Raw genomic sequence first — 110,088 nt, forward strand, 5'->3', positions numbered from 1 at the left:
TTCCCAGCGTTCGGTCGTTGCCGGGATCGTATCGATCTCTTCGCCGTCCAGGGTGTACGTGTGGCCGACGTTGACTTCGTCGAGTCCGGCCAGCACGTCAATGTGGTTGACTGCGAGCCCCGTAAAGCCATTCGCACGCGTGGCGTGGCGCAACATTGGCATGTCGAGCCAGCCGACGCGTCGTGGACGGCCAGTGACGGTCCCGAACTCGCCTCCTTCTTCGCGGATGTAGGTGGCGAGTTCGTACTCCTTGCCTTCACCTGTGCCCTCGATCTGTGCGTCTACGTCGCCCAGCTCGGTCGGCAGCGGCCCCGATCCGACCCGGGAGAGATACGCTTTGACGATGCCGATAACTTCGCCCTGACCGACGGTCGTGGGTCCGAGACCGGTACCGACTGCCGCACCACCCGCCGTCGGGTTCGAGGACGTGACGTAGGGGTAGTTCCCGTGGTCGATGTCGATCGAGGTACCCTGTGCGCCCTCGAACATCACTTCGCCCCCCTCGTCGATTGTCTCGGCAAGGAACTCGCCTGCTGCGACGGTCATGTCTTCCTCGTCGAGGCGTTCGCCGAACCGGCGGTACTGCTCGTAGAGCGCGCTGACGTCGAAGGCGTTCTGCACGTCGACGCCCTCGATCACGTCGTCCACGTCGGCAAGCGAGACGTTGTAGACGTCCTCGATCAGCGCGCGTTTCTGCGGGACGACGTACTCCAGACGCTTGCGGAGTACCTCGGGATCGAGCAGGTCGCCGATGCGGATACCGCGGCGTCCCGCCTTGTCCTCGTATGTGGGGCCGATACCGCGGCCGGTCGTGCCAACCTTGATATCTGTGTCACTTTTGACGTCCTCCTCGATGTTGTCGAGCACGCGGTGATAGGGGAGAATAGTGTGTGCACGACGCGCGACGCGGACGTCCGGATCGAGTCCCTGCTCGCGGAGGGTATCGATCTCGTCGAACAGCGTCTTCGGGTTGACGACACAGCCGTTTCCGAGGACGCCGACCTTTCCACGAACCGCTCCGCTCGGAACGAGCGAGAGCTTGTACTTGGTCCCGTCCTCGACCACGGTGTGGCCGGCATTATCGCCGCCCTGATACCGAGCGATTACGTCGGCAGCGTCGCCGTAGAGGTCGACGACGCCGCCTTTGCCTTCGTCGCCGAGCTGGGACCCGACGATGGTTACGGTCATAACACAGTCGGGTTCTATCGCTCCCGATAAACCGATTACGGTTTGCGTGGTTCGACCACGGACCACCCGCCGAGCGTGCACGCTTATGTCCTGTGTTAGCATAGCTTCACAGGAGAACGATGATGCCACAACAGCGACTGTCCCGGAGTGACGACGTTCCGGGCCAGAGCCACGCCGGGATGACGGCCCTCGGCGTCGAGACGAGAGCAAAGGGCGAGCGGTGCGATGGGGCCGAAACGAGCGGCATGAGTCGGCGCGCGGTTCTTGGCGGTGGGATCGGCACGTCCACAGCACTTCTCGCACAGCAAGAGGATGGTGAGGAAGAACCTGATGACGCGGAAAACGGCGAGGACGGAGAAACAGTACCTGTCGAACTCGTCGATTTCGCGTACGAGCCGGGGACCGATAGCCCACTCGTGATCCCGCCAGGGACCACCGTCGAGTTCGTCTGGATCACCGATACCCACAACATTGCTGTCGACTCCCAGCCTGACGGGGCCGACTGGGAGGGGCATGATCCGATCGAGGACACCGGATTCGAGTACGAGTTCACATTCGAGGTACCGGGGACCTACGAGTTTCACTGTGACCCACACCTCTCTGTCGGGATGGTCGGAACGATCCAGGTGGAGGAAGGAGCAACCACGAACGGTGAGAACGGTGCTGCCGTACCGGCTCTGCCGGGCGACGCGGTCACGCTGGCAGTCGGGACTATCGGTGCGCTGGTGATCGTCACGTTCATGGCCTACTTTTTCATCAAATACGGGGCCGAGTACGAGGAGGAACTCTGACCAGTGGAATCGAACGTGTTAACTACCACCACGAGAAAGGTTTCAGTCAGTCGATTTCTCCGATTCGGAGGGTAACCTTTAAAACCCGCTACGACAAGTTAACAAATGCCATGATAGACCGGCTTGAGAAAGAAGTGGACATGCTGGAGCGGCATCTGCAGGTACTGAAGATGGTCATCGAGAGCGAACCGATCGGAATCGTCAAGATGTCCAACGAAACAGGATACCCGCACCACAAGGTGCGCTACTCCCTGCGCGTGCTCGAAGAGGAGAACCTCATCGAGCCGTCCAGTCAGGGTGCGATCACGACCGAGCGCACCGCGGAGTTCGTCGACGAACTCGACGCAAAACTCGACGATATCGTCGACAAACTCGATACGATGAAAATCGACGACGCGGTCGAAGTCCAGAGCTAGAGCTCCGGTACGTTCAGGTGGAACTCGTCGCCGCGCGCCTCGACGAGACAGAGGTGATAGCCCTGTTTTCTGGACTGCTTGACGAAACTCATTCGTGAGTCCCGACTCAGGAAACTCCCGCTTGTCGCCTCGCTCGCCGCTTCGAGCGCTCCCGGCTCGAAGAACGAGGAGGTCACGAGGAAGGCGGCACTCAACGTCTCCGAACTCTCCTTGACACGGCTCGCATCGGACTCCAGTTCGACGAGCATTCGCTCGCCTGCGGGGTCCCGGGAGTCCGAAATATCGGCCACGATCAGGGGCTCGCCCATCCGGTTCCGGAACACGACGTCGAAGGCGGCGACCTCGGTCACCTCCTCGCCGTTCTCCGTGTACGTGAGCTCGATTTCCCCCTCGAGCTCGACACGGTCGATCTCCGGGATGGCGTCGTAGAGGTCACTCAGACCGCTCTGGTTGCCAGTATCCTGAATCTCGTAGAGCAGCGTCTCGACGATCCAGTCGACGAACTGCATCTCCAGCGTCCCGTCGAGGAAGGTGTCGTACGGTTCGCCCTGTACGGCCACAGAATCTGCCTCGAATGTCGTATGGCGTTCGAGTTGCAGGTTCGCGTTGACGTCCTCCGCGGTTGCCGCACTGTCGTGTGCCGCCTCCAGCGTCGCCTCGCCTTTCGACCCGTACCGGATGAACAGGTTTGTCCCGGAAATCGCCTGTGTGGGCTGGATCTGCTGGCTCGAATCGTAGGCCGTCTTCCCGGCGGCTTCGAGAGTCGATTGGAGTTCGTCACGCTCGGACCGGAGCCGTTCGACTTCACGCTCGAGCTGTTCGACCGTGTCTGCAAGCGACTCGTTTTCGGCCGCTAGCTCGTCGCGTTCGGTTCGGAGTTCCTCGCGGGTCGCATCGAGTTGTTCGATCTTCGCTTCCAGTTCGTCGATCCGTTCCTCACGCTCGGCGAGCCGTTCTTTCGGAACCGTTTCGGCTGTCGTCTGCTGGTCTCCGGACGGGGGCGTCCGGGTCGAATTGCCAGCCTGAGCGCCCCCCTCGTCGTGACGCTGCTCTGTGGTCGTACTCTCGCGTCGGTCCGGTGTCGACCTGGTTTGTCGATCGGAGCCAGCCGCCGATCGCTCCTGACTCGTCTGCTCGGGAGCGCTTCGAGCGGTAGATGTCGAACCGGACGCTTTCCCGGTCGCGTCCTCGGCATCGGGTTCGGGATGTTCCGTATGGACCGGATCGAGCGAGGGGATCACCGTCGTTTCGCGCCAGTCGGCCTCCGCACCGATGGGATCCTCCGGCGTATCGGCGCTGTCTCCGGATGGCGTATCTGCTCCGGAGGGTGTCTCCGAGACGGTTCGTTCCGGTGCCGCGACCGCCCCGGTGTCGGCGTCGCTGGTCGTTGGCTCGTCCGGAGCTGTGTCACTTGCTGTCGTCTCACCTGGACCCGTCTCACTGGCCGTCGCTTTGTCTGTGGTCGTCTCACCGGCGATCGGCGTGTCATCGACGCTGCCCCCGACACGCTCCTCAGTATCCCTGTTCGGTGTGTGTTCCGCGATCTCCTCCGACTCGTCCGACGGGGGCTCGGCTGTTACACTCCCGTCGACAGGTCGGTCGTCGGACTGCTCCGTGGCCGTTGGATTGTCGATTCTGTCCGCAGTGGACTCGTCGTCCGTGCCTCGGTTCTCACCGGCGGTTGCAGATGTGGTCTCATCCGCGACGTCCGAGGGCTGGCCGGAGTTTCCGAGGCTGCCGGATTCCCGAGTGGCCGCCTCGTCGGACTCAACGGGGTCCGGAGCCGCGTCAGCTGTCGGATCGATACTCTCAACTGTCTCGCTCTCGTTCGTGTACTCTGCCTCCTCTCCCGGCTGAGCGCTCGTCTGTCCGCCTGTCGAGGCGTCCGGAGCTGTCGTGGACACCTCTTCCGACGCGTCTTCTATCTCCCCCGCCGTCTCGGCAGTCTCATCCGTCGTCGGGGTGGGGTCGACAGTCGAGGGGTCCGGGGCCGATTCGGACGGTTCCGGGGACGAGTCGAGGCCCTCAGCCGATGTACCGGCGCCCTCGACAGTCTCCGGTTCGGGATCCGCTTCCGGAATCTCGATGACGTCGACCTCGGCGTCGACGACCTCGTAGATGCCGACCTCGTCGTTTGCCCGCTCGAACGCCTCGTCATCGCCCACCAGCTCCTCTCTGGTACCGACGAACGCGGCGCTCATCGAGCGACCGCCGTAGTAGACGACGAAGTAGTCGCCACTGAGGACGTTTTCGCTCAGTTCGAGGTAGCCGGTGAACGACCCCGAAGTGAGCGTGTTGTCGACCTCGCTGACCGGCGTGTCTTCGGTATAGTACTTCGCCCGCGTCTCCGTCTCGCCTTCCCACATTGTGAACAACAGTGGGAGTGCGGGCTCGGGAGCAACATGGGCGGTGCCCGATGCGTCCTCGAACGCCTCGATACTGCCATCGTGGACGCCGATAATCCGGCCGTTGAGCATGAACAACCACGTCCCAGCGGTCTCGACCGCGCCGGTAAACTCCGTTCCGGCGAGATCACGGAGCCCCTCGTACCCACCGGAGAAAGGTCGGGACTCCCACCGCTCGACGCGCTCAAGCGTGCGCGTATTCATACCGAGTACAAGCCACAAGCGAAACAAATACTTTCCGGCGTCTTCCCCGCAGGCTGGAAATAGGGTCGCCCGGCTCAGGTCGTCCGGCTCAGATCTTGCCTTCGGCGTCTTTTGCGAGCTCCTCCATGCGCTTGCCGATGCGTCCGGCACTGGAGAACTCGTCGTCGCTCATTGCGTTCGCGAGGGCGTTGCCCAGGACGAAGACGGCGTGTTTGTGCTCGCTTTTGGATTTGTGGACGTGGGATGGGTCCACTTCGAGTTCATCATAGGGCTCGAACAGCTCGTCGTCGACACCCTCGCGCTCGGCGAAGTTCTCCATGATGATGACCATCTGCTCGTGAAGCTCCAGAAGCTCGTCTTTGTGCATACGGACCTGTAGGAACGTCCATGGTTTAAGGATTACTGCCAGCACACCGGAAACGGGTACGAGCGACCTGTTGCGCCCGATCGCTACCGATCCAGTGTGTCGGGTAGTGGCGGCCAGTCGAGTTTCTCCCGGGCGGCGACGGCGGACCAGCCACCGAAGATCAAAGCCCCAACGGTTTCGGGGATTGCGAGGCCGGGGATCTGCCCAGTGAGCAGGGCCGCCCAGACGAGCCACGCCACCAGGTGAACGATGCCGAGCCAGATCGTCACGAGGCCCCAGCGCGTCCGACCAGCGAGGACGCTTCCAGTCCCGTGAGTCCACATGAAGACGATCCCGAGCAGGTAATGTGCGATCGCGACTGCACCATGGGGATCGCGTGGGATGTAGTAAACGCCGACCAGCGCGAGCGCGATCAGCGCGCCCGCGAACTGGGCTGCACCGACCCGCTGTAGCGGATGGTCAGCGTCCACCCAGAGCCGCCAGGCGAACGGCAGGCCGACGAGGCCTGTCAGGATCAGACCCCCGTTGAACAGAGCAAACTGTGGGGTATCGACGAGAAAGGACAGCGTAACGGATTCGCCAGCCGGGAGTTCCCCGAGGTTCGAGAGCGCGTCATCTGCCCAGACGAATCCCGGATCCACAAGTGTCGCCGCAAGGATCGTCACCGCCGCGATTGCCGGGGCGATCAGACCAGTCGCGGCTGCCGACGTTCGTCTATCCATCACACAGACAACTTGTTTATGGTGTATTAAAACTACGGCGCCTGCGGGTACTCGAACGCCACCTATCGACTCGGACTCCCTTTCGGGAACCAGACGAGCTCGTGATCGGCCGTGAGGGTCACGGAAACGGGTGTATCCAGATCGAGGGATTCGCTGTGGTTGTGCATACACTCGACTGTCTCGCCGCTGTCGAGTTCGACCCGGTAGAGCACCGAGGGGCCGAGATACCGCCGGTAGGTCACTCGACCGTCTGCCTCTGCTTCCGTCGTCGGATAGGCAAGCACGTCGTCGGGTCGGACGAGTACGTCGATCTCGGTCATATCGTACTGGCTCGCCAGCCCATGGACCTGGTCGCGATCGATCGACGCCACGGTGGTGTCGACCTCGTCACCCCGTACGTAGCCCGAGAGGAAACTCGCGTGGCCGAGGAAGCCGGCGACGAATCGGGATTTCGGCCGCTGGAAGACGGATTCTGGACGGCCGACCTGTTCGAGACGCCCGTCGTGCATCACCGCGACCCGGTCACTGATCGACAGAGCCTCCTCCTGATCGTGCGTGACCGAGACGGCGGTAACGCCGGTCTCTTTGAGGATCCGGCGAACCTCCTCGCGCATCTCGACACGGAGGTCAACGTCGAGGTTGGAGAACGGCTCGTCGAGCAGCAGGATTGTGGGTTCTGGTGCGAGCGAGCGGGCCAGTGCGACGCGCTGTTGCTGACCGCCTGAAAGCTCTTCGGGGCGGGAGTCGCCCTGCTCGCCGAGGCCGACGAGATCGAGCAACTCCGCGACGCGGCGCTGCTGTTCTGACTCGGGCCAGTCGTCGATGCCGAAGGCGATGTTCTCGGCAGCGGTCATGTGTGGAAAGAGTGCGAAGTCCTGAAAGACGACACCGATGTCGCGGGCATCCGGCGGAACGAAGGTATTCTCACCTGTCGCGATCGGCCGACCGTCAACGCGGATTGCGCCCGTATCTGGGCGTTCGAGTCCAGCGATCAGTCGGAGCGTCGTCGTCTTGCCACAGCCGGAGGGGCCAAGCAGAGTTAGCAGTTCCCCGTCTTCGACGGCCAGTGACAGCTCTTCGACGGCGACTTCCGTGCCGAACGTTTTCGAAATCTCGTCGATTGACAACAGTGGCTCGTCTGCCACCTGTTGCGGTGCGGTCTCCCGCTGCTGTTCGTGAGCGGCCTGCTCCGTCGTGGTAGTCGTTGATTCAGCTGACATTGTACTTTTCCTGTCGCAACAGTACGATCATCGAGAGTCCGGAGATCACGATGAGAATGAGGGCAGGCAGCGCCGCATACCGGTAGTAGACGCTCTCGTGGGCGGCCCAGATGATCGTCACGAGCGTATCGTACCCGATCGGCTGGAGCATCAGTGTCGCCGGAAGCTCCTTCATCGTCGTCAGGAAGACGAGGACGCCCCCCGCGATCACGCCCGGTGCGATGAGCGGGAGCGTAATCCGGCGGAACGTTTCGACACGACCGGCATTCAGCGTCCGGGCGGCTTCGTCGAGGCGCTCGTCGACCTGTAGTACCGACGTTCTGGTACTCCCGACGGCCTGCGGGAGGAAGCGAACCACGTACGCGAACACGAGCAACGGCACCGTCCGGTAGACCCACGGCAGGTAGTTCGAGCCGAAGAAGACGAGCGCGAGCCCGATGACGATGCCGGGCACCGCGAAGCCGACGTAGGTCATCCGCTCGAATAGTCGGGCGGATAGCGAGTCCGACCGGGCCGCCATGTAGCCGACTGGAATCGCCAGCGCACTGGCAACGAGGGCCGCCAGCGCCGCGAGCGTGACCGAGTTGACGACGTACTCGAGCTCGAACTCCAGCGAGGCGACCTCGCCACCGGTCCCCTGGAAGAACCACAGCCCGAAGATCGCAACTGGTACGACGAGCGTGACGAATCCGATACCCGCGAACGCACCCATCGCGGGCCACTTCCACGCGCCAAGTCGGAGTCGCGCGCCGTCCGCGCCCCCGGCGCTGGCGTCGTCGTCGTGGCCCACACCCGCCTCGATAGCGATTACGATCGCCGTCACGGCGATCAACTGGAGGGAGAGCAAGGCGGCATACTCGACGTTGAACGCGCCGTACTCCCAGTAGATCGCGCTCGTGAACACTCGAACCTGCATGAATGCGGGCGTCCCGAAGTCAGAGATCGCGTACAGGGCAACGAGCAGGGCCCCGGCAGCGATTGCGGGACGGATCTGTGGGAGCGTGACGCGACGGAACGCCTCGAACCGGCCGGAGTTGAGCGTCCGGGCGGCGTCGACGAGCGACGAGTCCATCGACAGCAGGGCCGCTCGCGTCGTCAGAAAGACGTACGGATAGGTGTACAGCGTGATAATGAGGGCCGCGCCGTAGAACCCGTAGACCTCAGGAAGACCGACACCCAGCAGCGAGCTCAGCTCTCCTCGCGGCCCGAATGCGGAGACGAACGCGAACGCGCCGATGTAGCTCGGGACGACTAGCGGCAAGGCGGCGACGATGGTCCAGAACCGGCGGTACGGAAGGTCAGTTCGAACGGTCAGAAAGGCCAGTGGAACACCGATCAGTATTGAGGCGATGGTCACGGTAGCCATCAGCCCGACGCTGTTGGTGAGGATCTCGACGGTATCTGCGGAGGTCATCAGGCTAGCTGCCCGTGCGGCTTCAACATCCGAAGCGCGCAACACGAGCCATAGTAGTGGCGAGACGACCAGTGCCGCAATAGCACCGCTCAGTAGAAGGAGACCGACAGATGCGGCATCGGCGTCGTCCGATGTCACCAGTTTACTGAAACGATTTGTTCCCACGGGACAACTCTATCAGCCCAATTCGCCCGCGAAGGTTTTAGGCTTTCCTAAATCGGAGTCCGTCAGTGGACCGACCGACGGGCTGGCCAACCAACCTCAGACAGTCATTCCTTCTTCGCGGAGCAGGTCACTCGCCGGTTCCAGATCTCCGAGCGCGTTCAGGTCGAACGACGGCGGGTTGATCTCGTCGACGGTCGGGAGGTCCCCGACGTAGTCGACGCCGTCGACAACGGGGTACTCGCCGTTGACGTCGACGAAGAACTCCTGGCCTTCCGCGGCGAGGATATGTCGGGTGAACTCCGCGGCGAGGTTCGGCCTGTCCGAGGCTTCGAGGATGGCGACGCCGGAGACGTTGAACAGACAGCCAGGATCGTCGCTGGTGAACGCAACGTCGAGCGTAGCGTCGGGATCCTCGTTCAGAATTCGGCCCGCGTAGTACTGGTTCCCGAGGCCAATATCCTGATCACCGTATGCGACCTCCTCGGCCTGCTGTGAGCCGCTGGAGTACAGTGTGGCGTTTTGTTGGTTCACCATGTCACTAATCCATCCCCGGGTTTCGTCCTTGCCTTCCATCTCGATCATTGCCGTGATGAACGATCGGAACGTTCCGGAGTTCGGCCGGGTCGAAATGATGTCCCGGAACTGCTCGTCCTCGGCATACGCGAAGATGTCGTCAGGCAGATCCTCGCCGTCGAACTCGTCGGTATCGTACATGATTGCCCGGACGCGGCCGGACGCGCCGGTCCACCGGCCGTCGGGGTCGCTCTTGTCGTCGTCGACTGCCCCGATGATGTCTTCGGGCAGTTCCCGCGCGAGGCCGTCCGATTTGAGTGCTGCAAGTGCCCCCGAAGACTGCGTGTAGAAGATGTCGGCAGGGCTGTTCTCGCCTTCCTCTCGAAGGCTGTTGAGCTGGTCTTCGTTACCGTCGTGGTCGATGCTCAGCGTAAAGTCGGGATACTCGTCTTCGATCATCTCGAACAGCGGATCGATCTGATCCCGGGAGCGCCCGGAGTAAATCGTCAACTCGCCTTCCAGATCTCCGAGATCGTCCCACGATACCGCGGTTGATTCGAGTGCCGCAGCCTGTGGGCCGTAGTCGTCGAAGGGATCGCCGGGGTCGTCGCCGAGACAGCCAGCCAGCCCGACCGATCCGGCAACAGCAAGGCCTGATGCCGCAAGTACGCGCCGGCGGGAGTGGTCGATTACAGTGCGCCCGGCCCGACCGGAACCATCGTGTGCCATATCCTGATTTAGGTCTGCCTAAACAATATATAGTTGGCGATTTAGGCTGGCCAAAAACACAATAACCGTCGAATGGAGGGTGTAAGATCCTGAAGGATACTCTAATCTATAGCGGTAAGAGCGGGAACAACGTAGACGATAGTGCAGTTCGGCCCGCGCGAACACCGGCTATCGTCCAGCGCGCGGATCGACTCGCTCTCAGCCGGACAACCGGTTGGCGCGTGGCTACTCCGCGGGCAGGTCGTCGATCAGTACGACTGCTTCGCCGTCGATGATCGTCTCCCCCTCCTCGTCGCTGACGATCGTGCTGAGGCGGTACTGATCGTTACCGAGCGCCTCGATGACCTCGACGGTGGCTGTGACACGGTCGTCGATCCGGACGGGGCCACGGAACTCCAGATCCTGTGAGAGGTAGATCGTCAGCCCGGGCAGGCGTGCGAGGGCGGCACTGATGAGGCCCGAAACGAGCGTCCCGTGGGCGATCCGACCGCCAAAGCGCGAGTCTTCGGCGAACGCCTCGTCGATGTGGAGTCGGTTCGTATCACCGCTGGCGAGTGCGAACCGTTCGATGTCCTCGTCGTCGATCGACTTGCTGAAACTGACGCTGTCGCCCACGGTGATCGCGTCGGCCCGCTCGACCGAGCGCTCGAACTGCCAGTCCTTGCCCTCGAACGCGAGCGAAGGAATCGAACCGGACCGTACTGTAGCGCCGTCCGTGCCCGGCCTGGCCTCGTTGTCATCGTGTGCGTCTCCGTTATCTCCCGCGACCCCGATGGCGGCCCGGTTCATCGCTGTTGCACTCTTTACTGCGCTCTCCCCCAGTTGCATCCACGCGCTCGTGAGATCCGCGAAGGGGATCGTAGCTCCCGTATCCTCGGACATACGTACCACTAGGTGAGGGCCTATAAGTGTCCTCTGGCCACGGTATCCGTCCGCACGGTGAGATATCCACGTGTCCGACAGATCCGGGGGATAGCCCGACGGCCACCATCTGAAACCATCTGACACCATACAATACCATTTGACGGCAAGAGTTAAGTCTCCAGGGTGTGTATCGAAACGTGATGACAGACGAGACGACCGGGATGGGGTGGCCGCCAGCGATGTTTGCAGAGCAGTTGCAGGAAGCGAGCGAGCAGGCCGTCGAAAGCCAGCAGGCGCTCGCGAGACAGTTCCTCTCCGCTGCGAGCGCGGGATCGAGTAGTATGTCCGGTTTCCCGGCGATGACGATGGGAACCGCGACGTTCAAGACCCGCGTGCAAAGTGGCGGGCGGATCAGCATCCCGGACGCCGAACGCGAAGCCCTCGACATCGATGAGGGCGACATCGTCCAGACGATCGTCATCCCGATCAACACGAGTGATTCCAATGAGTAACCCAGTCCAGACAGCCTTCGACTTCCAGCGTACCGTCCTCGAATCGAGCCAGCGCATGACGAAAAGCACCGTCGACGCCCAGCAGACCGCGATGACGGCGTTTGTCGACAGTATGGCGACCGTCGAGGAGATGGGTGAGCAAAACGCCAGCATGACTCAGGACGCCATCCACAGCTACTTTGACGCCGTCGAGGAGATGACGCCCGAGGACAACGAGATGGATTTCACCGAGGTTCGTGAACTCGTCGACGAGCAGTTCGACGCCTACGGCGAGGTCAGCGAGGAGACCTGGAGTGCCATCCACGAGGCACTCGACGAGGCCAACGCGGCCTTCGAGGAGGCGAGCGACGAGTACATAGAGGCCGTCGACGAGGGCTTTGACGCCTACCTCGACGTTCACGAGGAAGTCGAATCGAGCGCCGTCGAGATGGCAGAAGAGATGGAGTCGACCGCCGAAGATATCGACGTCTCCGCCCCGTAGCCCGCCGAACCCTTTTGTTTCGTGGCTGTGAAACCTGTTTACTATGACCGACACATACGACACCGACGCAGTACAGAATAGCTGGACCGAGTTTATGGAACAGATGAACGAGCAGTTCGTCGACGCGTTCGAGGAGAACATCGAGGCGCAGGCGGAGTTCGTCGAGGCCTGGAGCGACACCGTCGACTCCGCCAGCTCCGACGAGCAACTCAGCGAGGGCGTCGAGGGCTACGCCAGAGCCTATCAGGTCTGGATGGAGGCGGCCGAGGAGATGGTCGAACGCACGGGCGACGCCGCGGCGGGCGAGGACGTCTCTGTCGACGAGTTCCGGGATATCTGGCTCAACAACGCCAATCAGGCGTTCAAAGAGGTCATGTCGACGTCGGCGTTCGCGGCGATGACCGGCGAGACCGTCGGTGATGCCCTCGAAGTCCAGCAGATGGCCGACGAGAGCGCCGAGGCGACGCTCCGCCAGCTCAGGATGCCGACCCAGAGCGACGTCGAGGAAATCGGTGAGCGACTCGTCGAACTCGAACGCCGCCAGCACGCCGTCGAGCAGAAGATCGATCGGGTGCTCGAACACGTTCAGGACGGGGAGTAACCGACCGATGAGAAATCCCTACACCGCCACGCTGGATCTTCAGCGTCAGGCCTGGGAGAACGCCGCCGAGCTCGTCGAGTCAGCGGGCACGATGCCGGAGGCCAACGAAACCATCGCCGAAGTCGACGTCGGCGCGACACCAAAGGAGACCGTCTACGAGGAGAACAAGCTCGAACTGTATCACTACGAGTCCCAGACCGACGAACAGCACGACGTGCCGATTCTGATCGTCTACGCGCTGATCAACCGCCCGTACATCCTTGATCTACAGTCCGATCGGTCGGTCGTCCGAACCCTGCTCGAAAACGGATTCGACGTCTATCTGATCGACTGGAACGAACCCTCCCAGCTCGACCGATCGCTAACGCTCGAGGACTACGTCACCCGGTACATTGACAACTGCGTCGACGTGGTCCGCGAGCGATCCGGTCAGGACAGTATCAACCTGCTTGGCTACTGCATGGGCGGCACGATGTCGACGATGTACGCCTCGCTCTATCCCGAAAAAGTCCGCAACCTCGGCCTGATGGCCGCCGGGCTCTGTTTCGACGAGACCGGCGGTGTGCTCGAACTCTGGGGCGATGACGAATACTTCGATCCCGAAGATGTCACCGAAACCTTCGGCAATGTCCCCGCCGACTTTCTTGATATCGGCTTCGCGCTAATGGATCCCGTCGAGAACTACGTCACCAAGTACGTCCGCTTCTACGACAACGTCGAGGACGAGGAGTTCGTCGAGAACTTTGCACGCATGGAAGAGTGGCTCGGTGACGGTATCGATGTCGCCGGTGCGACCTTCGAGGAGTTCATCGAGGATATCTACCAGGAGAACAGGCTCTATCGTAACGAACTCGAACTCGGTGGGGAGCACGTCGATCTCGAAAACATCGATATGCCGGTGCTGAATATCGTCGCCCATTACGACCATCTCATCCCGCCGGCGGCGTCGAAACCGTTCAACGATGTCGTCTCGAGCGACGATACGACCGTCATGGAGTTCAAGACCGGACATATCGGCATGTCGGTTTCCTCGCGCTCGCACGCTGAACTCTGGCCGGACGTCTGTGAGTGGTTCGAGGAACGGTCACAGGACCGGGTTGAGACGGAGTCTCACTCGACCGAACCGAAAGAACACGACGCGGCACTCGCGGAGGATGTCGCGGGGGACGACACAGGCGCTTCGGAGCTCGATGTGGAACCCGTCTCGGACGAAGCCACGCCGGTCCAGACGATCGACGGTATTGGCCCGGCCTACGAGGAGCGGCTGAGCAACGCTGGCTATGGAACGGTTGCCGAACTTGCCGCGGCGGACGCCGACACCGTTGCCGAGGAGTGTGAGCTCCCGCCGTCCCGCGTCGAGGGCTGGATCGAGCAGGCTCGCTCGCTCGACGACTGAGCGCACTGCTCTCTTTTTCGGCTCACTTTTATTACAGTGCTCGGTGATGACAGTATTATCACGGGAAACGCCCGTAGTATACACTATGGACGACAGGACCTGTCTCATTACGGGGGCATCACGGGGTATCGGTCGGGGGATCGCGGAACACCTCGCGGCGGAAGGGGCGAACGTAGCGATCAATTACCGGAGCTCGACAGCCAAAGCCGAGGATGTCGTCGAGGAGATCCGATCCGCGGGTGGCACCGCGATGACGGCCCAGGCCGACGTCACCGGCCGTCGCGAGGTCGAGGCGATGCGCGAGGAGATCCACGACGAGTTCGGCGAGATCGACGTGCTGGTCAACAACGCCGGGATCACCCAGGACACCCGCTTCGAGGAGATGACCCGCGAGGAGTGGGATCGGGTGATCGACGTCAACCTCGGCGGCGTGTTCAACGTCACCCAGACGTTTTTCGACGACATCAAGACCGCCGAGGAGGGCCGGCTGATCAACATCTCCTCGATCGTCGGCAAGCAGGGCAACTTCGGGCAGGCGAACTACGCCACCGCGAAAAGCGGCCTCTTTGGCTTTACCCGGACCATCGCGCTCGAACTCGCCCGGTCGGGCTCGACCGCCAACGCCGTCTGTCCGGGATTTACCGAGACCGACATGCTCGCCGAAGTCGACGATCACATTCAGGAGCAGATCCTCGAAGACATCCCGCTCGATCGGTTTGCCACGATCGACGACATCGGCGCGACCGTGCGATTCCTCGCCAGTGAAGACTCCTCGTATATCACTGGCGAAGTAATCGACGTCAACGGCGGGATGGATCTCTGATGCAGTCGCTACGCGTGGCGTAACTGCAAAGAAACGAAAAACGATCGCCTCAGATACCGTCCTCGAAGTCCTCGAGCGCGTAGCTCGGCTCCGCGCCGCGGCGGTCGAGCAGCTCGTTGGTCATTAGTAGGCAGGTTCTTATATTAAATTGGCATACTTTCTACTATATAATAGAGGTTCATTCTAAGATATAAAGAATAAGTCTATGCGAAAATGGTGATTAACCATGGATAGTAGTAAACTATCTCGGATGGGCCGCCGCCGGTTCGTGGAAACGCTGACGCTTGCTGGCGTAAGTACGCAGACTGCAACAGCGATCTCACCAGAAAAGCTTAAAGAATTAACTGATGACCCTTCCGAGCGTGTCCCGATCCACAAAGGTAAAGAGATCGACCGTGACAAACTAAATAAAGACGGAACCCTCGATGGCCTACCTCAAGTCAAGGATAAGTTCGTCACAGTTTCTCGAGATGAGTGGACAGTAGTTGAGAGTGCGAAGGACGCAGCAAAACGTGTGAACGGCAAAATAAACGAGTTGGATGACTCCGGTTTGATAACCGCAGGGGTTACTATCGATACTAGTGGGCACCATCGGCAGCACACGGTCAAAGTGACCTACACAGAGAAAGAGTCAAAACTCACAAACAGAGAGAATGCGGATAGGGAGTATGTTCACAAGCCTGATATCGAGTTCGATGAACTTCGGAATAACATACCTAATAAAATAGATGGCATAGCTGGTAATCCTAGTGGTATGAGCGAAACCGTTGAAGATATTCCGGTATTGGTAGAAAAAACCCAGAAAACACCAGAAGAAGATGACATCACAACTAATTGTGGTGAAAAGTCATGGTGGCGGAAGTATTATGATGACGACTACCGGCCAGTGCCAGCAGGTGTTGACCAAAATATATCTGACCACTCAGGTGGAGGGACTTTGGGATATCCTGTCACATACGATGGAAACCGAGCTTTTGTAACAAACGCACATGTGACTCACGATACGGATGATGAAGACGAGGACGACGCAATTGGAAGACTGTCTCGACAGCCTGTAGAGGCCATCGGTGAGGTTGTAGAAGCTAATTACGAGCCCAACGGTTCAAGACACGATATTGGTATAATTGAAATTTATGATGATTTTACTCGGTCATATAGTTTAGCAAATGACGACGGTGGATATGGCGAATTAATAGATGGAACCATCTCTTGGTCGTATCTACATTATTTACAATCAAATAAAGACGATGTTTACAAGCAGGGGGTGACTACTGGGCGATGTAGTGGCAGGATAATGGAGCTGAGAACTGACGGCCACGGTGCAAAAGAAGTTATAATTAGAGCTACAGCGGAGGATGGTGACTCTGGTGGACCATACTTTATCCCGGATTGCAATAATGTAAAAATAATCGGCATACACAAAGCATCTACCGATTATAATGCGTATGGGTTACATCATAGTCGTCTTGATCATACCCTCCCCGGTGAAATATCCCTCTTCTAGTCGATCATGAATCTGACCCGTAGACATTTTATTCAAGTATCAGTTATCCCATCCGTGGTCGGCTTGACCGGATGTACTATACTCGATAGAGATATCAACCACAACCTCCGAGTTCGCAATCTCACAGAGGAAGATCAACCGGTCACAATCAAAATCACAGTTGATGATGAACAGGTCTTCAATGAACAGCTCACAGTTGAAGCCGGGTCCAGCTCTGAAATTATCTCGTTAAACCAACCCGGCGACTGCGAAATTGTCGTCGACGCACCAATCGGTCGTTATTCGGAAAACCTGACAGTACCACTGCAGGATCCGGATCAAACATCGAAAACGGACATCGATATACACGAAGACAAAATCGAGTTCATATCCTACGCCTTAGATTGATACTCCGACGCCTGGACCAAGAACAAGTTGAATTTTAAATATGAAACGTAGAACGTTCATCCAGACACTCCCCGCTTCGTCGCTGATTGGCATCTCGGGGTGTAGCCTCCTCGATAATACGATCTCGTATCAAATATGGCTGAACAACCACACGGATACTGAACAGACTGTTACTGTTCGAGTATCGGTCGACGACGAGGTGATATTTGACGAGCAACTAGCGGTTGAAGTCGATTCGGGTCCACAGATCGCATCACCGGAGCAGCCGGGCGAGTGCGAAATCGTCGTTGAAACCGCAACTGATCGCTATACGGAGAGCCTATCGCTACCACTTGACGACCGGTATGAATCAACATCAGTAACGAATATCAATCTACAGCAGGACGACGTAGAGTTTCGATCGTGGGTTCTGGACTGATAGGACGGTTGTTTCTACTTTTTTGGAATTCGAAACAGTACGTCGCCAGAAGCGCTTGAAGCTATCCGGTTCCCAGATTGTCAAGAATGATACTACTGATAGCCTGCTCGCCAGCGAGGACTCATCCTACATCACTGGCGAAGTAATCGACGTCAACGGCGGAATGGATCTCTGATGCAGTCGCTACTCGACGTGAAACGAAAGAGAAACGAAAACTAACGGTCTAGATACCGTCCTCGAAGTCGTCGAGCGCGTAGCTCGGCTCCGCGCCGCGGCGGTCGAGCAGTTCGTTGGCCATCAGCCAGTAGACGACCGACAGGGCCTTGCGACCCTTGTTGTTCGTCGGGACGACCAGATCGACGTTGCTCGTCGAGTTATTCGAGTCACACATGGCGATGACGGGAATGCCGACCGTGATCGCCTCCTTGACGGCCTGTTCGTCGCCGATCGGGTCGGTGACGACCAGGACGTCCGGCTCGATGTAGCCGTCGTACTTCGGGTTCGTGAGCGTGCCGGGGATGAAGCGTCCGGTGCGTGCACGAGCACCGACTGCCTCCGCGAACTTCTCGGCCGGGAACCGGCCGTACTGTCGCGAGGAGGTGACGAGGATCTGCTCGGCGTCGTAGTTGGCCAGGAAGTCCGCGGCGGTGCGGATCCGCTGGTCCGTCGTACCCACGTCGAGCACGTACAGACCGTCGGTCCGGACGCGGTGGATAAACCGCTCCATGTCCGCGGTCTTCTGCTGGGTACCGATGTGGACACCGGCACCGAGGTAGTCCTCGACCGGGATGAGGAGGTCGGCCTCGTCGTCGGCCATGACGTCCTCGTCTAGCTGTGGTTCGTCCTCGGCCTCCTCGGCGTCGGCGGGCGCTTCCTCGACGGGCTCTGCGTCCTGATCGGCGGCCGGTCCGGCCCCCGGATCAGGCTCTTCGTCGACCGCCTCCTCGGCGGCGTCGAGCCCTTCCTGTTCTACGTCGTTGTCTGTCATGCTGCGTCGTCCGCGATGCGGATTAGTTCGTTCAGCTTTGCGGTGCGCTCGCCACCGACCGCGCCAGTCTTGATGAAGTCGGCGTCGGTCGCGACGGCGAGGTGTGCGATCGTCGTGTCCTCGGTCTCACCGGAGCGGTGAGAGACGATGACGTCGTAGGTGTTGTTGGCGGCCAGCTCGATCGCGTCGAACGCGTCGGTCAGCGAGCCGATCTGGTTGGGCTTGATCAGGATGGAGTTTGCCGAGTCCATCTCGATGCCTTGCTCCAGGCGCGAGACGTTGGTGACAAAGAGGTCGTCACCGCAGATGAGCGTCTGGTCGCCGACTTTCTCGGTGAGATCGGCGAAGGCCTCGAAGTCGTTCTCGTCGAGCGGGTCCTCGACGTACGCGAGGTCCCACTCCTCGACGAGCTCGGCGATGTACTCGACCTGCTCGTCCGTGTCCCGGACCTGATCGCTGTAGACGTAGCCACCCTCTTCTTCGTCGTACATCTCCGCGGCGGCGACGTCGAGGCCGAACTTGATCTCGAAGCCGACCTCGTCGGCGACCGTCGAGGTGGCTTCTTCGAGGATCTCGAAGGCTTCGGCGTCGTCGATCGACGGTGCCCACGCGCCCTCGTCGCCCTTGCCCGCGGGCGTATCTCGCTCGATGAGCATGTCGTGGATCTCCTGGTGAACCGCCGCGTTGGCGAAGACGGCGTCGGCGACGCTCGGTGCGCCAACCGGTGCCGACAGGAACTCCTGAATATCGGTCGCGTCGGCAGCGTGTTCACCGCCGCCGATGACGTTCCCGAGCGGAACCGGGAAGTTGTCGCCGCGGAACGCGCCACCGAGGTGCTGGTACAGCGGTGCACCGAGCACGTCGGCAGCGGCCTTCGCGGTCGCCATGCTGATCGCGACGGCGCTGTTCGCGCCGATCTCCGAGAAGTCATCGGTGCCGTCTGCGGCGCGAAGCGTGTTGTCGACCGCACGCTGATCGCCCGCATGAACCTCGCCGACGAGGCGCGGGACGGCGTGCTCTCGCGCGTTCGCGATCGCTTCGTTCGGCGGCAGTTCGATCGCCTCGAACTCACCGGTCGATGCGCCACTCGGCGCTGCGGCACGCCCGAAGCCACCGCTCTCGGTCAGCACGTCTGCTTCCACCGTTGCGTTACCACGCGAGTCCAGGATCCGTCGAAGTCGGATGTCGGTAATCAGAGTCATGATCGGTTAACTGTAAAGGGGAGGGCGTTTGCGTCGTACTCCTCTGCGGCGATCAGGATCGGTTCGGCCTGATCGGTCTCGACGAGCACCGGCGCTCCATACGAAACCTGCAGCGCTCGTGCGCCGAGGATCCGTGCTTTCTCGTATCGGGTGTATCGCTGTGTCCCTGACATTATTGATAGGGTGCGACGATGTCGACGAGGTCTTTGTGGGAGACGAGCATCCGGCGACAGCAGTGTCGCTCGACGCCGAGTTCGTCGAGAACTTCGGCGGGATCCTCATCGCCCTCACGAGCGCGCTCTTTGAACTCCTCCCAGTGTTCACCTACGACGTTGCCGCACGTGAAACACCGGACTGGTACCATCATACTAGTTCACCTTAGCGGTACGATTTCTGGTAGCGGGCACGCGCACCGGGTCCGCCCCACTTTTTCGGTTCGGACTGGCGAACGTCGTTGACCAGCAGCGAACGATCGAACTCCATGAACGCATCACGGAGTTCGGCATCGCCCGTATGCTGGACGAGCCCACGTGCAATCGCCGTTCGCACGGCGTCGGCCTGTCCGGAGATCCCGCCGCCCTCAACGCTGACCTCGATATCGAGGCCGCCGCGGACGTCGTCAGCGATGCGGAACGGCTCCGTCATCTTCAGTCGGGAGGTCTCCGGCTCGAATAGCTCGACCGGCTGGGAGTTGATTCGTACGCGACCCTCGCCTTCACGCACGGTAGCGCGCGCGATGGCGGTTTTCTTCTTTCCACTGGTGTTGGTTACCATGTTCGGTTAGCACCCAGGTTCTCACTGATCTCTCCGAGCTGGAGGAACTTGATGTTCGATAGTCGATCGAGCGAGGTACCCTCGAGGATCTCGCCGTCCTCGTCGTACGGGTTACCGACGTAGACGCGGACGTTCTCGAACGCTTCGCGACCTCGATCCTTCTTGTACGGAAGCATGCCGCGGATCGAGCGCTTGAAGATCATGTCCGGCCGCTTGGGGTAGTACGGACCTCGATCGGAGCCGAGTTCGGCTCGCTTCTCGAAGGTGCTCATGACGTCATCTTCGCTGCCGGTGATGACCGCATCTTCGGCGTTGACCACAGCAATACGCTCGCCGTCGAGCGCTTGCTGGGCCACCTTGCTCGCAACGCGACCGAGGATACAGTCGCGGGCGTCGACGACGACGTCGGCTTCGAACTCTGCGACACTCATCGAATCACCCGGACGTTGGATCCTTCGGGGTTCTGTTCAATTGCCTGTTCTAGCTCTACTGTTTCGCCGACCTGGTCGATCTTGCGCTCGGCCGTGCCCGAGAAGTCGACCGCTGCAACGGTGACCGACTTCTGCAGGACGCCGCTGCCAAGCACCTTGCCCGGAACGACGACCGTCTCGTCTTCCTGGGCGTAGCGCTCGATGCGGCCAAGGTTTACTTCCGCGTGCGTGCGGCGGGGCTTTTCGAGCCGGGAAGCAACGTCGCTCCAGACGTTCGCGTCCTCGGTTCGAGAAACCGACTTCAGCTCGGCGATGAGACTGCTGAGTCTCGGATTCGTCTTACTCATAACTTTCCTCCTGATAGGGGTGAAAACGGTGATGCAGGGAGCAGGATTTGAACCTGCGGACTCCTACGAGACAGCGCCCTGAACGCTGCGCCGTTGGCCAAACTTGGCTATCCCTGCCCGCATTCTCGTGTACTCGGTGCCCCTTCAAACCACTTTCGATCGAGACCGCCCGCGATCGCGGGACGGCCACGGCTCCGGCCTCGTAGTGTACGGCGTCGGAGCCAGCCGAACGTCGGGCGAAGCTAGCGCTTCGGGCCCGGGCGTCGGTCAGGGTGGAGTGGTCTGTTGGAGCGTTCATAGCTTATAGCTGTACTGCTGCTTCGAGTTCGTCGGCGCGATCCGCTATGGAGTCGGCTGCCAGCGTAACGAGTTCCTCCACCGTGTAGGAGCCGTCCGTCTCGACGTGGAACACGAACGCGTTCTCGACGTCGGTGACCTCGACTTCCTTTCCGGGATACCGCTGGGAGAGATCGTTGTCGAACTCCTCTGCCAGCAGGAGTTCGCCGTCATCCTCGATGACGCCCCGGACGATCCGGGTCTCGTCCTCCTCGAACTCGCCGCGGTCGCCGACGACCTCCACGGACTGGAGATGCTGGTAGCCGACGGAGACGCCGCCCTGATGTTTGGCATGGTCCTTGCCGGTTATCATCACGGCTTCGGCGTCAAATTCGAGACGCTGGCCGTCCTTGAGATCGATAATCGGGACGCCTTCGGTGGCTACCTCGACGGATTCGTCATGACTGACGATGTCGCCGGAGTAGGCCGTGTTCGGCCCCGAAACGTCGAGGGAGAGCGTGACAGAGTCACCCCTCTCGAACTCCTCGGGTGGTGTGGTCAACGGAACCAGACCGAGCCGAAGCGCGATCTGTTCGTCGAACATCACCGACGAGTTCTCGACGAAATTGACCGTATCGATCGCCATCGTCGGCACGTCGGCGATCATCGCGCGACGGATCCCGTTGGCGAAGGCCGGCGTCACTCCTCTGACGAGGAATCGTGCGGATCGATCGGACCGTTCGATGAACTCAACCTCGTAATCCACTGGCATGGTCGTCAGAATCCGCCCTTGCCTTTCGGTGCGCGCGATCCGTCGTGTGGGATCGGGGTGACGTCTTCGATACGACCGATCTCGAGTCCGGCACGGGCCATCGCACGGATCGTTGCCTGTGCGCCCGGTCCGGGGCTCTTCTGGAGGTTCCCGCCGGGTCCGCGAACGCGGACGTGAACGCCGTCGATGCCCGCTGCGAGCACCTCTTCGGCGATCTGCTCGGCCATCTGCATGGCCGCGTACGGGGATGCCTCGTCACGGTTCTGTTTGACGACTGCGCCGCCCGAAGACTTCGCGATCGTCTCCGCGCCGGTCAGATCCGTGACCGTCATGATCGTGTTGTTGAACGATGCGTGCACGTGGGCTACGCCCCACTTTCCGTCTTCTGCCATGTTATTGTTCCTCCGCTCGTGCCGGGTGTAGTTCGTCCTCCAGCGGGCTCGTCTCGTCGAACTCGATCGAGTCTTCCTCGTCGACTTCGACCGTGTACGACGGGACGGTCACGCGGTGGTCGCCGACGACCACGTGGCCGTGACCGATGAACTGTCGTGCCTGCTGGGGCGTGTTGGCGAGACCCTGTCGGTAAACGACTGTCTGGAGACGGCGTTCGAGCACGTCGTTGATCTCCAGGGACAGCACTTCGTCGAGACCGTCCGTCTCGTCGAGGATGCCGTCGCGCTTGAGGCGTGCGAGGAACTCACTGCCTGCTTCCTCTGCGGCCTCGGTGTCACCGAGTGCCTCGCCGATGAGGCGTCGTGCCTCACGACGCATGTCACGAAGCTCGGACTGCGCGCGCCAGAGCTCTTCTTTGGTTGCGAGCCCGTAGCGACCGACGAGGTCGTGTTCGCCCGCGATACGCTCGCCCTGCCACGGGTGGTTGGGCGTCTCGTACGCTTTGGTTTTGTTACCGAGCGGCATTATTCGTCATCCCCCTCGGCTGCTGCCTCTTCTTCGGCGGCCTCTTCACGAAGCTCCTCGACGTTGACGCCGATGGTCCCCTCGGTACGTCCAGTGGACTTGGTCCGCTGGCCGCGTACCTTCTGGCCACGGTTGTGTCGAACGCCCTTGTAGGAGCTGATCATCTTCATCCGGTTGATGTCGTGACGGCGTTTCATGTTGAGGTCGTTGCCGACCTTGTGACTCGTTTCGCCCGAGAAGAAATCCCGCTGGCGATTCGTCAGCCAGTCGGGGACTTCCTCGGCGTACTCGTCGACGACATCGACGACCGCGTCGATCTCGTCGTCTTCCAGTCGACCGAACGTCGCCTGTCGGTCGACATCGGCTTTGTCCGCAATGATTCGGGCCGTCCGACGGCCGATGCCGTTCATCTCGATGAGCGAGCGTTCGACGCTCTTGGTCCCATCAAGATCGGTCTGCCCGATGCGGACGAAATACCGAAGGTCCTCGTCGTCCTCGATTTCGTCCTGTGGTTCTTCTGCACTCATGTGTGGTGTGGTAGGTTGCAGTCGATCGTCGACTGCTGGTACAATCCACCGACCAAGCGGCTGGTCGGAAGATGATTGACGTCGTGGCGGGGATTCGAACCCCGGAGGCTTTACGCCACATGGTTAGCAACCATGCGCCTTGGGCCGCTTGGCTACCACGACTCGCGTGTGTTATCATCGCCCTGGCGGACTCGGGGCCGCTGCCCCTACATTGGATTGCAGCCGTACCTTCCCCGTTGCCGTACTTAAACGCAACGATAGACGGACAGTCGAGACTGGCTGAATCGTGCGTGTTCGGACGTGACACGGTCGGTACGTGTTCACACGGCCCGCCGTCGAGTTCCTGCCGTGCCATCCTACGGGGTCGGGGCTTTCACACCGCTGTGTCCGAAACGTCCTCACGGTCCTGCCGGACTGCCGAGGTGATCGTCTCGATACGGTTGTCGAGTGCGAGGGGGCCGCTCCCGCCGATCAGCAGGACCGAGGCCATTCCGAACAGTGCGACGTGAGCGAGCACCGGATCGTCCGGCAGGGCAAAGAGCGTCAGTGCAAACATCGTGATTGCCGTGGCCGCGCTTGCCCGCGTGAAGAGGCCCAGAATCAGCGCGACACCCAGGGCCGTTTCGGTGAGCCCCGCACCGAGTACCCACAGTTCGGGGGCAACGGGGATGACGCCGGTGAGATCGTAGTGATCGACGACTTCCAGCGCGATGCCGGGCCGGAGGATCTTCTGGCTGACGCCGAGGTAAATGAATGTGACGCCGAGGCCGACCCGTGCAACGGTCGGGAAGAACCGCTCGTAGGGCTGGATCCACGTCTGTCCCTGCTGGACGAGATCGTGGACCACATCGAGTCGGCCGTACATCGTCCCCGGCGTTCCGGCGAGGCGCTGGAAGACGTGATCCGCACTCGGCTTGCCGCTCCCGACGAGCGCGAGCGTTGCAAGCCCGCCGACCATCTCCAGTTGCAAGAGCATGATCGGGTACAGCACTGCGCCGACGACGTAGACGACGAGCGTGACCAGCGCGACGACGCGCGTGGCGAAGCCAAAGAGCAACAGGAACCCGAGCGCGACCTGGAGGATCCGGAGCTCGATTTCGAGCGCAGGGGTGATGAAGTAGCCGCTAAAACCAGCACCGATCAACGGAATACCGAAGGAGATCCGCAGCAGCCACGGCACGTACTCGGTATACTCGACCATCGCGGCGCGGAACGCGCCGATATCCTGCTGTACTGGCTGGACGTAGAGATACGCGACGACGACCGCGAGAACGCCGATCGCTCCAGCGACGAGCGGCCCCACAACGAACGGATCGGACAGTGCGTCTCCGAGAAACTCGACGACAGTAACGTCTTGCTCCTGATCGACGACGTACTCCTCGTGGGCGTTCGCCGAGCCAGCGAGCGACAGCCACAGGGCAAGCGAGGCGACGATCGATGCCAGCAGTACCCACAGGCGTCGCGAAGCAAACGAGATCATACAGTCTGTACTAGTCACCAGCCATCAAGTATCCCGTCGGTCGACCAGTGCAGCGAGAGCGGAGCCCGATTCAGACGTCGAAGACAACGTAGGCGTACCACTCCCCCTCGCGCTCTTCGACGACCATCTCCGAGTACGTGACCGCTTTGACCTCCCGGGCGGTTACCGCGGACAGCGGAACACCTCGTGCGGATCCGTCGAGCGTCCACTCGCCCGACTGTTCGGTGATGGTCGCCTCGTTGTCGACCGGCAGTACCGATCGGACATCGCGCTCGTAGATGAGTTCGTCGAGGTACTCGAACAGAAGCGCCTCGCGGCTCTCGGCAGCGACGGAGAGTGAGAACCGATCACCCTCCTCGGGCACCGACTCACACATCGCGGCGGCCAGTCCATCGGCGACAGCCGCCGCGACGGCGGCGAACGTCTCGCCCGACGCCTCGACCGCGATGTCGGCCGTGTGCTCACGCAGTTCGTAGCTCACGAACGAACTGATGGCGGCGGCGACCGTGAATACCCCGGTTTCTCGCTGGGCGTGGCGGTCTGCCGGTGGAATTATATTCACGTCCCCGTTACGTAGCCACAGTGAGCGTCAACGTCGATTCGCGCGTCGTTGCCCCCGGCGACGACGAACTCATGGGTGATGCCTGGCGACTCAAAGAGCGGATCCATAGCGAAGAGGGTGTGCTCAAGCAGCGACGCGGCTTCTTCACCGATGCCTACCGCCGCTCGACGGTCCACGTCTTCCTCGCCGGTGAGGAACTTGTCGGCTTCGCGACGGTCCGACGCGACGGCTACATCCTGTTTCTCGCCGTCTCCCCCGATTTCCGCGGCGAGGGCTTTGGCGAACGTCTCGTCGCCCGCGTCGCCGACGAACACGGATCGGTGACCTGCCACGCCCGCGCGACCAACGAGGACGCCCTCAAGTTCTACGAGTCGCTCGGCTTCGAAATCAAACGCCGTATCGAGAACTACTACGAGGACGGCGGCGATGCCTACTATCTCAAACTCGGCGACGACGAGAGTATCACGAAACGGCTGAGTGAACTCGTCAGACGGCGATAAGATGGCGCTACGCTCGTGGGCGCTTGGCGGATCGCTCGTCCTCGCTTTTGTCCTCGCGTTCGCCGCGGTCGTCTATCTCGACCGGCCGAACGGTCGGTGGGGACGTCAGGCCCGGTCACGTCTCCTGCTCGGCATTCCGTGGGGGACGCTCGTCTCCGTTCTCTTTGTCCTCTCGGTCTATCTCTTCTTGCAGGATGGTCTCTCGAACTGGTCCGATCCGCTGGTTATTCCCTATCGCTCGTGGTCGTACTTCTATCCGACCGGCTGGCTGGCCTCCGGGTTTGCCCACGCCAGTCCGGGCCACATCATCGGGAACCTCACCAGCGCCATCGTTCTCGCATCCATCGCCGAGTACGCGTGGGGGCATTTCCCGGCCGACCGTGGCTCCCAGTCGTTCGCCTCCTGGCGGACGAATCCGTGGATCCGGGCGTTTGCCGTCTTCCCGGCGGTCGTCCTGCTGGTCGGCCTCGCCACGAGCCTGTTCGCGCTCGGCCCTGTCATCGGCTTTTCGGGCGTCGTCTTCGCCTTTGCTGGCTTTGCGATCGTTCACTACCCGATCGTGACGATCGTCGGGATCCTGGTCTCGCGAGTCGTCGCCACAGTCCTTCAGGGGTTGCTCGATCCGATCACCGTGGCGGCAACCTCCGCAAGTGCACCGTCCGCACCGTCGTGGGCCTCCATTGCGATCCAGGGCCACGCGCTTGGATTCCTGCTCGGGATCGTCCTCGGCCTGTTCGTCCTCTCCCGCCGAGATCGACGCCCGAACGCGGCCCGCCTGCTCGGGGCGACGCTGATCTTCGGCGTCGTACAGGGGCTACATCTGGTCTACTGGTTCCGCGGCGGCGGCGAGTACGTGCTCTTTCGGGGGCCTGGCGTCACGCTCGTCGTCATACTCGCTCTCTTCGTCACGCTCGCAGTGACGGCCTCCGAGCGGCGTTTTGTCCGCTCGACGACCCGCCGCGGTGTCGCCCTCACGCTCGTGATCCTCGCGGTCGCCGCGCTCGCCGGACCAGCAATTATCCCCAACCTCGCCGTCGTCGAGCACGCCGACCTGGGCGAGGACGCGGTGACTGTGGAGGACTACCAGATCACCTACGACGAGGAGGTCCGCAACGAGATGGTCTACGTCGGCGAGGTCGAACTGTTTGGGGAGAGTACGGCTGTGAACACCAGCGGTGTGATCGTCACCAGCGAAGACCGCGAGATCTGGATGACTCATACCTCGAAGCAGGGACTCGAGTTCAGGGGATCGACCGAGGTCAAAGTTGGCGGACCGGGCTGGAGCGAGACGGTTCCCGTCGAACGAACTGGCTGGACACCGACCGGCAACGAGAGCGTCTATCAGGTGTCGGTCGGCGAGGACGAGCGATCGGTGTTCGCCTCGGAGGAAAAGCGTGCATCCCCCCGGATCGACGGCCGGAGCGTCTCGGTCGTCCCCGAGGATGGCGAGTTCGTCCTCGCAGTCGCCGAAGGTGGTGACGAGCTCGATCGCACCCAGCTACCGGCCGAAAACGAGACAGTAGCTGCTGGGGGAGTGACCTTCGAGCGCGACCAGTCCGGAGACCGCACCGCCATCGTCGCCGAGCGTGGCGAGACGAGCATCGAGGTCGCCCGCGCCGAACGACGTGGCTTCTAGTCCCACTCGATTCGGAACACTTCCGCGTCGACGACGTGTCGGTTCTCCCGATGAAATTCGAACTGTCGGTCGAGATCGAGTTCGGCGCGGAACGCTCGTGTCACCTCGCCGCCGTTGTCGGCCGCAAAGGCCTCGACGAACTCCTGACTGTCGGCGTTGTGAATCGAGTACGAGACCGCGGCCACCTCGCTCGCGGTCCGGAGAAATGCCCGATCGGCGTGTTCGTTACCGTCCTGTGCCCCGAAGGGCGGGTTCATCAGTACGACGGTATCCTCAATACGGAGCGGGGCACGCGTCGCGTCGGCGTGCACCCAGCCGATATCAGTTCTCGTCCCGACACGACGTTCGTTCTGTCGGGCCGTAGCCAGCGCCCCCCGGTCGATGTCGACGCCGATCGCTCGCTTCGGACCGCGAAGCGCCGCGCCGAGTACGAGCATGCCTGTTCCCGTCCCCAGGTCCAGTATCGTGCGCCCGTCGATATCCCCCTGTAGATCCGCGACGTGAACCAGATGGGCCGCCAGATCCGGCGGCGTCCGGTACTGTTCTAACTCCACGGATGGATCGTCGAAACCGCCGACAACGCCGAGCTGCTGGGCGAGTCGTCGTTTCGTGCTCATCGAGTCTCTCCCCCGGGAGCGGTCAGTACGATCACTGTCGGCCGACACCATCGATCGGCGATCTGGGGTCCCGAGGACGGCTGATTCATACTACCATGGGATACACAGTAAGAATACAAAAGCGTGATGGATGCTTGAAGGTAATAACTCGGTCGGATAGCGTCAGGCTGCCCGATCTATCGACCGAAACGACCGCGGAAAATAGTTAAGTCGGTTCCTTCCATCGGTACCAGTATGGACTGTCCACGCTGCTCTGCGACGCTGAAAACGTATACGCTGGAGGGACATCAGGCGGAGGTCTGCGAGTCGTGTGGCTACGCCGGGGTCGCGGTCGAGCACGGGAGCGAGCCCGAGGAGTTCGAGTCCTGGCAGGATGCACTGGCGCGATTCCGTGACGGGTAGCGACGTTCAGGTCCGGATCTCGAAGCGCGCCCCTGTCTCGCTTTCCTGTGCGTCGTGCACTGATACCTCCCAGCCGTGGGCGTCCGCCAGCGTCTCGACGATGTAGAGGCCAAACCCCGTGCCGTCCTCCGCTGTAGTGTATCCTTGCCCGAAGACGGCGTCTTTCTTCGCATCGGGGATCCCGGGGCCGTTGTCCTCGACGTAGAACCCCTCCTCGTCGGAGCCGACGATCACCCGGAGCTTGTTCGGGGACTGAGCTTCCGAAGCAGCGCTCGTCGAGCCATGCTCGATCGCGTTCCGGAACAGGTTCTCTAACAGCTCCAGTAGCCGATCCCGGTCGGCATGGAGCTGGTCCGCACCCGAGGAGCGGGTGGTCGTCCAGGATTGTTGTTCCCGGACGGTCAGCGATGCACCGTCGGTCTCGACGTGTTGCCACGCCTCGCGGGCGAGTTCGGGGAGCGATAGCAGCTCGGTCTCGCTGACGACCTGCCCGTTTTTGGCGAGCGTCAGCAGCTCTTCGATCAACGACTCCATCCGATCCAGCGCCCAGTCGATCTCCTCGACGACCTCCTCGTCCGTCTCCAGCAGGCCGAGATACCCCTGGGCGACCGACAGCGGGTTCCGGAGGTCGTGACTGACGATCTGGGCGAACTCCTCTAGGTGCTCGTTTTGCAGGGCGAGTGCCTGCTCGCGTTCCGCCCGATCCAGCGCGACCTTGAGATTTGCCGCGAGGACGTCCGCAAGCTCGACAGTGAATTCGTCAATCGGCTCGTCGGCGACGAGTCCGAGGACGCCGTGATCGCCGAGCGGGAGCGCCACGGCGTCGATCTCGGACGCTGACAGTGGGTGGTCAGGTCGCCAACGCCGCCCATCCGTGTCGAGCAGCATCGCCCGGCTATCCTCGTAGCTGGTCTCGAACAGCGACAGATAGCTGTCGTCGAGAGCGACCGACGTCTCGCTGGCAACTGGTGTGAGCCCATCGTGATCGGCCAACAGCACCTGCACCGGCGGCAGATCCGGCACGCCATCGGAGATGTCGACTGCGATCGCACAGATATCGTCGCTCGTCCGCGCCGCGACGAGCTCGCGACTCGCGGCGTGCAGGGCGTTCATCTTTGCCTCTCGCCGTTTTTGCTCGGTAACGTCACGGGCACTGCCGACGATACCGACGATCTCCCCATCCTCGTACCGCGGCGCTTTCGTCGTCGACACCCAGCGTGGTTCGCCGTCGTCGACGTATTGCTCGATATCGTTCACGATCGGCTCGCCGGTCTGCATGATCTCTCGTTCCTCTGCGTGGAGCTCCGGTGCGCTCTCGCCCACCAGTTCGTAATCGGTCAACCCCCGTAGTTGGTCCCGGGGAAGGTCGTACTCCGCCGCAGTCGACCGACTGACGATCTCGTGCTGGTGCTGGTCGTTTTTGACGTACAGCTGATGCGGGTAGTTCTCAAGCAGCGCATCGAGTACCGCCGCTTTCGACGGCGTCGATCTCCCGACGTTTGCAGCACGTTCGAGTCGTCCGACCATCGCGTCCGGGAACGCGCCGTCGCCAGTCTCCGGAACACTGATGACGTCGCTCGCACCCATCGACTTCGCGTCGACGACGAACGTCTCGTCGAAGCCGATCACGAACGCGACGATCGGCACGTCGAACTGGGAAAGCGCCAGTTCGAGCATCGCCCTGCCATCCGTCGTCTCGCTTTCGGCCACCACGACGCAGTCCGGGTCCTGATCGGCGGTCCGGTCCGGCTCGAGCCCGCTGATGACGCTCGTCCTGATTGGTCGGTCGGCGTCGTCCAGCGCCGCCCGTAGCTGTCCGAGTTCGTCTGCTGGATCGACGAGCAGTAGCTCCAGCGGAGGCCCAGGCATTGTATTCGTGTTAAAACACGTTGTACGGACCCCTACAAAAACCTTCCCGCAGTCGCTATCGGCACGTCGTCGAAAAAATATCGCGGGGTAGCGTTACTCGTCTGCGGTCGCGGCTTCTTCTTCCTCGGCTGCGGGCGCTTCCTCGTCCGAGCGGGCGGCAACGAGGCCACCGCGTGCAACGCTGTACAGCGGCTCGTTGGCGTGACTGACACCGCTGATCGAGAACGGGATGTTCGCGTCCTGCAGGTGGTCGCGGAACAGATCTTCGAACCCATCGGGGCTGGATGTGCCGCCGGTGACGACGACCGGGACGTCCAGACCTTCCTCGACGTCTTCCTCGTCGACCTCCTTGACGATCAGGTCGATGACGTAATCGAGCAGGTTCTCGTAATAGATGCTGAGTGCGCCCTCGACGCCACCGACATCGGTCGTGAAGTCCAGCTCGAAGTCGTCTTCCTTGATCGAGGTGACCTTGTCGACCGGCGTCCCCGTCGCCTGTGCGGCCTGTTCGTCGACCCAGTCGCCACCGCGGGCGACCGAGAACTTCATGACCGGCACCGCGTAGTAGGCCAGACAGACGTTGGTCATCCCGGCACCGAAGCTGATACCGAGCCCGGTGAAGTCGTTGTCAGCGAGCTCGCTGTAGATGACCGCCATCCCCTCGTTGATGGGCTCGGCGTCGTAGCCCATGTCGTTGATGAAGGATTCGAGGGTCTTCTGGTGATACAGCGTCGACAGATCCGAGTCGATCGGATCCGCGGGCGAGGAGAAATACAGCTTCTCGCCCGGATGATTCGGCTCGCCGACGACCTGCTCGATGATGAGCTTCATCATCGGGATTGCCGATTTCTCGTCGGAAGAGAGGATGCCGTGTTGCATCGGACGGCGCGTCTCACGGTTGAAGATATTCGCGAAATTGAGCGCGTCGTCACCGACGACGTAGACCTTGTCGTCCTTGCGGATGTGGAGGACTTCGCTTCGCGAGAGCATCTGCTCGGCCATATCCGAGTAGTCGATCTCGACGAAGGAGTTGCGCTGTTGCACGAAGACGGTGTCGTTACCATCCTGCTGTGCCGACAGGATGTTCATTGTGCCGACGTCTAGGCCTTTCGCCATATACGATACAACTTTGCCCCCATACAATAAAACTATGTGAAATATTTACAGAACTTCCGGGCAAGTAAATATAACAGAAGCGATGGAATGTCGATCAGTTCCGACCGACGAGTGCCCGAAGCCGATCGAGCAGCCCCAGCTCCGCGAGGACGCCCTCGTTGCTCTCCGCTGCCTGCTCTTCTTTCCGTTGCTGACGCAACTCGTTGAGCTTCGTGGTCTGGTCGTCGACCGTCGACGAGGAGGTCGCAGTCTTCGTATCACCCCCCTTGAGCGCCTTCAGACCGCTGACCTGTGCGTCGACACCACCGCTCTCTCGGGTGGTTTCGGCCTCGACGTCGACGTTTGCCGCCTCAAACGAGTCCTCGGTGCTGAACGAGAGCCGTTTGGACTCGTGTTTCTCGACGCCACCCCACGACATCTCGACACCGTCCATGGCCGCTTCGATGTCCTGTTCGATCTCTGCATCGCTGATCGATTCTTCCTCTTGCTCCTCTTCGATCCCCTCGATCTCGGATGGGTGTGGTTTTGCCCGCTCCAGCTGGTGGGCCACCAGGGCGGCCCCGGTTGCAGCCGCAACTACTGCCAGTCCGACGCCGTACGTGCCGAGAATTGCGAGCATCGTCGATGCGCCGAACTCGGCCCACTGGCTGGGGTAGTACCACGAGAACGCAGCCGAGGCAACGACGGTGACCAGCACACCGCCTGCCGAGGCGATAACTGCCTTCTGTTTGACCGGCAACAGGACGTCGATGCCGAGCAATAAGACCGGTAAGGAGAGCAACGCGGCGACAAAGGCGACGTTCGCAAAGAGGAAGTACGAGCCCTCACGATACCCGAAGGCTGCAACACCCGTCACGAAGGTGATCGCCGCGATCACGGCGAGGGCGACGCCGATGAAGAACAGCCCGAAGCCGAGGTAAACGTCAGTCTGCGTGTCCGGTTCGCCGATGTACTGCTCGTATAGCTCGAACAGCCTGTTGTCGGGCAGGCCGTCGGAGTCGTCCTGGCTCATTGGCGACGTTTTCTTACCGCATACTCATGACTGTTCCCCTAATTATTTCATATCTGACCAGTGTGGAGAGAGGAGAGCTGCCTTTCTTCGGGTGTGACCTGGGCTCGGGTACTACCAGGTGCCGTGGAACGTGTCGAAGCTCAGCTCGTCGAGCGGTTTGTTTCCGACGGCGATCTGATACTCGCCGGGCGTGAGCATCGGTTTGTGGAACTGCGGGCCGTCGTCGGTCGTGATCCGGGGACAGCCGGTGTTGACGTACGCGTCGAAGCCGAAGTTACGCAGCCGATCGGGCGTCACCTCGTCCATCGTGATCAGGTAGGCGTCGTCGTTGTCTTCGAGGATCGCTTCGGCCTGATCCATCCGCCCCTGCCCGATCTTGGTACAGAAGATGACGCCGAACGTCTCGGCGTCCATCGCCTTGTGGACCGTGGCGTAGCGCTGTTTCATGAACTTCTCCGTGTCGGCGATCGTCACGACGTTGTTGACCGGATCCGCGATGATGACGTTCTTGTCGGGATGTTCCATCGCCAGTCCGAGCGGGTGGAACTTGCCGCCGCCGACGTAGAGGATCTGGTCGGCGTCGACGTCCGCCGAGGCGTAGTTACAGCCAAGCACCTGCCCCTCGTGGGTCAGTCGCTCGTCACCGCGGCGGGTGTGAACCTCGTAGCCACGCTCTTCGAGCCAGTCGGCCATCTCCTCGAAGCGGTTCATGTGCTGGGCAGTCGTCACGAGCCCCACGTCCGGATCGTCGTCCGGGTCGGTGAGCTCCGCCTTGGCCTCCTCCATGATCGGCATGACGTCGACGTTCGAGAAGAGGGGTACGTAGATGATCTTGTCCGACTCCTTCATCGGGCTGTGCCCGAAGTGGACGAACACGTCAGTCCGGCGCATCATGAAGGTGTCCAGATCGCAGGCACCGTAACAGGGCTGGCCCGAAAGCAGGATCATCACGTCGTCGTCGAGCAACTGGCGCAGGTCGTCGGCGACGTCCGGCCCGCGGCGTTTGAGTCCTTCGGGGAACTGTAGACCTACTTTCTTTGCGTCGCGCTCCTCGACTGCCTCGACGATCCGGTCGAGTTCGTAATCCCACTCTCGGTCGTGCTTGAGGGACATCCCGGTGTTCCGGAGGTCCCCGTCGCTGTACTCCGTCTGCTCGCTCATTGTCCGTGATAGCGGTCTGGGACGTATAACGTCGGCGTTTGCCCAACCGCCGTGATAGTCGGCCACATCCTCGCCCCTTTCAGGGGGTTCAAGCCGTTTGACCTCCTGCATGCATCCATGACAGATACACCGGAGCTACCGCTCGAACACCGAACGATCGCCGCCGACGGAGAGGGACCTCATCCCGCTGTCGTCATTCTCCACGGTCGCGGTGCAGACGAAACCGACCTCCTGCCGATCGCACAACGGCTTCCTGACGAGCTGTTCGTCCTTAGCCTTCGCGCACCGGACCCGCTACAGGGCGGCTACACCTGGTACGAACTCGACCTCTCGGGCGGCGGGCTCCACCAGAGCCAGCCCCATCCCGAGCAGTTCCGCCGGAGCCTCGATCTGGTCGACGAGTCGATCGAGACTGCCGTCGAAGCATACAACCTCGATGCCGACCGGATCGGCCTGCTGGGCTTCAGTCAGGGTGGGATCACGAGCCTCTCCTTGCTCCTCGAAACACCGGAGAAGTACGACTGGGTCGCCGCGCTCCACTGCTATCTTCCGGACTCACACTGCGAACTCGACCCGGACGGTATCGAGAACACGCCGGTGTTTATCGCGGGCGGCAATCAGGACCAGATCATCCCGCCGGGACGCACGGAGGCGGCCGCCACCCGGTTGAGTGAGATCGGCACACCAGTGACATCGAGAACCTACGAGACGGGTCACGGAATCGGACCGGACGAACACGCCGACCTGCTGGAGTGGATCGACGGACAGGTCTAGACCAGACCGTCGTCGTCTTCCTCGTCAGTATCGTTATCGCTGTCGTCTTCTTCACCGCCGTCATCTGCTTCGTCACCATCTCCGCCGTCGTCTGCCTGTTCGTCACTGCCGTCGTCCTCGACGGCCTCTTCGGCACCGTCGGCAGTCTCGACGACGCCCTCCATCAGCGAGTCGATGTTTTCCTGTTCCTGTGCGCTGACCTGTTGGGGGTAGACGCCGATCGTCACGAGCAGGTCGTCGTCGGTTTCGACGGCCTCGCTGACGTGGAGATAGACGTCGACGTCTTCGCCGTCGAACTGCGCGCTGGCGGTGAACCGCGAGGCGGTCGTCTCCTGGTCCAAGATCGTCATCGAATAGTCTTCCTGGTGTTCGATGTCGTCCATCTCGTCGTAGTTATTCTCGACCAGATCGACGAGTTCGCGCGTCGACATGTCTTCGACCGGGTTGAACTGGTAGTTCGGAATCCCGATCTGGGGCGTCGTCAACACCATGAACACCGCGCCGCGCTGTTCGCCGAGCGGCCCCATATCGATCGATTTCTCGTGTTCTGTCAGGTAGTTCACGACCCGGACAGACTCCTCGACTGGGCCGACGCCAACCGATTCCTCGATGGTGATGTTGTCGATCCCGATCTGCTGGTAGTCGGTGCTCTCACGGGTGTCGGCGTCGACACCCCCTGCCGTCGATTCGTGGTCGTCCAGTCCGGCCAGTCCGAGACAGCCAGACAGCGATGCGAGTCCGACCGCGCCAGCGCCAGCGAGGACACTTCGTCGATTCATCTGGCAAGCAATTGCTAGCCAGTTTGTAAGTGTTTTTTGGCTCGTGGCTGGCTCTCAAAGCTGCACGAACGGCTCGACGCCGCCGTCAGCACCGACTGCGTAGACGGTCCACGTCCCCTCTTTCTCTCCGCCCATCCCCGGCGAGCCGGCGGGCATTCCGGGCAGCGCGATACCGGCGATATCCGGGGCGTCGTCGAGCAACGTCGCGATCGTTTCGACCGGAACGTGTCCCTCGACGAAGTACGGCCCAATCTCGACGGTGTGGCAGCTTTGCAGGTCCCCGGGAACACCGAGATCGGCCTTTACCGCGCCGATCTCTTCCGGGACGGATGCGGAAAGTGACCCATCGAGATGGTCGTCGAGATACTGTTCGTACACGTCACAGCAGTCGCAGTTCGGGCTGTTGTACTGGTGTGCAGTGGCCGAAAGCGTCCCCGGGTGGGCCCACTCCTCCGTGCTGTCACCGCCGAGACACCCTGCCACCGAAACGGCGGCGACCGCGGACGCAGTGGCGAGTACGGACCGGCGTGAGAGCCGATCGCTCATCGAACCACCTCCGCAAGGGCGCGGAACGGCCTCGTCACGGCGAGATGGTAGTCCTCGTGGGGATCGTAGCCGCGGAACGCGAGGCTGTTGCCCATCACCGAGAGGCTGGAACCGGTCATCGCCAGTCCGGCCAGCGCGGGGTTGAGCAGCCCCAGCGAGGCAATCGGAATGAGCGTGACGTTGTACGCGAAGGCCCAGAAGAGGTTCTGCCAGACCTTCGAGATGGTTGCTTCCGAGATCCGGATCGCTTTGAGCACGTCGGCGGGGTCGTCACGCATCAGCGTCACGTCGGCGCTCTCGATGGCCACATCGGTCCCGCTTCCGATGACGATGCCGACGTGGGCCGTCGTGAGCGCGGGCGCGTCGTTGACGCCGTCACCGACCATGATCGCCCGCCGACCGTCTCCCTGAATTCGCTCGATAGTATCGGCCTTCTCGTCGGGGAGCACCTCCGCGTAGACGTTCTCGGGGTCGATCCCCAGCTGTTTGGCCACCGCGTGGGCGGTTCGTTCGTTGTCGCCGGTCAGCATCACGGGATCGAGCCCGCGCTCTTGCAGGGCCGCGATGGTCTCTTTCGCGCTCTCGCGGACGGTGTCGGCCGTGGCGACGACACCGATTAGCTCGCCGTCGAGTGCGACCAGCATCGCGGTCTTGCCGTCGCGTTCGAGCCGCTCCATCCGCTCCACGGCGGGCTCGGGGTCGATTCCGTTGTCCCGCATCAGTTTGCGGTTCCCGACCAGCGCCTCGCCGCGGGCCGTTTCGGCGCGGACGCCGTGGCCGGGGACGTTCTCGAACGCGCTCGCGTCGTCGATCTCGATACCCCGTTCCTGTGCGCCCTCGACGATGGCCTGTGCGAGCGGGTGTTCGGAATCGGATTCGACGCTGGCGGCGACCGCCAGCACGTCGTCTTCGCCGAACTCGTCCCCTCGGTCGTCGCCGATGACTGCGCCGCCGTCGGGCCGTTCCTCTCCGGATCCGTCTGCTGCCACGCCGCTCATCCCCGTTTCGCCGCGAATCGGCACGACGTCGGTCAGCACCATGTCGCCGTGGGTGAGCGTCCCTGTCTTGTCGAAGACCACGGCGTCGACGCCCCGGACCCGTTCGAGGATATCGGCCCCCTTGAACAGGACGCCGTTGGTGGCGCTGATCGTCGAGCCGACCATCGTTGCCGCGGGCGTCGCCAGCCCGAGGGCACAGGGGCAGGCGATCAGCAGGGCGCTGGCGAGCACGACCATCGAGAACTCCAGCGTCGAGACCCCGCCCGCGACCGGTCCGCCCCCGACCGGATCGAGGTACGGTAACAGGCCGCCCAGCCACGCGGAGACGCTGTAGAGCACGTCGGGTGCGAACGCCCAGACGATCGCCCAGACGATGGCGTTGACGATTACGGCGGGAACGAAGTACGCCGAGACCGTGTCGACGAGTCGCTGTACGTCGGGCTGGCGCGCCTGGGCCTCCTTGACGCGCTGGACGATCTGCTGGATCGCGGTGTCCTTGCCGACCTGTGTCGCCTCGACCAGTAGAACACCGTTCTCGTTGATCGTCGAGCCGACGACCTCGTCGCCGACGCCTTTTTCGACCGGGACCGACTCGCCGGTCACCATCGACTCGTCGACCGCGCTCTGGCCGTCGACGACGACGCCGTCCGTGGGGATCTGGTCGCCGGGGCGGACTTTCATCACGTCGCCGACCTCGATATCCTCGACCGGGACGACCTGTTCTTCACCATCCACTACCAACGTCGCCTCGTCGGCCTCCATCTCCAGCAGCGTCCGGAGCGCATCGCTCGCGCGGGCCTTCGAGCGCGCTTCGAGCCAGTTGCCGAGCGTGATGAACCAGAGGATGATCGCGACGGCCTCGAAGTAGAGCCCGCCGGGGATCAGCCCCGCCACCACGCCGGTCGAGTAGATGTAGCCGGCGGAGGTACCGACCGCGACCAGCGTGTCCATGTTTGCGCGACCGGTGTTGACGGCGGCCTCGTAGGCCCCGACGATGAACTCCTTGCCGAGCGTCGCCATCAGCGCTGTCGCAAGAACGAACTCGACCCAGCCGGGCGCGACGAGGACGCTCGGCAGGACGCCCGGGAAGAACATCTCGATCATCACGCCGATGAAGGGTATCGAGAGAAGCCCGCCACCGATGACGAGCTTTCGCTGTTTGTTCAACTCGCGCTCGACGGCGCTTTCGCGTTCCTCGGCGAGGTCGGTCCCCTCCTCGCCGCTGGGGCGATCCGGCTCGAACCCCGCGTCCTCGATCGCGTCGTAGACGTCAGCGAGCGATGCGTCGACCGGGTTGTAGACGACCTGTGCCTCGTCGGTCGCAAAGTTGACGTTCGCCTCGATCACGCCCGGAACCGACTCGATCGCCTCACGGTTCGACTCCGCACAGGTAGAACAGCTCATTCCGGCGATCCCGACCGAAGCAGACGCTTTCTCGGGCTCGTAGCCCGCCTCCTCGATCGCCGCATAGATCTCGCCGAGCGAGACAGCGTCGGGATCGTACGTGACGGTTCCGTCGTCGGTCGCGAAGTTCGCGCTGACCGACTCGACGCCCGCCAGTGCGCCGACGGCCTCCTCGACCGATCCGGAACAGGTCGCACACGACATCCCGGCGATCTCGACGTGGGCTGTATTCATTGCTGTTGCTAGCTACGGGGTCTATACTCAAGCGGGTTGTCCCTAACGAATCTCGAATGCGTGTGGTCTGTGGCCTAACGAACCAGGGGTCGATCAGGCATCGACACCGTCTTCTAGCTCCTCATACCGTTCCAGAAACAGCGACTCACAGGAGTGACAGCAGAGAACGTACCGGTGACCGTTCCGTTCGACCGTGACGCCCTCGCCCTCGACGGTCTTGCCACACTCCACGCAGTCGACGGCGAACTCGCCGCCGCGCAGGTCGGGGTTCCACGCCGACTCGACGACGCCCTCGATGCTGTACTCGACGACCGTTCGCTCGGCGAGATGCTCCCCGAGTAGCGCCCGCACCTCGTCGTCCGGGAGGTGTGTCTGGGCGACGACGCGTTCGCTCTCCGTGCGGATCACGTGCTCGACGCCGTCGATACCGGCGAGCGCCCCGGCCAGTCCGTCGGCCTCGCCCGGCCCGACCTGCACGTCGACGAGCCGTGCCGCGCTGTTCTCGAACATCGACTGGTCGACGGCGACGGTAAAGCGTTCGAGGACGCCGAACTCGCGCAGTTGCTCGACCCGGTCGGAGACGCTCGGTGCTGTCAGGTCGACTTCCTCGCCGATCTCGCGGTAGGATCGACTGGCGTCTTCGACCAGCAGGCGCAAGATCTCGGCGTCGGTTTCGTCGAGTGGCACAGAGAAGAGTAGGGCAGGGTGATACAAACGTTTTCCCTACACGAAGGCCACGACAGCGAGCATACACAGAAACGCGAGTACCAGTATCATAGCACCGGCAGTCGGCATCACCGAGTGGTACAGCATCGCGCCGCCGATGATCAGCAGCACCATCCCGAGGACGGACAGACCGATCCCCCGCCCTTCGGTGAACTGCTGGAGTTCGGCCATGCTATGCACCCCCGCCAGTCGGTCGGCTGTTCCGTGCCGGTGCATCCGAGTCCGAACGGTCAGATCGTGCTCTCATGATGGTAGCCTCCGTTCGTCCGCGCGCCGACCCGCGACGACGCATGTGGGTGTATAGTACGAGGCATAGTATCGATTGTTGCATCTTGCTTCGATGCGCTCGTCGGATGGCTCCGAATCGGTTCGAGCGGTGACCGAAACACACTGGATCGTCGAGTCCGGACAACCAGTATGACAGATTCGCCCCCAGAACTCGAACTGTACAACCTGCAGGGCTGTCCGTACTGTGCGAAAGTGCGCCGCGCGCTCGACGACCTCGATCTCGACTACCAGACCCACGACGTTCCGCGCTCGCGGAGCGACCGGGACGCCGTCCACGCGGCGAGCGGCCAGCGCGGCGTCCCGGTGCTGGTGGACCGATCGAACGGGATCGAGGGAATGCCCGAAAGTGACGACATTGTCGCCTATCTCTACGAGGAGTACGGGGACGGCGAGACGCCGCCGCCATCTGGTATCGTCGATCGTGTGCTTTCGGCGCTGTTCTGACGATCGAACCCTGACTTCAATCTTCGAAGTATAAAACTTCGAAAACTGAAGTGTAACACTCCAACAGGTGTTGCACGGTGATCACCGTCTGTATTAGGTGATTGTAGGCGCTTAGCCCCCTGCCTCAAGGAGCCGCCAACGCCGGCGAGTAGGCAGGGGTAGTTCACCCGATCGTCAGCACACGATCCGACGTCGTGACGACATCGAGCAGGTCCGACATCGTCGAGACGGGACAGACGTCGCTGCCCTCGCTGTTGCGGATCTCCAGACAGGTACCACAGGCGAGCAGTTCGCCACCTGCCTCGTCGAACGCCTCCATCCGGTCGCGAACGTCGAACTCGTCGTTGTCGGTGATCTCCTCGGCCTCGACGCCCTCGCCGAGCAGGAAGACGGAGACGTCTTTTCCGTCTTCGAGTGCCGTGATACCGAGTCGGAGCGCGTTCCACGCACGTTCGGGGTCAGCGGTTTCGAGGACGATTCCGAGGGAGTCGACGCTATCCGATGTGTTCGGCATGTATTGTCCAAAGTGCACAATATCATATAAACGTATGCGTAGCGGTCGACCGCTACGACGGTCTGCTCAGGACTGCCGGTAGATCAGGTTCCGCTGGATCTCGTTTGCGCCCTCGTAGATCACGGGGACGCGCACGTCGCGGTAGACGCGAGCGATCCGGCGATCGGTGAGCACGGAGCGCCCGCCGTGGAACTGCATCCCCTGTTCGGCACAATCCGTCGCCGTTTCGGTGGCTTTCGTCTTGGCCATGGCGGCCCAGAGACCGGGATCCTCACCCGCTTCGACCTTCTCGGCGGCGCGCCAGGTGAGCGCACGGGCGCTCTCGAACTCCATGCGCATGTCCGCGACGCCGTGCTGGACGGCCTGGAACTCGCTGATGTTCCGACCGAACCCTTCGCGGTCGTGGATGAACTCCCACGTCTCCTCGATTGCGGCGGCGGCCAGACCGATGCCATGGCCCGCGACGACGACACGGCCGTGGTTGAAGAAATCGGCAACCATCCAGAAGCCAGCGCCTTCCGCTCCCACGAGATTCTCCTCGGGGATCCGGAAGTCGTCGAAGACGATGTGGGCCTGTTTGGAGGCACGAAAGCCCATCTTCTCCGGGATATGCTCTGCGTGGAACCCCTCCCCTTCGGTCGGGATGATGAACATCGAGTGGTTGCCGTAGCGGTTGTTCTCGTCGTCGTCGGTCCGCGCATAGAGCGTCAGCCAGTCGCCTTCGACCCCGTTGCCGATCCAGTACTTCTCGCCGTTGATGACGTACTCGTCGCCGTCTTTCTCGGCGGTGGTCTGCATCCCCGCCAGATCACTGCCGGTGTCGGGTTCGGACACTGCGAGGCCGGTGATCTGCTCCCCTTCGGCGACCGGGCGGAGATACTCCTCTTTCTGTGCCTCGCTGCCGTGCTCTTCGACGATCTCCGCGCCGAAACTGGCGAGCTGGAGCGTCAGGGCGATCCCGGCGTCGGCCCTGTAGAACTCCTCGGCGATCGCCAGTACCTCGGTGAGCGAGAGATCCCGCCCGCCCAGATCCTCGCCGAGATCCTGTGCGACCAGTCCGGCGTCCTGTCCGGCTTCGAGGATGTCGTGGGGGTACTCGCCCTTGCGAAAGTACTCTTCGGCATTTGGCTTGATATGCTCGTTGGCGAACTCGCGGGCCTCCTGTTTGACGTCCCTGGCGTGCTCGGGGACGATGGTGTCGTCGAGTAGCTCCATGGTCCCACCGTAGGGCGGGTCGGGCATATAAGCAAGGGAACCGCTAGCACGGCGAGGGGAGTTCATTTCGAGGATATGCGTGGCTGACCGGGAACCCACAGAGGGAATACTTCAAGAACGACCGGATGTAAATAGTGGGTATGAGTCAGCAATCGGGTGGCGTCCGCCTCACCGTCAAAGCTGCCCAGAAACGCGACGCCGGGCGTGGCGTCGCCCGCCTTCCAGAGTCGGCCCGCAGCGAACTCGGCGTCCTCAGCGGCGACACTGTCGTCGTCGAGGGCGAACGCCGGACTGCGACGAAAGTCTGGCCAGCGAGCGGCGACGTACAGGACGGAGCCGTGCTCATCGACGCCGATACTCGGGCGAACGCCGGCGTCAGCATCGGCGATACCGTCACTGTTCGACAGGGATCGCTCAGCGACGCCATCTCGGTGAAGCTTATGCCCCCCGAGTCGCTCGCGGACGTCGACCAGCGCGTCATAGAGCGGGCGGTCAACCGCGACCTGCATGACCGCCCGGTGAGCGAGGGCGAGCAGGTCGCACTGGAGCGGGTCGCCAGCCAGCCCTTTACCGTCACCGACACCTCGCCGGACGGGCCGGTCCGGATCACCGACCAGACGGTTGTCGTCGTGACGCCGCCCCCCGTCGAATCCGACGAGGAACCGGACGTACCAGCAGATATGTCGACGGAACAACCAGCCCGCGACGACGAGAGGGACGAGGAAGCCCAGCCCCCAGAACGGGTGAGCTACGAGGACATCGGCGGGCTGGACGAGGAGCTCGAACAGGTCCGCGAGATGATCGAACTCCCGCTGAGTCGACCGGAGCTGTTCCGCCGGCTCGGTGTCGAGCCACCAAAGGGCGTCCTGCTCTACGGTCCGCCAGGCACCGGGAAGACGCTGATCGCCCGTGCCGTGGCCCACGAGGTCGACGCGGAGTTCATCACCGTCTCCGGGCCGGAGATCATGTCGAAGTACAAGGGCGAAAGCGAAGAGCACGTCCGTGAGATCTTCGAGGAGGCCGAGGAGTCGGCTCCCACGATCATCTTTTTCGACGAGATCGACTCGATTGCCGGCCAGCGAGAGGACGGCGGAGACGTCGAGAACCGGGTCGTCGCCCAGTTGCTCTCGCTGATGGATGGGCTGGACTCGCGTGGCGACGTGATCGTCATCGGTGCGACCAATCGCGTCGACGCCATCGATCCGGCGCTCCGTCGGGGCGGCCGCTTCGACCGCGAGATCGAGATCGGCGTCCCGGACAAGACGGGTCGCAAGGAGATCTTCGACGTCCACACCCGTGGAATGCCTCTCGCCGAAGACGTCTCGGTCGAGAAGCTGTCCGCACAGACACACGGGTTCGTCGGCGCGGATATCGACGCCCTGACCACCGAGGCCGCGATGTTGACGCTTCGGCGCGCCCGGACCGATCCCGATGGGCTCGATGACGCCGACCTCGAAGTCTCGCGAAGCGATCTCGAAGACGCGCTGGCCGCTGTCGATCCCTCCGCGATGCGCGAGTGGGTCGCGGAGACGCCCGACGTTTCCTTCGCCGATGTCGGTGGGCTCGACGACGCCAAATCGACACTCAGGGAGGCCGTCGAATGGCCGCTGACCTACGACCGACTGTTTAGCGTGACCAATACGGAACCACCCAGCGGCGTCCTCTTGCACGGCCCACCGGGAACCGGAAAGACGCTGCTCGCCCGGGCGCTCGCGGGCGAGAGCGATGTCAACTTCGTCCACGTTAACGGCCCCGAACTGCTGGATCGGTATGTCGGCGAGTCGGAAAAAGCCGTCCGAGAGGTGTTCGACCGCGCGCGCCAGTCCGCGCCGAGTATCGTCTTCTTCGACGAGATCGACGCTATCGCCGCCCAGCGTGAGGACAGCCACGAGGTCACCGAACGCGTCGTTTCTCAGCTCCTGACCGAGCTGGATGGAATGGTCGAGAACCCCAATCTGGTCGTGCTCGCTGCAACAAACCGAAAGGACGCGATCGATCCCGCCTTGCTCCGGCCCGGCAGGCTGGACAACCACGTCGAGGTGCCCGCGCCAAACGCTGCGGGACGGCGGGCGATCATCGAAGTCCACGGTCGCGGCAAGCCGTTCGCTGACGATGTGGATCTGGAGGAAATCGCCGACGATCTTGAGGGCTACACCGGCGCGGACATCGAGGCGATCGTTCGCGAGGCGTCGATGTTGTCGATCCGCGAGACGGCCGCGGAGCTAGGGCCCGAAGAAGCCAACGAGCGTGCCGACGAAATCGAGATCACCGCCGAGCACTTCGAGCATGCGATGGAATCGGTCGAACCGACGCTGGCATCGCTCTGACAGATAGACAGCGGACGCCCGCGCCCTTCAGGCGCGGGAGGATGTCAAACGTGTCGAGCACAGGCCCACCCGTTCACGCTGGGAAGCTATCAATCCCAGGTGTCGTTTCTGCGGCTCCCTGATAAAGCAAATAATTAAGTGATATCTGTATAACAGAGTTAATCGAAATGCAAGCAGAACGGCCCATTGAAGCGTTCCAACAGCAGTTCGTGACCTCACATTCATGAGTGGAAAACAAAAACGAGCCGACGAAGTGTTCTGCAGGTCCTGTGGTGAGCCAATAAAAAAGAGAGCGGAAATCTGTCCTAACTGCGGAGTTCGGAACAACAAGGCCGGTTCATCAGGGCAACGGAGAACGTCCCGCACACCTTCGACACCCCACAATCCCGCACAGTACGAGACAACCGTCTCGGATACCTGGTGGTATGGGGTTGCCGGCGGAACCGCTCTTTGGGCACTGGCGTTCATCTTCGCCGGAGTGGTGGGAGACAGTCTGGGGCCGTTGGCTGGATTCGTTTTGTTAGGTGCCTGGATCGGATTGCCACTTGCCGCGTACTTCGATATACAGTATGTCCGGGCGAATGCAGAGTGGAACCCGACCACTGTCCTCTGGATGATTCTCTTGGCAATCTGGCTTGTGAACATCCTTGCCGGTGTGGTGTACCTTTATCGCCGCCACGAGGTTCTTGGCGTCCCCTGAGCCCTGCGAACTGTGGAGTTCACCGGTTTCTCGTGAACCCGGGTGAGACGTGCCAGCCTCACGGACCATCTTTCGATCCCGTGTGTGTTTTTGTGGGAGCCGCTACCAGAACATCTCCGTCGCCCGATGGCCCGTATCGTACGCATCCAGCCCCTCGCCGGTGAGCCGAGTCACCCGAAAATCGTCGTACATCGTCGTGTCGGTGTAATCCACGAACGTGATCGGCAGCACGAGCTTACCATCCCGCCGGTACAGGCTTGCGATCGCCGTGTAGACGTGTTTGTGTCGGGCGTTGCGGACGTACCCTGCGACGACGGGCTCGGTCGCCGCGTGGGCGGGGACGGCCTGTAGCGCCTCCGCAGATCGACGTGTCAGCTCGGTACAGAACAAACCAGTGTTCTCGCCGTCGGCGATCGCCCCGAAGTCGGTCGGCGACTCGAAGTACTCCCGGAGCTCGACCTGACTCATCAGCACGTTGTCCTCGACGGCTCCCGCCAGATACCGCGGCACGTCGTAGTTCGAGTACTCCCGGAACGCCGTCATGAGTTCCACGACCACGCGCTCGGGATCGGTCGGTGGCGAGCCGAGAAACTCCTCGACGACCTCGGGGTCGGCGTCGGTCCACAGGTTCCGGGACGCGCCAACCGAGTGCGCTCGGGTGTCGACCTCGCGCAGTCGGTCGAAAAACGCCTCGTAGCCCGACGGCTCGACGACGTACTCGCCCGCCCGGATCGTCTCGACATCTCGGACGAGCTCTTCGAGTGGGCTGCCGGGCAGGTCGTACTCGGCGTCGACGGCGGCCGCTTCGGCGGGCGTTGTGTCGCTCAGTGACAGGGTTTCGACGCGTTCGCCGGACGCTGAGAGAGCGAGTTCGTCGCCGGACAGCGAGATGGCGTACTCACCCAGATCGGCCCGATAGTCGTCAGCGCCGAGGCGCTCGGCGATCAACGGGCGCAGGTCCTGCTCGGTGAGGTTCGTCCCGGTGATCCGGCCGTAGCCGATGACGGTGTTGTGGGCCGCCCGACCGGTGCCGACGGCGAGCAGGCCGCCGCCGATGTACTTCAGCGCCTGCCGTCGCTCCATGGTCGGATCCATCGGATGGCCGGTACTAAGCTTTGTGTTCCCGGGTGTGTCTCCTGCTCACTCCCGGGCCAGCACCGTCTCGCCGGCCCGCACCGTCTTGCCACGCTCGACTGTGAGATCCGACCGGTCGTACTCGGGGGGCAAGAGGACGTCCGCACGAGACCCGAAGGAGATGTGACCGATCCGGTCGCCCCGCTCGATGCGCGCTCCGGCCTCGGGATAGGGGTGGATCCGCCGGGCGAAGGCACCTGCGATCAGGGTCACCGTGTGATCCTCGAAGCGCAGGTGGACCCGCTCGTTGTGATCCGACTCCTTCGAGAAGGCGGGCCGGTGTGCGCCCGGGACGTGCTCGACGTCCTCGACGACCCCGCCGAGCGGCGCGCGATTGACGTGGATGTCCCAGACGTTCATGAACACGCCGACGCGAAGCCGACCGTCCTCCTCGCGGATCACCGACACCGTCCCGTCCGCCGGCGAGACGACGCCCTCGGCGTAGGGCCGCCGGTCGGGATCACGGTAGAAATACAGCACGCCAGCCGCGAGCGCGACCAGCGTGAGACCGACCGGCGGAACGAACAGGATGCCCGGAATCGCGGCGACGAGCAACGGGACGGCGTATCTGCGCGCTCCCGATGCGAATTGCATGCATCGATGTTGGTGCGGGGGCCCTAATGAGGTTGGGGGATCCGTCGACAGCCCTCAATCCCGGGGGCGGGGTCAGTCTCGGCCGATTGGTCAGTCCCAGAACGACTGTGTTCGGGCGTACTGTCGCTCCTGTTCGAGGATGTCCCGGTAGAACTCGTCTTCGTCCTCGCGCAACCGATTGATGATCCGGGCGGCGTTGTGCGGGCCGACGCCGCGGGCAGCCAGTGCGATCACCGCCTGTTTCCCGTGGGTCTGGACCAGACTGCCGGCGCGGTAGGCCCGCTCTGTCTGGCGTTCCTGTTCGTCGTCTTTCTCCTGGGCGCGAACCGCCTGGACCACCTCGTCGGCCCACGGGTTCAGCGCGGCGACTCTGGTCGACCCACACTCGGGGCATTTGGGCTGTTCACGGACGCGCCGGACTGGCTTTTCGGTCTTCCACTCCGTGCAGTGCAGACAGAGCAGGATGACTCGATCGTCCTGAATCCGCTCGCGAACGGTGTCGATGACGCTCGCGTCGGCGTTTTCGGGCGAGAGCAGCTCGGTCCCGCTGGAGCGTCCCCCGGACCCGACCGGAGTGCGCCCGCCGACGATCTCGACATCGAGCTCCTCGCGCTGGATCGCCGCCAGCACGTCGCTCGCCGCCGCGACGTCCAGGTCCTCGTGGAACACTTCCCGGACCGCCTCGTCGTAGACCGGCGTGTCCTCCAGCGCGGCGAGCAGGCGGCCGCTGGAGACGCTCGCGTCGCCCTGCCAGCGCTTGATCCGGCCGAACTGCTCGGCGACCTGCGCCAGCCGGAATTTCAGCGTATCCGAGCGTTTGAGGCTCAACTCGATGATCGTCTCGACGTGGCCCGGGTCGGTCGTTTCGAGCACCTCGACGACGTCCGGGGCCTCGATCCGGCCGGGCGTCTCCAGCTCGATCCGGTACGGATCGACGTCCAGCGCGATCGACGAGCCGGTGCGCTGGCCCAGCAGCGAGGAGAGTACCCGGCCGAGCGTCTCGTTGGTCTGGTGGCCGAAGGGCGCGTTGACGACGATCGTCCGGCCCTCGCGTTCGATCACGAGCCTGTCGTCGGTCGGCATCGGATGCTCGGTCTCGGCGTGGCGCTCTAGCTGGGTTAGAGCGTCGCGAGCAGTGTGTTCGTCTGCCGGATACCGACGCGTGAACTCGCTCGCGACGCGCCCGGCGTCCGCGCCGCCAGCGAACTGCGGTTCGGCGACCCGGCGCATCTCGCCGACCTCGCCCGCGACTGCCCCGGGGACCGGGATCTCCTGACCGATCCAGGAGGGGACCTCGCCCGCCGGGTCCTCGATCGGCGAGACTTTGACTTCGCTTTCTTCGTCGTCGATGTCGGTGATCCGCCACATCTCGCCGCGCTGGATGAACACTTCGCCCTGCGTCGCGAAGTTGACGACGAAGCGCTCGTCGAGCGTACCGATCTGGCAGCCACTGGCCACGTCGTGGACCTCGTAGGTTTCCTCGTCGGGAATCATCGAGAGGTTCGCGTAGACGTACTGCCACGTCCCGCCGGTTTTCTCGATCCTGTCTTCGCCTTCGTCGTACCAGATGACGCGGTTGCCCGCCAGCTCCTCGACGATCGACCTGAACGTCGACTCGGTGAGTCCACGGAACGGGTAAGCCCGGCTTACGAGTTCGTAGGCGTCCTCGACTGCAATCTCCTCGTGGCCCATCGCCAGCGCGACGGTCTGGTTGGCGACCGCGTCGAGGCTCCCCTCGTGGATCGGGTGGTGCTCGACATCGCCCGTTTTCGCGCGGCGGGCGATCGCCAGCGCCTCGAACGTGTCGTCCGGGCGCGTCGTGATCACCGTCCCCGAGGAGACCTGATCGCGGCGGTGACCTGCCCTCCCGACGCGCTGGAGCAGGCGCGAAACCTGCCGAGGACTGGCGTACTGCACGACGTGATCGACGTGGCCCACGTCGATGCCCAGTTCCATCGAGGAGGTACACAGCAGGGCGTCGATATCGCCCCCTTTGAACCGGTCCTCAACGTCGATCCGGGCGTCCTTCGAGAGCGAGCCGTGATGGACGCCGATCGACACGTCGGTATCGAGCGCGCGCACCTCGCCGTCCGGTCCGAGCGTTTTGAACCGCGATCCCAGTGCTTCCGCCGTCTGGCGCGTATTGACGAAGATCAGCGTCGACTCGTGGGCCTCGACGAGTTCGACGATCCGCCGGACGTGGCTTGCGACGGATTCGTTTGTCATCAACTCGCCCGCGAGGCGTTCGTCGATCGGTGTGATCTCGGGCGTCTCGACGTCGAGTTCGATCCGGCTCCCCACGTCGACGCTCCGGATCGCACGCTCGCGCCCGCCGGTGAGAAAGTCGGCGATCGCGTCGGGATCGCCCACCGTCGCCGAGAGGCCGATCCGCTGGAACTCACCCGCGACCTCGCGCAGGCGCTCCATGGCAATCGCCAGTTGTGCGCCGCGTTTCGACGCCGCGAGTTCGTGGACCTCGTCGATCACGACGTGATCGATCGATTCCAGCCCCACTCTGAGCTTCGAGCCGGTGAACATCGCCTGCAGGGTCTCGGGTGTGGTCACCAGCACGTCGGGCGGGTTCTCGGCCTGCTTGCTGCGCTGGTAGTCGGTCGTATCGCCGTGGCGGACGTCGACGCTCACGTCCAACTGCTCGCCCCACCACTCCAGTCGCTCGCGCATGTCACGGTTCAGCGCGCGAAGCGGCGTGATATACAGTGCCGCGAAGCCGGAGTACGGATCGCCAGCCTCGGTCGGCGTCTCGGCGCGCCGCTGTGCGATGGCGTCGAACACCGGCAACATCGCGGTCTCGGTTTTCCCCGTCCCGGTCGGGGCGATCACGAGCCCGTTCTCTCCGGCTGCGAGCGGCGGAATCGCGCGACGCTGTGGCTCCGTTGGTGTCGAAAAGCCCCGCTCGGAAAGCGCTGCCCGGACCTGCTCGCCGAGATGCGTGAAGGCCGCAGAATCCGGGACGACCTCGCCCCCTGTCATCGTCTCCAGTTCGGGCGCGACGGGGTTAAGCCGTTTGTTCCCGGGCGTTCCTCCCGGCGTCTTTCACCCCCTGCCGGTAAGCGCCGTATAGTCATTACTCACGAACCCTCTGGTTCGGGTATCGCCCTGTGTCTCTCGCTCTCATGTCCACCCCCTTGCTCACGACGCTGTTTCGGGTGCTGATCGCGCCGCTAACAGTACTGGCCAGGCTGGTCGCAGTAGTGTTCGGCCTGCTGATCGGGCTGGTAAAGGCCCTGCTCGCCGTTCTCGTCCTGTCAGTTCTCGTCGTCGCCGCCCTGCAGGTCGGCGGCGTCGGCGTCGATCTCGGTCCCATCGAGGACGTGCCGATTCCGGGAAGCGACGACGAGGTCGCGCCCGGTGATCCGAACACCTCTACTTACGGCTTCGACGACGGCGAGGTCAACAGTACGGCCGTCGAACGCGAGATCCACGACCGGGTAAACGAGCGCCGGACTGCTCGTGGACTCGACCCGCTGGAGTGGGACTCGACCGTCGCGTCAGTCTCCCGTGCCCACAGCAAGGACATGGCTGACAGGGAGTACTTCTCGCATACGACGCCGGAGGGCGACGGGCCTCACGACCGTTACCGCGAGGTGGGAAGCGGCTGTTATGCCTACGGCGAGAACATCGCGATGTCGTGGGCAGGCCAGCCGGTCGATGTCGACGGTGAGACCGTCACCTACACGACGAATGAGGAACTGGCGGAGGGACTCGTCACCCAGTGGATGGAGTCACCGAGCCATCGTGAGAACATGCTCCACGACCGCTGGGAATCCGGCGGTGTCGGCGTCTACGTCACCGACGACGGGCAGGTGTTCGCCACGCACAACTTCTGTCGCGGCCTCGGGCTGTGACCTACTCCCGGGCGACTGCGATGTTGCGGACGACGCCGCCACACTCCGGACAGTTGCCGGTGATCTCCTCGGTTGTTCTGCTCAGACACTCGGTACACTCGTAGTACGCCGACGAGGGCGTGTACGGATCGGATCGAACCATGTGTCATGATACCAGCATACGCCGTATTTAGCAGTTGCCACTAATGTGTTCTACAGCGCAACAATATGACTATATAGTGAACAAACGGTCAGTATTGGACCGAGGTTCGAAGTCTTTGTCCTGTCAAATCTCGTCGAACGGCCCGAGCCGCGTGCCGTCCAGCAGATATGCCTGTCCATGGACCAGCGCGTCGGGGAGGAAGGGTGCGAGAAAGTCGTCGTTCGTGTTGACCCACGTGCCGCCGACGAGGTCGTTGAACGCGGGAACGACGATCAGCTCGGACGCCCCGACCGGCGCGTCGTACCGGTCCTCGAAGACGCTCCCCTCCAGCCCTCCGCGCAACCAGACGCGCTCGGCGCGGCTGCCGCCGACCTCGTCTTCCAGCCGGACCTGTGGATGCTCGTGAGCCACACAGACGATATCCGCCGCGAGGACGTCAGGGTCGGGCCAGGTGTGACCGTGTGCGAAGCCAACTGATCCGAGTCGGATGCCGCCGCCGTCGGTGACCGTGACATCCTCGATCCACGACTCGATCTCGCCGTCGTGGTTTCCCTTGACGAGCGTGACGTCGACCGCGGGGAGCGATTCGAGTAGCACCTCGATTTCTCCCCGCTCCGCGCCACCGGGGCCGCCGATCGAGTGCATCAGGTCGCCGAGGACGATCAGGCGCGTCGCGCCGGTCTCGGCGAGCAGTCGCTCGATCCGCTCGCGGCGCGCTTCCGCCTGGCTGTCCAGTGACAGTCCCCGTTCCGTCCGGAGCGCGGATTCGATGCCCGCGTGGACGTCCGCGATGACCAGTGCGGGCTCGCCGTCGATATCGGCGATTGCAGCGGCCTCGCCGGGGATCGGCTCGACAGTCGCCATCAGATCGGCTTCAGGGTGTCGTCGGTCGGCTCGTAACACCGCCCGCCCATCAGCGCCTCCTCGATGGCGTCCTTGACGTCGGGTTCAGTCATCCCCGTATCCTCAATCACCGCGTCGATCAGGTCGTACCGGTCGACGCCGTCCCCGTCGTCGAGTTCCTGCATCGTCTCGATGACGACGTCGGTCAGCGTCACGTCGTCGGGGATGTTCACCTTGCCCTCGCCAGGGCCCGCCTCGTCATCGTCGTCCTCGGATCTGTCGTCGTCTTCGGCCCCCGGGTCGTCCTCGGTCTCGGACCCGTCGGGGTTTTCGTCTTCGGTGGCCGGCTCGACGTCCGTCTCGGTCGCCGCGACGTCCTCGGACGCCTTGCCGTCCTCCTCGGCTGGTTCGTCGAGCTCGTCCGGATCCGGCGTCTCGATGTCGGCCTCGCCCGGTTCGGGCACCTCGGTTCCGGTGGAGAACTCGGTGCCGTACTCCTCTTCGATCTCCTCGCGCTCGTCCTCGGAGAACTCGTACATCTCGCCGGTCCCGGCGGAGTCGTCGGACTCCGCGGCGGTCGAGTCGGCGTCCTGATCGGGCCCAGTATCGTCCGAGGCAGCTGCAGTTTCGTCCGATCCGGTCCCCTCAGCGTCCGTTCCGGTCTCGAAGTTCCCGACCGACTCGCTTCCCGACAGTACATCGTCGGCAGTCACGCTCTCGTCGGACTCCTCGTCCACCGTCTCGGGTTCGCCAGTCGTATCGTCCGGCTCCTCGTCCGGTGTTTCCGTCACACTCTCGTCGGTGGCATCCTCCGACGCTTCGTCACCTGTTTCCGAAACGGTGTCCTCGCTCGCTGTTACAGGATCGTCGTCGCCTGCCGTCACCTCGGTCCCCGATTCCGCCGGCTCGTCGAGGATGTCCGGTTCGCCCGCGCCCGTGTCGTCCGCGGTCGCGCTCCCGGTGGTCTCCGGAGCGGGCAACTCGCCAAGGCCCTCCGGCAGGTCGTCGACAGTTACGCTACCGTCGCCCTCGCCGGGTGCAACGGCAAGCTCGGCTACTTCCTCGCGCTCGCCCGCAACGGTTTCGGTCGCCTCGATTGCGAGGTCGCGGATCGCAGCGAGGTACTCGGGCGTCGTGCCGTAGTGTTCCAGCGCGAGGCGGATCCCGTTTGCGTGCTCGGGTGTTGCTCCCGCATCGACGAGCAGGGATTCGAGTTCCTCACCCGCTTCCGGACGCTCCAGTGCGGTTGCCATCGTCGCCACGCGCTCGATCGTCTGCTCGGCGGTGCCGACGATCCAGCGATCCCGCGTCTCGGCGTCGACCCGGTTGATGCTTTCGGGCCGGATCGACGTGAACACACGATCGGAGTCCTCGGGCTGGAACGTCCGCGCCTTGCCGGTAATTGCGAGGAACGCGGGCGGATCAACCCGTTCGAGGAATGCCAGTTCGTCGGGCTGGTACTGCCCGGCGTAGACGACGAACGCGCCGGTCGGATCGACGATCCGCGCGCGCAGCACGTTATCGTTGACCTGCTCTAGCTCGGTGAGGACGCCGACGACGAACATGCGGTTGACGCGCGCGCCGGTCGGCGTCACGACGTAGTTCGGGGCGCGTTCCTCGTCGCTTTCTTTGTAGTCAAGCGTTGCGTCCTCGAACTCGGCGGCGAATAGCCGATGGGCCACCTCGCGGCGGCTGACCTCCTCGTTTCCGCTCATCCGCGCACCTCCGTGAGCAGGGCGGTTGCACGTGATTTCGGCTCGTCGTCGACTTCGGCGAACTCCGAGGCGTCGAGGTTCGCGCCGTACTCGTCGACCGAGAGGTGCCCGCGGATGCGGAACTCGCGGCCCACGATCCCCTCGCGGATCGAGTCGGCGACGACGGTCTGATCCATCGCCTCGCGGGCCTGCTCGCGGGCGTCTTCCAGCCCGCCGCCGTAGATCTCCTCGGTGATTTCGGCGTCGAGCACCGCGGTCAGCGTACCAGTCCCGTCGTCGACGATCGCTTTCACCCGCAGGTCGTCGTAGGCGTCGACCTCGCCGTGGGTGCGACACTGGCCGTTTTGAACCACTCGATCGCACTCCGGACAGCGCTGGATCAGTCCGGAGCCCTCCCGGACCGAGAGGACGTGACCGGTCACTTCGACGTCGTAGACGCCGCCCGCGTCGACGGCCTCGCCGATCGCCAGTCGGGTCCCTGTGTCGCTCACCTCGACCGTCCGGTCGAGTGCTGTAACTGTTGAGAACTCCGAGACGTTGATCGAGGGGACGCCACGGTACTCGCGGACGTAGGCGTTCTCGACTCTGACCGAGTTCCCCTCGGTTTCGAGGTCGGGATGGGGATCCCAGTCGGTGAAGGGGAGCTGTCCCGTCTCGTCCGCGAGCACGCCGCTGAGGATGTCCGTTTCGCCATCGCGACCGTCGATCGTCCGGCGTTCGACCTCTGCCACCTGCACTTCGACGTTGACGCCGCGGTCGCCCGTCTCGATGTCGACGAGGTCGGCATCGCCGCCGATCTCGTAGGGCACATCAAGCGGGTCCTCTTCGACGGCAACGCTCGTCCCCTCGCCGAGGTTGAGCTCCGGTTTTCCGTCCCACTCGCGAACGCCCGCATTGCCGATCGTGAGCGTGTCCCCGGCCGAGAGCCCGAAGTCCTGCCATGCGGTGTAGTCGATTCGACCGGACTCGTCGGCGAGCGTCCCCTCAAAAATTGTCTGGTCGTCGCCCTGATACCGGATCGAGCGCTTGCCGACCGACAGCACGCGCGCGGTGACGGTGACGCTCCCGTCCGCGGTCGTGATCTCGTCGATGCTCTCAATCGAGTGTGTTCCCGTGGAGTCACTGGTGCCGCCGTACTTGCGCCGCAGGCTCTGTACGGCCTCGTCGATCGGCACGCTGTAGGCGACAAGGTTCTCCAGGTCCTCTGTGACCTCCTCTTTGTCAACACCGAGGTCGGAGGCGAGCTCCTCGGCACGTTCTTCTACCGTCATCGCTCCCCACTTCGCAGCGAGTGATTAAAAAGGGTTGGCGGAAAGCGGGAGTGAAATCGGGCAGGGTCCCGCGCCGCCGGTCAGCGGTACTCGTGGACAGTTTCGGCCGAGAGCGATCAGGCCTCGTCCTCTTCCTCGACGACTTCCGGGTCGCTCATCGCGCTCTGCAGGCTGTCGAGGCCGTTCACCCACGTCGAGACGAGCCCGTACTCCAGATCTTCGGCAATCGAGAAGTCGAGTTCCTCGCCGTCGATGATCATCGTGCCAGCCTGCACGAGGTAGCCAAGCGCCGCGTCGATGTCCTCTTCGGCCTCCGCGTCGGCGGCCGCCCGGACGTACTGTTCGATCTCGGCGTCGTCAGTTGCGCCGTTGGCGACGTACTCCTCGGCAGCGTAGAAGACGCAGACAAGGCTGGTCTGGACATCGTCGACGAGCAACTCCTTTTCCTCGTCGTCGAACTCGACCTCGCTCAGTACGATCTCGCGGATCTCCTCGATCTCGTCCATCGCCGTGTCGGCATCGATCTCGCCGTCGTCGTGGGCCGAGACGACTTTTGCGACGGCGATCGCGGCATCGTCCTGCAGGTTGAGCAGGAGTCGTGCCGAGTCCTCGTCTTCGGGATCGAGATCCTCGTCGGTAATTCGGTCGAGCCAGTTCTGCCAGCGTTCCTCTGAGTAGAACTCGTTCGGCGGCGCGCTCATACTCTGACGGTACGCTGGCGGCTTGAAAACCCTTTCTCTCCGATGCCTTCGGATAATGCGAGGAATATCCGTGATAAAACGGCTGTAGGGCGGCCTACAACAGGATATAGCTCTCGTCTGGACAATCAACCGGTTGCAGAATAGTTTATAAATGGTTGTGGGTATCGATTCCGTACACCGCCCGTGGTGTCTCGACGTGTGCAGTCCTTACTGCCGCGTCGTAGCCCTCCTCCAGCAGCCAGCGAACTCGCCGTGGGACGGTTTTCGGCCCCATCACCGCGCCGGGGCGATCGGGATCGTCGACAAAGTCGGTCTCCATGAGAAACGGCTCGCCCGCCTCGGCCGCGACGCGCAGGCGGTCTTTCTCGCTCATCACGCTCGGGATCGGCCCCGCGAGTGTGCCCCCGGAGTAGTGTTTGACAACCTTGCCCGCCGGAAGCCCGGCTTCTTCGGCCCACTCGGCGACCTCGGTCAGATCGTCGGTCCCCTCCGTGTGTAACTGGACTGCACAGTCTAGCTCAGCGCCCAACTCGAAGGCATGGCGCATGACCGCGTTCGAGGCGTCCCAGACGGCGTCGTCGACCTCGTAGTGGGGCCGCCCCGACTTCAGCGCGAGCGCCCGACCATCGCCAACGATCTCCGCGGCGACGTCCAGCCCGGCCTGCATGAGATCGCGGGCCTCCTCGGGCGTGAATCCTCGGTCATCGACGAGCCGGGAGATCAGCCCCGGGTGGACGCCAAGCACCGGCCACGCCCGCCCGTCGAGTAGCTCGCTCGCGTCCTCGACGATCGCGATCGTCCGCTCGAACACCTCACGGAAGTCCTCGCCAGTGTTGACCTCGACGTCGAGATGCCAGGAGGGCTTGTTGACGACCAGCAGATGCGTCCCGCCGAGTCGCGCGAAGTCATCGACGGCGTCTAACCCCCGGCCGTAGTCGGGATCGAGGTGCATGTGGTTGTCCAGCACCGGCGTGTCGAGTTCCATGGGTCGAGGTTGGACGGTGGGGCCGAAAGGACTTCGTTTCGTTTACGTATCGGTCCAGAACGCACGCTGGCGCTCTTCGATTTCTTCGAGCACCAGCGAGAACACGTCCCGCCAGTCGTTCGGATCGGACGCGTCGGTTCCCGGCGTCGGTGCGTCGGGACCGGGATGGATGTGGTCACGAGCATTGTGCTCTGATGGATGCCGATCCCATCGGTGGTCGAACGATCCTTCGATCGTTTCCTCGTGATAGTGCACCGAGAAATCCCCGTTCTCGTACCAGACGATCTCCAGTCGCGCCGTGTCCACGCTCTCCGGATAGAATCCGGGGTCATACGTTAGAACAATCCGATCCGGGGCAAACGCTGGCTGTCGGTCGATATCCTTGAACCGATCGTCGGTCCGGCATCGGTCCGCGATCACGTCCAGCCGATCGAAATCGACCGGCGCGCCGCTGTGCTCGTCGTCGGACGCTTGTTCGTCGCGGTTCGTCATACAGCGGGCCGCTCCGTCGCTCCGTCACTCGCGTCCGTCTGCAGTGCCCGTTCAAGCAGCCGTATCCGCCGTCGCGCCGTCCGCCACGCAGCCACGTCCTCCCAGACCCCCGCTACTGACTCTCCTCGCTCGGACGCCTGTCCCGTAACCGAGACGTCGTCCGGCACGTCGACGCCGAACGACTGAGCATACGCGTCTGCACGCTCGGTTTCCTCGGCGAGCATGTCGACGAGTTCGTCGTTGGCGAATTCCTCGCGGAGTCGCTGAACACGACGCCAGTCCAGATACGCCTGATTCCGCTGGTAAGTCGCGGGGGACTCGGTGACACGCGTAACGATCCCCATGCGCTCGAACCACGCCAGATACTCCCGTGCGGCGTCGACACCGTGACCAGCTCTGTCAGCGATCTCGCTCACTGGTGCGGCCTCGTCCAGTCCGAGCACTGTCTCGAAGAAGTCGTCGCGGGTCCGCCCGCCAGAAATAACTTCTTCGGGATCGGTCAACGCCTCGAAGTCCGGCAGTTCACCGCGTTCCCCCGCGTCGGCCCGTAGCTCCTCGGCTGGCTCGTCCATGCGTACAGATTCGACTGCCTGCGGAATAAGTCTTTGTCTCACGGATTATTCCGTCTGCTATCGGTTGGCCTTGCTACTGATCGTACTACAAAATTCGAAGTGTGATACTACTATTCTTGAATTATTATACTACAGATATCGAAGTAATGGCGAAACACGTTTCTACAGTCACTCTCCAAGCAATACTGCGTCGTTCGCCGCGTTCCGCAGCGCATCAGATCTGCCGTGCGTCCCAGGAGCGATCGCCACGGTACGGATGCCGTTCCGGCCCGCCGTCTCCAGCACCGGCTTGAAGTCAGTATCGCGCGAGGCGATCACCAGCACGTCGATCTCGTCGCGGACTGCCGTCTCGGCGGCGTCGATGGCGAGCTTGACGTCGACGTCCCCGCTCGTGATGACGACCTCGTAGCCCCGCGCTTCGGCGGCCTGAATCAGTCCCGGCGTGGCGTGTTCGTCGAGATAGAGGCGCGTGACGCCCAGCTGTCCGAACTCCGCGGCGGCGTCCCGGACATCGTCGAGGTCGACATCGAACTCGTCGCGGAGCACGTTCGGACCGTCCACGAACAGTCCGACCCGAACGCGGTCGGCGTTGTCGACCGCCGAGATCCGGTCCTGCAGGGCACGTAACCGATCAACCATGGGCGTTCTATCCAGTCTCGGCGGATAGGTGTGACGAAACGCCGGGCGCGACGACTGCTCGATCCCCGGCAGGGAACGGACGGAAAATCATTACTCCCTGCCCGACAATCCACCTGTATGTCGCTACGCCTGCCGCCGCTCGCGGCGGTACACCAGGATCGGGCCGCCAAACTCACCGACTTCGGCGGCTGGGAGATGCCCGTCGAGTTCGACTCGATCCGGACCGAACACGAGGCCGTCCGGAAGTCGGCCGGGATCTTCGATGTCTCGCACATGAGCGAGATCGAAGTAAGTGGGCCGGACGCCACCACGTTGATGCAACGGCTCACCTCGAACGACGTCACCGCCCTCTCGCCGGGTGACGCCCAGTACTCGATGATCACCGACGAGGCCGGGCTGATAATCGACGACACGGTGGTCTACCGGCTCCCCGAGGGCGACCGTGCGGTCGCCCCGGATGGCGACGGCGCCCGGTATCTGTTCGTCCCGAACGCCGGCCACGACGAACTCATGGTCGACCGATGGGTCGACCACCGCGACGAGTTGGGTCTCGATGCGAGCGTTACGAACCGCACCGAGGAGTACGCGATGGTCGCCCTGCAGGGGCCCGACGCGTCGGACGCGCTCGCGGCAGTCGCCTCGGGCGACGTCCGGAACCTCTCGCCGTTCGAGGCCACGTACACCTCCGTCGCGGGCGTCGACGCGCTCGTCTCGCGGACGGGCTACACCGGCGAGGACGGCTACGAGATTCTCGCGCCGTGGGACGACGCAGAGACAGTCTGGTCGGCCTTCGACTGTCAGCCCTGTGGACTCGGCGCGCGGGACACGCTCCGGATCGAAGCCGGATTCTTGCTCTCGGGCCAGGACTTCGACTACGAGGATGACCCACGCAACCCCTACGAGGCGGGCGTCGGCTTCAGCGTCAAACTCGACACCGAGTTCGTCGGGCGTGACGCGCTCGAAGGCGTTCACGAGGAGGGATCGGACCAGAAGTTCGTGGGTCTGCGCCTGATCGACCGGGGCGTCCCGCGTCACGGCTATCCGATCACGACGCCCGACGGCGAGACGATCGGCACCGTGACGAGCGGGACGATGAGCCCGACGCTCGACGAACCAATCGGACTGGGCTACGTTGACCGCGAGCACGCCGCGGTCGGGTCGACCGTGCGCGTCGAAATCCGCGGCCAGCCGAAAAAGGCAAGGATCGAACCCACGAACCTACTCGACGAATACAGATGAGCTTCGAAACTCCCGACGATCTCGGCTATCTGGAATCACACGAATGGGCCCGACGCGACGGTGACACTGTACGGGTCGGCATCACGGACTTCGCACAGGACGAACTCGGCGATGTCGTCTTCGTCGAACTTCCCGACGTCGGCGACGAACTCGACGCCCAGGCGGAGTTCGGCGTCGTCGAGAGCATCAAGGCCGTCTCCGATCTCTACGCTCCGGTCGGCGGCGAGGTCACCGCGGTCAACGAGGACCTGTTCAGCGCGCCCGAGCTCGTCAACGACGATCCGTACGGTGAGGGGTGGATGCTCGAACTTGAACTCTCCGAGGAAAGCGACTTCGACGACCTGCTGTCGGCCGAGGAGTACACCGAACAGACCGAATAGCGGCTACGCGAACCGGATCCTCTCTTCGTTCGGATCGAGACGAACCCGCCCGCCGAGCGGGAGCGGCGCGATCGGCGTCGTATGCCCCCAGTCGACGCCAAGTACAACTGGTGCGTCCGGGTTGTACCGCTCGACCTCCGCAATAACTGTTTCATAGAGGCGCTCCCGGTACGCCTCCCGTTCTTCTCGGGGCGGCTCCGTCAGATAGCTCCGCGTCGGCGGTCGCCCAACGATTACCCCTGCGAATCGCTCCAGGAGCCCCCGCTCGCCAAGACACATGAGCGTCGCGCCGACATCCTCCGGCTCCGGAATCGTCTCGGCGGTCTCCAGTCCCAGAATGCAGCCGTCGAGTGCGTCGGCGTCCGGCAGAAATCGGTTGGCCGCCAGTTGCCACTCGACGATCGACCGACAGCCGCCCCAGAGCCGCCCCTCGACCGTCTCACCCGCGCCAGCCCAGCGCCAGCCCGGATTCGGTTCGTAGGTCGGCGATTCGTCCATCTGCGAGGGATCGGTCCACCACGTCGTTGGTTCGTCGGTCCACTCCTCGCTGGGGGCAAGGTCGCCCATCGACTCTTCAAAGAACGCCCGGCGACAGTACCGCTCGGTGTAGGCCGGAAGCTCGCCCGGAATCGCCAGCTCGTTCATCAACTGCGCGCCGTTGTACGAGACGATCCCCTGATTCCAGAGATAAAGCCCGAGATTGGTGTTGTCGCTCATCCCGAAAAACCGGGTCGGGGTAGCCCGGAGCACGTCGGGGTCGAGGTGTTTCAGGACCCGTAGCTGGTCGCTCCCGCCGATCGTCGCGACGATGCCCGTGATCTCCGGGTTGCGGACGGCGGCGTGGGTGTCCGCCGCACGGGCCCGGGGATTGGCTGCGAGAAAGTCGTCCCCCTGTCTGGCGGTCGGGTAGACCACGGGTTCGAGACCGAACACCTCGCGAAGGCGTTCGAGTCCCAGCTCGAAGACGTGCGGGGCGTCGCGTGCGCTCCCGCTCGACGGCGCGAGGACGGCGACCCGGTCGCCCGGTTCCATTGGCGGCGGCGTGACGAACTCCGGCATACCCGATACGTGATGCGTGATCGATACAAAACGGTTGCCCCGGCCGATAAGGTGCATTTGATATAGCAATAAACGATGTATGTGGTGTATAGCTCCGGTTAGTCTCACCGCGCGGATACTGCTTACAGTAGCAGGCTGGGGTTCCCGAACCGGGATTCTGATATACCACTAGTCGTAACCCCCACTCGTGACAGCTCTACACGGTAGCCAGGTGGGATTCCAGTCGTGACCCGCTCCGGTGGAAGCCCGTACGCGCCCCACACCGACGCCGAGACTGCGGCGATGCTGGCCGACATCGGTGTCGAGGCGGAGGCCGACCTGTTCGATATCCCCGAGGGGGTCGGCTTCGACGGTGCGTTCGGGATCGATTCACGCAGTGAACGAGAAGTACGAACGGAGGTCGAACGGATGCTCGGCCGCAACGACGACATGGTCGAGTTGCTCGGCCGCGGCCACTACGATACGTACGTCCCCTCGCTGGTCGATCACCTCTCCCAGCGTGCCGAGTTTCTGACGTCGTACACCCAGTACCAGCCCGAGGTCTCGCAGGGGTTTCTGCAGGTCCTGTTCGAGTACCAGTCGATGCTGGCCGAACTCACCGGGCTCGGAGTCGCGAACTGCTCGATGTACGACGCGGCGACGGCGCTTGGCGAAACGGCGACGCTGGCCGATCGGATTAGATCGACGACCGGCCAGCGCGTGCTCGTGCCCGCTCATCTCCGCTCGGGCAAACGTGGGGTGCTGGACAACTACGTCGCCGGAACTGACCTGCACGTCGAAACGTATCCGATGGACGACGGCTGTGTCGACGTCGACGCGCTGGCCGAACTGGCCGAAGACGACGTCGTCCTCGTCTACGCGGAGAGCCCGACGGTTCGGGGCGTGATCGAGGAACGACTGGATTCCATCGCCGAAATCGCGGACGACCACGACGCCCTCTTTGCGCTCGGCTCCGATCCGGTCTCGCTCTCGGTGCTCGAAGAGCCCGCCAGTGTCGGTGCGGACGTCGTAATCGGCGACGCGAGCGTCCTCGGTCTCCCGGCGAGCTACGGAATGGGACTGGGGATGTTCGCCACCCGCGAGGAGTACGTCCGGCAGGTACCGGGCCGGCTCGTCGGCGCGAGCGAGGACGCCGCGGAGCGACGGGCGTACACGCTGACGCTTCAGACCCGCGAGCAGCATATCCGCCAGGAACGGGCGACGAGCAACATCTGCACGAACCAGGCGTGGGTCGCGCTCCGGGCGGCCATCCACGCGGCGTGGCTCGGCCCGAGTGGCCTCGTCGAGACGGCCCGAGATTCGATCACTCGGACCAGCCGTCTCGCCGATGCCGTCGACGAGCTATCGGGGATCGACGGACCCGTTCACGAGCGTCATCACATCCGGGAGTTCGTCGCCCGAACGGAGCGACCAGCGGCCGACCTCGTCGACGCGCTTGCCGATCGGGGCTATGCGGTTCACGGGGTCGACGACCACGAAATACAGCTGTGCGTGAACGATCTCGCCGAGGACGATCTCGACGGCTTCGTCGCCGCCGTTGCCGAGGTGATCGAGGGATGACGTTCGATCAGGCCCGGTGGCGACGCGACGACGAACCGGTCTACGAACCGCTGCTGTCCGAGAAGGACGAGACGACGGTCACGATTGACGGGGATGACACCGAATCAGCTGATGACAGCGCTGTCGACGTCCCGCTGCCCGACCATCTGACGCGGGACGAACTCTCCCTCCCCGAACTCTCGGAACCCGAACTCGCGCGTCACTACACCCGGCTGTCCCAGATGACCTACGCCATCGATACAGGGCCGTATCCGCTGGGCAGCTGTACGATGAAGTACAACCCGAAGTTCACCGAGGATGTTGCCGCGCTTGGCGACGCAGCGATCCATCCCGACCGGCCCGAACGCCGCAAGCAGGGAACGCTGGAGCTTCAGTACCGCTTGCAGGACTACCTCGCACGCATCGGCGGGATGGACGCCGTCTCGCTCCAGCCGCCAGCCGGTGCAGCGGGCGAGTTTACCGGCATTCTGGTCGCGAAGGCCTATCACGAAGCGCGAGGCGACGACCGGAGTGAGGTGATCATTCCGGAGAGCGCCCACGGCACGAACTTCGCAAGCGCGGCACTGGGCGGCTACGACGTCGTCTCCCTTCCCGGCGGCGAGGACGGTCGGGTGGATCTGGACGCGCTGGAGAGCGCGCTCTCGGAGGAGACCGCAGCGCTCATGCTGACGAACCCGAACACGCTCGGCCTCTTTGAGCGCGATATCGAGGAGATCGCCGCGATGGTTCATGACGTCGGCGGACTGCTCTATTATGACGGTGCGAACCTGAACGCCCTGCTCGGTCGCGCCCGCCCCGGCGACATGGGCTTTGACATCATGCATTATAATGTCCACAAGACGTTCGCGACGCCTCACGGGGGCGGTGGCCCCGGCGCTGGGCCGGTCGGCGTCGTCGACGAACTCGCCGAGTTCCTGCCTGCTCCCCGAGTTCGGCGCTCCGAGATGGGCTACGAGGAGTTCAGGCCCGAACAGTCGATCGGCAAGGTTCATGGCTTTTCGGGCAACTGGCTCGTCCTCGTGAAGGCGTACGCCTATATCGCTCGCCTGGGTGACGAGGGGCTCGCGGACGCCAGTGCGAAGGCCGTGCTGAACGCGAACTATCTCGGCGAGCAGGTCGAGTACGAGGTCCCATACGGTCCGTTCCACCACGAGTTCGTGGCCAGTGCGGGCGAGCAGGACGCCGCCGATGTCGCAAAGCGGATGCTCGATTACGGCGTCCACCCGCCGACGACCAAGTGGCCCGAAATCGTCGGCGAGGCGCTGATGACCGAACCGACCGAAATCGAGAGCAAGGACACACTTGACCAGCTCGCACAGGCGTTCAACGCGGTGATCGATGAGGACGACGAGACGCTTGCGAGCGCACCAGAGCGCACCGCTGCGCGGCTGATCGACCAGACGTCCGCCGCCCGAAACCTGCGGCTCTCCTGGCAGGCACTCGACGAGTAAGTTAGTAACACAGCCCCGGTTTTCCTGCTGTGTTCAGCAATCCTTAATAACGAGACGCGATTCAGTTAACATATGACCGTCGTAAGCGTCTCGATGCCCGAGGAACTGCTCGAACGGATCGACGAGTTTGCCGACGACCACAGCTACACCGGCCGCAGCGAGGTTATTCGGGAGGCCTCTCGAAGCTTGCTTGGCGAATTCGAGGACAAACAGCTCGAAGGCAAGGAGCTGATGGGTGTGGTGACCGTCGTCTTCGATTACGAGACGACCAGTGTCGAAGAGCAGATGATGCATCTTCGTCACGAACACGAGGATCTGGTCGCCTCGAACTTCCACAGCCACGTCGGCGAGAGCTACTGTATGGAGCTGTTCGTCCTCGAAGGCCAGTTAGAGGATATTTCGACCTTCGTCGGGAAGATCCGTGCGACCCAGGACACTCTCTCGGTCGATTATTCCGTCCTCCCTCTCGATGAGTTCGCTCAGGGGATCACCGAGGCGCTCTAGACGGGGCTTCTGTACTGTTCGGTGAACGCGCCGATGCCGAGCGTCTCATCAAGACCGGGAACAGCACTACCCTCCTCACTTGCTATTGTTCCTACCGGTTCCATCCAGTCCCGGATGCAGTGTCACGGATTAGCCTACCGTTTGCCGGATTGCCGTTTCTCCCGATGACAAGCTTGAAGTTTAGACTGCATCTAAACCGAGTATGGACGACGCCGAGCAGTCACGCTTTGCCCGCGCCTCGTGGGTCAACGTGCTCGGAAACGCGGCGAAAATCGTCGTCGAGGGTGCGGTCGGCCTCGTCTTCGGCTCTGTGGCCCTGCTGGCCGACGCTGCCCACTCGATCGCCGATCTGGTCGCTTCGATCGTCGTGCTGATCTGGGGACAGGCCCGGTTCAAGGATCCCGACGCAACGCATCCCCACGGACACTCCCGGATCGAACCGCTGACCGCCCTGTTCGTCGGTGTTGCGATTGCCCTGCTCGGACTCAATCTGTTGTACGAATCTATTCAGGGGCTGCTCGTCGACGAGTTCGCCCAGTTCAGCTACCTGTTACTCGGCGCGCTTGCTTTCGCGATCGCCGATATGTACGCCGTCTACTGGTACACGAAGCGGGTTAACGCTGACCTCGGATCGACCGCGCTCTCGGCACTCGCCACCGACTGCCTGAACGATATCTACACCTCGCTTGCGGTTGTCGCGGGCGTCCTCGGCGTATTGCTCGGCTATCCCCTGCTCGATCCGCTTGCTGGCGCACTGGTAAGCGTGCTGGTCGTGTATCAGGGCGTCTCGATTGGCCGGGAGAACGTTAGATATCTCGTCGGAGCGGCACCGTCGGATGACCAGCGTGCGGCAGTCCGGGAGACGATACAGTCACATCCGGCTGTGCGAGGCGTTCACGATCTGGTCGTCTTCTACGATGGGACGGTCCTGGAAGTCGAAGCCCACGCCGAGGTGGATGGGGGCCTCCCGCTCCGGGAAGCCCACGATGTGGAATCAGAACTCGTCGACATGTTGCGGGCCGAAGAGGACGTCGGCGACGCTCACGTTCATCTCGATCCGTCGGGCGTGGGCGAGTGGAAAGATGCCCAGGAGAACAACTAGGCAGCGGCCGTGTCGACGTCCTCGCCGATCCGAACGACGCCGTGCTCACACTCCGAACAGCGCCACTTCGTCTTCGTACCGAGGTGTAGCTCCGTGCTCGCCGCGAGCCAGAACGTCTGTTCCTCCTCGCAGGTCGGGCAGTAAATCTCTCGTTCCATACGCCGATGTTCCCGTTCGGTCCGTTTAATCCCACTGGTTGGCTGTGGCTCTCCTGACAGCCGGGTTGCACACGCTGGGATGGTGTGGTGACTCCGGGATGTCGGGGGATGTAGCACATATTGCTATATCGAATCTGACCTCGTCTCTGTTCGACTGATCCCAGTTTCTGAGAATCACGACCCCTGTTTTCGGGGATATCGACCCGACTCCTACCCGGAACGATGGATCAGAAGACACTACAATCCGAACTGGAAGCGACTGGCGAACTGATGGTAAACGTCGAGGAGTTCGAGGCGCCCCTGGAGCTACACCTCCACGACACCGAAATCGGGACAGAACAGGTCACGCTGGATCTGTCGGACGGAACGCTCACGTTCGCACTCGATTCGATCACCGGCTACTGGAAACACTACCACTCGCTGGCGGATTACGGACTAGAGTAATCCGGTCACACTGCCGGTTTTGCGTGACCGATTCGGGTAGCATCAACTAAGGTCGCTCGGGCCTACGTCCCTCGTATGAAGATCTACACCGGCCGCGGTGACGAGGGAATGACCGATCTGCGAAACATGTCGCGGGTTTCGAAGACCAGCGCGCGTATCGAGGCCTACGGTACCGTCGACGAGGTCAATGCCCTGATCGGCGCAGTCCGGCCGAGCGGCTACGATGATATCGACGATCAGCTCGAACGGATTCAGAACCACCTCCACATCGCGCAGGCGGATCTGGCGAACCCCGCACCCGAGGAAGGCGACCCTGTCGTTACCGAGGAGCACGTCGAGGAGCTGGAAGGCTGGATCGACGCCCACGACGAGAAACTCGACCCGCTGGAGAGCTTCATCCTGCCCGGTGGCGGCGAGAGCGGTGCGAGCCTGCATCATGCACGGGCTGTCTGTCGTCGTGCGGAACGTCGTTCGGTCGCACTGGCCGCCGAGGAGACGATCAACGACATCGTGATCGAGTATCTCAATCGGCTCTCAGACGCCCTGTTCGTGCTTGCTCGTGTGGTGAACAAACGGGACGACGTGCCCGAGGAAAATCCGACGTACTGAGCTACTCGCCTCCTGTCCGTCCTCTACTCGTCCGCCTCGTCGGGCGTGAGTCCGACCACCGATCGGCCGAGTACGTTAGCGTACCCCGAGCACGTCATCTTGAACGTCGGCACGCCGACAAAGGGGAGCGACGTGAGTGTCAGGAGAGGACGATCGACGTCGACGCCAAGCGAGCGCGATCCCTTTTCGACGGCGTTCAGAAGCTGTGCCGTCTCCTCGACTTCGAGATCGGCGGCGACGCCGGCGATCCGATAGGGAAGCTCGGCGATTGCCCCGCCGTCACGGATGACTGCCCAGCCGCCACCCTGCGCTTCGACGTGTTCGACCGCCGTCGAGAGGGAATCGTCGCTCGTCCCGACCGCCAGCACGCCCGTCGACTCCATGGTCATGCTGGTTGCGATCGCGCCCTCCTCGATCCCGTAACCTGCCAGAAAGCCAGTGAATCCGGTTCCGTCTGCGTCGGGATGCCGGTCCAGCAGCGCGACCTTGGAGACGTCCCGTTCGGGTGCGGCGTGGAGGTTACCGTCCTCGACACGCGGCTTGACAGTCGTTTCGGTCGAGAGTAGCCCCTCGCCGACGTCGATCGCGCGTACCCGACCGTCCGCGTCGGCTGCGCTCGCGGGGACCGTGAACGTGTCGGGATCGCTCTCGACGTCGATCGAGTCGTAGACGAACTCGGGGTACTCGTGACTTCGTGGCGCAACCTGGTGTACGCCTTTCTCGACGACGACCTCGCCGCCCGAGAGGACGGTAGTGACGTTCATCGCCGTCAGGTCGTCGACGATTACGATATCGGCGACGTTGCCGGGTGCGAGCGAGCCCCGGTCGTCGAGCCCGAAATGTCTGGCCGGGTTCAGCGTGGCCATCCGAAGCGCATCGGCGGGATCGACGCCCGCATCGATGGTCCGCCGGACGACGGCATCCATCGCGCCCTCGTCAAGCAGGTCGCGGGGCCACATTCCGTCGGTCGACAGCGAGAGCTCCGTGGGACCGATTCGGTCGACTGCGTCGGCGAGGGCGTCGATATCGTCCCGTATCGTCCCGTACCGGCCGATCGTGTGGATGCCGCGCTCGACCCGGTCGATCATCCCGTCGCCGCTGATCGCCTCGTGATCGTTGTCGGCGAGTCCGGCGAAGGCGGTCAGTTTCTCCTCCCGACAGCCAGCACCGTGACCGCAGATCGGCTTGCCAGCGCGGTGGGCCCGTTCGTACAGTTCGTCGAGGTCGTGATCCCGGCCGACGACGTGGATCCAGTCGGTTTCGCCGACGCCGACGACGCGGTCATCATCAAGCAGGTCGACGAGCGCTTCGGCTTCCTCCTGGCTTGCGCGTCGCTCCTCGAACGTGTCGATGAGGGGCATCGTCGGCACGGTCACCCTGACGGTGATCGGGAGGTATGCGGTCGCCGCGAGCAGCGCCTGCACGCCGCGTGCGCCGAACAGGCTTCCAAGCCCCGAGGCTTCGGTGATGACAGTTGTCGTTCCCGTCGCCAGCAGGTGATGATACGCGTTCTCCAGCGACTGGACGGTGTCCACGTGCGTGTGTGCGTCGATCAGCCCCGGCAGGACAACTCGCCCGTCAGCGGATAGCTGGGTAGTTTCGGGGCCGATAACGTCGGTGGCATCGTCGGGAAGGGCAGCGATCTCGTTGTCGACGATAGCGACATCGAGCGAGCGGAACTCGCGTGTCCCGGGCAGGAAGACGCGGCCCCCTGTGATCGCGATGTCGGCGTCGGCCTCGCCGAGCGCGACCGCCTGTGTGCGGTTCATCTCTCTGTATACACGGTTCGGCCGTCCTCTTCAATCGCTCGCACTTTGCCGCGCGCTTCGAGCACGTCGAGGTGGCCGACCGCCTCGCTCATCGCCGGGAAGTACTCGGTCACCGGCAGGTCGTCGAACAGCCCCTCCATCACCTCACGGGCGCTCGTCTTGCCGTCGATCAGTGCGAGGACGTTTTCTGTTCGGTCCTCGTGGGCGGCGAGGATCTCGTCGATCCGCGCCGTTGGTGCCTCGATACGACCGCCGTGACCGGGTAGCAACTGCTCGAACGCTCGCTCTCGAAGATGCGACAGCGAGGCGTTGAAGCTCGGTAACACTCGGGGACGCTCGTCGTCCGGTTCCATCGGTGGCCGGAGCAGCGGATTCGGCGTCACGTCGCCGAGCACGTGATCGCCAACGATCGCCCGGTCCGCTCCTGCAGCCCGGTAGGAAAACAGCAGTTCGCCCGGCGCGTGGCCGTCCACAGCCTCGACGGTCAGAGTCGTCTCCTCGATGTCGAGCGTATCGCCGTCCTCGGCAATTCGGTCCACAGTGCAGTTCGGTGCGTACGGGAGATACGCTTCGGGAAGCGTGGTTACGCTATCGACGGTCGAGCGATCGAGCCCATGACGTACAAAAAACGTCTCGAAAAAGGACTGTTCGTACTCCAGTCGGTTGTCGAACGCTTTGATGATCTCGGCGGCGTCAGGGCTGGCGATGACGTTGATTCCGCGGTCGTGGAGGCGCTTTGCCATGCCAAAATGGTCCGGGTGCGGATGTGTTACCACCACTCGTTCGAGGTCGCTGATCTGGCAGTCTTCGGCTGCCAGTTTCTCCGTGAGTGTTTCCCAGGCCTCGTCGCTGTCGGGACCGGGATCGATCAGCGTCCGACCGGCGAGATATGCGTTCACTGGACCGACCTGAAACGGCGTCGGGATCGAGAGCCGACTGAACATCGTGCGTGGCTGGGCCGCGGAGCGGTAAAACGGTTTGTGAACCGGTGACGCACTACTGGCGGTTGTCCCCGCGTTCGGCCGCCGGGAATCCGGGAAATGATCCATATAGTGATAGGTCCTCACGTCGTCATCCTTCAAATATCAGTACTACTGTAGTGCGTTTATCCGTATAGATCGAGCGACACGTCAGATTAATTAGGACACAAGAGTTATATCTGTCCCTTGCGTAAGGTCGTATATGAACAGACACTTCGAGGATGCACGATACTACCTGACTCGCGCCGGAAAGAAAGCCAAACAGGGCGTTGCTGAGGAGCTCGAACCGGTCGAGGAGAAGTTCAGGGAACTAACGGGCGGCGACGAAGAGCCGGAGGCGAGCCGCCTCGACAAGATTCGGGCCGACCTCGAAGAGATCGAGGAACGCGCCGAAGGTGAGGCAAAAGAGGCCGTCGGGAAGGCCCGCGAACGGATCCACGCCTATCGTCACGGCGCGGAAGCCGAACCTGCCGAAAGTAAGGCTTAAGTTCGGAGCGGCGGTACGAATTTCTACGAGGGTTGGTGGTCTAGTCTGGTTATGACATCGCCTTCACACGGCGAGGGCCGCAAGTTCAAATCTTGCCCAACCCATTTTTGACGACATAACAACGAGGAGCGTAGCGACGAGTCCAGGTCGTCAAAATGACTATGGGTAGATTTGAACTAGACGAGTCGCAGCTCGGGAAGCGAAAGCAATGAGCGATTTACGCCGAGCAATCTGGGAGCAGCAACTCCGTCACGTTGGGACAGTTTGAACTACGCAAGGCGCGCGGAACCAAGCGAGCAGGTCTCTGTGAGGTTCACAATCTGCTCAAGTTCATGTTTGATGATATAAACGGGCAGCTGAAACCAGAAGCGGCCTACAACCCTGAACAACAGTTTTTGAACTGTATAAAAAATTTGGTGAACCGGGAACTTCCACGGTTACTTGAACAACTTTATCAGGCCAAACCAGTAAAAATCAGACGATGAATTGGTCCAATCAGGACTGGTGGCCGAATCAGCTGGATCTGAAAACACTCGACCAGAACGCCCGCGAGGTCGGGCCGACGGGTGAGGAGTTCGATTACGCCGAGGAGTTCGAGTCGCTCGATCTCGACGCGGTGAAAGCGGATATCGAGGACGTCCTCACGACATCACAGGACTGGTGGCCGGCCGACTACGGCCACTATGGTCCGTTGATGATCCGGATGGCCTGGCACAGCGCGGGAACCTACCGGACCAGTGACGGGCGTGGCGGTGCAGCGGGTGGCCGACAGCGCTTCGCACCGATCAACAGCTGGCCGGACAACGCGAATCTCGACAAGGCCCGCCGACTGCTCTGGCCGGTCAAACAGAAGTACGGTCGAAAACTCTCGTGGGCTGATCTGATGATTCTGGCGGGGAACGTCGCCATCGAGTCGATGGGCTTCGAGACGTTCGGGTTCGCTGGCGGACGCGAGGACGCGTTCGAGCCTGACGAGTCGGTCTACTGGGGGCCCGAAGACGAGATGGAAGCGAACGAGCGCTTCGACGAGCCGGGGGGCATTCAGGAAGGACTCGGCGCGTCCGTCATGGGCCTCATCTACGTGAACCCCGAGGGGCCGGACGGGAACCCCGATCCGGAGGCCTCGGCGGAGAACATTCGCCAGACGTTCGACCGCATGGCGATGAGCGACGAGGAGACGGCGGCGCTCATCGCGGGTGGACACACGTTCGGGAAAGTCCATGGTGCCGACGACACGGACAACCTCGGCCCCGAACCCGAAGCCGCCCCGATCGAACAGCAGGGGCTGGGCTGGGAGAACGAGCATGGCTCCGGCAAGGGGGCCGACACGATCACCAGCGGGATCGAGGGGCCGTGGACCCAGTCACCAACGGAGTGGGATATGGGCTATCTCAACAACCTGCTCGAGTACGAGTGGGAGCCGGAGAAGGGTCCCGGCGGGGCGTGGCAGTGGACGCCGAAAGACGAGGAGCTAGAAGACACCGTCCCTGACGCGCACGATCCATCGGAAACGCAAACGCCGATGATGCTGACGACGGATATCGCGCTGAAGCGAGATCCTGACTACCGCGAGATCGTCGAGCGGTTCCAGGAGAACCCGATGGCGTTCGGGATGGCCTTCGCGAAAGCCTGGTACAAGCTGACCCACCGGGACATGGGTCCGCCCTCCCGGTTCCTCGGCCCCGAGGTTCCGGACGAGGAGATGATCTGGCAGGACCCGCTTCCCGACGCTGACTACGATCGTATCGATGCGGACGACGCGGCGGCACTCAAAGAGGACGTTCTCGCATCGGACCTGTCGATCCCGCAGCTAGTCAAGACTGCGTGGGCGTCGGCGTCGACATACCGCGATAGCGACAAACGCGGCGGGGCGAACGGGGCCCGGATCCGGCTTGAACCCCAGCAAAGCTGGGACGTCAACGAGCCACAAAAGCTGGCAACCGTACTGGAGACCTTGGAGGAGATTCAGACGGAGTTCAACGAGTCCCAGTCGGATGACACGCGGGTCTCGCTGGCTGACCTGATCGTGCTGGGCGGTAACGCGGCCGTCGAACAGGCCGCCGCCGAGGCTGGCTACGACGTCGCGGTTCCCTTCGAACCGGGCCGGACTGACGCCACTCAGGCACAGACAGATGTTGACTCGTTCGAGGCACTCAAACCGAGCGCCGACGGGTTCCGCAACTACCTCGGAGATGATCTCGACCAGCCCGCCGAGGAACTGCTCGTCGACAAAGCCGATCTGCTGAACCTGACGGCGTCCGAGATGACGGTACTGGTCGGTGGAATGCGCGCGCTCGGCGCGACCTACGGGGAATCGGATCACGGCGTCCTCACCGACCGGCCGGGGACGCTGACAAACGACTTCTTCGTGAACCTGCTGGATATGGACACGGAGTGGGAATCCGCGTCCGGTGATGCCTACGAGGCCTACGACCGGGAAACCGGCGAACTCGTGTGGACCGGAACCCGCGTGGACCTCATCTTCGGATCGCACTCCCGGCTCCGTGCTATCGCACAGACCTACGCGGCCGATGACGCCGAGGAAGAATTTGTCCAGGACTTCGCCGAGACGTGGGCGCACGTGATGCGGCTCGACCGCTTCGATCTCAACTAGACGGCGTAGTATCCTGTTCCGTGCTGTGACAGCTGTCCGAGCAGCAATCCGTGGGTAGGGTCTCTCTACCCACCAGTATATGGCGTATAGTTACATCTCGGGTCGTGGACAGTCGATTCAGTGCATGGCAGAGTTATCATTATCGAGCGTCGCTGTGCTCGTCCTCGGCGTGGGGCTGATCGGAGCGGGTGCGGTCGGACTGGCTGTCGACATGGGCTGGGGATCGGCCCCTGACGAGGGGGCTTCCCCTACTCCGTCACAGAACGGAACGGCAGATGAACAGACCAGTCAGGATCAGACCGAAGATATAGTAGAAGAACCGTATATCGAACCGGTTCCCGAGCGGGGTGATCCGTACTTCGAGGCGGAAGCCAGCGACGGAAGCTGGATAAGCTACGTCAACCCTCGTGACGAGTATCGCGATCCGTACCTCGGCGACGGCTCCGGGAAGCTCTGTGTGTCGCTGTACAACGCCGACGGTGAGGTAGCGGTCGGTGAGACGATCCCGAACACCACGGTTACAGTCCCGACCGGCGAATCGCTGGACTGGCACTCACACGCCGATCCATTCGTCGTCGAGTTCCCGCTGACAGAACAGTACGAACGCCCGCTGGATGCCGATCAGTTCGGCACCGATCCTGATCTGCCACAGGGAGACGGCTATCTTGACTCACACTGTATGGAGATCCACGGAATGCCCTCCGACGGCACGATCGAGTACGGTGAAGCAACGATCGACGGCGAGTACGAAGACCGGATCGAGGTAGTCGGGTACATCCAGCAGGACGCTCAGTCGTGGGAGACAGACGTCGATCCGCTGACCGATGCTCGCTCCTATGAGGTGGCCGGTGGTGGCTGGACATACGATCCGGAGCACTCGCACGGACAGATGGTCGTCGTCCTCCAGCTTGATCATGGCGAGACGGACACTGACGGAAAGGACGATGATGGGTCTGACGATACCAGTACTGACGACAACGGTGTTGACGATACTGATCAGGAAAACGGGGAGTCTACTGACCAGGATGACGACTCCGAGAACGCCGATGACGAGAACCGGACCGATCAGCCGGGCGCGGACAACTCGCTGTCAGGGTTTGGTATCGTCGCCGCTTGCGTCGCCATGCTCGCGGTGGCGGTGTACGCTCGGCGTCGGTGAGCCCTACTCCAGTTGCTCTAACGCCCATGCGGCGTGCTCACGAACCTCTTCGTTTGGATCGTCGGCTTCGAGTGTTTCGAGCCGTTCTCTGGCGGTCTCGATGTCCAGCGCCCCGGCCGCCTTGCAGGCGTTGCTACGCACGATCGGCGCTGGGTCGTCAAGTCTGGCTTCGAGTCGATCAATCGCCTCGGCGATGGCATCGGGACGTTCAATCCCGACGTGCAGGATCGCTGAAACGGCGTTGCCACGGACGTACTCGTCCTCATCGTCGAGACGCTCGGCCACGACATCGACCGCTTCAGTCGTGCGGTCCGGATGTTCCTGTGCGACGTCCGCGAGTAGACCGATTGCGTTCCCCCGGACGCCCGGATGGTCGGCGTCGACAAGCGTCGTCAGTTCCTCGATGGCCTCGACCGCAGCCGTCGGATACGCCGACGCGATCGCGCCGAGCGCCGACAGCGCGTTCGTCTGGTAGGCAACTTCTCGGTCCGATATCCCGTCCAGTAGCTGTGGGACAATCGGCTTCACTTCCTCGGGATAGCCGACAGCGAGCTGTGAAAGGATATACAGCGCGTTCGTCCGCGTCGGATCGTCGGCGTCGAGCAGGGCAGACAGTGTCGGGACGAGATCGAGCAATCCTTCGGGATCCGCTCCGGCGAGTTCGACACAGCAGCCGGTCGCTGCCTGTGTGCTCTCGTCGTCCTCGACAGTCACGTGCTCGACGATCACGTCCCGGTGGTCGAGCACCGCTTCGGGGGCGTCGGTAGCGATCGCCCGGAGACAGCGTAACAGCAGTGGATCGGCGTCGAGCGAGGGGCGACCGAGTAATCGGATGACCAGTCCGGCGAACTCCCCGTCGACGTGTTGCCCGCTCTGGGCCACCTCCAGCAGGGCAGCCACGGTGTCCTCGTGAACACCGGGTGGAAGCGCCGGGTCGGCAAGCAGCGCGCGGATCCGATCGGTGTCGACGTCGGTTGGCGAATCCAGTGCGCGCTCGCGGAGCGCGGCCGCCAGTTCTGCCGGATCGGTGTGGTCGCCGTCCATCGACCGTACCGAAGTGATTCCCGGTGAAAAAACCTCTTGCCGTTTCCCCGACGGATGGAACGCCTTTTTTGTCCGGGTCGATACTACCATCGAGTATGTGGACGACAGCCACCACCGATACGCTCGCGTTCGATAGCCACTGCGACACCGTGGCCCGGTGCTGTCGTCTGTGGGGGAGCGGCGTCAGGCGAACCGAACCGGCTCGTCAATCGTTCGGACAGGAGACACCGACGCATGCTTGAGCGACTACGCGAGGACGTTCGGACGGCGCTGGAGACGGACCCTGCCGCGAAGAGCCGTCGCGAGGTCATTACCTGCTATCCCGGCCTGCACGCCGTCTGGCTCCATCGGGTCGCCCATGCGCTCTGGTCGGGCGGTTTTCACTGGCTCGCCCGCCTCGTTTCCCATTTCTCCCGCACTGTGACCCACGTCGAGATCCACCCTGCCGCGGAGATCGGCCGGCGCTGTTTCATCGATCACGGTTCCGGCGTCGTGATCGGCGAGACGGCCGCAATCGGTGATGATGTTCATATGCATCACGGCTGTACGCTGGGCGGAAACTCGCCGTATCCCGAAAAGCGCCACCCGACGCTCGAAGATGGCGTGACCCTCGGCGCGAACGCCACGCTGATCGGCGACATCACGATCGGAGAGGACGCCACCGTGGGTGCTGGCGCGGTCGTGGTCGAGGACGTCCCGCCGGAAACGACCGTAACCGGCGTCCCGGCTGAGCCCGTTAACAGAACCGGTTCGACGCCCGCGAACGGCGTCGACGAGCTCGACGTGAACGTGGAGTCGACACACGAGGATGGAGTCGACCGAGGCGTACGCGGCAGCGATGACTTACTCGACGATGGGGACGTTGGTTCGGCTGATTCGGCGGCTGGCGGCGTCCTGCTCGACGCTGACGACCCGGACCGGGATCGCCTGCTCGACAAGATTGACGACGCGCTCGCCGACCTGGATCGTCGTGAAGACGAACTCGAAGCGCTGCGTGACGATGTCGAGCGTCTGCGTGAGGACTAGTCGAGCAGGTGCCGTGCGATGATCGTCTTCTGGATTTCGCTGGTGCCCTCGTAGATGGTTGTCACGCGGGCGTCCCGGTAGAGCCGCTCGACGTCGAACTCGGTGACGTAGCCGTAGCCCCCGTGGAGCTGGACTGCCTCGTTGGTGACGTCCATGGCGGTTTCGCTGGCGACGTACTTGGCCACGCTCGCCTGCAGGGGACCGTCGTCCCCGCGGTCGTCTGCCCGGGCAGCAGCGAGTGTGATGGCCCGGGCACTCTGGATCTCCGCGTACATCTCTGCGATCTTGTGCCGGACTGTCTGAATATCAGCGATCGGGCCGCCAAACTGCTCGCGCTCGCCGACGTAATCGCGTGCCATGTCGAATGCGGACTGGGCGAGGCCGACCGACTGTGAAGCGATCCCAATCCGCCCACCAGTGAGGATCGAGAGCGCGGCGCTCAGCCCTTCACCCTCGGGTGTCAGTCTGTTTGCCGCCGGAATCCGTACCTCGTCGAAGGTAAGCGAGGTGGTGTCGCTGGCGCGGAGGCCGAGTTTCTCCTCCGGATCGCCCACTGAGAGGCCGTCTACGTCGCCCGGGACGACGAACTGCGTGATCGAGTCCGGATCCTCGCGGTCGGTCTTCGCGAAGACGATGTAGACGCCCGCGCGCTCGCCGTTGGTGATCCATTGCTTCTCGCCGTCGAGCACGTACGCGGTCGGGTCGCTGTCCCCCTCGCCGCCCACGGGTCGGGCCTCAGTCGTCATCTCCGCAGGATTCGAGCCCGCACCCGGCTCCGAGAGCGCGAACGCACCGACTGGCCGGCCCTCGACCATCTCCGGGAGCCAGCGGTCCTTCTGCTCCTCAGAGCCGAACTCCGCGATACACGAGGTCGCCAGACAGTGAACTGACAATGCGGTTGCCACTGCCAGCGCGCCGTAGGCGACTGCCTCGTTGACTACTGCATAGGTCACACGGTCGGCGTCGTAGCCGCCGTAGGCCTCGGGCGTGGTCAGCCCGGTCAGGTCGAGGTCTGCCAGCCCGTCCCAGACGTCCTCCGGAAACTGTTCGGTCTCGTCGGCCTCCCGAGCGATCGGCCGAATCTCCTCGACTGCGAACTCCCGAACCACCTCCCGAACTGCCGCCTGTTCGTCGGACAGGTCCATAGCCATCTATTCGGCGCTCGGGCGAAAAAGCTAGGCGTCGATCAGTGCCCGGCGACCCGCCAACTGCCTCGGGGTCAAGTGGTTCGAGACGCAGAGCGTCTCGTCATCACGGAAATCGGAGATTTCCGTACGACTCCGTGGCATCCGTCTTGAATCTCTGCGAAGTGGTCTCTGCTGTCGGCACGCCCGGATCACCCCGACAAAAGTCACTGGGTTTGCCTGAGAAAACCCCGTATCACTTGTGTTTGTTCGGATCTCGGGAAAATGCCACGAATATCGAATATCATAGGTCGTAACAGGTGTATAAACGGAAGATCCATATACCGCTCTCCGTCGGATCTATTCGTGTGAACAATGCACACGATATCGCCTGTGCGGTTCTGGCCGACTGAGAGTATTCCGGACGAGTCGAGACGGATCCGTTCGGGTCCCAGAGCGGCTTCACCGGACTCAAAGTAACGATCCTCACAATGTCCGACCTCACTGACAGCAGCTCCGGATCGAATCGGCGCATCGAAACGTCGCCGCTCCGGCGCAGTCTCGAAGTCGAGTACTGGGTCGTCGACGAAGCCGGACGGTTGACCTCGCCGGACGGGCTCGTGGAGGGTGCCGAGGGCGTCGAACGGGAGTTCGTCGAACCACTCCTCGAGATCAAGACGTCACCGTGTGAGACGACGGCGGAACTCCGCTCGGAGCTATTCGAGCGCCTCGGTCGTGCCCTGACGCGTGCCGATGCGGTAGGGAAACGACTCGTTCCGCTCGCAACGCCGATCCATCACGGCGAGATCACGGACCGGCCGAGCGAGCGGACGCGGATCCAGGATCGGGTCCTGGGGGACGATTTCGAGTACGTTCGGCACTGTGCTGGCACGCATATCCATTTCGAACAACAGCCTGGCTTCGAGATCGACCAGCTCAACGCGTTGATCGCGCTGGATCCCGCAGTGGCGCTGGTCAACTCCTCCCCGTACTACCGTGGGGAGAAGCTGGTTACTGGTGCCCGCTCGAAGCTGTACCGGCGGATGGCCTACGAACGGCTGCCCCATCAGGGACAGCTCTGGCCGTATGCCGACGACCGGGAGGAGTGGGCCAGACGGCTCGAACGGCGCTACAGCGAGTTTCTCACCGAGGCGGTGCTCGCTGGCGTCGATCCCGAGACGGCAAAACAGGCGTTTTCCGTCGAGAACGCCGTCTGGACGCCAGTGCAACTACGACACCGGTTCTCGACTGTCGAGTGGCGATCGCCCGATACCGCCTTACCGACGCAGATCCTACAGCTCGCCGACGACGTCGCCGGAGTCGTCGAGCGCGTCCGGGACGGTGAGTTCCGTATCGAGGGGGAGTCCGGACGTGTATCCGATGATGCCGTGGTTGCCCCCGAGTTCCGGACACTCGGGGAGTATATCGAGGCGGCGATCCACGATGGACTCGATGCCAACTCCGTCCGGTCGTATCTCGATCGGATGGGCTTCGATGTCGAATCGTACGAGCCACTGACAGCCGCCGTTGACGCCGGTCCGGACGTGTCCCCCGAACAGGCACGGGCGATTCGGCTGGAGTACGCCGACCGCCTGATAGACGACTTCGAGCAGACGCGCCGAGTTGCCGCGGACTGATCCGAGGAGAGTATGACACAGAGGAGAACGACACGATCATGACGACGCCCAGTATCGCCCTGCTGAACGCAGCACACAAAGCCGACGATACGCGGGAGAACTTCCGACGGGAACTCGACGCGGACGTCACCGAGTTTCACTGCCCGTCAGGAGAGCTCCCCACGAACTTCTGTTACGACGGGTTCGTGGTCACCGGTTCGCGGGCCTCCGTCTACTGGGACGAGCCGTGGATCGGGGCGTTGAAAGAGTGGGTCGGCGAAGCCGTCCGTGCTGGAGTGTCTGCGCTTGGCGTCTGTTTCGGCCATCAGCTACTTGCCGACGTCATGGGCGGAAGCGTACAGAGTATGGGCGAGTACGAGATCGGCTATCGGACGGTGTATCAGGACGGTGAGAACCGACTGCTGGCGGACGTGCCGGACGATCTGACCGTCTTTACGACCCACTCGGATCACGTTACCCAGAAACCCCCGGGAGCGGAGGTATTTGCAAAGAACGAGTACGGCATCCACGGCTTCCGCAAGGATCGCGCTTTCGCGGTCCAGTTCCATCCCGAGTACGACATGGAAACGGCCAGAACAGTAACGTCCTCCAAGTCCGATCAGCTATCCTCGGAGCGCATCGAAGATGTCCTCGCGGATATCACTGCTGAGAACTACGATGCTGCCTGTGAGGCAAAGCGCCTGTTCGACAACTTCCTAGAGTTCGTCGTCGAGGTACAGCGTGAACGCGCCACAGCGGACTGACGACCGGGACGATCGGCGACCGATCACTCGTCGACGAGCTCTACATCCAACCGCTCTTCTATGGCCTCGATCAGCGATCCACCGATCCCCGATTCCACCGCTCGGTTCTGTTCGACCGCGAGGAGATCCGATTCGGCGACATCGAGTTCCTCCGCGAGCTCCTCACGCTGGAGACCCGCGTCCTGACGAGCGCTCTCGACAGTTTCACCGTATCCACGGACGAGATACGGAAGCTGGTCGTCGTCGTAGTCGGTCCCCCCTTCCTCCCAGTGGCTGGTATCGCCATCCCACATGCTCTCGCCGCCGGTCTGTGGGCCGCTCGACTCGGGTGTCGTCGAGGACGAGCCGGTGGAGCCACTGTCGCTCCCACCGCCCTGTTTGCGCCGCTGTTTCTTGTCCTTGTGCGCGTTATCGTCGTGTGGGCGACAGTCCGGACAGACATCGAGCGTCGCTCCCGCAACCTTCGCGGTGCGAAGCGACTCGCTCGTCGCGCCACACAGCTCGCATGCAGCGCCGTCCCCTGAGCCCGAGGAGCCGCCGGTCGAGTATTTGGCCATACGTCGTGTAGAACGGTCGGTCATTTGAATTTCGCGGTCCCCGGCCGGTGTCTCCGCCCACTTAATCGATTTCGAGGTCTGCCCGGTTCGCGCCAGCGAGTTCACAGAGTGCGTCGGCTTCGAGCAGGTGGAGTTCGCCGGGGATGACGAGCAGGTGCAACGGGTCGCCGAACTCGCGGTCGGCGAGGTCCGACAGTGGGGCAGCCTCGACCAGCGGTTCCGGACTGCCCGCGCGGGCGACGACCACGCCCACGAGGTCTGGGTACTCCTCGGCGAGCAGTGTCGCACCGATGTCGGCTGTCATGTACTCCTCGCGATCGGCCTTGATATCGAGATAGACGACCGTATGCAGATCCTGCTCGCGGTTCGCGTCGATGGTCTCGGTGACACTTGCGGGCAGCCCGTCCGCACCGTGGGCATAGGGGAAGGGAAGCGTCGTCGCCTTGCCAAATCGGTAGTTCTGCAGTCCGGTGAGCGAACTCGTCGCCGTCTGGGCGGTAACGCCGTGGATCACGCGCGTCTCGATGTCGCGCTCGTGAGCACGGAGTCGCAGATCGACATGTGTCGTCGAGATCATGGTGTCGCCGGCGGTGAGAAAGACGGCATCGCCCGACTCAGCGGCATCGAGGATCGGTTCCGGCTCTTGCTCTACACCCGCGCGATCACGCACGTCGATATCGATGTCGTGGTGGGCTTCGAGTTCCTCGACGCTGGTCCCGATCAGTTTGCTGGTATAAAACTCCGCGAACGCGTGGTCGGCCTCGCGCAGGGCGTGTTGGCCCTCGACCGTGATCGAACGCTCGTCGTAGAGTCCGAGTCCGACGAAAGTGAGCATAGAGCTATTCGGAGTGGGTCAGTGAAAAGGGGTGTGTGTTCGGGTCGTGCAGACACAAGCGACAAAACTGAGCCGTCCGAAGTGGTGATATGGTACTGAAAGAATCCGATCCTGCACTGGAGGACGGAGACCCTGCGCCCGAGTTCGAACTGCCAGCCGTCGACGGCGAAACCTACACGCTCGACTCGTTCGCGGACTGTGATGCACTCCTGATCGTTTTCACGTGTAACCACTGCCCGTACGCGAAGGCGAAGTTCGAGCATCTCAACGAGCTCGCGGGCTCGTACGATGACGCCGCAGTCGTCGGCATCAATCCCAACGACGCCGAGGAGTATCCCGACGACTCCTTCGAGTCGATGGTCGAGTACGTCGAGGACGGCGAGATTGCCTATGATGCCTACCTACGCGACGAGTCACAGGATGTCGCCGAGGCCTACGGCGCAGTCTGTACACCCGATCCGTTCCTCTTCGCGAAGGAGGATGGCGAGTTCCGACTGGCCTATCAGGGGCGGCTGGACGACGCCATGGATCCTGATGCGGAGGCAACCGAATTCTACGTGCAGCAGGCGATCGAATCCATCCTCAGCGGTGAGCCGGTCACGGTCGAGTGGCGTCACTCGCAGGGTTGTTCGATCAAGTGGCGCGACTAGCGCGGGCGAGCATTTGGGCTGCCCGTCGACGGTCTACCCTCGCCGTTCTTTGCGTTGAGTTTGTTGCGTTCCCAAATCAATTAAAAATCTAACAACACCTGGACAGATCCGTTTAAAATATTTTATAGCTTATTTTGTGGATTTAGAAGCTCTTATTTTTGTTTGAACCAATACATCATTCGTTTTGACAGTTGTCGCTACAGATTAATTTCCATTAACATGTATGAACAATATTTATAATGGATGATTCCTCAGCACGAACCATGCCAGCAGATCACAACAAGCTGCGCAGTAGCGAGATCACGCGCCGTGACGTCGTAAAAGGCGTCGGGGCAGCAGCCATCGGTGCCGCCGCCGCTGGATCTGCCAGTGGGACAGTTGCCGCAAACGACGCACCCGGTGAGACGTCGATGCTCCAGTACTTCCACACCGAGTGGACGGAGATGGAAGCCAACATGGACACCGTCGCCGACGCCGGATTCGACGCGATTCACGTGCCCGCCCCACAGGAGAGCGTGCTCACCGAGGAGGATCAGGACGAGGAACATCCCGAATACGGGCCGGAGTACCCGTATATGCCACCGCTTGGCTACCAACCGTACGACCGCACCTCGCTCGACAGCGAGTTCGGTACCGAAGCGGAGTTCCGCTCGATGATCGACGAGGCCCACGCACAGGGCATCGACGTGATTGTCGACATCGTGCTCAATCACAACGGCTTCGGCCCCGAACTCGACGAGTTCCCGAACGTCAACTCCGAACACTTCTATCAGGAGGGCGGGATCGAGGGATGGATGTACTCCTACGACCCCAACGACGACCGCTGTTACGACGAGAACCAGTGGGAATGTGATCCGTGGGCGATCGAACATCACGACCTCGTCGGCCTCCCGACGCTGGACTGGACCACCGACACGGTGCAGGACCTGGCGTACGACTATCTCCAGTTGATCGCCGACTGTGGCGCGGACGGCGTGCGTTGGGACGCCGCCAAACACATGCACAACTGGGTGTTCGAGGACTTCCTCAACCCGTGGGCCGACGAGCTCGGCCTCTACACCGTCGGAGAGGTACTGTTCGAGCCGATCGGCTACATCGACGAGTACGCCCAGACGGGGATGGATATCACCGACTATCCGCTGTTTTACACGATGAAGAACGATGCGTTCACTTCCGGTGGGGACTTCCGCGCTCTCGACGGTTCAGATGCGGGCTACGTCGCCCAGAACCCGTTCCAGTCGCTGACGATGATCGCCAATCACGACAGCGCGCCCCCTGAACTCGAGGAGCTCGCCCGCGCGTTCATCCTCACTTACGAGGGCTACCCACGCGTCTACAACTATCTGATCGACTTCGACGACCCCGACCTGCAGAACCTGCTGTGGATCCGCGGGAATCTGCTCGGTGGGTCGGCGATCACCCGCTACGTCGACGAAGACCTCATCATTTTCGAGCGCGAGGACAACGCGATCGTCGCACTGAACAAAGGCTGGGGTGACCGAAGCGAGTGGGTGAATGTTCCGTGGACCGACGAACCACTCGAAGAGTACACAGGCAACGCCACCGATACCGAGGCCAACAGTGACGGCTGGGCACCGATCACCGCACCCGCAGGCGGCTGGGCCGTCTACGCGCCCGAAGATGCTGGCGGCGACGGCGGCGACGGCGGCGACGGCGGCGATGGCGGCGATGATGGCGACGGCGACGGCAGCGACGATGACACGTCGGACGAACTCGAAGGCACCTACGCCCTTCGCGCGAACCACAGCGACAAGGCCATCGACGTTGAGAACATCTCGACGGCTGACGGCGCGAACGTCCACCAGTGGGAGTACCTTGGCGGTGACAACCAGCATTGGGCTGTCGAGTCAGTCGGCGGCAGCGAGTACCGCCTGACTGCCCAGCACAGCGGCAACGTACTTGCGGCAGCAGGAACCGCTGACGGCGACAACGTCCAACAAGAGGAGTGGACTGGCGACGCGAACCAGCGCTGGACGCTCGACGACGTCGGCGACGGCTACGTCGTCGAAAACGTCGCCAGCGGTCGTGCGCTCGATGTCGACGGCATCTCCACGGACGACGGAGCGAACATCCACCAGTGGGAGTACGTCGGCGGCGACAACCAGGAGTGGACGCTCGATCCCGTCTGATCGGGTCGATTTCGCCAACAGCCTTTTTGTTGCCGGATACATTCGGGTCTGTAGTATGAAGTTTCGGGGCGACGAGCGCGGCGCGGCCATCCAGATCGGGGCCGTGATCCTGTTTGCCTTCATCGTCATCGCGATGGCGTCCTACCAGGCCACCGTCGTCCCCAGTCAGAACTCCGGCGTGGAGTTCAATCACAATCAGGACGTGCAGAGTCAGATGGTCGATCTGACGGCCGGACTTGACGCCTCCGCGCGTGATGGCACGCGGGGGTCGCATGCCGTTCGGCTCGGGACGACCTATCCCTCTCGGACGTTGTTCGTGAACCCCGGATCGCCGAGCGGGCAGTTGCGGACGGTCGAGAGTGGGAATGGGCAGATATCGGTTGATATCACGACCGATGACGACGACCGGGTTGATAGATTCTGGACTGACTACGACGGTGATTTCGATACGACAAGACTCCAGTACCAACCCAATTATAATGTCTACAATAACGCGCCAAGGACGGTCTACGAACACGGCGCGCTGTTCAACGAAAACCCAAGCGGTTCACCGACTGAGATTATTTCCGGTGGACTCGTTGACGACGGCGAGATCACACTGGTCGCACTTCGAGGGGACGTACAGTCGGCGTCAAGTTCGGCGGTGTCGGTCGACCGCCGCGCGCTCAGTAGCTCCTCAAACACCGTAACAGTCGAGAGTGGGACGATCACGCTACCGATCGAGAACGAGGAGTACTGGAGGGACTGGGAAGAGCGAACCGACCCTGACGGCATCAGTATCTCAGTTCAACAGGATCCCGACAGGGTGATATTGGATATTACTGATACGGTCGAGATCCGCATGGCGGAAGTTGGCATCGGAAGCGTGTCACACGCAACACCGAATGAACGTGTCGAATATGCCGTCCTAACTGATCCCCAGCGACCGACAGTAACTGTCGAAGTCCGAGACGAATTCAACAACCCTGTATCGGGGGTCTCTTTCACTGGAATTGACGGAGGAGAAACGAACAGAGAGCGGACAGATCGGAACGGCGAGATCCGTGTCAGCGAGATCGACGACGGCGGATTCACGATCGAAGGGCTGGGAAAAATCGGTGACGTCGAATTCACCGATGAGGAACTCGAAGACGCGCCATCGACTGGAGGTGGTGGCGGAAGCGGCGGCAGCATCGCTTATTATGTTGACTGGCTCAGTTGTGACGAGCAACCGGACCAAGTGTGCAACGATGGCGCATATGAAATAGGCCAAGGAGAGGAGCGAGAGTTCTGGATGGAAGCGACCGACGACAATGGTAACGTTCGCGTGAGCGGTGCGCCAGTGGATTTCTACGTTAAGGATTCGGCAGGCGTCGTTGATGATCACGACCCAAAGTCGGGTCAAACAGGATCAGATGGTTACAGTACTACAGTAGTAGACGTCGCCAACGATGCGAGCGATGGAGAGACGTTTACGCTCGGCACATCGAGCGGCGGTGATTTCGAAGAAATCACGATATTAATCGGTGAATCTACTGGTCCGCAACCGTCGTTCGGTACAGTATCGGCGCAGGCCAGTGGACCGGGTGGCGGACCAGTCGCAAACCGACTTGATTCGGTTGCATTCGATGGGAATGTCGACGACGTCGATTCGAGTGGATCGATCCGCTTCGAGTTGATCGACGACGGCGACATCTATTACGAGAACGAAAGACCGATGAGCGATACTATCGACACATCGGCTGAACTCGAAGGCGGTGACCGACGGGACGTTCCTGTTGACGTCCGGATAACACTGTTAAGTAGCTCCGGTAACGTGTACGATCAGTTGACTGGGACGTTCAGCGACAACAACGAGGAACTGTCGACCGAAAACGGCGATCTCGAATGAGATCGGAGATGAATGACAATCTACGGGAGTCCGGATTTGGGGTAGACACCCGCGGCCAGGCCATCCAGATCGGCGCACTTCTCCTGTTCGCCGCGCTGATCGTCGCCGCGGCGGGCTATCAGGCCGGAATCGTCCCGGACCAGAACTCGGAGATCGAGTTCAACCACAACCAGCAGGTGCACGGCGAGATGGTCGAGTTGCGAAACGCCATGCTCGTCGCCAGCGACCGGCAGAGCACACAGACAAGACGCGTCACCCTCGGGACCCGATATCCGGAGCGGACGCTGTTCGTAAATCCGCCACCAGCGAGCGGTTCGCTACGGACGAGCGACCGGCAGGAGATCCGCTTTGAGAACGCCGACAGCACGGGCGCGACGACGTTTACCACTCGGTCAATCGAGTATCGGCCACGCTATTACGAGTACCGTAGCGCGCCGACGACGGTGATCGAACACGGAGCGGTGTACAACGACCACGGGACTCGCGTGCTGGCGATGACCGACACCGCGTTGATCGAAAACGGCGAGATCTCGCTCGTGCTGGTCGACGGTGAGTTGTCGCTGGCAGGCGATCGGGTCCGACAGGTATCGGTCGATGCGGCGTCGGCTCGAAGCAGGACGGTGCCGATCCAGTCGGCTGACGGCGACGAGTTTACCCTCGAACTCCCGACGCGACTGTCCGAGGAGGACTGGGCGGACACGGGCGCGCTCGACGGCCACGACTTCGAGGTGACAGACGGCGTGTTGCGTGTCACGCTCGATGGGGAGCGTTCGTACGATCTCACGATAGCCCGACTCGGGTTCGGAGGCGATATCGAGCCAGCGGAGCCCGCGTATCTCACCGAAGTCGAGGGGGAGGACGACGTGACCGTCGAATTGCGCGATGAGTACAACGCGCCGATCGAAGGCGAGACGGTGACGCTGTCGGTCGCGGACGGTGATGGGAGACTCGAATCGGGGGACGCGACCGGTACCGAGACCGATCTGGTGACCAATCGTGAGGGACAGGTCAGCGCGAGGTACGTTCCCGGCGATGGTGAGACAGGGACTGTGACGGTAGAGGCGTTCCACGAGAGTGACAGCGTCGGCTCGGTCACCATCGAGTTCGACGTCGCCGGTTCGACCGGTAGCGGGGAATCACGACCGGGGAGCGGCGCAGTCGTCTGGAATGAGGACGATCCGACCGTCGCGGACGCCGACAGCGAGTTCTCGCTTGAAGCCACGAACAGCCGCGGTGACACACTCGCCAACTTTGCCGTCAGCGATCGGGATGTCGTGCAGATCGTCGACGCCCCGGAATCGTTCACTGACGGGACCGCAGAGCCGACGTTCGAGATCGATGGCGATGCGGCGAGCGCATCAGGCAGGGACAGCTGGTACGCGTACGTCTTCGACCGATCTAGCGGCGACCGGCTGACACTCCAGCTACCGGATACCGTCGGTGTGGTCTGGGAGACACTCGAAGACTGGGCAGACGCCGACGAGCAGGATGGTGTTGTCCACGAGACGTTCGGCGACCGACAGGACGACGCGATCCAGCTGGGCTACGAGGGAACGGACGACGGGCTCGTGGGATACTGGCCACTGGATGAGGAGGACGACACTGTTGCCGAAGACGTCTCTGGGACCGATAACGACGGCGATCACGCTGACAGTCCCGTGATCGGCGCTGACGGGCTGCTCGAAACGACGAGTTACGAGTTCGATGGAGAGAGTGGGCACGTCGAAGTGCCCCATGACGAGAGCCTGGAGATGAGCGACGGCGACACAGTGACGGTCTCCACGTGGGCGAATCAGGCGAGCGATCAGAGTGGCGAGGAATGGGTCGCACTCGTTCAGAAGTCCGACACCTCGTTCAACCTGCAGTTGGCCAACGGAAACGAGCCGACGTTTACGATCCACGACGGAGGATGGAACGAGGCAAACAGCGGTATCGAACTGGAGACCGATCAGTGGTACCACCTCACGGGCATCTACGACGGGGACGAAGCGCGGATTTACGTCGACGGCGAACTGGAAGGAACCACGACGGTCGATGGCGAAATGACCGACGCAAGTGAGTTCGGTGTTGGAATCGGTGAGAATCTGGATGCATCAGGGCGGCATCTCGACGGGCGGATGGACGAAGTACGATTGTACGATCGGGCGCTCACTGAAACCGAAGTAACTTCGCTCGAAGACATTCGTACCGGCAGCTACACGAGCGGCGAAAGAACTGCTACGGAGCCGTTAGACCTCGAAACGCTCGAGCTGACAGGTGTCGACGTGACGACGAACGACGGTGATGCGTTAGTACAGGTCGAAGCAGTCTCCGATGACGGCTCGACGGCGACCAGCGATCCGATCCCGCTAGATGGGGGCATCGAGAGCTACACCGTTGAGGGACTCACAGGAGAGGCCGACAGCTTCCGGCTGCTGGTCGAGATGGGGACACCGACCGTCGAGCGCTCGCCCGTCCTGTCCAGGGTCGAGCTATCGGGTGACAGCTTAGCAGACGACCCCGAGCCGGTCAGAGTGAACTTCCAGCCACCGGACGCCGAGTTCTCCGGGGAAACGCCTGAAGGCTACCTCGCAGATGTCGGCGAGGCGTTCGGCGATCACGATGCCGATGTCGACTACGGCTGGATCGACGGCCCAGTTGAAGAGTACCGCGAGCGTGGGAGTGTCGATGATGTCCGATACGACACGCTCGCACACATGAACTGGGACTCCGCTGACGAGGAGTCCTGGGCAGTCGCCATGCCGGACGGCACCTACGACGTGACCCTCGTAATGGGTGATCCGGATCATACCGACTCTGAACATACGGTTACGGTCGAGGACACCACCTTCGTCGACGAGGAGGGCGAAGGCGGGTCGAACTTTGTCACACACCAAGGCACCGTTGAGGTGACCGACGAACAGCTTCGGATTGACTCGGCTGGCCTCGGCTATAACCAGAAGCTGGCGTTCGTTGAGGTCACGCCCGCAGCCGACCCCGGATTGATCGACGACTTCGAGTACCCGACGAGTGTCCTTGACGATCAGTACCGTGTCAACTACGACGGATCGCCGACCAACTCCCACTCGACCGCAGACGGTCAGTTGGTCCTCGGCGACAGCTCCCGGCTCTACTCGGCACCCGGGCTCGGTGGTCCGGAGCCGTATGCAGAGCGGGACCTGAACTACTATCCCGAACAAGACGATCAGATCACCGCTACGACTACTCTCGGGCAAGAAGACGTCGTCACAACGTTCAATTTCGGCGTCGACTCCGATGAGCCGATTCGGGGATACACAGTAAAGCTCGATCCGACAAGCGAGGATCCGGGGAACGACGCGACCGTCCAGCTCTACAGCGAGGACGGCGATTTCGAGAACTACCCGAACCTCGACGATCAGGAGATCGACCTCGACGCCGGAACCGAGTACGAGATCGTCGTTGATTGGGGCGAAGACACAGTGCAGTTGCGTCTGTTTGAGGTGAATGGGGAGGAACTGACGGATGAACCGCTTCGTGTCGACAGTATCGATGAGTTTGACAGCTATCGTGGTATCGCGGTTCAGAACAGGTATCTTGACGATCCCAACGATGGAGAAACTGTCTGGGAGGAGATTCGGTCAGATATCAACGGCTAAAACCCAGCTGTCGGGACGGTTATGATAGCGACGTAGAGTTGTTTCATTTCCTGTGATTACGGCACATGTCGAAACCCCTATCGACAAACCCATATAGAACCTTCACACACGTTTACCCATGACTGAAGTCGGTATCGACGCCATCGAGATCAGGACGGGCAACCTCAGACTCGACCTGCCGAACACGTTCGCGCCCCAGAAGGGCGAAGATCCCGAGAAGTACACGAAGGGGCTCGGGCTGACCGGAAGCTCGTTCCCGGATAGCTACGAGGATATCGTGACGATGGCGGCCAACGCCTCCCATCGGCTGATGGAGCGCAAAGGACTCGAACCCGAGGATATCGGACGGATCGACGTCGCGACCGAGAGCGCCTTCGACAACTCCAAGCCGGTGTCGACGTACGTCGCAGGCTGTCTCGAACAGGTCTACGAGGGCGATTTCCACCACGCGAACAAGGGCGAGCGGAAGTTCGCCTGTATCGCGGGCACCCAGAGTCTGGACGACGCGTATAACTGGATCCGGGCTGGACGAAATCGCGGCAAAGCGGCGATCGTGATCGCGACGGATACGGCGCTGTACGCGCGGGACGACCCCGGCGAGGCGACACAGGGTGCGGGGGCAGTTGCCATGCTCATCGACGAGGATCCGGATCTGGTTTCGCTGTCCGTCGAGCAGGGGTATGGCTCGGCTGACGAGACGGACTTTCTCAAGCCCAACCAGCAGTTCCCGAGCGTCGACGGCAAGCGATCGGTGCAGGTGTATCTCGCGCGGATGCGCGAGGCGCTGGAGGACTACAAGTCGGTGGCGGGGGCCATCCACCCCGACGACTTCGCGTACGGTCCCTTCCACACGCCGTTCCCGGGGATGGTGCGCAAGGCCGCCGTGCTGGCGTACCGGAACCTGATCCGCGATACGGACATCGCCGACGTGCTGGCCGAGGAGATCGGCGAGCAGCCCCGGCGCGATGACTTTGCGGATGACGACGCCTTCTTCGACGCACTGACCGAGTACACCGACGCGCTCTCGGGGACCGAACGGTATCAGGACTGGTACGGGGCCACGATCGAACCGACGCTCGGTATCGCTCGTGAGGTCGGCAACTGGTACACCGGATCGGTTCACGTCGCGCGGATCAGCGCGCTCCGTCACGCCGCAGCAAACGACATCGACCTCGCCGGGCAGCGCCTGCTGGTCGGCTCCTACGGCAGCGGGGCACAGGCCGAGATCCATACCGAGACGGTCCAGGAGAACTGGCGCGAGGAGATCGAGGCGCTGAACGTCGACGAGCAGCTCGATCGCCGGTACGAGCTTACGTTCTCCGAGTACGAGGAGATCCACGACGCGCACAACCACGAGATGGACACCGAAGTCGAGGAGCTCACGACGCCCGAGTCCGAGTTCGTCTTCGACGGCTGGGGCCGGATGGGCGAGCGCAAGTACCGGTACGTCGAGTAGCAGAGACGAGCGGGAGACAGACCCGGTTTCGCCCCATTCATTTTTTGCTCGATGCCGTCGATATCCCCCTATGGAGACGCTCAAGCGCACGCTGCGCGAGGCCCCCATCGTCGATCGAGGCGAGTACCAGTACTTCGTCCATCCGGTAACCGACTGCTTGCCGGAGGTCCAGCCGGACCTGCTACGCGAGATCGCAACTGCATTCGAGGCGGTGGTCGATCTCGATCGGGTCGACAAGATCATCACGGCCGAAGCGATGGGCGTCCATCACGCCGCGGCCCTGAGCATGCAGACGGATATTCCGTTCGTGGTCGCCAGAAAACGCGCGTACGGCTTCGAGGACGAGGTTGCGGTCCACCAGACGACCGGCTACGCCGAGGACGAACTCTACATCAACTGTATCGAGGATGGAGAGCGCCTGCTCTTTGTCGACGATGTCTATGCGACCGGCGGGACGATCCGAGCAATGTGTGATGCGATCGCCGAGACCGGCGGCGAACTCGTCGAGGCGGCGGTCGTCATCCGACGCCAGACGGGTGAGGAGCCGGTCGATCTACCGATCGAGGTCCAGCACTTGCTCGAAGTGGATATCGTAGATGGAGAAGTGGTGATCCTCGACGACGTGACGGCCGAGGCCACCGAGTAAGTCAGGGCAGGTCGCGGATCGAATCAAGCATCCCGTCGACATCGGCGTTCGAGACGGCCAGTGAGTAGCCGTCGATCGCGGCCAGCTTCGGCGCGTGCTCCCAGAGATCATCAGGGTCGAGACCGTGGAGGACGACCGCGTTTGGCGTCGGATTGACCACGCGAAGCGCGACTAGCGGCGACTCCCCGCGGGTGACGCCGGTAAAGACGAGGCTCCGGTTCGTGCTCTGGCCGTACAGTCGGAAGAACTCCTCGCTGGAGAGGCGGGTGATCGCGCTGATGCTGTCTATTACCGTGTGACCGGTTATCGACTCCTGTTCGCCCTCGACGATTTCGGTGGCGGCGATGGCATCGTAGAACCGACCGAGCGGGATCGAGGTCGAGTACTCGCGCAGATCGAGCACGATATCGCTCTCGAACCCGGCCGAGAGTACGCGGGCGTACTGGCGGATCCGGTCGCCTCCGCGACGCTCGTCGATGGCGAGCAACGCCTCGACGATGCGATTGATAACGCTGATGCCGGGACTCGCCCGGCGGCCGCTCTCGTAATCGCTGATAACGGACGAGGAGATGTCGAGCTGATCGGCGAGTTCGGTCTGGGAGGCGTCGAAATCGGTTCGCCATTTACGCAGGGTTGCGCCGGGATCGTCGCTCAGCGTAATCTCGCCCGCTATCTTCTCGGCGAGGTTTCGCCTGGGGTCCTGCTGGGTCGTCATGCAGAGTGCTGTGCGAGCGCGAACCAAAAGAATATCGAAAGAAGCATTCGACAGTTGCCGAACTCCGCCGGAGTACAGGCAACATAAACGCTAACATGGAACAGCCTCGAAGAAATATATGCCCTCGACCGTCGTTCACGTCGCGTTCGCCGGACTGATCGGGACAGCACTGCTCGCACGCCACTTCGACGCGAAGTCGATCTGTATCGTCATGACCGTCAGCGCCGCTATCGATCTGGATACGATCATCGATATCTGGATTCCGGGCGCACACCGTGCGTACTTTCACAATCTCGTCTTTCCGACCCTGATACTGCTGGGGCTGTGGTGGGACGTCCGCTGGCGCGAGGAATCGTACGTCAAAGGCAAGTGGGGCGATTGGGGCGTCCGGGTTACCTGGGTCAGCATGGTCGCACTGATTTTTGGGCATATCCTGCTCGATGCCTTCTTCAACGGTGTAAACCTCTTCTGGCCGCTGCACGACCGGTTTTACGATCTCTCGGGCGAGCTCCTGATCTCGGATCAACGCGGGCTCGTCCAGACGTTCATCGACGGCGAGACCGCAGAAGGCACCGTTGCGGAGACACATTACACGACGGGTGTGAATCCCACGCCGGGAGAGACGCCCGGGGACGTAGAGCGGCGATTTCCCATCGCGGGGACCGGCGAGCGGTTCGTGCTGACGATCACAGGGTTTGCGGTCGTCGCGATGCGCCTGTACGAGGAGCGGCGTCGGGGAGAGTAACCAGATCAGTCCTGTTCTCGTACCGTCGATCCGACTACCAGCGCCGCACCGATGATCACGAGATTCTTGATGATATACTGCCCCTCGACCGTGAGCGCGTGGGGGAACGTGACAAAGGCCACGTCCGGCAAGAGCACGAGCGGCAGGAACGTGCCCGGCATCTGGAGCGCCAGTAGCAGGATACCGACCCGGATCAACGGCTTGTAGAGGAGACAGATCCCGATCAACACCTCCCAGACGCCCAGAACCGGCACGAACAGTTCGGGCGGGACGACGTAGACCGTCGCGGCGACGAGGTCGCCCGCTGGACTGACGCCGAAGACCTTCAGCGCTCCAAACCAGATAAACACGACACCGAGCCCGAACTGCAGAATCGGAAGGCTCCAGCGGTCCATCCACGCCGCGATTTCTTGATCGATGGTCTCGAAACGATCTCGATACGGCTCTAGCTGTTCGGGGAGTGACATCGTGGACATTCTGATTACGCCTATACCGAAACTAGGCACTGGTGGGGCTTAATCGCGTCGTCTACGAAGAAACAATAATTAGGAACTTGTGCGCTCAGCGGCCGAGCAGCCAGCTCTCGCCGGTTCAGTCGGGGAGGTATCTGACGTTGAGCAGCCCCTCGTCGGCGTCGGATCGGACCTCGACCCGGACGGCGTCGAGCCGGGCCGCGCGTTCGAGTGTTGCGAGGTCATCAACCACATCAGCGGTGGCAGCCGCAGTTTCCGATGGGGGTACAGAGATAACGTGAAGTTCGCCAGTTCCGGCACGTTCGACGCGCTCGGCGTCGCCGACCGACTGCTCTGTAGCGATCTCTCTGGCCTGTTTTGTCGGCGAGAGATCGGAGTCGACGATCTCGATCTCCCGACGAGCATCGATCTCGACGACCGACCAGACGACGTCCATCGGGGGTTCCGGCTCGATGGTCGCGTCGACGACGTCCCGTTCGCTCACGTCGGGATTCGAGGCGAGCGTGTGTATCTGCCCGTTCGTCACGTCACGAAAGACCGCCGACTCGTCGTCGGCCGAGGTGACGACGAAGGTACCAGCTTTTTTGCTCACATCTACCGTAGGCGATCCGGGACACTTTGGGGTTTCGCGTCGCCCCTATCGCCAGATCCACCGCTGGACGGCGAAGATCAGGATCGCACCGATCACTGGCGGGAGGAGTCCGGTGAGCGAGGGCAGTCCGTAGAGAAACTCGATTACGGGGGCCAGCAGTGCGGGGGGATCGGAACGTGCGTCTGCGGGAGCCGATATCACGAGTGCCAGATACATCGAGGCCACAAACAGGTACCCCGCGATCCCGAGGGCGGCGTCCCCCTGGCGATCGGCGCGGCCCTTCTCGCGGTTCTTCGCTGCGTAGAGCACCGGGCCGACGAGCGGCGCGAGGAGGGCGAGTCCGACCAGCGGCAAGAGCGCCCGACCGATCATATTCAGCGCCGTCTGACCTTCCGTCTGGTCGATCCAGATGGGTAATCCGAGCAACACGAGCGCCACCATAAAGAGACCAACCAGGGCGCTGACGACCGCATACGAGCGCAAAAGCAGTGAGTCACTCGACCGAAACGTCCGACCGTAGGACTTGCGGAGGATGCTCCGGGAGCTACTCTCCGTCGCTGCGCCGTCCGTTGCCGCGTCAGTCATTGCTCGACGCTTGGGCTGGAACGGGGTTAAACCGCCCGATACACCTGATGGACCGTCCCGGGCGTTCTCAGCCCATCTTCCCAGCGATTGACACCGAATTGATTTCCCGCCGCCCAACGCTGTACGGCGGGTTTTTGATCCCGGCGCGTCCAACTGTTCGTATGGACGTAGATATCGGTAACGCGCTCGCTACGGAGGCCTCTCCGGGGATCTCCCGCGCAGCGCTGGAACGACTTGACGAGGACGTCGCGCAGGCACACGAGCGGATCCAACGTGGTCGGGCGAACAGTGATCATGGCTACGCGGCGCTGAACCTTCCAGCGACAGCGCATCCGGACACGATCCGCGCTGCCGTCGAACCGTTCGACGACGCCGACCATCTTCTGGTCGTGGGCATCGGCGGAAGCGCGCTCGGCGCGGCGACGCTCGTGGACGCGCTGGACGGCGACCTCTCGGTCCACGTCCTCGACAACGTCGATCCGGCACACATCAACGACTTGCTGCAGTCCGTCCCGCTCGCCGACGCCGCCGTCAACGTCGTCTCACGCTCGGGGACGACTGCTGAGACGCTGGCGAACTTCCTCGTCGTCCGCGACGCCATGGACCAGGCAGGCGTCGACTGGACCGACCGGACGTTCGTGACAACCGGCGATGAAGGGCCGCTGCGGGATCTTGCCGGGACACACGATCTGCCAAGTCTGCGGGTCCCAGATGATGTTCCAGGCCGCTTCTCTGTACTCTCTACAGTCGGGCTTGCGGCGGCCGTACTCGACGGACACGACATCGACGCGATTCTTGCGGGGGCAGGCGAGGTCGCTGACGGCCTCACTGGCTCGCTGTTCGAGTGTCCCGCATACGCCTACGGCGCGACCACATACGCGCTGGACGCTCGCGGCGCAGCGGTCAACGCGATGATGCCCTACGCCGAGTCCCTGGAGACCTACGCGGAGTGGTTCGCACAGCTCTGGGCCGAGAGCCTGGGTAAGGACGGTCTCGGACAGACGCCAGTCCGGACCCTCGGCGCGACGGACCAGCACTCCCAGTTACAGCTCTACCGTGCAGGCCCGCGAAACACGATGGTGACGCTGGTTAGACCGACCGAACGGACCGACCGCGAGATTCCGACGACCGATATCGAGGGGCTTGCCTATCTCGGCGATAGCTCACTGGGCGAACTGCTCGACGCTGAATTCGCCGCAACCGAAGCGAGTCTCGCCGCGGCGGGACGCCCCAATGTCCGGGTGGAGATTGATCGAGTCGACGAGCGCGGTCTCGGAGAGCTCCTCTACGGGATGGAGGCCGCCTGTGTACTGGCGGGAGAACTCTACGGCGTCGATACGTTCCAGCAGCCCGCTGTTGAGTGGGGCAAACGTGCGGCTCGCGGCCTGCTCGGCGGTGGCGAGTTCGAGGAGGCCGACGCTGTCGACGCGAAAACGACATTGCGGATCGAATAGCGCCACTGGAGTAGTGGCCCAACGCATGGACCGGGAGAGATTCGTCGATATGGGGATCGCCTGCGCGGCTCTCACTGCGGCCGTGACGCTCCAGCCCTGGCCTTCACCGGCGGTGGTTGATGATTCCCTTCCGATCCCGGTCTCACCGCCGTTGGTCGCCACCGCGTTCGCACTCCTAGCACTTGCCGGGTTTCTTGGCCGCCGGTACGGCTGGCTCGGCCGCTGGACCGGTGTGGTGGCAACGGTTGGCGGAAGTACAGGGGCGGTAATACCGTCGGTGTCCGTGATCGTCGTGCTGACCGACGCGGGGATTGCGGTATCGATCTGGCCGCCGCTGGCAGTTGGACTCGGCGTCACGACCGGTGTGATCGGGATGGTTGACTGGGCGGAACTTCGGGTCGACGATCTGCTCGACCGGTTGGACACGCTCCTCGTCGCCAGCATCGTCGCGGTGACTGCAGTCCTCGCTACCGGGATTTTCGATGTGCTGGTCGGTTCGATCACAACCGCCCTGCTGGCTGTTGATCGGGGGCTCGCAGATGCTGTGACTGGCCAGCTTGCGGCCGCAGCCGGACTCTGGCTCGTCGTGGTGGTGTATCTCTACTGGCGAGAGGGAGGGATTACCTCTATTGATCTACGCTGGCTGGACACGCGGGACCTACTGTACTGTCTCGGAGGATTCATTGGATTGTTGCTCGTCTTGCTTCTCAGTGCGGAGCTACTGGCTGGACTTGGAGTTCCCTCGTCGCCGTCTGGTGTCACCGAAGGCGCCCCCGAGCCCCGTCCTGAACTGTTCCTCGCTGTACTGCTCATCTCGGCGTTGCTGGTCGGGCCGGTCGAGGAACTGCTCTTTCGGAGCGTGATCCAGCGATCGTTGTACTCCTCGTTTACCCGGGCAAGCTCGGTCGTACTCAGTAGCATCCTGTACGCCGCGATCTATCTGCCGGCATACGCTACGGCTCCGTTCTCGGTCGCACTCGCCGGTCTCTCGCTGGCGTTCACCCTGTCGCTCGTACTGGCGGTCACCTACGCACGTACTGACAACGTCCTCGTCCCTGCGCTCATTCACGGCGCGTTTAACGCCTTCCAGTATGCGGTGCTGTACGTTGCCGTGGTACACGAGGTTGGAGTCGGGTGACTGTCCGGCCCTTCGAAGGCTTTATCGGCCGCCTCGGCGTCCGTCCCGATAACAACCATGTCCGAGAAACCCGCCTCTATGTATCGGCAGATCGACAAGCCATCGTACACCCGCCGCGAGTACATGGGAGGAATTCCCGGCTCGAAGATCGCCCAGCACCAGATGGGTGATCTGCAGGCCGACCCCGACGACTACCCCGTCCAGATCAGTCTGGTCACCGAGGAAGCCGTTCAGTTGCGCCACGGCGCGCTCGAAAGCGCCCGCCTGTCGGCGAATCGCCACCTCATCAAGGAGTTCGGCGAGGGCAACTACAAGATGACGCTGCGGAAGTTCCCTCACCAGGTCCTGCGTGAGAACAAACAGGCAACCGGTGCCGGGGCCGACCGTGTCTCCGACGGAATGCGCCAGTCGTTCGGCAAAATCGTCGGTACGGCCGCCCGGATCCCCGAAGGCGACCGCATCTTCACCGCCTGGTGTGATGTCGACCAGGCCGTCGAGGTCAAAGAGGCCTTCCGCCGCTCGTACAACAAGCTCTCGCCGCCGTGTCGCATCGTCGTCGAGCGCGGCGAAGAGGAACTCGTCTCCTGAGATCGGTCGGCGACCGAACAGCATCCTTTTGCGTTTCTGCTCCCCAGTGCCGGCTATGATCGACCTCGTCGCGGTCAACCGCGCGGAGACGTTCGAGCGGATCCGCGACCCACTGGCAAACCGGGACATTCGACTTCACCACGTTCCAGTTACTGAGCGGACACTCGCACTGACTGACGATGCCGCCCGACGTGACGAGTTCGATGTCGGCTTCGTCTATCCGGGACGATTCATGGAAGGTGGGGTTGCCGACGCACTGTTCGATATCCCATGGATCAACGGCCGCGAGGCGGTCGTCACTTCACGAAACAAGGGTGGCGTGATCGCTCGACTCGATGCCGCTGGAGTTCCAGTTCCGAAGACGGTTATGGTCTCGAACCCAGTCGGCCAGGACGAGTTGACCGACGTTTTCGAACGGTTCGAGCCGCCGGTTGTCGTCAAGCCCAACTCGGCGACACGCGGTGTCGGCGTGGCGAAAGTCCACGATCTCGATTCCTTTCTGGGCGTCGTCGATTATCTGGATCTGGTGCACGACTACCGCGCGACCGGCGACAAGTCGTTTCTCGTCCAGGAGTACGTGGCGGGCGCGACCGACTATCGGGCGATGATCGTTGACGGCGAGTACGTCGGTGCCGTCGAACGGCGGTTGCCGGATGACGCGCTTCGCTCGGGGCAGTGGAAACACAACGTCCACCGTGGTGCGGACGCGACCGGTGTCGATCTGCCGAACCACCTGCGCGAGCTGGCCGCACGGGTAGCGGCGGAGCTAGATATTCCGTTGCTTGGGGTCGATCTGCTCGTCTCCGAGGATCGGGCGGTCGTCAGTGAGACGAACGCGCGGCCGACGGTCGATGCGGCGACGAAGTACGAGGAGGGCTTCTACGACCGACTGGCAATGTTGATTGAGCAAGTGGCAAAGGAATGACGGGGCGTCGAGCCTGTGTCGGCTGAGCACGAGCCCGGACCGCTCAGTCGAGGTCTATGTCCGCTGAGTCATCGGCGCGGTCGAAGACGACTTCGAGGACGCCGTTGTTGTAGGTTGCATCCGCGGAGTGTTCGTCGACGGTACCCGGCAGAGAGACCTTGTCGTCGTATTGACGGCGCTCGTTCGCCGCGGAAATCGTCAGTACTTCGCCATCGCACTTGAGATCGATCGCTTCCTTGTCGACGCCGGGAATATCGGCGATCACACGGATTTCGTCGTCGGTTTCGTGGATGTCGACGTGGGTGTCGGTGCCGAACCCGGGGCCGGACTCGAAGCCAGCGCTGGACTCGAAGTCGACGTCACCGCTCATCATATCGTTCATCATCCGCTCGATCTCGCGAAACAGATCGTCGAAGGGATCGTCCCGGTCGTCGCGTCTCATGGCTGTAGGTAGTGACTAGCCGAGCAAAAGCCTTCTGTCCAGTCGTAGCTCTCCTATCGTTCGAAGGGCTGTTTGCAGTGTTGCCATCTCAGTCGCAATTGACTGGTTTGTGTCTGTCAAGTTCTGATCTACACGCCGTTTGATCCTCAACATCGGACCCGGTTTCTACATAATAGTTCATCTGTCGGACGGAGTTTTAGATAAATACTTTACGTGTGACAGAGAAACACTACAGGTATGAGTGGAACTGCAGACGACCCGCTTCGTGTAGGACTGAACGGCTTCGGTCGTATCGGTCGCAATGTGTTCCGAGCAGCGCTCGAGGACGATGGTATCGAAATCGTCGCCATCAACGATATTATGGATGTCGACGATATGGCGTATCTCCTCAAGTACGACAGCGTCCACGGCCGGACCGAGGACGTCTCGATCGACGGCGAGACGCTCGTGGCCGGCGATGCGTCCGCCGATGTGCTCACGGTCAAGGATCCCGCAGATCTGCCGTGGGACGAGTACGACGTCGACGTCGCCTTCGAGTGCACCGGTCTCTTCCGCACCTACGACGAGGCCCACAGCCACGTCGAGGCAGGTGCCGACAAGGCGTTGATCTCCGCGCCCGCAAAGGGCGAGAAAGACGTCCAGACGATCGTGTACGGCGTCAACGACGACGAGTACGACGGCGAGGATGTCGTCTCGAACGCCTCCTGTACCACGAACTCCGTCTCCCCGATCGCGAAGGTGCTCAACGACGAGTTCGGCATCGAATCCGGCGTCCTGACGACGACGCACGCCTACACCGGCTCCCAGAACCTGATCGACGGCCCCAAAGCCAAGACCCGACGTGGTCGCGCGGCCGCCGAGAACATCGTCCCAACCTCGACCGGTGCCGCACAGGCGACCACCGAGGTCCTGCCGGAACTCGAGGGCAAGCTCGACGGGATGGCGATGCGTGTCCCGGTCCCGAACGGCTCGATCACGGACCTGACGGTCGATCTGGCCGAGGAGGTCTCCGCCGAGGAGGTCAACGCCGCGTTCGAGGAGGCCGCTAACGGCGAACTCGAGGGCGTGCTCGGCTACACCGAAGAGGAGCTCGTCTCCAACGACATCATCGGCGAGCCGTACTCCTCCTTCGTCGACGCCAACTCCACGATGAAAGTCGAGGACGGTCTCGTGAAGGTCCTCGCATGGTACGACAACGAAGTCGGCTTCTCGAACCGCATGCTCGACGTCGCGAAGTTCATTGTCGACGAAGCCTAAAGGACCGACTACCTTTTTAGTTCACCGCAGCCCATACCCAAACTATGTTCGAAACTATCGACGACCTCGACGACCAGCAACGACTCCTGATGCGCATCGACGTGAACGCCCCCGTCGACGACGGGGAGGTGCAGGACAACCGCCGGTTCGTCCGCCACGCCGAGACGATCTCGGAACTGCTCGCGGACGACCACGCAGTCGCGCTGATGGCCCACCAGGGCCGTCCGGGGCGTGACACGTTCGTTACGCTCGAACAGCACGCCGACATCCTCGCGGAGCACGTCGGCGAGTCCGTCGAGTACGTCCCCTCGACCTATGGCGAAGAAGCCCTCGACGCCATCGACGACCTCGAATCCGGCGACGTGATCCTGCTCGAAAACGTCCGGATGACCGACGAGGAACTCGCCGATCTGACGCCCGAAGAGCACGGCGAGACCGAGTTCGTCCAGACGCTCGCGCCCGAGTTCGATGCCTACGTCAACGACGGTTACTCGGTCGCCCACCGCGCACACACCTCGATCGTCGGCTTCCCGCAGGTCATGGACAGCTACGCTGGCCGGGTAATGTCCGACGAGTACGAGTACAACACCAGCGTCGAGCGCCGCGAGTTCGACGGGAAGGTCACGATGGTGCTCGGCGGGACGAAAGCCGAAGACGTCATCGCAGCGATGGAGCACCTGGATGAAAAGGTCGACCAGTTCCTGCTCGGCGGGATCGTCGGTCACCTGTTCCAGCGCGCGAACGGCTACGACATTGGGACGGACACGCCGGAAGGTCCCGGCGGTCTCTACGATGACAACTGGGAGGCAAACGAAGAGACGATCCGCGAGGTCATCGACGAGTACGGCGATCGGATCTCCCTGCCCGTCGACGTCGCCCGGGAGGGCGAGGATGGTGAGCGGGTCACCGATCGGATGGAGAACCTGCAGGGATCGCCCGACGCCTACATGGACATCGGCGAGGCGACGATCGACGAGTATCGCCCGCACGTCGAGGAGTCCGAGGCCGTCCTCGTGAAGGGTGCACTCGGCGTCTTCGAGATGGAGGCGTTCAGCTACGGGACCCGCGGCGTCCTGCAGGCGGTCGCCGAGACCGATTGTTTCTCGGTCGTCGGCGGTGGCGATACCTCCCGTTCGGTCGAGATGTACGATATCGGGACTGAAAACTTCAACCACCTCTCGATCGCTGGGGGCGCGTACCTGAAAGCGCTAACCGGGGAGCCGCTGGCGGCGATCGAAGCGCTCGAAAAGTAGCGCTCCACTCTCGGATATTTTTCGAGCATCGGGAGAACAAGACCTAACACGCTACCAGCCGAGGAGTCGGTATGAGCGAGCTCTACGAGGCCGCAGAAACTGCAGTACAGCAGTGTCTGAATGTCGGTGCCGAGGAGTCCTGTCTGATCGTTACCGACGACAAGCGCCAGCCGATCGGCGAGGCGCTGTACGACGCCGCAACAGCGGTCACTGACGAGGCGACGATCATACGCTATCAGCCCGGCGACCAGCACGGGGAGGAGCCGCCAGCCCCGGTTGCCGCCGCAATGGCCGAGTCTGACGTCTTTCTTGCGCCGACGACCAAGAGCCTGAGCCATACCCGTGCGCGCGGAACTGCGTGTGAGTCGGGTGCACGCGGCGCGACGCTGCCGGGAATCACCGAAGACGTGTTTACGACCGGTCTCGACGCCGACTACGACTCGATCGCGGCGGTCTCCGCGGAGCTACTGGAGACCGTTCAGGACGCCGACGAGATTCGTGTCACGACGCCCGCAGGGACGGATATCACCTTCGCAGTGGGCAACCGGGACTGGCACACCGATACGGGAATCGTTCACGAGCCCGGCGAGTTCTCGAACCTGCCCGCTGGCGAGGTATTCATCAGTCCCACATCGACCGATGGGGCCTTCGTCGTCGACGGTACGATGCGGCCCCATGGCCTGCTCGCGGAGGGCCACCAGCTCTCCTTCGAGGTGGAGGACGGCTACGTCACCGAAATCAGCGACGACGAGATCCGCGCACAGATCGAGACCGCTGGCGAAGAGGTCGGACAGGACGCCTACAACCTCGCCGAACTGGGTATCGGGACGAACGTCGGTGTAACCGAACTGGTCGGATCGGTCCTGCTCGACGAAAAAGCAGCCGGAACAGTCCATATCGCGATCGGGGACGACGCCGGGATCGGTGGGGATACCGATGCGCCGCTTCACATGGATGGGATCCTGCGCGAGCCGACAGTGTTCGTGGATGGTCAGGCCATCGAGCTCCCACAGCCCGATCGGTAATGACCAATTCTGACGGTGAGACGTCCCACGAGGATACGCATACGGAGAGTAACAACGGGAGACCCCCCACGATCCGCTCACGGCCACGGCGACTGGTTTCATACCTGCGACATAACCGGACGCGGATACTGACCGATACCGCAGTGCTGGTGGCCTGGGTGCTGGTGGTATCATCTATCTTCAGCTGGCTCGACTTGCCAAACTGGCTCCTCTACGTGGTGATCTTCGCTGGCGTCGTCGTCTACGCCCGGGCCACGCCAACGTGGGAACGACCCTATCAAAGTCCGGACTAGACGAACTGCAACAGCGGGAGGGTCACCGCCACGACCCAGAGCAATGCGCCAGTCCTGACGTAGCCGAACTCGATCCCCGGCTCCCGAGCGGTCTGTGACGCCCCTGCGGCGATCAGCCCGATCCCAACGGCGAGCGCGCCACGATGGACGACCGTGTCGAGCGGGAGCGTCGTGACACCCATAACAGTGTAATCGAGGAAGATAGCGACTGTAAAGCCGAGTGCAGCTGCGGTAAACGCCTGTGCCCGATCGAGCTGGCGCGTCGTGAGATAGGCGGCGATCGGAAACCCGATCACCAGTATGGGGTAGAAGACGGCCACGATGAGTTTCGGGTTGCGTTCGGGGAGGAGACGCTCTGCGCCGACCGCACCGAACCGAATGGACAGGTAGAGCGCGACCAGCACGGCGACAGCCAGCAACGATCGCACCGTCGTCTGAACGTCGTCGTTCGACCACAGCTCCTTGCCCTGCTCGAAGCTCCGGGCCGCTCTGGTCGAGCCAAGCAACAGACCAGCAAACAGCAGGTACGTGGCACGGTCGTCGAGGTCGACGATCGTCACCCAGCCGTCGGCGTCCGAGCTGTCGTCGTTACCGAATCGATCGCGGCTGAGATTCTCGACGTACCATCGGTCGATGAACTCCTCCTCGACGGCCAGCTGTGAGTCTTCGATACTGTGGACGGTGTGTCGTAGATGGAACCAGTCCCAGTGCTCGTCGTGGGCCTGCATCGCGGTCCAGTCATCCTCGCCAGGATCGTTGTACGCCCGTATATGACGCCGATCACCGAGATAGTCGCCATCGGCGAGCTGATACGACTCCACGAGCCACATCGGCGTCCCGTCGGCCGGATCGACGTATACGTACCGGGTCGCACCGTCTGCGCCGCCCCACGCCACGGTCGACGTTGCGTTCCCGTCAATCTCGAACTCCTCTGCGGGGGCAATATCCTGCTCGTCTTCCTCGACGTCTTCCCAGTCCGCGAGCGTGGACTCGCGCAGTGCGCGCTCCGTCACGTCGGAATCACCGTAGACGACGAGGTTAATCGAGAGCGTCCGCTCGTGAGTGCTCGGCTCTCGACTCGTGTACGGCCACAGTTCCGACCCGTCTTCCAGGGTCACAGTTTCGGGCTCGCCGGGTGACGCTGATTCGGAGAACTCGGCAGTCACTATCGACGCGCCAGCGATCATAGCGATCACGACGAACAGAATGGTGACCGCCGTTGACGGGCGGACATCGATCGGCACACTCGTCCTTTCCGAGTATTGCGTATATAACGCTTGTGGGCGCGATAGAGTGCGGAACTACCTGAACAGCAACTGGAGACGAAACGTAGCCATTACGACCGATCCCGGCGTATGATTTTAGTGCGCGGGATTCCTAATGGTTCATGTATGGGATTCGGTAGCTACGACGAATCCGAACAGGAAAATCAGGATTTTGACACGGACATTGATGAGAACAACGTCGGCGCGGGCAGCGAGCACGACGGCGAGATAGAGTACGAAATCGGAGCATCGAACAACGAACTACTCGACCGTCTCGAAGAGATCAAAGACGAGTAACGTCGATGCAGGCCGGAACGCGGGCGCTTGGAATCGCCGAATCGTACAGCGGTTCGGCCGATGAGTCGTATGCCACGCTCGCGGGCGCGGTTGTTCGGGCTGATCGTGTAGTAGATGGTATCGGCTTCGATCGGACCACTGTCGGCGGGCTGGACGTGACCGACGCTGTCTGTCGTCTGGTCGACCGCGACGACGTTCGTCTTGTACTGTTATCGGGGATTGCACTCTCCTGGTACAACCTCTGTGATCTCCGGGCGGTACACGACCGGATCGATCGGCCGGTACTCTCGGTGAGCTACGGGGAAAGCGATGGGCTAGAAGCGGCGATACGGCGTGAATTCGACGGGGAACCGCTCCGGAAACGCCTGGAGATCTATTGGTCTCTGCCCTGCCGTCGATCAGTATCCGTCGACGGACGTACGGTTTTTGTTAGATCGATCGGTGATGTCGAGACAGAGGCAGTCGTCCGGCGATTTACCTTGGGCAATGCGCGGCCGGAGCCTGTACGTGTCGCCAAGTTGGCTGCACGGGCAGCACACGCCTATCGACATAGCTGACACACCCCATCAGCCGTTCGTGAACTATCCTGAACAATCCCGCACAAACAGGGGTGTCATCCCGACAATCTGGAGACAGTAGTTTCATTATCGAGACGACCGTAGCCACACGTACGATGTCGTTACTGATAGTTGCAGGAATCGTCGCCGCTGGCACTGCCGTCCTCCTCAGTGTCCTCTTAGCGGTCTGTGTCGGTCCCTCCCTTCTCTCCGCGCCCCTCCGTAATCCCGAAGCGTTCAGGCGTCGCCTGTACAACGTCGCGCCGTTTTTCGTCGTGCTTGTACTCGTACTGGGAATTAATAAGGGCCTCCACGACGTCAGTCAGGACGTCTCGTGGGTGGTCGGACAAAACGTCACCGGTGTGTTCTATGATCTCGAGGGGGAGTTCCTCATTGCGCTCCAGAACGCGTTCCCCGAGCAAGCAGCGTTTTATTTCTCGTTTATTTACGTATTCGGCTACGTGGCGTTGCTTGTCTTCCCGATGATCGCGTATCTGTTCAGCGATAGCCTCCACAACCTGAAAGTGACGCTGATCGCGTACGCGACCAACTACGGTATTGGCGTCCTGATGTACACTATGTTTATCGCCTATGGTCCGCGTAACGTGATGGAAGGACTGCTCAGCCAGCCGATGTACGAGGTGTACCCCGAAGTAATGTTTCTGACCTCCGCGGTCAACACCAACACTAACGTCTTCCCCTCGTTGCACACCTCGCTTTCAGTCACTGCGATGATCCTGGCACTGATGAGCCACCGCGAGTTCCCCCGGTGGACGCCGATCGCCCTCCTGCTGGGTACCAGCGTCGTTATTTCGACGATGTATCTCGGCATCCACTGGCTGACTGACGTGATCGTCGGCGTGGCGCTCGGCGCGCTGGCCGTCTACATCGGCGAGTACGTTGTTAACCGGGTCGACCGCTCCGGAGTAATCGCCGATCCAGACGATGACCAGCCCTCTGTCAGCGTCTCGGACTGAAACTCGTCTGGGAACCGCCGAAGCGACGATTTCCTCACTCGAAGGCCGCAATGCCGATTGCTCACTGCCCTTGCACCGTTTCTCGTGACGCTTTCGCGTCACTCGAAGGCCGCAATGCCGATTGCTCACTGCCCTTGCACCGTTTCTCGTGACGCTTTCGCGTCACTCGAAGGCCGCAATGCCAGTGAGATCTTCTCCCACGATCAACGAATGGATATCGTGCGTCCCCTCGTAGGTGTAGACGGTCTCCATGTTGGCGAGGTGGCGCATCGGTGGGTAGTCCGTGGTGATACCGTTCCCGCCGAGCATCTCTCGGGCAACGCGGGCCTGATCGCGGGCCATCCGGACGTTGTTGCGCTTCGCCATCGAGACTTGCTGTGGACGCAGATTGCCGCGCTCTTTCAGGTCGGCGAGCCGGTGGGCCAGTAGCTGGGCTGTCGTCACCTCTGTCGCCATCTCGGTGAGTTTCTCCTGTTGCAGCTGAAAGCTCGCGATCGGTTGGTCGAACTGCTCGCGATCAGTCGCGTACTCACGGGCTGTCTCGAAGCAGTCCCGGGCCGCACCGACCGCTCCCCAGGCGATGCCGTACCGGGCCTGCGTGAGACAGGAGAGCGGCCCTTTCATCCCCGTTACGTCGAGGACGTTTTCGGGCGGAACGTAGGCCTCTGTCAGCGATATCTCACCGGTCGAGGACGCCCGCATCGAGAGCTTGCCGTCGATTTCGCTCGTCGTTACTCCGTCGGCGTCAGTCTCGACGAGGAAGCCACGGACCGGCTGGCTCTCTGTCGAGACATCCCGCGCCCACACCACTGCGAGGTCGGCGATGGGCGCGTTCGTGATCCACGTTTTCGTCCCGGTGAGCCGGTAGCCCTCGCCGTCGGCCTCGGCACGGGTTTCCATGTTTGCCGGATCCGAGCCGTGCTCCGGTTCGGTGAGGCCGAAACAGCCGACGGCCTCGCCCTCACCCAGCGCGGGCAGCCAGCGCTCTTTCTGGGCCTCGGTGCCGAAGGCGTGGATCGGATACATCACCAGCGCACCCTGCACGCTCGCCATCGAGCGAATCCCCGAATCGCCCGCTTCCAGTTCCTGCATGAGCAGGCCGTACGCCCGCTCGCTCACGTTCGCCGAGCCGTACCCCTCGAGGTTCGGCGCGTAAAACCCCAGTTGGCCCATCTCCTCGATCAGGTGCGCCGGGAACTCGCCGGACTCGAACCACTCGCCGACCGACGGTTTCACGCGGTCGGCGACGAACTCGCGGGCCGTATCGCGGATCAACCGCTCCTCCTCGGCGAGGTCGGCCTCCAGATCGACATAATCGAGCATAGTGGGAGTTGCACCCGTGGGGGCAAAATACGTCCGCCGCGGGCTACAGAATTCGAAGTATTACACTACAGTTATTGAAGTATTGGATAACAGGCCCAAAAAAGCCGACCGAGACGGAACTGGTCCCGGAACCGCTTCTCAGTCTGCCCCGGCCGGATCGGCGGTGTCACTGCCGACGACGGTCTCGGGCTGACGCAGATCGTCGACGATTCCCAGCCAGTTCTCGAAAACCAGTTTCGCCTCGCAGGCCTTCGCGTAGTTCTCCTCGGTGATGCCGTCGAGTACCTGCTGGATGCGCTCGTCGGGCAGATCCTTGCCGAGCGTCACCTCGCGGGCAGTCTCGGTGTCGTACTCGGGGTGGAACTGGACGCCGAACACCCGGTCCTTGCGGAACGCGTGGATCGAGTAGTCGTTCTCGGCGAGCACTTCGGCACCCGGCGGCGGCGTCACGACCTCGTCGGAGTGGGTCGTAAACGCGGTAAAGCGCTCGTCGATGCCGTCGAACAGGGTCGACTCGCCACGGTGTTGGATTTCGCGATAGCCGATCTCGTACTCGCCCATACCCGCGACCTCGCCGCCGAGCGCGTCGGCCAGAAGCTGGTGGCCCCAACAGACGCCCAGACACGGCAGCCCTGCCTCGATAGCTTCCTGCACCCACTCGCGCGTGGGTGCGATCCAGTCTTCGTCCCAGTACACGGAGACGCGTGACCCGGTAACGACGACCCCGTCGAACGCCTCGACCTCGGGCGGAACCTCGACGTCGGTCACGTCGAACTCCACGAGGTCAGCGTCGAGCTCCCGGCGGAAGTTTCGCCGGTTGTGCTCGGGGTCGTGGGCTGCGTTGAGCACGGCGATGCGCGGTCGACTCATCTGTACTCTACCGAAGACCACACAGGGTAAAAGGGGTTGCGTCCCGCGAGAAACGTGCCGCATCCTGTGACAGCAGTTCGGCGTCAAGACGGCCTCAGACGGCTATTGGGCCGTGTTACCGGATGGCGTCCTTGACAGGTGTTTATGAGTGCCAGCGTCGACCCCGATTACGTATCCGACTCGACGTGCTCTTCCAGAAACCCGATAATCGCGTCGTTGACGCCGGTCGCGCGCTCGACGCCGACGAGATGGCCTGCTTCGGGTGCGGTCTCCAGTTCACTCCGTGGCAGCTCCCGATCTAGCAGTTCGGCGTTCGAGAACGGGACGATCTCGTCGTCCTCGCCGTGGAGCAGGAGGGTCGGGAGCGTCGTTTCGTACAGCGGGTCACGGTGTTCGTAGCCCCTGAAGGCTGCCGTCTGCGCTTTCCATGCCGCCCGTCCGGCATCGTCCTCGGCTCGCCATGCCGCGATTCGCTCTACCGCCTCCGGATGTTGCTCCCGGAAGTCGGCAGAAAGCACCGCTTCCAGCGACGATGACAGCGCCTCCTCGTCGTCCCGCGGCGCGAACGCGTCGTCGAGTCGGTCCCGATTCAGTTCCGTCTCGTCGCCGCCCGGACTCGACCCGATCAGCGTCAACGTCTCGGCGCGGCTGTGTCGTTGTGCGTAATCGAGCGCGATCATTCCGCCAAGTCCACAGCCGACGAGATGGGCGTTTCGGACGCCATGGTCGGCGAGCACCGTCTCCAGATCGTTGGTCAGCTGTGGAACGGTGTACGGTCCTTCAGGCGCATCGGACCGACCGGTCCCCCGGAGATCCCAGACGAGCGTCTCGAACGGCCCGGCGAGCGCGTCGTTCTGCCAGCCCCAGAGCCACGCGCCAAATCCCACGTCCTCGATGAACACGACTGTCTCGCCGCTCCCCCAGGTGTCGTAGTACAGCGACACGCCATCGCGAGTTGCTGTTGGCATACCACTCACTCGTCCCGGGAGCTGTTTGTAGGATACGATATCGTCCGCACTGTCCGGCCAAGATTTTAGTTCTGAGAGTCCGTAGCTTGGGGTGATGACGCCCATCGAGTCGGTTCCGGCGTGGGTGTTTGTGTACGCTGGCGTCTTCGCGCTGTTCCATCTGCTCATCGGGTACTACCTCTATCGTCGGTCCAACGAACCGGGTGTCCGTGGGACCATCTCCTCGCCACAGTCACCGGATCGCCCTCTCGATGCAGACGCCACTGGAGCCGCCCCTGAGCGACGATCCGCCGCCGGCCCGACCGTCCACTGTGGGCATTGCAACGCCGAAAACGAGCCGGGGTATCGGTACTGCCGTAACTGTGTTCAGGAGCTGCCAAGCGTTGCGGAACAATCGATATCGACAGGGAAACCCGACGAGCGCGAGAGCCTGTGATCGGTCATCCTGGATTGGTACGTTTTTAGACTCTTCGGACCGTACACTCCGCCAGATGCCTGACTGGAACGACCGCGGTGACGATGACGGAAACAAGGGCAGTGACGATGACTGGAATGGCGGCGGCGAGGATGGCTGGAATGAAACGGATGATACTCACGGAGGGTGGGGAAACTCGAGGCGTGATAGCTCGGAAGAAGATGTAGTTGACGCCGAACTGTCAGGTAAAACCGACACCTCGGCGACTGGCCCCGAGGGAATGGCGCCAGAGAAGGGACCCGACAGCCGACAGTTGGGAAAGACACTGGGTGTCTCCGTTGGACTTGGTCTCGGTGGGTTAGCACTTGGAGTCATCGCATCGATCCCATTGATGTTCGGTGTGATCGCATTGTTCGGACTTCCGTTTCAGGCAACTGCGGAGGGCCAAAATCTTCCAGGGTTCGTCACCAATACAATTGCACTGCAGGGCGTCGGCATGGTCGGTATTTCTGTCTGGTATTTGTCCCGGCATAATCTGGGACTCGAGTTTCTCCGACTACGGAAACTGACCCTCAGGCACGTTGGTTGGATCATCGCCGGTGCAATCATCCTGTTCATTGTTAACATCATCTCTGGTATAGTCATTGACGTTCTGGGACTACCAACACCCAGCCACGGTCTCATCGATACGTTCGTCGAAACGCCTGAACTGCTGCTGGCTGGAATCGTTCTCAATCTATTACTGATCGGCCCGGCCGAAGAACTGCTGTACAGGGGGATTATTCAGACAAAACTCGTCAACGTGGGAGGAACGGTGAAAGGCGTTTTTCTCGCGAGCGTACTCTTTGCAGTCGTCCATTTGCCCGCGTACGGTCTGGACGGGTGGGCAGCAATTATCTCACTGGTCTTTCTCGGGGGGGTACTGGGAGCTATCTACGAGTACACCGACAACCTGTTGATACCGATGATTGCTCATGGGGTGTACAATTCGCTGCTGTTCATTATGATATATATTGCCATCATCACCGGAAACGCAGACCAGATAGTTACAATACTGCCGATCTAATCTATGCTTCGGCCCGCGGCTCTGTTCCCAGCGCTCGACTGAGTAGCCAGGCAATCGCGATAAACGGTAACAGCGGAAACAGAAGCAAGAGCACCCCACCGGCGATAATGTAGCCAATGGCAGACATATCTGCTCGTCCTGTGACCGTTCGGGGTGGCGTCGCCGATCGGGTCATACTGGTACTTTGGAGAGCGCCACTGAAGAGCTCTGCCCGCTATTCGACGGTGTGATGACCGTCCCCTACCACGGCTCGTCTTTCAGCCCGAGTTTGAACGCGATGATGTTCGTCCCGACGTGGAGGACCGGCGTCAGGATCAGGACGGCGAGGATCACCGGCAGCGTGAACCACTCGACAAACCAGTCGGTGGCGACAAGCGCGGTC

115 protein-coding genes, 3 tRNA genes and 1 pseudogene (2 of these 119 only partly in view) are annotated in these 110,088 nt (G+C 62.4%); 53 read left to right on the plus strand and 66 right to left on the minus strand.

All coding sequences use genetic code 11. The annotated features are described in order from the left end of the window. On the minus strand, positions 1–1,188 hold the 5' portion of the coding sequence (locus AArcSt11_RS04620; protein ID WP_250595066.1) for an adenylosuccinate synthase. 207 nt of this gene lie to the left of the window's left edge; 1,188 of the gene's 1,395 nt are visible here — the first part of the coding sequence; its start codon is at positions 1,186–1,188; its stop codon lies beyond the left edge, outside the window. A 122-nt stretch (positions 1,189–1,310) separates the two neighbouring features. Here AArcSt11_RS04620 and AArcSt11_RS04625 point away from each other — a divergent pair, with 122 nt between their 5' ends. Together AArcSt11_RS04625 and AArcSt11_RS04630 are read left to right on the plus strand one after the other, a co-directional pair. Then, on the plus strand, positions 1,311–1,979 hold the full coding sequence (locus tag AArcSt11_RS04625; RefSeq protein ID WP_250595068.1) for a cupredoxin domain-containing protein: 669 nt from the start codon (positions 1,311–1,313) through the stop codon (positions 1,977–1,979). A gap of 110 nt (positions 1,980–2,089) precedes the next feature. Further along, complete coding sequence (locus AArcSt11_RS04630; protein WP_238478994.1) at positions 2,090–2,395, plus strand: hypothetical protein; 306 nt, start codon at positions 2,090–2,092, stop codon at positions 2,393–2,395. On the opposite strand, the gene AArcSt11_RS04635 is transcribed toward AArcSt11_RS04630, so the two are convergent. The 7 genes from AArcSt11_RS04635 to AArcSt11_RS04665 all read right to left on the minus strand — a co-directional run bounded on the left by AArcSt11_RS04635 (position 2,392) and on the right by AArcSt11_RS04665 (position 11,016). Then, positions 2,392–5,004 carry a DUF7527 domain-containing protein gene (locus AArcSt11_RS04635; protein WP_250595070.1) on the minus strand — a complete coding sequence of 871 codons (2,613 nt, stop codon included), beginning with the start codon at positions 5,002–5,004 and terminating at the stop codon, positions 2,392–2,394. The two genes, AArcSt11_RS04630 and AArcSt11_RS04635, sit on opposite strands and share 4 nt — an antisense overlap. An 88-nt stretch (positions 5,005–5,092) precedes the next feature. Continuing rightward, positions 5,093–5,371: a UPF0058 family protein gene (locus AArcSt11_RS04640; protein ID WP_238478996.1), complete on the minus strand. Its 279-nt coding sequence runs from the start codon at positions 5,369–5,371 to the stop codon at positions 5,093–5,095. 83 nt (positions 5,372–5,454) lie between these two features. Beyond that, positions 5,455–6,093, minus strand: a complete 639-nt coding sequence (locus tag AArcSt11_RS04645; RefSeq protein WP_250595072.1) for a DUF998 domain-containing protein — start codon at positions 6,091–6,093, stop codon at positions 5,455–5,457. A gap of 62 nt (positions 6,094–6,155) precedes the next feature. Beyond that, the gene (locus AArcSt11_RS04650; protein ID WP_250595074.1) at positions 6,156–7,313 is read right to left on the minus strand and encodes an ABC transporter ATP-binding protein; all 1,158 of its coding nucleotides are present in this window, start codon (positions 7,311–7,313) and stop codon (positions 6,156–6,158) included. Next, positions 7,303–8,865, minus strand: coding sequence for an ABC transporter permease (locus AArcSt11_RS04655; protein WP_353617693.1), 1,563 nt, complete (start codon positions 8,863–8,865; stop codon positions 7,303–7,305). Before AArcSt11_RS04655 ends, AArcSt11_RS04650 begins: the two co-directional genes overlap by 11 nt. Positions 8,866–8,988: 123 nt before the next feature. Then, on the minus strand, positions 8,989–10,134 hold the full coding sequence (locus AArcSt11_RS04660; protein ID WP_250595078.1) for an extracellular solute-binding protein: 1,146 nt from the start codon (positions 10,132–10,134) through the stop codon (positions 8,989–8,991). 225 nt (positions 10,135–10,359) lie between these two features. Further along, positions 10,360–11,016, minus strand: a complete 657-nt coding sequence (locus tag AArcSt11_RS04665; protein WP_250595080.1) for a MaoC family dehydratase — start codon at positions 11,014–11,016, stop codon at positions 10,360–10,362. A gap of 182 nt (positions 11,017–11,198) precedes the next feature. Between AArcSt11_RS04665 and AArcSt11_RS04670 the strand changes: the two genes are divergently transcribed. The 7 genes from AArcSt11_RS04670 to AArcSt11_RS04700 all read left to right on the plus strand — a co-directional run bounded on the left by AArcSt11_RS04670 (position 11,199) and on the right by AArcSt11_RS04700 (position 16,702). Further along, complete coding sequence (locus tag AArcSt11_RS04670; protein ID WP_250595082.1) at positions 11,199–11,510, plus strand: AbrB/MazE/SpoVT family DNA-binding domain-containing protein; 312 nt, start codon at positions 11,199–11,201, stop codon at positions 11,508–11,510. Then, positions 11,503–11,991, plus strand: a complete 489-nt coding sequence (locus AArcSt11_RS04675) for a hypothetical protein (protein WP_250595084.1) — start codon at positions 11,503–11,505, stop codon at positions 11,989–11,991. The genes AArcSt11_RS04670 and AArcSt11_RS04675 overlap by 8 nt, the downstream gene beginning before the upstream one ends. A 43-nt stretch (positions 11,992–12,034) precedes the next feature. Further along, positions 12,035–12,592 (plus strand): poly(R)-hydroxyalkanoic acid synthase subunit PhaE, encoded by a 558-nt coding sequence (locus AArcSt11_RS04680; RefSeq protein WP_250595086.1) that lies wholly within the window; start codon positions 12,035–12,037, stop codon positions 12,590–12,592. Between the two features lie 7 nt (positions 12,593–12,599). After that, a complete protein-coding gene (gene phaC, locus AArcSt11_RS04685; RefSeq protein ID WP_250595088.1) occupies positions 12,600–13,988 on the plus strand; it encodes a class III poly(R)-hydroxyalkanoic acid synthase subunit PhaC in 1,389 nt (462 codons plus the stop codon). Positions 13,989–14,073: 85 nt separating this feature from the next. Continuing rightward, the gene (locus AArcSt11_RS04690; protein WP_250595089.1) at positions 14,074–14,811 is read left to right on the plus strand and encodes a beta-ketoacyl-ACP reductase; all 738 of its coding nucleotides are present in this window, start codon (positions 14,074–14,076) and stop codon (positions 14,809–14,811) included. Positions 14,812–15,037: 226 nt separating this feature from the next. After that, complete coding sequence (locus AArcSt11_RS04695) at positions 15,038–16,315, plus strand: trypsin-like serine protease (protein WP_250595091.1); 1,278 nt, start codon at positions 15,038–15,040, stop codon at positions 16,313–16,315. A 54-nt stretch (positions 16,316–16,369) separates the two neighbouring features. After that, on the plus strand, positions 16,370–16,702 hold the full coding sequence (locus AArcSt11_RS04700; protein ID WP_250595093.1) for an Ig-like domain-containing protein: 333 nt from the start codon (positions 16,370–16,372) through the stop codon (positions 16,700–16,702). Between the two features lie 641 nt (positions 16,703–17,343). Here AArcSt11_RS04700 and rpsB read toward each other — a convergent pair. The 15 genes from rpsB to AArcSt11_RS04775 all read right to left on the minus strand — a co-directional run bounded on the left by rpsB (position 17,344) and on the right by AArcSt11_RS04775 (position 25,316). Continuing rightward, positions 17,344–18,108 carry a 30S ribosomal protein S2 gene (rpsB, locus tag AArcSt11_RS04705; RefSeq protein WP_250595095.1) on the minus strand — a complete coding sequence of 255 codons (765 nt, stop codon included), beginning with the start codon at positions 18,106–18,108 and terminating at the stop codon, positions 17,344–17,346. Next, the gene (gene eno, locus AArcSt11_RS04710) at positions 18,105–19,310 is read right to left on the minus strand and encodes a phosphopyruvate hydratase (protein ID WP_250595097.1); all 1,206 of its coding nucleotides are present in this window, start codon (positions 19,308–19,310) and stop codon (positions 18,105–18,107) included. Before eno ends, rpsB begins: the two co-directional genes overlap by 4 nt. Beyond that, positions 19,307–19,483: a DNA-directed RNA polymerase subunit K gene (locus AArcSt11_RS04715; protein WP_250595098.1), complete on the minus strand. Its 177-nt coding sequence runs from the start codon at positions 19,481–19,483 to the stop codon at positions 19,307–19,309. The genes eno and AArcSt11_RS04715 overlap by 4 nt, the downstream gene beginning before the upstream one ends. Beyond that, a complete protein-coding gene (locus AArcSt11_RS04720) occupies positions 19,483–19,677 on the minus strand; it encodes a DNA-directed RNA polymerase subunit N (RefSeq protein WP_238479010.1) in 195 nt (64 codons plus the stop codon). Before AArcSt11_RS04720 ends, AArcSt11_RS04715 begins: the two co-directional genes overlap by 1 nt. A gap of 11 nt (positions 19,678–19,688) precedes the next feature. Continuing rightward, the gene (locus AArcSt11_RS04725) at positions 19,689–20,084 is read right to left on the minus strand and encodes a 30S ribosomal protein S9 (RefSeq protein ID WP_250595099.1); all 396 of its coding nucleotides are present in this window, start codon (positions 20,082–20,084) and stop codon (positions 19,689–19,691) included. Beyond that, positions 20,078–20,515, minus strand: coding sequence for a 50S ribosomal protein L13 (locus AArcSt11_RS04730; RefSeq protein WP_250595100.1), 438 nt, complete (start codon positions 20,513–20,515; stop codon positions 20,078–20,080). The genes AArcSt11_RS04725 and AArcSt11_RS04730 overlap by 7 nt, the downstream gene beginning before the upstream one ends. Continuing rightward, entirely contained in the window at positions 20,512–20,862 is a 351-nt protein-coding gene (locus tag AArcSt11_RS04735; RefSeq protein ID WP_238479013.1) for a 50S ribosomal protein L18e, read from the minus strand. The genes AArcSt11_RS04730 and AArcSt11_RS04735 overlap by 4 nt, the downstream gene beginning before the upstream one ends. A gap of 32 nt (positions 20,863–20,894) precedes the next feature. Next, positions 20,895–20,979, minus strand: a tRNA-Leu gene (locus AArcSt11_RS04740). A 184-nt stretch (positions 20,980–21,163) separates the two neighbouring features. After that, on the minus strand, positions 21,164–21,910 hold the full coding sequence (locus AArcSt11_RS04745) for a DNA-directed RNA polymerase subunit D (RefSeq protein WP_250595101.1): 747 nt from the start codon (positions 21,908–21,910) through the stop codon (positions 21,164–21,166). A gap of 5 nt (positions 21,911–21,915) precedes the next feature. After that, positions 21,916–22,302: a 30S ribosomal protein S11 gene (locus AArcSt11_RS04750; protein ID WP_238479015.1), complete on the minus strand. Its 387-nt coding sequence runs from the start codon at positions 22,300–22,302 to the stop codon at positions 21,916–21,918. A gap of 1 nt (position 22,303) precedes the next feature. Continuing rightward, positions 22,304–22,828 carry a 30S ribosomal protein S4 gene (locus AArcSt11_RS04755; protein ID WP_250595102.1) on the minus strand — a complete coding sequence of 175 codons (525 nt, stop codon included), beginning with the start codon at positions 22,826–22,828 and terminating at the stop codon, positions 22,304–22,306. Further along, positions 22,828–23,355 carry a 30S ribosomal protein S13 gene (locus tag AArcSt11_RS04760; protein WP_250595103.1) on the minus strand — a complete coding sequence of 176 codons (528 nt, stop codon included), beginning with the start codon at positions 23,353–23,355 and terminating at the stop codon, positions 22,828–22,830. The genes AArcSt11_RS04755 and AArcSt11_RS04760 overlap by 1 nt, the downstream gene beginning before the upstream one ends. A gap of 79 nt (positions 23,356–23,434) precedes the next feature. Next, positions 23,435–23,517 (minus strand) — tRNA-Ser (locus tag AArcSt11_RS04765). A 211-nt stretch (positions 23,518–23,728) separates the two neighbouring features. After that, positions 23,729–24,835 carry a DoxX family protein gene (locus tag AArcSt11_RS04770; protein WP_250595104.1) on the minus strand — a complete coding sequence of 369 codons (1,107 nt, stop codon included), beginning with the start codon at positions 24,833–24,835 and terminating at the stop codon, positions 23,729–23,731. A 70-nt stretch (positions 24,836–24,905) separates the two neighbouring features. Continuing rightward, the gene (locus tag AArcSt11_RS04775; protein WP_250595745.1) at positions 24,906–25,316 is read right to left on the minus strand and encodes an archease; all 411 of its coding nucleotides are present in this window, start codon (positions 25,314–25,316) and stop codon (positions 24,906–24,908) included. 101 nt (positions 25,317–25,417) lie between these two features. Between AArcSt11_RS04775 and AArcSt11_RS04780 the strand changes: the two genes are divergently transcribed. Then, positions 25,418–25,897 (plus strand): GNAT family N-acetyltransferase, encoded by a 480-nt coding sequence (locus AArcSt11_RS04780; RefSeq protein ID WP_250595105.1) that lies wholly within the window; start codon positions 25,418–25,420, stop codon positions 25,895–25,897. Between the two features lies 1 nt (position 25,898). Next, on the plus strand, positions 25,899–27,533 hold the full coding sequence (locus AArcSt11_RS04785) for a rhomboid family intramembrane serine protease (RefSeq protein WP_250595106.1): 1,635 nt from the start codon (positions 25,899–25,901) through the stop codon (positions 27,531–27,533). On the opposite strand, the gene AArcSt11_RS04790 is transcribed toward AArcSt11_RS04785, so the two are convergent. Then, on the minus strand, positions 27,530–28,150 hold the full coding sequence (locus AArcSt11_RS04790) for an METTL5 family protein (RefSeq protein WP_250595107.1): 621 nt from the start codon (positions 28,148–28,150) through the stop codon (positions 27,530–27,532). The two genes, AArcSt11_RS04785 and AArcSt11_RS04790, sit on opposite strands and share 4 nt — an antisense overlap. Positions 28,151–28,384: 234 nt before the next feature. Between AArcSt11_RS04790 and AArcSt11_RS04795 the strand changes: the two genes are divergently transcribed. Next, positions 28,385–28,552, plus strand: a complete 168-nt coding sequence (locus AArcSt11_RS04795; RefSeq protein WP_250595109.1) for a zf-TFIIB domain-containing protein — start codon at positions 28,385–28,387, stop codon at positions 28,550–28,552. Between the two features lie 6 nt (positions 28,553–28,558). Here AArcSt11_RS04795 and AArcSt11_RS04800 read toward each other — a convergent pair whose 3' ends face one another. The 4 genes from AArcSt11_RS04800 to dph2 form a co-directional block, all read right to left on the minus strand. After that, positions 28,559–30,421: an ATP-binding protein gene (locus AArcSt11_RS04800; RefSeq protein WP_250595111.1), complete on the minus strand. Its 1,863-nt coding sequence runs from the start codon at positions 30,419–30,421 to the stop codon at positions 28,559–28,561. Between the two features lie 93 nt (positions 30,422–30,514). After that, entirely contained in the window at positions 30,515–31,537 is a 1,023-nt protein-coding gene (locus AArcSt11_RS04805; RefSeq protein ID WP_250595113.1) for a disk-shape morphogenesis protein volactin, read from the minus strand. A 94-nt stretch (positions 31,538–31,631) separates the two neighbouring features. After that, positions 31,632–32,549 (minus strand): cell division protein CdpA domain-containing protein, encoded by a 918-nt coding sequence (locus AArcSt11_RS04810; RefSeq protein WP_250595115.1) that lies wholly within the window; start codon positions 32,547–32,549, stop codon positions 31,632–31,634. Positions 32,550–32,660: 111 nt separating this feature from the next. Next, positions 32,661–33,710, minus strand: coding sequence for a diphthamide biosynthesis enzyme Dph2 (dph2, locus tag AArcSt11_RS04815; RefSeq protein ID WP_250595117.1), 1,050 nt, complete (start codon positions 33,708–33,710; stop codon positions 32,661–32,663). Positions 33,711–33,827: 117 nt separating this feature from the next. On the opposite strand from dph2, the gene AArcSt11_RS04820 reads away from it, so the two are divergent. Next, complete coding sequence (locus AArcSt11_RS04820) at positions 33,828–34,484, plus strand: alpha/beta hydrolase (RefSeq protein WP_250595119.1); 657 nt, start codon at positions 33,828–33,830, stop codon at positions 34,482–34,484. Here the strand turns inward: AArcSt11_RS04820 and AArcSt11_RS04825 are convergent. From AArcSt11_RS04825 to AArcSt11_RS04845, 5 genes are all read right to left on the minus strand, one after another. Next, positions 34,481–35,263, minus strand: coding sequence for a DUF6517 family protein (locus AArcSt11_RS04825; protein WP_250595120.1), 783 nt, complete (start codon positions 35,261–35,263; stop codon positions 34,481–34,483). The genes AArcSt11_RS04820 and AArcSt11_RS04825 overlap by 4 nt on opposite strands. A 54-nt stretch (positions 35,264–35,317) precedes the next feature. Beyond that, a complete protein-coding gene (locus tag AArcSt11_RS04830) occupies positions 35,318–35,809 on the minus strand; it encodes a DUF411 domain-containing protein (protein WP_250595121.1) in 492 nt (163 codons plus the stop codon). Next, the gene (locus AArcSt11_RS04835; protein WP_250595122.1) at positions 35,806–38,445 is read right to left on the minus strand and encodes a heavy metal translocating P-type ATPase; all 2,640 of its coding nucleotides are present in this window, start codon (positions 38,443–38,445) and stop codon (positions 35,806–35,808) included. Before AArcSt11_RS04835 ends, AArcSt11_RS04830 begins: the two co-directional genes overlap by 4 nt. 93 nt (positions 38,446–38,538) lie before the next feature. Further along, positions 38,539–39,132: an AsnC family transcriptional regulator gene (locus tag AArcSt11_RS04840; protein WP_250595123.1), complete on the minus strand. Its 594-nt coding sequence runs from the start codon at positions 39,130–39,132 to the stop codon at positions 38,539–38,541. A gap of 36 nt (positions 39,133–39,168) precedes the next feature. Next, positions 39,169–39,387 (minus strand): hypothetical protein, encoded by a 219-nt coding sequence (locus tag AArcSt11_RS04845; protein ID WP_250595124.1) that lies wholly within the window; start codon positions 39,385–39,387, stop codon positions 39,169–39,171. Between the two features lie 201 nt (positions 39,388–39,588). On the opposite strand from AArcSt11_RS04845, the gene AArcSt11_RS04850 reads away from it, so the two are divergent. Next, positions 39,589–39,903, plus strand: coding sequence for a glutathione S-transferase N-terminal domain-containing protein (locus AArcSt11_RS04850; RefSeq protein ID WP_250595125.1), 315 nt, complete (start codon positions 39,589–39,591; stop codon positions 39,901–39,903). 163 nt (positions 39,904–40,066) lie between these two features. On the opposite strand, the gene AArcSt11_RS04855 is transcribed toward AArcSt11_RS04850, so the two are convergent. Together AArcSt11_RS04855 and AArcSt11_RS04860 are read right to left on the minus strand one after the other, a co-directional pair. Further along, the gene (locus AArcSt11_RS04855) at positions 40,067–40,417 is read right to left on the minus strand and encodes a DsrE family protein (RefSeq protein WP_250595126.1); all 351 of its coding nucleotides are present in this window, start codon (positions 40,415–40,417) and stop codon (positions 40,067–40,069) included. Positions 40,418–40,483: 66 nt separating this feature from the next. Beyond that, the gene (locus AArcSt11_RS04860; RefSeq protein WP_250595127.1) at positions 40,484–41,632 is read right to left on the minus strand and encodes an acyl-CoA dehydrogenase family protein; all 1,149 of its coding nucleotides are present in this window, start codon (positions 41,630–41,632) and stop codon (positions 40,484–40,486) included. Between the two features lie 140 nt (positions 41,633–41,772). Here AArcSt11_RS04860 and AArcSt11_RS04865 point away from each other — a divergent pair, with 140 nt between their 5' ends. Both AArcSt11_RS04865 and AArcSt11_RS04870 read left to right on the plus strand, forming a co-directional pair. Beyond that, positions 41,773–43,959 (plus strand): CDC48 family AAA ATPase, encoded by a 2,187-nt coding sequence (locus AArcSt11_RS04865; RefSeq protein ID WP_250595128.1) that lies wholly within the window; start codon positions 41,773–41,775, stop codon positions 43,957–43,959. 223 nt (positions 43,960–44,182) lie between these two features. After that, a complete protein-coding gene (locus tag AArcSt11_RS04870) occupies positions 44,183–44,659 on the plus strand; it encodes a zinc ribbon domain-containing protein (RefSeq protein ID WP_250595129.1) in 477 nt (158 codons plus the stop codon). A gap of 102 nt (positions 44,660–44,761) precedes the next feature. On the opposite strand, the gene AArcSt11_RS04875 is transcribed toward AArcSt11_RS04870, so the two are convergent. From AArcSt11_RS04875 to AArcSt11_RS04885, 3 genes are all read right to left on the minus strand, one after another. Then, complete coding sequence (locus AArcSt11_RS04875) at positions 44,762–45,742, minus strand: hypothetical protein (RefSeq protein WP_250595130.1); 981 nt, start codon at positions 45,740–45,742, stop codon at positions 44,762–44,764. 57 nt (positions 45,743–45,799) lie between these two features. Next, the gene (locus tag AArcSt11_RS04880; protein WP_250595131.1) at positions 45,800–46,387 is read right to left on the minus strand and encodes a protein sorting system archaetidylserine decarboxylase; all 588 of its coding nucleotides are present in this window, start codon (positions 46,385–46,387) and stop codon (positions 45,800–45,802) included. Positions 46,388–46,477: 90 nt separating this feature from the next. Continuing rightward, positions 46,478–49,378: a DEAD/DEAH box helicase gene (locus AArcSt11_RS04885; protein WP_250595133.1), complete on the minus strand. Its 2,901-nt coding sequence runs from the start codon at positions 49,376–49,378 to the stop codon at positions 46,478–46,480. Between the two features lie 143 nt (positions 49,379–49,521). Between AArcSt11_RS04885 and AArcSt11_RS04890 the strand changes: the two genes are divergently transcribed. Next, positions 49,522–50,253, plus strand: a complete 732-nt coding sequence (locus AArcSt11_RS04890) for a CAP domain-containing protein (protein WP_250595135.1) — start codon at positions 49,522–49,524, stop codon at positions 50,251–50,253. 1 nt (position 50,254) lies between these two features. On the opposite strand, the gene AArcSt11_RS04895 is transcribed toward AArcSt11_RS04890, so the two are convergent. The 9 genes from AArcSt11_RS04895 to AArcSt11_RS04935 form a co-directional block, all read right to left on the minus strand. Continuing rightward, a complete protein-coding gene (locus tag AArcSt11_RS04895; RefSeq protein ID WP_250595137.1) occupies positions 50,255–50,395 on the minus strand; it encodes a rubrerythrin-like domain-containing protein in 141 nt (46 codons plus the stop codon). Positions 50,396–50,518: 123 nt separating this feature from the next. Further along, complete coding sequence (locus AArcSt11_RS04900; protein ID WP_250595139.1) at positions 50,519–51,259, minus strand: metallophosphoesterase; 741 nt, start codon at positions 51,257–51,259, stop codon at positions 50,519–50,521. Beyond that, positions 51,259–52,953 carry a hypothetical protein gene (locus tag AArcSt11_RS04905; RefSeq protein WP_250595141.1) on the minus strand — a complete coding sequence of 565 codons (1,695 nt, stop codon included), beginning with the start codon at positions 52,951–52,953 and terminating at the stop codon, positions 51,259–51,261. Before AArcSt11_RS04905 ends, AArcSt11_RS04900 begins: the two co-directional genes overlap by 1 nt. After that, positions 52,950–54,224 carry a Single-stranded DNA binding protein gene (locus AArcSt11_RS04910; RefSeq protein WP_250595143.1) on the minus strand — a complete coding sequence of 425 codons (1,275 nt, stop codon included), beginning with the start codon at positions 54,222–54,224 and terminating at the stop codon, positions 52,950–52,952. Before AArcSt11_RS04910 ends, AArcSt11_RS04905 begins: the two co-directional genes overlap by 4 nt. Positions 54,225–54,340: 116 nt before the next feature. Continuing rightward, positions 54,341–54,925 carry a DUF2150 family protein gene (locus AArcSt11_RS04915; RefSeq protein ID WP_250595145.1) on the minus strand — a complete coding sequence of 195 codons (585 nt, stop codon included), beginning with the start codon at positions 54,923–54,925 and terminating at the stop codon, positions 54,341–54,343. A gap of 145 nt (positions 54,926–55,070) precedes the next feature. Next, entirely contained in the window at positions 55,071–55,910 is an 840-nt protein-coding gene (locus AArcSt11_RS04920; protein WP_250595147.1) for a TatD family hydrolase, read from the minus strand. A gap of 42 nt (positions 55,911–55,952) precedes the next feature. Continuing rightward, positions 55,953–56,402, minus strand: coding sequence for a toxin-antitoxin system TumE family protein (locus AArcSt11_RS04925; RefSeq protein WP_250595148.1), 450 nt, complete (start codon positions 56,400–56,402; stop codon positions 55,953–55,955). Then, positions 56,399–56,974: a DUF7342 family protein gene (locus tag AArcSt11_RS04930; RefSeq protein WP_250595149.1), complete on the minus strand. Its 576-nt coding sequence runs from the start codon at positions 56,972–56,974 to the stop codon at positions 56,399–56,401. The genes AArcSt11_RS04925 and AArcSt11_RS04930 overlap by 4 nt, the downstream gene beginning before the upstream one ends. A gap of 168 nt (positions 56,975–57,142) precedes the next feature. Beyond that, positions 57,143–57,613 carry an NYN domain-containing protein gene (locus tag AArcSt11_RS04935; RefSeq protein WP_238479045.1) on the minus strand — a complete coding sequence of 157 codons (471 nt, stop codon included), beginning with the start codon at positions 57,611–57,613 and terminating at the stop codon, positions 57,143–57,145. 117 nt (positions 57,614–57,730) lie between these two features. On the opposite strand from AArcSt11_RS04935, the gene gcvT reads away from it, so the two are divergent. Together gcvT and gcvH are read left to right on the plus strand one after the other, a co-directional pair. Next, positions 57,731–58,852, plus strand: coding sequence for a glycine cleavage system aminomethyltransferase GcvT (gene gcvT / locus AArcSt11_RS04940; protein ID WP_250595150.1), 1,122 nt, complete (start codon positions 57,731–57,733; stop codon positions 58,850–58,852). Beyond that, entirely contained in the window at positions 58,849–59,232 is a 384-nt protein-coding gene (gene gcvH / locus AArcSt11_RS04945) for a glycine cleavage system protein GcvH (protein WP_250595151.1), read from the plus strand. The genes gcvT and gcvH overlap by 4 nt, the downstream gene beginning before the upstream one ends. A gap of 3 nt (positions 59,233–59,235) precedes the next feature. Here the strand turns inward: gcvH and AArcSt11_RS04950 are convergent, their stop codons facing one another. Beyond that, complete coding sequence (locus AArcSt11_RS04950) at positions 59,236–60,291, minus strand: S66 family peptidase (protein WP_250595152.1); 1,056 nt, start codon at positions 60,289–60,291, stop codon at positions 59,236–59,238. A 225-nt stretch (positions 60,292–60,516) separates the two neighbouring features. On the opposite strand from AArcSt11_RS04950, the gene gcvPA reads away from it, so the two are divergent. From gcvPA to AArcSt11_RS04970, 4 genes are all read left to right on the plus strand, one after another. Next, positions 60,517–61,851: an aminomethyl-transferring glycine dehydrogenase subunit GcvPA gene (gcvPA, locus tag AArcSt11_RS04955; RefSeq protein WP_353617697.1), complete on the plus strand. Its 1,335-nt coding sequence runs from the start codon at positions 60,517–60,519 to the stop codon at positions 61,849–61,851. Next, the gene (gcvPB, locus tag AArcSt11_RS04960; RefSeq protein WP_250595153.1) at positions 61,848–63,302 is read left to right on the plus strand and encodes an aminomethyl-transferring glycine dehydrogenase subunit GcvPB; all 1,455 of its coding nucleotides are present in this window, start codon (positions 61,848–61,850) and stop codon (positions 63,300–63,302) included. Before gcvPA ends, gcvPB begins: the two co-directional genes overlap by 4 nt. 72 nt (positions 63,303–63,374) lie before the next feature. Then, the gene (locus tag AArcSt11_RS04965) at positions 63,375–63,806 is read left to right on the plus strand and encodes a CopG family ribbon-helix-helix protein (protein WP_250595155.1); all 432 of its coding nucleotides are present in this window, start codon (positions 63,375–63,377) and stop codon (positions 63,804–63,806) included. A 202-nt stretch (positions 63,807–64,008) separates the two neighbouring features. Further along, a complete protein-coding gene (locus AArcSt11_RS04970; RefSeq protein WP_250595157.1) occupies positions 64,009–64,908 on the plus strand; it encodes a cation diffusion facilitator family transporter in 900 nt (299 codons plus the stop codon). Here AArcSt11_RS04970 and AArcSt11_RS04975 read toward each other — a convergent pair. Beyond that, positions 64,905–65,066, minus strand: coding sequence for a DUF7838 family putative zinc beta-ribbon protein (locus tag AArcSt11_RS04975; protein ID WP_250595159.1), 162 nt, complete (start codon positions 65,064–65,066; stop codon positions 64,905–64,907). The two genes, AArcSt11_RS04970 and AArcSt11_RS04975, sit on opposite strands and share 4 nt — an antisense overlap. Before the next feature lie 222 nt (positions 65,067–65,288). Here AArcSt11_RS04975 and AArcSt11_RS04980 point away from each other — a divergent pair, with 222 nt between their 5' ends. Then, a complete protein-coding gene (locus AArcSt11_RS04980) occupies positions 65,289–65,510 on the plus strand; it encodes a hypothetical protein (protein WP_250595160.1) in 222 nt (73 codons plus the stop codon). 75 nt (positions 65,511–65,585) lie between these two features. Next, positions 65,586–66,119, plus strand: coding sequence for a cob(I)yrinic acid a,c-diamide adenosyltransferase (locus tag AArcSt11_RS04985; RefSeq protein ID WP_250595161.1), 534 nt, complete (start codon positions 65,586–65,588; stop codon positions 66,117–66,119). Positions 66,120–66,142: 23 nt separating this feature from the next. Here the strand turns inward: AArcSt11_RS04985 and AArcSt11_RS04990 are convergent, their stop codons facing one another. After that, the gene (locus tag AArcSt11_RS04990) at positions 66,143–67,888 is read right to left on the minus strand and encodes an adenine deaminase C-terminal domain-containing protein (protein ID WP_250595162.1); all 1,746 of its coding nucleotides are present in this window, start codon (positions 67,886–67,888) and stop codon (positions 66,143–66,145) included. Beyond that, positions 67,885–68,832, minus strand: coding sequence for an MBL fold metallo-hydrolase (locus tag AArcSt11_RS04995; protein ID WP_250595163.1), 948 nt, complete (start codon positions 68,830–68,832; stop codon positions 67,885–67,887). Before AArcSt11_RS04995 ends, AArcSt11_RS04990 begins: the two co-directional genes overlap by 4 nt. 238 nt (positions 68,833–69,070) lie before the next feature. On the opposite strand from AArcSt11_RS04995, the gene AArcSt11_RS05000 reads away from it, so the two are divergent. The 4 genes from AArcSt11_RS05000 to AArcSt11_RS05015 all read left to right on the plus strand — a co-directional run bounded on the left by AArcSt11_RS05000 (position 69,071) and on the right by AArcSt11_RS05015 (position 73,128). Then, entirely contained in the window at positions 69,071–69,355 is a 285-nt protein-coding gene (locus tag AArcSt11_RS05000; protein WP_250595164.1) for a DUF7553 family protein, read from the plus strand. Positions 69,356–69,384: 29 nt separating this feature from the next. Continuing rightward, positions 69,385–69,459: transfer RNA gene (locus AArcSt11_RS05005), tRNA-Val, on the plus strand. Positions 69,460–69,836: 377 nt separating this feature from the next. Then, entirely contained in the window at positions 69,837–71,969 is a 2,133-nt protein-coding gene (gene katG / locus AArcSt11_RS05010) for a catalase/peroxidase HPI (RefSeq protein WP_250595165.1), read from the plus strand. Positions 71,970–72,093: 124 nt separating this feature from the next. Beyond that, positions 72,094–73,128, plus strand: coding sequence for a hypothetical protein (locus AArcSt11_RS05015; RefSeq protein ID WP_250595167.1), 1,035 nt, complete (start codon positions 72,094–72,096; stop codon positions 73,126–73,128). A 3-nt stretch (positions 73,129–73,131) separates the two neighbouring features. Here the strand turns inward: AArcSt11_RS05015 and AArcSt11_RS05020 are convergent, their stop codons facing one another. Beyond that, entirely contained in the window at positions 73,132–74,172 is a 1,041-nt protein-coding gene (locus AArcSt11_RS05020; protein WP_250595170.1) for a sister chromatid cohesion protein PDS5, read from the minus strand. A gap of 95 nt (positions 74,173–74,267) precedes the next feature. On the opposite strand from AArcSt11_RS05020, the gene AArcSt11_RS05025 reads away from it, so the two are divergent. Beyond that, positions 74,268–74,414 carry a hypothetical protein gene (locus AArcSt11_RS05025; protein WP_250595172.1) on the plus strand — a complete coding sequence of 49 codons (147 nt, stop codon included), beginning with the start codon at positions 74,268–74,270 and terminating at the stop codon, positions 74,412–74,414. Beyond that, positions 74,407–74,913, plus strand: a pseudogene (gene cysE / locus AArcSt11_RS05030) (serine O-acetyltransferase); the annotation flags it as partial. The gene AArcSt11_RS05025 and the pseudogene cysE, both read left to right, overlap by 8 nt. Positions 74,914–75,194: 281 nt before the next feature. Here cysE and AArcSt11_RS05035 read toward each other — a convergent pair. Next, complete coding sequence (locus AArcSt11_RS05035; protein WP_250595174.1) at positions 75,195–76,343, minus strand: acyl-CoA dehydrogenase family protein; 1,149 nt, start codon at positions 76,341–76,343, stop codon at positions 75,195–75,197. Positions 76,344–76,813: 470 nt separating this feature from the next. On the opposite strand from AArcSt11_RS05035, the gene AArcSt11_RS05040 reads away from it, so the two are divergent. After that, positions 76,814–77,959, plus strand: a complete 1,146-nt coding sequence (locus AArcSt11_RS05040) for a glutamate-cysteine ligase family protein (protein WP_250595176.1) — start codon at positions 76,814–76,816, stop codon at positions 77,957–77,959. 38 nt (positions 77,960–77,997) lie between these two features. Then, complete coding sequence (locus AArcSt11_RS05045) at positions 77,998–78,702, plus strand: type 1 glutamine amidotransferase (protein WP_250595178.1); 705 nt, start codon at positions 77,998–78,000, stop codon at positions 78,700–78,702. A gap of 23 nt (positions 78,703–78,725) precedes the next feature. Here AArcSt11_RS05045 and AArcSt11_RS05050 read toward each other — a convergent pair whose 3' ends face one another. Together AArcSt11_RS05050 and dph5 are read right to left on the minus strand one after the other, a co-directional pair. Then, positions 78,726–79,259: a helix-turn-helix domain-containing protein gene (locus AArcSt11_RS05050; RefSeq protein WP_250595180.1), complete on the minus strand. Its 534-nt coding sequence runs from the start codon at positions 79,257–79,259 to the stop codon at positions 78,726–78,728. Between the two features lie 61 nt (positions 79,260–79,320). Continuing rightward, a complete protein-coding gene (gene dph5, locus AArcSt11_RS05055) occupies positions 79,321–80,094 on the minus strand; it encodes a diphthine synthase (protein WP_250595182.1) in 774 nt (257 codons plus the stop codon). An 89-nt stretch (positions 80,095–80,183) separates the two neighbouring features. Between dph5 and AArcSt11_RS05060 the strand changes: the two genes are divergently transcribed. From AArcSt11_RS05060 to hpt, 6 genes are all read left to right on the plus strand, one after another. Continuing rightward, the gene (locus AArcSt11_RS05060; protein WP_250595184.1) at positions 80,184–80,744 is read left to right on the plus strand and encodes a thioredoxin family protein; all 561 of its coding nucleotides are present in this window, start codon (positions 80,184–80,186) and stop codon (positions 80,742–80,744) included. 263 nt (positions 80,745–81,007) lie between these two features. Then, positions 81,008–82,894: an alpha-amylase domain-containing protein gene (locus AArcSt11_RS05065; protein ID WP_250595186.1), complete on the plus strand. Its 1,887-nt coding sequence runs from the start codon at positions 81,008–81,010 to the stop codon at positions 82,892–82,894. 55 nt (positions 82,895–82,949) lie between these two features. Then, positions 82,950–84,764, plus strand: coding sequence for an Ig-like domain-containing protein (locus tag AArcSt11_RS05070; protein WP_250595188.1), 1,815 nt, complete (start codon positions 82,950–82,952; stop codon positions 84,762–84,764). A gap of 8 nt (positions 84,765–84,772) precedes the next feature. Beyond that, positions 84,773–88,381 (plus strand): LamG-like jellyroll fold domain-containing protein, encoded by a 3,609-nt coding sequence (locus AArcSt11_RS05075; RefSeq protein ID WP_250595190.1) that lies wholly within the window; start codon positions 84,773–84,775, stop codon positions 88,379–88,381. Between the two features lie 118 nt (positions 88,382–88,499). After that, the gene (hmgB, locus tag AArcSt11_RS05080) at positions 88,500–89,837 is read left to right on the plus strand and encodes a hydroxymethylglutaryl-CoA synthase (protein ID WP_250595192.1); all 1,338 of its coding nucleotides are present in this window, start codon (positions 88,500–88,502) and stop codon (positions 89,835–89,837) included. A gap of 70 nt (positions 89,838–89,907) precedes the next feature. Next, positions 89,908–90,483: a hypoxanthine/guanine phosphoribosyltransferase gene (gene hpt, locus AArcSt11_RS05085; RefSeq protein ID WP_250595194.1), complete on the plus strand. Its 576-nt coding sequence runs from the start codon at positions 89,908–89,910 to the stop codon at positions 90,481–90,483. A gap of 1 nt (position 90,484) precedes the next feature. Here the strand turns inward: hpt and AArcSt11_RS05090 are convergent, their stop codons facing one another. Then, the gene (locus tag AArcSt11_RS05090; RefSeq protein ID WP_250595196.1) at positions 90,485–91,198 is read right to left on the minus strand and encodes a helix-turn-helix domain-containing protein; all 714 of its coding nucleotides are present in this window, start codon (positions 91,196–91,198) and stop codon (positions 90,485–90,487) included. Between the two features lie 118 nt (positions 91,199–91,316). On the opposite strand from AArcSt11_RS05090, the gene AArcSt11_RS05095 reads away from it, so the two are divergent. Then, entirely contained in the window at positions 91,317–91,943 is a 627-nt protein-coding gene (locus AArcSt11_RS05095; RefSeq protein ID WP_250595198.1) for a metal-dependent hydrolase, read from the plus strand. Positions 91,944–91,948: 5 nt separating this feature from the next. On the opposite strand, the gene AArcSt11_RS05100 is transcribed toward AArcSt11_RS05095, so the two are convergent. The 3 genes from AArcSt11_RS05100 to AArcSt11_RS05110 form a co-directional block, all read right to left on the minus strand. After that, positions 91,949–92,410: a hypothetical protein gene (locus AArcSt11_RS05100; RefSeq protein ID WP_434803495.1), complete on the minus strand. Its 462-nt coding sequence runs from the start codon at positions 92,408–92,410 to the stop codon at positions 91,949–91,951. 124 nt (positions 92,411–92,534) lie between these two features. Next, positions 92,535–93,008 carry a DUF5812 family protein gene (locus AArcSt11_RS05105; protein WP_250595200.1) on the minus strand — a complete coding sequence of 158 codons (474 nt, stop codon included), beginning with the start codon at positions 93,006–93,008 and terminating at the stop codon, positions 92,535–92,537. Positions 93,009–93,053: 45 nt separating this feature from the next. Next, complete coding sequence (locus AArcSt11_RS05110) at positions 93,054–93,593, minus strand: DUF8056 family protein (RefSeq protein ID WP_250595201.1); 540 nt, start codon at positions 93,591–93,593, stop codon at positions 93,054–93,056. A 161-nt stretch (positions 93,594–93,754) separates the two neighbouring features. On the opposite strand from AArcSt11_RS05110, the gene AArcSt11_RS05115 reads away from it, so the two are divergent. From AArcSt11_RS05115 to AArcSt11_RS05130, 4 genes are read left to right on the plus strand one after another with little or no spacing between them, the layout of a single operon-like run. Continuing rightward, the gene (locus tag AArcSt11_RS05115; protein ID WP_250595202.1) at positions 93,755–95,047 is read left to right on the plus strand and encodes a phosphoglucose isomerase-related protein; all 1,293 of its coding nucleotides are present in this window, start codon (positions 93,755–93,757) and stop codon (positions 95,045–95,047) included. 25 nt (positions 95,048–95,072) lie between these two features. Continuing rightward, positions 95,073–96,185: a CPBP family intramembrane glutamic endopeptidase gene (locus AArcSt11_RS05120; protein WP_250595203.1), complete on the plus strand. Its 1,113-nt coding sequence runs from the start codon at positions 95,073–95,075 to the stop codon at positions 96,183–96,185. 57 nt (positions 96,186–96,242) lie between these two features. Continuing rightward, positions 96,243–96,773: a 50S ribosomal protein L16 gene (locus AArcSt11_RS05125; protein ID WP_250595204.1), complete on the plus strand. Its 531-nt coding sequence runs from the start codon at positions 96,243–96,245 to the stop codon at positions 96,771–96,773. 55 nt (positions 96,774–96,828) lie between these two features. Beyond that, positions 96,829–97,698, plus strand: coding sequence for an ATP-grasp domain-containing protein (locus AArcSt11_RS05130; RefSeq protein ID WP_250595206.1), 870 nt, complete (start codon positions 96,829–96,831; stop codon positions 97,696–97,698). 43 nt (positions 97,699–97,741) lie between these two features. Here the strand turns inward: AArcSt11_RS05130 and AArcSt11_RS05135 are convergent, their stop codons facing one another. After that, entirely contained in the window at positions 97,742–98,140 is a 399-nt protein-coding gene (locus AArcSt11_RS05135; protein ID WP_250595208.1) for an Hsp20/alpha crystallin family protein, read from the minus strand. A gap of 237 nt (positions 98,141–98,377) precedes the next feature. On the opposite strand from AArcSt11_RS05135, the gene gap reads away from it, so the two are divergent. The 4 genes from gap (at position 98,378) to AArcSt11_RS05155 (ending at position 101,968) form a co-directional block, all read left to right on the plus strand. Continuing rightward, on the plus strand, positions 98,378–99,397 hold the full coding sequence (gene gap, locus AArcSt11_RS05140; RefSeq protein ID WP_250595210.1) for a type I glyceraldehyde-3-phosphate dehydrogenase: 1,020 nt from the start codon (positions 98,378–98,380) through the stop codon (positions 99,395–99,397). Between the two features lie 44 nt (positions 99,398–99,441). Further along, entirely contained in the window at positions 99,442–100,650 is a 1,209-nt protein-coding gene (locus AArcSt11_RS05145) for a phosphoglycerate kinase (RefSeq protein WP_250595212.1), read from the plus strand. Positions 100,651–100,721: 71 nt separating this feature from the next. Then, a complete protein-coding gene (locus tag AArcSt11_RS05150) occupies positions 100,722–101,675 on the plus strand; it encodes an aminopeptidase (protein WP_250595214.1) in 954 nt (317 codons plus the stop codon). Then, positions 101,675–101,968 (plus strand): DUF8119 family protein, encoded by a 294-nt coding sequence (locus AArcSt11_RS05155; RefSeq protein WP_250595215.1) that lies wholly within the window; start codon positions 101,675–101,677, stop codon positions 101,966–101,968. Before AArcSt11_RS05150 ends, AArcSt11_RS05155 begins: the two co-directional genes overlap by 1 nt. Here the strand turns inward: AArcSt11_RS05155 and AArcSt11_RS05160 are convergent. After that, entirely contained in the window at positions 101,965–103,212 is a 1,248-nt protein-coding gene (locus AArcSt11_RS05160) for a hypothetical protein (RefSeq protein ID WP_250595216.1), read from the minus strand. The two genes, AArcSt11_RS05155 and AArcSt11_RS05160, sit on opposite strands and share 4 nt — an antisense overlap. Positions 103,213–103,359: 147 nt before the next feature. Here AArcSt11_RS05160 and AArcSt11_RS05165 point away from each other — a divergent pair, with 147 nt between their 5' ends. The 3 genes from AArcSt11_RS05165 to AArcSt11_RS05175 all read left to right on the plus strand — a co-directional run bounded on the left by AArcSt11_RS05165 (position 103,360) and on the right by AArcSt11_RS05175 (position 105,064). Continuing rightward, entirely contained in the window at positions 103,360–103,530 is a 171-nt protein-coding gene (locus AArcSt11_RS05165; RefSeq protein ID WP_238479085.1) for a DUF5786 family protein, read from the plus strand. Positions 103,531–103,535: 5 nt separating this feature from the next. Further along, on the plus strand, positions 103,536–104,087 hold the full coding sequence (locus tag AArcSt11_RS05170; RefSeq protein WP_250595217.1) for an endonuclease dU: 552 nt from the start codon (positions 103,536–103,538) through the stop codon (positions 104,085–104,087). A 116-nt stretch (positions 104,088–104,203) separates the two neighbouring features. Then, positions 104,204–105,064, plus strand: a complete 861-nt coding sequence (locus AArcSt11_RS05175; protein ID WP_250595218.1) for a phosphatase PAP2 family protein — start codon at positions 104,204–104,206, stop codon at positions 105,062–105,064. A 162-nt stretch (positions 105,065–105,226) separates the two neighbouring features. Here AArcSt11_RS05175 and AArcSt11_RS05180 read toward each other — a convergent pair whose 3' ends face one another. The 3 genes from AArcSt11_RS05180 to AArcSt11_RS05190 all read right to left on the minus strand — a co-directional run bounded on the left by AArcSt11_RS05180 (position 105,227) and on the right by AArcSt11_RS05190 (position 108,225). Then, positions 105,227–106,387, minus strand: coding sequence for an acyl-CoA dehydrogenase family protein (locus AArcSt11_RS05180; RefSeq protein ID WP_250595219.1), 1,161 nt, complete (start codon positions 106,385–106,387; stop codon positions 105,227–105,229). Positions 106,388–106,525: 138 nt separating this feature from the next. Beyond that, positions 106,526–107,257, minus strand: a complete 732-nt coding sequence (locus tag AArcSt11_RS05185; protein WP_250595220.1) for a type 1 glutamine amidotransferase — start codon at positions 107,255–107,257, stop codon at positions 106,526–106,528. A 167-nt stretch (positions 107,258–107,424) separates the two neighbouring features. Then, the gene (locus AArcSt11_RS05190) at positions 107,425–108,225 is read right to left on the minus strand and encodes an alpha/beta fold hydrolase (protein WP_250595221.1); all 801 of its coding nucleotides are present in this window, start codon (positions 108,223–108,225) and stop codon (positions 107,425–107,427) included. A 94-nt stretch (positions 108,226–108,319) separates the two neighbouring features. Here AArcSt11_RS05190 and AArcSt11_RS05195 point away from each other — a divergent pair, with 94 nt between their 5' ends. Together AArcSt11_RS05195 and AArcSt11_RS05200 are read left to right on the plus strand one after the other, a co-directional pair. Next, complete coding sequence (locus AArcSt11_RS05195) at positions 108,320–108,661, plus strand: DUF7577 domain-containing protein (protein ID WP_250595223.1); 342 nt, start codon at positions 108,320–108,322, stop codon at positions 108,659–108,661. A gap of 55 nt (positions 108,662–108,716) precedes the next feature. After that, positions 108,717–109,706 carry a CPBP family intramembrane glutamic endopeptidase gene (locus AArcSt11_RS05200; protein ID WP_250595225.1) on the plus strand — a complete coding sequence of 330 codons (990 nt, stop codon included), beginning with the start codon at positions 108,717–108,719 and terminating at the stop codon, positions 109,704–109,706. 1 nt (position 109,707) lies between these two features. Here the strand turns inward: AArcSt11_RS05200 and AArcSt11_RS16925 are convergent, their stop codons facing one another. Together AArcSt11_RS16925 and AArcSt11_RS05205 are read right to left on the minus strand one after the other, a co-directional pair. Beyond that, positions 109,708–109,881 (minus strand): DUF7535 family protein, encoded by a 174-nt coding sequence (locus AArcSt11_RS16925; protein ID WP_434803493.1) that lies wholly within the window; start codon positions 109,879–109,881, stop codon positions 109,708–109,710. Between the two features lie 65 nt (positions 109,882–109,946). Continuing rightward, positions 109,947–110,088, minus strand: partial view of a CDP-2,3-bis-(O-geranylgeranyl)-sn-glycerol synthase gene (locus AArcSt11_RS05205; RefSeq protein ID WP_250595227.1) — the 3' portion only. Its footprint extends 404 nt past the window's final position; 142 of the gene's 546 nt are visible here — the last part of the coding sequence; its start codon lies beyond the right edge, outside the window; its stop codon occupies positions 109,947–109,949.

This window comes from Natranaeroarchaeum aerophilus (genome assembly GCF_023638055.1).
Classification (GTDB): Archaea; Halobacteriota; Halobacteria; order Halobacteriales; family Natronoarchaeaceae; genus Natranaeroarchaeum; species Natranaeroarchaeum aerophilum.

Coding starts and splice junctions, on each gene's coding strand:
- AArcSt11_RS04625 (WP_250595068.1), top strand. CDS start 1,311: ATGCCACAACAGCGACTGTCCCGGAGTGACGACGTTCCGGGCCAGAGC.
- AArcSt11_RS04630 (WP_238478994.1), top strand. CDS start 2,090: ATGATAGACCGGCTTGAGAAAGAAGTGGACATGCTGGAGCGGCATCTG.
- AArcSt11_RS04635 (WP_250595070.1), bottom strand. CDS start 5,004: ATGAATACGCGCACGCTTGAGCGCGTCGAGCGGTGGGAGTCCCGACCT.
- AArcSt11_RS04640 (WP_238478996.1), bottom strand. CDS start 5,371: ATGCACAAAGACGAGCTTCTGGAGCTTCACGAGCAGATGGTCATCATC.
- AArcSt11_RS04645 (WP_250595072.1), bottom strand. CDS start 6,093: ATGGATAGACGAACGTCGGCAGCCGCGACTGGTCTGATCGCCCCGGCA.
- AArcSt11_RS04650 (WP_250595074.1), bottom strand. CDS start 7,313: ATGTCAGCTGAATCAACGACTACCACGACGGAGCAGGCCGCTCACGAA.
- AArcSt11_RS04660 (WP_250595078.1), bottom strand. CDS start 10,134: ATGGCACACGATGGTTCCGGTCGGGCCGGGCGCACTGTAATCGACCAC.
- AArcSt11_RS04665 (WP_250595080.1), bottom strand. CDS start 11,016: ATGTCCGAGGATACGGGAGCTACGATCCCCTTCGCGGATCTCACGAGC.
- AArcSt11_RS04670 (WP_250595082.1), top strand. CDS start 11,199: ATGACAGACGAGACGACCGGGATGGGGTGGCCGCCAGCGATGTTTGCA.
- AArcSt11_RS04675 (WP_250595084.1), top strand. CDS start 11,503: ATGAGTAACCCAGTCCAGACAGCCTTCGACTTCCAGCGTACCGTCCTC.
- AArcSt11_RS04680 (WP_250595086.1), top strand. CDS start 12,035: ATGACCGACACATACGACACCGACGCAGTACAGAATAGCTGGACCGAG.
- phaC (WP_250595088.1), top strand. CDS start 12,600: ATGAGAAATCCCTACACCGCCACGCTGGATCTTCAGCGTCAGGCCTGG.
- AArcSt11_RS04690 (WP_250595089.1), top strand. CDS start 14,074: ATGGACGACAGGACCTGTCTCATTACGGGGGCATCACGGGGTATCGGT.
- AArcSt11_RS04695 (WP_250595091.1), top strand. CDS start 15,038: ATGGATAGTAGTAAACTATCTCGGATGGGCCGCCGCCGGTTCGTGGAA.
- rpsB (WP_250595095.1), bottom strand. CDS start 18,108: ATGACAGACAACGACGTAGAACAGGAAGGGCTCGACGCCGCCGAGGAG.
- eno (WP_250595097.1), bottom strand. CDS start 19,310: ATGACTCTGATTACCGACATCCGACTTCGACGGATCCTGGACTCGCGT.
- AArcSt11_RS04715 (WP_250595098.1), bottom strand. CDS start 19,483: ATGTCAGGGACACAGCGATACACCCGATACGAGAAAGCACGGATCCTC.
- AArcSt11_RS04720 (WP_238479010.1), bottom strand. CDS start 19,677: ATGATGGTACCAGTCCGGTGTTTCACGTGCGGCAACGTCGTAGGTGAA.
- AArcSt11_RS04725 (WP_250595099.1), bottom strand. CDS start 20,084: ATGGTAACCAACACCAGTGGAAAGAAGAAAACCGCCATCGCGCGCGCT.
- AArcSt11_RS04730 (WP_250595100.1), bottom strand. CDS start 20,515: ATGAGTGTCGCAGAGTTCGAAGCCGACGTCGTCGTCGACGCCCGCGAC.
- AArcSt11_RS04735 (WP_238479013.1), bottom strand. CDS start 20,862: ATGAGTAAGACGAATCCGAGACTCAGCAGTCTCATCGCCGAGCTGAAG.
- AArcSt11_RS04745 (WP_250595101.1), bottom strand. CDS start 21,910: ATGCCAGTGGATTACGAGGTTGAGTTCATCGAACGGTCCGATCGATCC.
- AArcSt11_RS04750 (WP_238479015.1), bottom strand. CDS start 22,302: ATGGCAGAAGACGGAAAGTGGGGCGTAGCCCACGTGCACGCATCGTTC.
- AArcSt11_RS04755 (WP_250595102.1), bottom strand. CDS start 22,828: ATGCCGCTCGGTAACAAAACCAAAGCGTACGAGACGCCCAACCACCCG.
- AArcSt11_RS04760 (WP_250595103.1), bottom strand. CDS start 23,355: ATGAGTGCAGAAGAACCACAGGACGAAATCGAGGACGACGAGGACCTT.
- AArcSt11_RS04770 (WP_250595104.1), bottom strand. CDS start 24,835: ATGATCTCGTTTGCTTCGCGACGCCTGTGGGTACTGCTGGCATCGATC.
- AArcSt11_RS04785 (WP_250595106.1), top strand. CDS start 25,899: ATGGCGCTACGCTCGTGGGCGCTTGGCGGATCGCTCGTCCTCGCTTTT.
- AArcSt11_RS04790 (WP_250595107.1), bottom strand. CDS start 28,150: ATGAGCACGAAACGACGACTCGCCCAGCAGCTCGGCGTTGTCGGCGGT.
- AArcSt11_RS04795 (WP_250595109.1), top strand. CDS start 28,385: ATGGACTGTCCACGCTGCTCTGCGACGCTGAAAACGTATACGCTGGAG.
- AArcSt11_RS04800 (WP_250595111.1), bottom strand. CDS start 30,421: ATGCCTGGGCCTCCGCTGGAGCTACTGCTCGTCGATCCAGCAGACGAA.
- AArcSt11_RS04805 (WP_250595113.1), bottom strand. CDS start 31,537: ATGGCGAAAGGCCTAGACGTCGGCACAATGAACATCCTGTCGGCACAG.
- AArcSt11_RS04810 (WP_250595115.1), bottom strand. CDS start 32,549: ATGAGCCAGGACGACTCCGACGGCCTGCCCGACAACAGGCTGTTCGAG.
- dph2 (WP_250595117.1), bottom strand. CDS start 33,710: ATGAGCGAGCAGACGGAGTACAGCGACGGGGACCTCCGGAACACCGGG.
- AArcSt11_RS04820 (WP_250595119.1), top strand. CDS start 33,828: ATGACAGATACACCGGAGCTACCGCTCGAACACCGAACGATCGCCGCC.
- AArcSt11_RS04825 (WP_250595120.1), bottom strand. CDS start 35,263: ATGAATCGACGAAGTGTCCTCGCTGGCGCTGGCGCGGTCGGACTCGCA.
- AArcSt11_RS04830 (WP_250595121.1), bottom strand. CDS start 35,809: ATGAGCGATCGGCTCTCACGCCGGTCCGTACTCGCCACTGCGTCCGCG.
- AArcSt11_RS04835 (WP_250595122.1), bottom strand. CDS start 38,445: ATGAATACAGCCCACGTCGAGATCGCCGGGATGTCGTGTGCGACCTGT.
- AArcSt11_RS04845 (WP_250595124.1), bottom strand. CDS start 39,387: ATGCACCGGCACGGAACAGCCGACCGACTGGCGGGGGTGCATAGCATG.
- AArcSt11_RS04850 (WP_250595125.1), top strand. CDS start 39,589: ATGACAGATTCGCCCCCAGAACTCGAACTGTACAACCTGCAGGGCTGT.
- AArcSt11_RS04855 (WP_250595126.1), bottom strand. CDS start 40,417: ATGCCGAACACATCGGATAGCGTCGACTCCCTCGGAATCGTCCTCGAA.
- AArcSt11_RS04860 (WP_250595127.1), bottom strand. CDS start 41,632: ATGGAGCTACTCGACGACACCATCGTCCCCGAGCACGCCAGGGACGTC.
- AArcSt11_RS04865 (WP_250595128.1), top strand. CDS start 41,773: ATGAGTCAGCAATCGGGTGGCGTCCGCCTCACCGTCAAAGCTGCCCAG.
- AArcSt11_RS04870 (WP_250595129.1), top strand. CDS start 44,183: ATGAGTGGAAAACAAAAACGAGCCGACGAAGTGTTCTGCAGGTCCTGT.
- AArcSt11_RS04875 (WP_250595130.1), bottom strand. CDS start 45,742: ATGGAGCGACGGCAGGCGCTGAAGTACATCGGCGGCGGCCTGCTCGCC.
- AArcSt11_RS04880 (WP_250595131.1), bottom strand. CDS start 46,387: ATGCAATTCGCATCGGGAGCGCGCAGATACGCCGTCCCGTTGCTCGTC.
- AArcSt11_RS04885 (WP_250595133.1), bottom strand. CDS start 49,378: ATGACAGGGGGCGAGGTCGTCCCGGATTCTGCGGCCTTCACGCATCTC.
- AArcSt11_RS04890 (WP_250595135.1), top strand. CDS start 49,522: ATGTCCACCCCCTTGCTCACGACGCTGTTTCGGGTGCTGATCGCGCCG.
- AArcSt11_RS04895 (WP_250595137.1), bottom strand. CDS start 50,395: ATGGTTCGATCCGATCCGTACACGCCCTCGTCGGCGTACTACGAGTGT.
- AArcSt11_RS04900 (WP_250595139.1), bottom strand. CDS start 51,259: ATGGCGACTGTCGAGCCGATCCCCGGCGAGGCCGCTGCAATCGCCGAT.
- AArcSt11_RS04905 (WP_250595141.1), bottom strand. CDS start 52,953: ATGAGCGGAAACGAGGAGGTCAGCCGCCGCGAGGTGGCCCATCGGCTA.
- AArcSt11_RS04910 (WP_250595143.1), bottom strand. CDS start 54,224: ATGACGGTAGAAGAACGTGCCGAGGAGCTCGCCTCCGACCTCGGTGTT.
- AArcSt11_RS04915 (WP_250595145.1), bottom strand. CDS start 54,925: ATGAGCGCGCCGCCGAACGAGTTCTACTCAGAGGAACGCTGGCAGAAC.
- AArcSt11_RS04920 (WP_250595147.1), bottom strand. CDS start 55,910: ATGGAACTCGACACGCCGGTGCTGGACAACCACATGCACCTCGATCCC.
- AArcSt11_RS04925 (WP_250595148.1), bottom strand. CDS start 56,402: ATGACGAACCGCGACGAACAAGCGTCCGACGACGAGCACAGCGGCGCG.
- AArcSt11_RS04930 (WP_250595149.1), bottom strand. CDS start 56,974: ATGGACGAGCCAGCCGAGGAGCTACGGGCCGACGCGGGGGAACGCGGT.
- AArcSt11_RS04935 (WP_238479045.1), bottom strand. CDS start 57,613: ATGGTTGATCGGTTACGTGCCCTGCAGGACCGGATCTCGGCGGTCGAC.
- gcvT (WP_250595150.1), top strand. CDS start 57,731: ATGTCGCTACGCCTGCCGCCGCTCGCGGCGGTACACCAGGATCGGGCC.
- gcvH (WP_250595151.1), top strand. CDS start 58,849: ATGAGCTTCGAAACTCCCGACGATCTCGGCTATCTGGAATCACACGAA.
- AArcSt11_RS04950 (WP_250595152.1), bottom strand. CDS start 60,291: ATGCCGGAGTTCGTCACGCCGCCGCCAATGGAACCGGGCGACCGGGTC.
- gcvPB (WP_250595153.1), top strand. CDS start 61,848: ATGACGTTCGATCAGGCCCGGTGGCGACGCGACGACGAACCGGTCTAC.
- AArcSt11_RS04965 (WP_250595155.1), top strand. CDS start 63,375: ATGACCGTCGTAAGCGTCTCGATGCCCGAGGAACTGCTCGAACGGATC.
- AArcSt11_RS04970 (WP_250595157.1), top strand. CDS start 64,009: ATGGACGACGCCGAGCAGTCACGCTTTGCCCGCGCCTCGTGGGTCAAC.
- AArcSt11_RS04975 (WP_250595159.1), bottom strand. CDS start 65,066: ATGGAACGAGAGATTTACTGCCCGACCTGCGAGGAGGAACAGACGTTC.
- AArcSt11_RS04980 (WP_250595160.1), top strand. CDS start 65,289: ATGGATCAGAAGACACTACAATCCGAACTGGAAGCGACTGGCGAACTG.
- AArcSt11_RS04985 (WP_250595161.1), top strand. CDS start 65,586: ATGAAGATCTACACCGGCCGCGGTGACGAGGGAATGACCGATCTGCGA.
- AArcSt11_RS04990 (WP_250595162.1), bottom strand. CDS start 67,888: ATGAACCGCACACAGGCGGTCGCGCTCGGCGAGGCCGACGCCGACATC.
- AArcSt11_RS04995 (WP_250595163.1), bottom strand. CDS start 68,832: ATGTTCAGTCGGCTCTCGATCCCGACGCCGTTTCAGGTCGGTCCAGTG.
- AArcSt11_RS05000 (WP_250595164.1), top strand. CDS start 69,071: ATGAACAGACACTTCGAGGATGCACGATACTACCTGACTCGCGCCGGA.
- katG (WP_250595165.1), top strand. CDS start 69,837: ATGAATTGGTCCAATCAGGACTGGTGGCCGAATCAGCTGGATCTGAAA.
- AArcSt11_RS05015 (WP_250595167.1), top strand. CDS start 72,094: ATGGCAGAGTTATCATTATCGAGCGTCGCTGTGCTCGTCCTCGGCGTG.
- AArcSt11_RS05020 (WP_250595170.1), bottom strand. CDS start 74,172: ATGGACGGCGACCACACCGATCCGGCAGAACTGGCGGCCGCGCTCCGC.
- AArcSt11_RS05025 (WP_250595172.1), top strand. CDS start 74,268: ATGTGGACGACAGCCACCACCGATACGCTCGCGTTCGATAGCCACTGC.
- AArcSt11_RS05035 (WP_250595174.1), bottom strand. CDS start 76,343: ATGGACCTGTCCGACGAACAGGCGGCAGTTCGGGAGGTGGTTCGGGAG.
- AArcSt11_RS05040 (WP_250595176.1), top strand. CDS start 76,814: ATGTCCGACCTCACTGACAGCAGCTCCGGATCGAATCGGCGCATCGAA.
- AArcSt11_RS05045 (WP_250595178.1), top strand. CDS start 77,998: ATGACGACGCCCAGTATCGCCCTGCTGAACGCAGCACACAAAGCCGAC.
- AArcSt11_RS05050 (WP_250595180.1), bottom strand. CDS start 79,259: ATGGCCAAATACTCGACCGGCGGCTCCTCGGGCTCAGGGGACGGCGCT.
- dph5 (WP_250595182.1), bottom strand. CDS start 80,094: ATGCTCACTTTCGTCGGACTCGGACTCTACGACGAGCGTTCGATCACG.
- AArcSt11_RS05060 (WP_250595184.1), top strand. CDS start 80,184: ATGGTACTGAAAGAATCCGATCCTGCACTGGAGGACGGAGACCCTGCG.
- AArcSt11_RS05065 (WP_250595186.1), top strand. CDS start 81,008: ATGCCAGCAGATCACAACAAGCTGCGCAGTAGCGAGATCACGCGCCGT.
- AArcSt11_RS05070 (WP_250595188.1), top strand. CDS start 82,950: ATGAAGTTTCGGGGCGACGAGCGCGGCGCGGCCATCCAGATCGGGGCC.
- AArcSt11_RS05075 (WP_250595190.1), top strand. CDS start 84,773: ATGAATGACAATCTACGGGAGTCCGGATTTGGGGTAGACACCCGCGGC.
- hmgB (WP_250595192.1), top strand. CDS start 88,500: ATGACTGAAGTCGGTATCGACGCCATCGAGATCAGGACGGGCAACCTC.
- hpt (WP_250595194.1), top strand. CDS start 89,908: ATGGAGACGCTCAAGCGCACGCTGCGCGAGGCCCCCATCGTCGATCGA.
- AArcSt11_RS05090 (WP_250595196.1), bottom strand. CDS start 91,198: ATGACGACCCAGCAGGACCCCAGGCGAAACCTCGCCGAGAAGATAGCG.
- AArcSt11_RS05095 (WP_250595198.1), top strand. CDS start 91,317: ATGCCCTCGACCGTCGTTCACGTCGCGTTCGCCGGACTGATCGGGACA.
- AArcSt11_RS05100 (WP_434803495.1), bottom strand. CDS start 92,410: ATGTCACTCCCCGAACAGCTAGAGCCGTATCGAGATCGTTTCGAGACC.
- AArcSt11_RS05110 (WP_250595201.1), bottom strand. CDS start 93,593: ATGACTGACGCGGCAACGGACGGCGCAGCGACGGAGAGTAGCTCCCGG.
- AArcSt11_RS05115 (WP_250595202.1), top strand. CDS start 93,755: ATGGACGTAGATATCGGTAACGCGCTCGCTACGGAGGCCTCTCCGGGG.
- AArcSt11_RS05120 (WP_250595203.1), top strand. CDS start 95,073: ATGGACCGGGAGAGATTCGTCGATATGGGGATCGCCTGCGCGGCTCTC.
- AArcSt11_RS05125 (WP_250595204.1), top strand. CDS start 96,243: ATGTCCGAGAAACCCGCCTCTATGTATCGGCAGATCGACAAGCCATCG.
- AArcSt11_RS05130 (WP_250595206.1), top strand. CDS start 96,829: ATGATCGACCTCGTCGCGGTCAACCGCGCGGAGACGTTCGAGCGGATC.
- AArcSt11_RS05135 (WP_250595208.1), bottom strand. CDS start 98,140: ATGAGACGCGACGACCGGGACGATCCCTTCGACGATCTGTTTCGCGAG.
- gap (WP_250595210.1), top strand. CDS start 98,378: ATGAGTGGAACTGCAGACGACCCGCTTCGTGTAGGACTGAACGGCTTC.
- AArcSt11_RS05145 (WP_250595212.1), top strand. CDS start 99,442: ATGTTCGAAACTATCGACGACCTCGACGACCAGCAACGACTCCTGATG.
- AArcSt11_RS05150 (WP_250595214.1), top strand. CDS start 100,722: ATGAGCGAGCTCTACGAGGCCGCAGAAACTGCAGTACAGCAGTGTCTG.
- AArcSt11_RS05155 (WP_250595215.1), top strand. CDS start 101,675: ATGACCAATTCTGACGGTGAGACGTCCCACGAGGATACGCATACGGAG.
- AArcSt11_RS05165 (WP_238479085.1), top strand. CDS start 103,360: ATGGGATTCGGTAGCTACGACGAATCCGAACAGGAAAATCAGGATTTT.
- AArcSt11_RS05170 (WP_250595217.1), top strand. CDS start 103,536: ATGCAGGCCGGAACGCGGGCGCTTGGAATCGCCGAATCGTACAGCGGT.
- AArcSt11_RS05175 (WP_250595218.1), top strand. CDS start 104,204: ATGTCGTTACTGATAGTTGCAGGAATCGTCGCCGCTGGCACTGCCGTC.
- AArcSt11_RS05180 (WP_250595219.1), bottom strand. CDS start 106,387: ATGCTCGATTATGTCGATCTGGAGGCCGACCTCGCCGAGGAGGAGCGG.
- AArcSt11_RS05185 (WP_250595220.1), bottom strand. CDS start 107,257: ATGAGTCGACCGCGCATCGCCGTGCTCAACGCAGCCCACGACCCCGAG.
- AArcSt11_RS05190 (WP_250595221.1), bottom strand. CDS start 108,225: ATGCCAACAGCAACTCGCGATGGCGTGTCGCTGTACTACGACACCTGG.
- AArcSt11_RS05195 (WP_250595223.1), top strand. CDS start 108,320: ATGACGCCCATCGAGTCGGTTCCGGCGTGGGTGTTTGTGTACGCTGGC.
- AArcSt11_RS05200 (WP_250595225.1), top strand. CDS start 108,717: ATGCCTGACTGGAACGACCGCGGTGACGATGACGGAAACAAGGGCAGT.
- AArcSt11_RS16925 (WP_434803493.1), bottom strand. CDS start 109,881: ATGACCCGATCGGCGACGCCACCCCGAACGGTCACAGGACGAGCAGAT.